93 protein-coding genes and 33 pseudogenes (1 of these 126 only partly in view) are annotated in these 115,343 nt (G+C 59.8%); 43 read left to right on the top strand and 83 right to left on the bottom strand.

The window, feature by feature from the left end; genetic code table 11:
• Positions 1-222: 222 nt before the first annotated feature.
• A complete protein-coding gene (locus tag RX328_RS09255; RefSeq protein WP_317258662.1) occupies positions 223-1,968 on the bottom strand; it encodes an ISNCY family transposase in 1,746 nt (581 codons plus the stop codon).
• A gap of 233 nt (positions 1,969-2,201) precedes the next feature.
• Here RX328_RS09255 and RX328_RS09250 point away from each other — a divergent pair, with 233 nt between their 5' ends.
• On the top strand, positions 2,202-3,077 hold the full coding sequence (locus tag RX328_RS09250; protein ID WP_213253655.1) for a hypothetical protein: 876 nt from the start codon (positions 2,202-2,204) through the stop codon (positions 3,075-3,077).
• 1,259 nt (positions 3,078-4,336) lie between these two features.
• A complete protein-coding gene (locus RX328_RS09245; RefSeq protein ID WP_213253679.1) occupies positions 4,337-4,621 on the top strand; it encodes a hypothetical protein in 285 nt (94 codons plus the stop codon).
• Here the strand turns inward: RX328_RS09245 and RX328_RS43330 are convergent.
• A pseudogene (locus RX328_RS43330) lies at positions 4,593-4,811 on the bottom strand (IS256 family transposase); the annotation flags it as partial. The gene RX328_RS09245 and the pseudogene RX328_RS43330 sit on opposite strands and share 29 nt — an antisense overlap.
• A gap of 269 nt (positions 4,812-5,080) precedes the next feature.
• On the opposite strand from RX328_RS43330, the pseudogene RX328_RS09240 reads away from it, so the two are divergent.
• Positions 5,081-6,298, top strand: a pseudogene (locus RX328_RS09240) (IS110 family transposase).
• Between the two features lie 1,001 nt (positions 6,299-7,299).
• On the top strand, positions 7,300-7,602 hold the full coding sequence (locus tag RX328_RS09235) for a hypothetical protein (RefSeq protein WP_317258661.1): 303 nt from the start codon (positions 7,300-7,302) through the stop codon (positions 7,600-7,602).
• 95 nt (positions 7,603-7,697) lie between these two features.
• Here the strand turns inward: RX328_RS09235 and RX328_RS09230 are convergent, their stop codons facing one another.
• From RX328_RS09230 to nifH, 11 genes and pseudogenes are all read right to left on the bottom strand, one after another.
• A complete protein-coding gene (locus tag RX328_RS09230; RefSeq protein WP_213253653.1) occupies positions 7,698-8,456 on the bottom strand; it encodes a glucose 1-dehydrogenase in 759 nt (252 codons plus the stop codon).
• A gap of 27 nt (positions 8,457-8,483) precedes the next feature.
• On the bottom strand, positions 8,484-8,618 hold the full coding sequence (locus RX328_RS09225) for a hypothetical protein (protein ID WP_276326477.1): 135 nt from the start codon (positions 8,616-8,618) through the stop codon (positions 8,484-8,486).
• 557 nt (positions 8,619-9,175) lie between these two features.
• Positions 9,176-9,472: a ferredoxin family protein gene (locus tag RX328_RS09220; RefSeq protein WP_028350609.1), complete on the bottom strand. Its 297-nt coding sequence runs from the start codon at positions 9,470-9,472 to the stop codon at positions 9,176-9,178.
• Positions 9,473-9,504: 32 nt separating this feature from the next.
• A complete protein-coding gene (locus RX328_RS09215) occupies positions 9,505-10,812 on the bottom strand; it encodes an FAD-dependent oxidoreductase (protein ID WP_057853688.1) in 1,308 nt (435 codons plus the stop codon).
• Between the two features lie 11 nt (positions 10,813-10,823).
• Positions 10,824-11,933 carry an electron transfer flavoprotein subunit alpha/FixB family protein gene (locus RX328_RS09210; protein ID WP_213253652.1) on the bottom strand — a complete coding sequence of 370 codons (1,110 nt, stop codon included), beginning with the start codon at positions 11,931-11,933 and terminating at the stop codon, positions 10,824-10,826.
• 15 nt (positions 11,934-11,948) lie between these two features.
• Positions 11,949-12,492, bottom strand: a pseudogene (locus RX328_RS09205) (hypothetical protein).
• Positions 12,493-12,959: 467 nt separating this feature from the next.
• A complete protein-coding gene (gene nifW, locus RX328_RS09200; RefSeq protein WP_213253675.1) occupies positions 12,960-13,301 on the bottom strand; it encodes a nitrogenase stabilizing/protective protein NifW in 342 nt (113 codons plus the stop codon).
• 205 nt (positions 13,302-13,506) lie between these two features.
• Positions 13,507-14,670, bottom strand: a pseudogene (gene nifV, locus RX328_RS09195) (homocitrate synthase); the annotation flags it as partial.
• Between the two features lie 203 nt (positions 14,671-14,873).
• Positions 14,874-15,338 carry a Fur family transcriptional regulator gene (locus RX328_RS09190; protein ID WP_213253651.1) on the bottom strand — a complete coding sequence of 155 codons (465 nt, stop codon included), beginning with the start codon at positions 15,336-15,338 and terminating at the stop codon, positions 14,874-14,876.
• A 22-nt stretch (positions 15,339-15,360) separates the two neighbouring features.
• On the bottom strand, positions 15,361-16,077 hold the full coding sequence (locus RX328_RS09185; protein ID WP_082646318.1) for a nitrogen fixation protein NifQ: 717 nt from the start codon (positions 16,075-16,077) through the stop codon (positions 15,361-15,363).
• 128 nt (positions 16,078-16,205) lie between these two features.
• The gene (nifH, locus tag RX328_RS09180; protein WP_057853693.1) at positions 16,206-17,090 is read right to left on the bottom strand and encodes a nitrogenase iron protein; all 885 of its coding nucleotides are present in this window, start codon (positions 17,088-17,090) and stop codon (positions 16,206-16,208) included.
• A 422-nt stretch (positions 17,091-17,512) separates the two neighbouring features.
• Between nifH and RX328_RS09175 the strand changes: the two are divergent.
• The 3 genes and pseudogenes from RX328_RS09175 to RX328_RS09165 form a co-directional block, all read left to right on the top strand.
• A pseudogene (locus RX328_RS09175) lies at positions 17,513-17,945 on the top strand (response regulator).
• 9 nt (positions 17,946-17,954) lie between these two features.
• Positions 17,955-18,368: an ArsC/Spx/MgsR family protein gene (locus tag RX328_RS09170; RefSeq protein WP_108522738.1), complete on the top strand. Its 414-nt coding sequence runs from the start codon at positions 17,955-17,957 to the stop codon at positions 18,366-18,368.
• A gap of 391 nt (positions 18,369-18,759) precedes the next feature.
• Positions 18,760-18,962 (top strand): annotated as a pseudogene (locus RX328_RS09165) (IS5/IS1182 family transposase); the annotation flags it as partial.
• A gap of 374 nt (positions 18,963-19,336) precedes the next feature.
• Here the strand turns inward: RX328_RS09165 and RX328_RS09160 are convergent.
• The 7 genes and pseudogenes from RX328_RS09160 to RX328_RS09130 form a co-directional block, all read right to left on the bottom strand.
• Positions 19,337-19,855 carry an Mpo1-like protein gene (locus RX328_RS09160; protein ID WP_213253650.1) on the bottom strand — a complete coding sequence of 173 codons (519 nt, stop codon included), beginning with the start codon at positions 19,853-19,855 and terminating at the stop codon, positions 19,337-19,339.
• An 862-nt stretch (positions 19,856-20,717) separates the two neighbouring features.
• The gene (locus RX328_RS09155) at positions 20,718-21,215 is read right to left on the bottom strand and encodes a hypothetical protein (RefSeq protein WP_312018072.1); all 498 of its coding nucleotides are present in this window, start codon (positions 21,213-21,215) and stop codon (positions 20,718-20,720) included.
• 530 nt (positions 21,216-21,745) lie between these two features.
• Positions 21,746-23,111, bottom strand: a pseudogene (locus tag RX328_RS09150) (IS701 family transposase).
• Positions 23,112-23,185: 74 nt separating this feature from the next.
• A pseudogene (locus tag RX328_RS09145) lies at positions 23,186-24,248 on the bottom strand (IS630 family transposase).
• A gap of 26 nt (positions 24,249-24,274) precedes the next feature.
• The gene (locus RX328_RS09140) at positions 24,275-24,454 is read right to left on the bottom strand and encodes a hypothetical protein (protein WP_213257614.1); all 180 of its coding nucleotides are present in this window, start codon (positions 24,452-24,454) and stop codon (positions 24,275-24,277) included.
• A gap of 323 nt (positions 24,455-24,777) precedes the next feature.
• The gene (locus RX328_RS09135) at positions 24,778-25,050 is read right to left on the bottom strand and encodes a hypothetical protein (protein WP_213257616.1); all 273 of its coding nucleotides are present in this window, start codon (positions 25,048-25,050) and stop codon (positions 24,778-24,780) included.
• Between the two features lie 290 nt (positions 25,051-25,340).
• A pseudogene (locus RX328_RS09130) lies at positions 25,341-25,634 on the bottom strand (site-specific integrase); the annotation flags it as partial.
• 335 nt (positions 25,635-25,969) lie between these two features.
• Here RX328_RS09130 and RX328_RS09125 point away from each other — a divergent pair.
• The 4 genes and pseudogenes from RX328_RS09125 to RX328_RS09110 form a co-directional block, all read left to right on the top strand.
• Entirely contained in the window at positions 25,970-26,302 is a 333-nt protein-coding gene (locus RX328_RS09125) for a hypothetical protein (RefSeq protein ID WP_057853677.1), read from the top strand.
• Between the two features lie 7 nt (positions 26,303-26,309).
• A complete protein-coding gene (locus RX328_RS09120; protein ID WP_249735019.1) occupies positions 26,310-26,543 on the top strand; it encodes a hypothetical protein in 234 nt (77 codons plus the stop codon).
• Positions 26,544-26,637: 94 nt separating this feature from the next.
• Positions 26,638-26,868: pseudogene (locus RX328_RS09115) on the top strand (tyrosine-type recombinase/integrase); the annotation flags it as partial.
• A 113-nt stretch (positions 26,869-26,981) separates the two neighbouring features.
• Positions 26,982-27,125, top strand: a pseudogene (locus tag RX328_RS09110) (transposase domain-containing protein); the annotation flags it as partial.
• Positions 27,126-27,229: 104 nt separating this feature from the next.
• On the opposite strand, the gene nolL reads toward RX328_RS09110, so the two are convergent.
• Positions 27,230-28,342 (bottom strand): nodulation factor fucose acetyltransferase NolL, encoded by a 1,113-nt coding sequence (gene nolL / locus RX328_RS09105; RefSeq protein ID WP_213257573.1) that lies wholly within the window; start codon positions 28,340-28,342, stop codon positions 27,230-27,232.
• Positions 28,343-29,206: 864 nt separating this feature from the next.
• On the opposite strand from nolL, the pseudogene RX328_RS09100 reads away from it, so the two are divergent.
• Positions 29,207-30,163, top strand: a pseudogene (locus RX328_RS09100) (IS630 family transposase); the annotation flags it as partial.
• Positions 30,164-30,178: 15 nt separating this feature from the next.
• Here RX328_RS09100 and RX328_RS09095 read toward each other — a convergent pair.
• Positions 30,179-31,309 (bottom strand): IS630 family transposase, encoded by a 1,131-nt coding sequence (locus RX328_RS09095; protein WP_317258660.1) that lies wholly within the window; start codon positions 31,307-31,309, stop codon positions 30,179-30,181.
• 38 nt (positions 31,310-31,347) lie between these two features.
• On the opposite strand from RX328_RS09095, the gene RX328_RS09090 reads away from it, so the two are divergent.
• Positions 31,348-31,629: a LexA family protein gene (locus RX328_RS09090; RefSeq protein WP_108522735.1), complete on the top strand. Its 282-nt coding sequence runs from the start codon at positions 31,348-31,350 to the stop codon at positions 31,627-31,629.
• Between the two features lie 957 nt (positions 31,630-32,586).
• On the opposite strand, the pseudogene RX328_RS09085 reads toward RX328_RS09090, so the two are convergent.
• Positions 32,587-32,908, bottom strand: a pseudogene (locus RX328_RS09085) (HesB/IscA family protein).
• A 224-nt stretch (positions 32,909-33,132) separates the two neighbouring features.
• Here RX328_RS09085 and RX328_RS09080 point away from each other — a divergent pair.
• Together RX328_RS09080 and RX328_RS09075 are read left to right on the top strand one after the other, a co-directional pair.
• Entirely contained in the window at positions 33,133-34,863 is a 1,731-nt protein-coding gene (locus RX328_RS09080; protein WP_275190654.1) for an ATP-dependent Clp protease adaptor ClpS, read from the top strand.
• A 480-nt stretch (positions 34,864-35,343) separates the two neighbouring features.
• A complete protein-coding gene (locus RX328_RS09075; RefSeq protein ID WP_108522733.1) occupies positions 35,344-35,937 on the top strand; it encodes a hypothetical protein in 594 nt (197 codons plus the stop codon).
• Here the strand turns inward: RX328_RS09075 and RX328_RS09070 are convergent.
• Positions 35,906-36,298, bottom strand: coding sequence for a Rieske (2Fe-2S) protein (locus RX328_RS09070; RefSeq protein ID WP_244608660.1), 393 nt, complete (start codon positions 36,296-36,298; stop codon positions 35,906-35,908). The genes RX328_RS09075 and RX328_RS09070 overlap by 32 nt on opposite strands.
• Before the next feature lie 480 nt (positions 36,299-36,778).
• Here RX328_RS09070 and RX328_RS09065 point away from each other — a divergent pair, with 480 nt between their 5' ends.
• From RX328_RS09065 to RX328_RS09055, 3 genes and pseudogenes are all read left to right on the top strand, one after another.
• Complete coding sequence (locus RX328_RS09065) at positions 36,779-37,063, top strand: hypothetical protein (RefSeq protein ID WP_213257318.1); 285 nt, start codon at positions 36,779-36,781, stop codon at positions 37,061-37,063.
• A gap of 550 nt (positions 37,064-37,613) precedes the next feature.
• Positions 37,614-38,174 (top strand): hypothetical protein, encoded by a 561-nt coding sequence (locus RX328_RS09060; RefSeq protein ID WP_213257316.1) that lies wholly within the window; start codon positions 37,614-37,616, stop codon positions 38,172-38,174.
• A gap of 99 nt (positions 38,175-38,273) precedes the next feature.
• Positions 38,274-38,659 (top strand): annotated as a pseudogene (locus tag RX328_RS09055) (FMN-binding negative transcriptional regulator); the annotation flags it as partial.
• A 618-nt stretch (positions 38,660-39,277) separates the two neighbouring features.
• On the opposite strand, the gene fdxB (RX328_RS09050) reads toward RX328_RS09055, so the two are convergent.
• The 7 genes and pseudogenes from fdxB (RX328_RS09050) to RX328_RS09020 all read right to left on the bottom strand — a co-directional run bounded on the left by fdxB (RX328_RS09050) (position 39,278) and on the right by RX328_RS09020 (position 43,269).
• Positions 39,278-39,577 carry a ferredoxin III, nif-specific gene (fdxB, locus tag RX328_RS09050; protein ID WP_213257229.1) on the bottom strand — a complete coding sequence of 100 codons (300 nt, stop codon included), beginning with the start codon at positions 39,575-39,577 and terminating at the stop codon, positions 39,278-39,280.
• A gap of 15 nt (positions 39,578-39,592) precedes the next feature.
• On the bottom strand, positions 39,593-39,793 hold the full coding sequence (locus RX328_RS09045) for a CCE_0567 family metalloprotein (protein WP_275190657.1): 201 nt from the start codon (positions 39,791-39,793) through the stop codon (positions 39,593-39,595).
• A 9-nt stretch (positions 39,794-39,802) separates the two neighbouring features.
• Positions 39,803-40,273, bottom strand: coding sequence for a NifX-associated nitrogen fixation protein (locus tag RX328_RS09040; protein ID WP_317258659.1), 471 nt, complete (start codon positions 40,271-40,273; stop codon positions 39,803-39,805).
• A 7-nt stretch (positions 40,274-40,280) separates the two neighbouring features.
• Positions 40,281-40,674, bottom strand: a pseudogene (gene nifX / locus RX328_RS09035) (nitrogen fixation protein NifX).
• Complete coding sequence (gene nifN, locus RX328_RS09030) at positions 40,671-42,077, bottom strand: nitrogenase iron-molybdenum cofactor biosynthesis protein NifN (protein ID WP_057852069.1); 1,407 nt, start codon at positions 42,075-42,077, stop codon at positions 40,671-40,673. The pseudogene nifX (RX328_RS09035) and the gene nifN (RX328_RS09030) overlap by 4 nt, the downstream one beginning before the upstream one ends.
• Positions 42,078-42,086: 9 nt before the next feature.
• Positions 42,087-42,521 (bottom strand): annotated as a pseudogene (locus RX328_RS09025) ((2Fe-2S)-binding protein); the annotation flags it as partial.
• Between the two features lie 385 nt (positions 42,522-42,906).
• A complete protein-coding gene (locus tag RX328_RS09020) occupies positions 42,907-43,269 on the bottom strand; it encodes a helix-turn-helix domain-containing protein (RefSeq protein ID WP_244608746.1) in 363 nt (120 codons plus the stop codon).
• Between the two features lie 415 nt (positions 43,270-43,684).
• Here RX328_RS09020 and RX328_RS09015 point away from each other — a divergent pair, with 415 nt between their 5' ends.
• Complete coding sequence (locus tag RX328_RS09015) at positions 43,685-44,092, top strand: IS110 family transposase (protein ID WP_249727333.1); 408 nt, start codon at positions 43,685-43,687, stop codon at positions 44,090-44,092.
• A gap of 256 nt (positions 44,093-44,348) precedes the next feature.
• On the opposite strand, the pseudogene RX328_RS09010 reads toward RX328_RS09015, so the two are convergent.
• The 5 genes and pseudogenes from RX328_RS09010 to RX328_RS08990 all read right to left on the bottom strand — a co-directional run.
• Positions 44,349-45,011, bottom strand: a pseudogene (locus RX328_RS09010) (DDE-type integrase/transposase/recombinase); the annotation flags it as partial.
• A gap of 325 nt (positions 45,012-45,336) precedes the next feature.
• Entirely contained in the window at positions 45,337-45,771 is a 435-nt protein-coding gene (locus RX328_RS09005) for a nucleotidyl transferase AbiEii/AbiGii toxin family protein (RefSeq protein WP_312018171.1), read from the bottom strand.
• Positions 45,666-46,085: a nucleotidyl transferase AbiEii/AbiGii toxin family protein gene (locus tag RX328_RS09000; protein ID WP_312018172.1), complete on the bottom strand. Its 420-nt coding sequence runs from the start codon at positions 46,083-46,085 to the stop codon at positions 45,666-45,668. The genes RX328_RS09005 and RX328_RS09000 overlap by 106 nt, the downstream gene beginning before the upstream one ends.
• A 124-nt stretch (positions 46,086-46,209) precedes the next feature.
• A pseudogene (locus RX328_RS08995) lies at positions 46,210-46,787 on the bottom strand (type IV toxin-antitoxin system AbiEi family antitoxin).
• Between the two features lie 565 nt (positions 46,788-47,352).
• A complete protein-coding gene (locus RX328_RS08990) occupies positions 47,353-47,553 on the bottom strand; it encodes a hypothetical protein (protein ID WP_145963803.1) in 201 nt (66 codons plus the stop codon).
• Between the two features lie 205 nt (positions 47,554-47,758).
• Between RX328_RS08990 and RX328_RS08985 the strand changes: the two are divergent.
• From RX328_RS08985 to RX328_RS08960, 5 genes and pseudogenes are all read left to right on the top strand, one after another.
• Positions 47,759-48,709: pseudogene (locus RX328_RS08985) on the top strand (ISNCY family transposase); the annotation flags it as partial.
• Between the two features lie 323 nt (positions 48,710-49,032).
• Positions 49,033-49,308, top strand: coding sequence for a hypothetical protein (locus RX328_RS08975; RefSeq protein WP_057852093.1), 276 nt, complete (start codon positions 49,033-49,035; stop codon positions 49,306-49,308).
• A gap of 473 nt (positions 49,309-49,781) precedes the next feature.
• Positions 49,782-50,870: pseudogene (locus RX328_RS08970) on the top strand (IS630 family transposase).
• Between the two features lie 78 nt (positions 50,871-50,948).
• Positions 50,949-52,314, top strand: a pseudogene (locus RX328_RS08965) (IS701 family transposase).
• Between the two features lie 80 nt (positions 52,315-52,394).
• On the top strand, positions 52,395-53,738 hold the full coding sequence (locus RX328_RS08960) for an IS1182 family transposase (protein ID WP_317258658.1): 1,344 nt from the start codon (positions 52,395-52,397) through the stop codon (positions 53,736-53,738).
• Between the two features lie 243 nt (positions 53,739-53,981).
• Here the strand turns inward: RX328_RS08960 and RX328_RS08955 are convergent, their stop codons facing one another.
• The 19 genes and pseudogenes from RX328_RS08955 to RX328_RS08865 form a co-directional block, all read right to left on the bottom strand.
• Positions 53,982-54,140, bottom strand: coding sequence for a hypothetical protein (locus tag RX328_RS08955; RefSeq protein WP_210205921.1), 159 nt, complete (start codon positions 54,138-54,140; stop codon positions 53,982-53,984).
• A gap of 256 nt (positions 54,141-54,396) precedes the next feature.
• On the bottom strand, positions 54,397-54,846 hold the full coding sequence (locus RX328_RS08950; RefSeq protein ID WP_108523058.1) for a Rieske (2Fe-2S) protein: 450 nt from the start codon (positions 54,844-54,846) through the stop codon (positions 54,397-54,399).
• A gap of 181 nt (positions 54,847-55,027) precedes the next feature.
• Entirely contained in the window at positions 55,028-55,390 is a 363-nt protein-coding gene (locus RX328_RS08945) for a hypothetical protein (protein WP_145963782.1), read from the bottom strand.
• A gap of 36 nt (positions 55,391-55,426) precedes the next feature.
• Positions 55,427-56,614 (bottom strand): DegT/DnrJ/EryC1/StrS family aminotransferase, encoded by a 1,188-nt coding sequence (locus RX328_RS08940; protein WP_244608703.1) that lies wholly within the window; start codon positions 56,612-56,614, stop codon positions 55,427-55,429.
• Positions 56,615-56,619: 5 nt separating this feature from the next.
• The gene (locus tag RX328_RS08935; RefSeq protein ID WP_108523059.1) at positions 56,620-56,889 is read right to left on the bottom strand and encodes a DUF6129 family protein; all 270 of its coding nucleotides are present in this window, start codon (positions 56,887-56,889) and stop codon (positions 56,620-56,622) included.
• 33 nt (positions 56,890-56,922) lie between these two features.
• A complete protein-coding gene (locus tag RX328_RS08930) occupies positions 56,923-57,282 on the bottom strand; it encodes a DUF3024 domain-containing protein (protein ID WP_213256975.1) in 360 nt (119 codons plus the stop codon).
• A 15-nt stretch (positions 57,283-57,297) separates the two neighbouring features.
• The gene (locus tag RX328_RS08925; RefSeq protein ID WP_108523054.1) at positions 57,298-57,537 is read right to left on the bottom strand and encodes a nitrogen fixation protein NifZ; all 240 of its coding nucleotides are present in this window, start codon (positions 57,535-57,537) and stop codon (positions 57,298-57,300) included.
• On the bottom strand, positions 57,534-57,854 hold the full coding sequence (locus RX328_RS08920) for a nitrogen fixation protein NifZ (protein WP_213256977.1): 321 nt from the start codon (positions 57,852-57,854) through the stop codon (positions 57,534-57,536). The genes RX328_RS08925 and RX328_RS08920 overlap by 4 nt, the downstream gene beginning before the upstream one ends.
• Positions 57,851-58,624, bottom strand: a complete 774-nt coding sequence (locus RX328_RS08915) for a 4Fe4S-binding leucine-rich repeat protein (RefSeq protein WP_213256979.1) — start codon at positions 58,622-58,624, stop codon at positions 57,851-57,853. The genes RX328_RS08920 and RX328_RS08915 overlap by 4 nt, the downstream gene beginning before the upstream one ends.
• The gene (locus RX328_RS08910) at positions 58,614-59,150 is read right to left on the bottom strand and encodes a hypothetical protein (RefSeq protein WP_213256981.1); all 537 of its coding nucleotides are present in this window, start codon (positions 59,148-59,150) and stop codon (positions 58,614-58,616) included. Before RX328_RS08910 ends, RX328_RS08915 begins: the two co-directional genes overlap by 11 nt.
• Complete coding sequence (locus RX328_RS08905) at positions 59,147-59,275, bottom strand: hypothetical protein (RefSeq protein WP_256441724.1); 129 nt, start codon at positions 59,273-59,275, stop codon at positions 59,147-59,149. The genes RX328_RS08910 and RX328_RS08905 overlap by 4 nt, the downstream gene beginning before the upstream one ends.
• A gap of 228 nt (positions 59,276-59,503) precedes the next feature.
• Positions 59,504-59,728, bottom strand: coding sequence for a 4Fe-4S binding protein (locus RX328_RS08900; protein WP_057847892.1), 225 nt, complete (start codon positions 59,726-59,728; stop codon positions 59,504-59,506).
• Positions 59,729-59,739: 11 nt separating this feature from the next.
• Complete coding sequence (gene nifB, locus RX328_RS08895) at positions 59,740-61,239, bottom strand: nitrogenase cofactor biosynthesis protein NifB (RefSeq protein WP_249727298.1); 1,500 nt, start codon at positions 61,237-61,239, stop codon at positions 59,740-59,742.
• A 339-nt stretch (positions 61,240-61,578) separates the two neighbouring features.
• Positions 61,579-62,442, bottom strand: a complete 864-nt coding sequence (locus tag RX328_RS08890) for an SIR2 family NAD-dependent protein deacylase (RefSeq protein ID WP_213256985.1) — start codon at positions 62,440-62,442, stop codon at positions 61,579-61,581.
• On the bottom strand, positions 62,439-62,663 hold the full coding sequence (gene nifT, locus RX328_RS08885) for a putative nitrogen fixation protein NifT (protein ID WP_057847894.1): 225 nt from the start codon (positions 62,661-62,663) through the stop codon (positions 62,439-62,441). Before nifT ends, RX328_RS08890 begins: the two co-directional genes overlap by 4 nt.
• A gap of 4 nt (positions 62,664-62,667) precedes the next feature.
• Positions 62,668-63,792 carry an aminotransferase class V-fold PLP-dependent enzyme gene (locus RX328_RS08880; protein ID WP_249727300.1) on the bottom strand — a complete coding sequence of 375 codons (1,125 nt, stop codon included), beginning with the start codon at positions 63,790-63,792 and terminating at the stop codon, positions 62,668-62,670.
• A gap of 71 nt (positions 63,793-63,863) precedes the next feature.
• Positions 63,864-64,067, bottom strand: a pseudogene (locus tag RX328_RS08875) (NifU family protein); the annotation flags it as partial.
• 92 nt (positions 64,068-64,159) lie between these two features.
• Entirely contained in the window at positions 64,160-64,480 is a 321-nt protein-coding gene (locus RX328_RS08870) for a HesB/IscA family protein (protein ID WP_057852082.1), read from the bottom strand.
• A gap of 75 nt (positions 64,481-64,555) precedes the next feature.
• Positions 64,556-64,759: a hypothetical protein gene (locus RX328_RS08865; RefSeq protein WP_317258657.1), complete on the bottom strand. Its 204-nt coding sequence runs from the start codon at positions 64,757-64,759 to the stop codon at positions 64,556-64,558.
• On the opposite strand from RX328_RS08865, the gene RX328_RS08860 reads away from it, so the two are divergent.
• Entirely contained in the window at positions 64,758-65,348 is a 591-nt protein-coding gene (locus RX328_RS08860; protein WP_213256989.1) for a hypothetical protein, read from the top strand. The genes RX328_RS08865 and RX328_RS08860 overlap by 2 nt on opposite strands.
• 15 nt (positions 65,349-65,363) lie before the next feature.
• Here RX328_RS08860 and RX328_RS08855 read toward each other — a convergent pair whose 3' ends face one another.
• The gene (locus RX328_RS08855) at positions 65,364-65,768 is read right to left on the bottom strand and encodes a Rieske (2Fe-2S) protein (RefSeq protein ID WP_108523045.1); all 405 of its coding nucleotides are present in this window, start codon (positions 65,766-65,768) and stop codon (positions 65,364-65,366) included.
• Here RX328_RS08855 and RX328_RS08850 point away from each other — a divergent pair.
• Complete coding sequence (locus RX328_RS08850) at positions 65,767-66,417, top strand: hypothetical protein (RefSeq protein ID WP_213256991.1); 651 nt, start codon at positions 65,767-65,769, stop codon at positions 66,415-66,417. The genes RX328_RS08855 and RX328_RS08850 overlap by 2 nt on opposite strands.
• Positions 66,418-66,593: 176 nt before the next feature.
• Here RX328_RS08850 and RX328_RS08845 read toward each other — a convergent pair whose 3' ends face one another.
• From RX328_RS08845 to RX328_RS08820, 6 genes are all read right to left on the bottom strand, one after another.
• Positions 66,594-67,085: a hypothetical protein gene (locus tag RX328_RS08845; protein ID WP_317258656.1), complete on the bottom strand. Its 492-nt coding sequence runs from the start codon at positions 67,083-67,085 to the stop codon at positions 66,594-66,596.
• A 192-nt stretch (positions 67,086-67,277) separates the two neighbouring features.
• Entirely contained in the window at positions 67,278-67,769 is a 492-nt protein-coding gene (locus RX328_RS08840; RefSeq protein ID WP_213256995.1) for a helix-turn-helix domain-containing protein, read from the bottom strand.
• Positions 67,770-67,824: 55 nt separating this feature from the next.
• Positions 67,825-68,118 (bottom strand): hypothetical protein, encoded by a 294-nt coding sequence (locus RX328_RS08835; RefSeq protein WP_213256997.1) that lies wholly within the window; start codon positions 68,116-68,118, stop codon positions 67,825-67,827.
• A 358-nt stretch (positions 68,119-68,476) separates the two neighbouring features.
• Entirely contained in the window at positions 68,477-69,094 is a 618-nt protein-coding gene (locus RX328_RS08830) for a Wadjet anti-phage system protein JetA family protein (RefSeq protein WP_249727295.1), read from the bottom strand.
• A gap of 471 nt (positions 69,095-69,565) precedes the next feature.
• Positions 69,566-70,531: an IS481 family transposase gene (locus RX328_RS08825; protein ID WP_317258655.1), complete on the bottom strand. Its 966-nt coding sequence runs from the start codon at positions 70,529-70,531 to the stop codon at positions 69,566-69,568.
• Positions 70,532-71,051: 520 nt separating this feature from the next.
• Entirely contained in the window at positions 71,052-71,552 is a 501-nt protein-coding gene (locus tag RX328_RS08820) for a hypothetical protein (protein ID WP_213257563.1), read from the bottom strand.
• 114 nt (positions 71,553-71,666) lie between these two features.
• Here RX328_RS08820 and RX328_RS08815 point away from each other — a divergent pair, with 114 nt between their 5' ends.
• The 6 genes and pseudogenes from RX328_RS08815 to RX328_RS08790 all read left to right on the top strand — a co-directional run.
• Positions 71,667-71,918 (top strand): helix-turn-helix domain-containing protein, encoded by a 252-nt coding sequence (locus RX328_RS08815; RefSeq protein WP_057852073.1) that lies wholly within the window; start codon positions 71,667-71,669, stop codon positions 71,916-71,918.
• Positions 71,918-73,240: a type II toxin-antitoxin system HipA family toxin gene (locus tag RX328_RS08810; protein WP_213257561.1), complete on the top strand. Its 1,323-nt coding sequence runs from the start codon at positions 71,918-71,920 to the stop codon at positions 73,238-73,240. The genes RX328_RS08815 and RX328_RS08810 overlap by 1 nt, the downstream gene beginning before the upstream one ends.
• 56 nt (positions 73,241-73,296) lie before the next feature.
• A pseudogene (locus RX328_RS08805) lies at positions 73,297-74,636 on the top strand (IS1182 family transposase).
• Between the two features lie 454 nt (positions 74,637-75,090).
• Positions 75,091-75,441, top strand: a complete 351-nt coding sequence (locus RX328_RS08800) for a DUF6788 family protein (RefSeq protein ID WP_312018166.1) — start codon at positions 75,091-75,093, stop codon at positions 75,439-75,441.
• 174 nt (positions 75,442-75,615) lie between these two features.
• Positions 75,616-75,920, top strand: a pseudogene (locus RX328_RS08795) (transposase); the annotation flags it as partial.
• A gap of 137 nt (positions 75,921-76,057) precedes the next feature.
• Positions 76,058-76,786, top strand: a pseudogene (locus RX328_RS08790) (aminotransferase class I/II-fold pyridoxal phosphate-dependent enzyme); the annotation flags it as partial.
• A 63-nt stretch (positions 76,787-76,849) separates the two neighbouring features.
• On the opposite strand, the gene RX328_RS08785 reads toward RX328_RS08790, so the two are convergent.
• Positions 76,850-78,040, bottom strand: a complete 1,191-nt coding sequence (locus tag RX328_RS08785; protein WP_213257226.1) for a TlpA disulfide reductase family protein — start codon at positions 78,038-78,040, stop codon at positions 76,850-76,852.
• A gap of 199 nt (positions 78,041-78,239) precedes the next feature.
• On the opposite strand from RX328_RS08785, the pseudogene RX328_RS08780 reads away from it, so the two are divergent.
• From RX328_RS08780 to RX328_RS08760, 5 genes and pseudogenes are all read left to right on the top strand, one after another.
• Positions 78,240-79,538: pseudogene (locus tag RX328_RS08780) on the top strand (PLP-dependent aminotransferase family protein); the annotation flags it as partial.
• Positions 79,539-79,637: 99 nt separating this feature from the next.
• A pseudogene (locus RX328_RS08775) lies at positions 79,638-80,265 on the top strand (FMN-binding negative transcriptional regulator).
• Positions 80,266-80,335: 70 nt separating this feature from the next.
• Positions 80,336-80,959 carry a LysE family translocator gene (locus tag RX328_RS08770; protein ID WP_213257233.1) on the top strand — a complete coding sequence of 208 codons (624 nt, stop codon included), beginning with the start codon at positions 80,336-80,338 and terminating at the stop codon, positions 80,957-80,959.
• 531 nt (positions 80,960-81,490) lie between these two features.
• Positions 81,491-81,691, top strand: a complete 201-nt coding sequence (locus RX328_RS08765; protein WP_213257227.1) for a hypothetical protein — start codon at positions 81,491-81,493, stop codon at positions 81,689-81,691.
• Between the two features lie 65 nt (positions 81,692-81,756).
• On the top strand, positions 81,757-82,212 hold the full coding sequence (locus RX328_RS08760) for a hypothetical protein (protein WP_213257228.1): 456 nt from the start codon (positions 81,757-81,759) through the stop codon (positions 82,210-82,212).
• A gap of 894 nt (positions 82,213-83,106) precedes the next feature.
• Here RX328_RS08760 and fdxB (RX328_RS08755) read toward each other — a convergent pair.
• The 8 genes from fdxB (RX328_RS08755) to nifD form a co-directional block, all read right to left on the bottom strand.
• Positions 83,107-83,406: a ferredoxin III, nif-specific gene (gene fdxB, locus RX328_RS08755; protein WP_057852071.1), complete on the bottom strand. Its 300-nt coding sequence runs from the start codon at positions 83,404-83,406 to the stop codon at positions 83,107-83,109.
• Positions 83,407-83,421: 15 nt separating this feature from the next.
• Positions 83,422-83,622, bottom strand: a complete 201-nt coding sequence (locus tag RX328_RS08750; protein WP_057846604.1) for a CCE_0567 family metalloprotein — start codon at positions 83,620-83,622, stop codon at positions 83,422-83,424.
• A 9-nt stretch (positions 83,623-83,631) separates the two neighbouring features.
• The gene (locus RX328_RS08745) at positions 83,632-84,102 is read right to left on the bottom strand and encodes a NifX-associated nitrogen fixation protein (RefSeq protein ID WP_057846605.1); all 471 of its coding nucleotides are present in this window, start codon (positions 84,100-84,102) and stop codon (positions 83,632-83,634) included.
• Positions 84,095-84,505, bottom strand: a complete 411-nt coding sequence (gene nifX / locus RX328_RS08740) for a nitrogen fixation protein NifX (protein WP_213257231.1) — start codon at positions 84,503-84,505, stop codon at positions 84,095-84,097. Before nifX (RX328_RS08740) ends, RX328_RS08745 begins: the two co-directional genes overlap by 8 nt.
• A complete protein-coding gene (gene nifN, locus RX328_RS08735; RefSeq protein WP_317258654.1) occupies positions 84,502-85,908 on the bottom strand; it encodes a nitrogenase iron-molybdenum cofactor biosynthesis protein NifN in 1,407 nt (468 codons plus the stop codon). The genes nifX (RX328_RS08740) and nifN (RX328_RS08735) overlap by 4 nt, the downstream gene beginning before the upstream one ends.
• A gap of 9 nt (positions 85,909-85,917) precedes the next feature.
• Positions 85,918-87,582, bottom strand: a complete 1,665-nt coding sequence (gene nifE / locus RX328_RS08730; RefSeq protein ID WP_317258653.1) for a nitrogenase iron-molybdenum cofactor biosynthesis protein NifE — start codon at positions 87,580-87,582, stop codon at positions 85,918-85,920.
• Between the two features lie 98 nt (positions 87,583-87,680).
• Entirely contained in the window at positions 87,681-89,240 is a 1,560-nt protein-coding gene (gene nifK, locus RX328_RS08725; RefSeq protein WP_057852067.1) for a nitrogenase molybdenum-iron protein subunit beta, read from the bottom strand.
• Between the two features lie 70 nt (positions 89,241-89,310).
• A complete protein-coding gene (nifD, locus tag RX328_RS08720) occupies positions 89,311-90,813 on the bottom strand; it encodes a nitrogenase molybdenum-iron protein alpha chain (RefSeq protein ID WP_108522950.1) in 1,503 nt (500 codons plus the stop codon).
• A 290-nt stretch (positions 90,814-91,103) separates the two neighbouring features.
• On the opposite strand from nifD, the gene RX328_RS08715 reads away from it, so the two are divergent.
• From RX328_RS08715 to RX328_RS08705, 3 genes and pseudogenes are all read left to right on the top strand, one after another.
• Positions 91,104-91,403, top strand: coding sequence for a SufE family protein (locus RX328_RS08715; RefSeq protein ID WP_213255630.1), 300 nt, complete (start codon positions 91,104-91,106; stop codon positions 91,401-91,403).
• Between the two features lie 146 nt (positions 91,404-91,549).
• Entirely contained in the window at positions 91,550-93,850 is a 2,301-nt protein-coding gene (locus tag RX328_RS08710; protein ID WP_213255610.1) for an NADP-dependent malic enzyme, read from the top strand.
• A 65-nt stretch (positions 93,851-93,915) separates the two neighbouring features.
• Positions 93,916-94,421 (top strand): annotated as a pseudogene (locus RX328_RS08705) (DoxX family protein).
• A 615-nt stretch (positions 94,422-95,036) separates the two neighbouring features.
• Here RX328_RS08705 and RX328_RS08700 read toward each other — a convergent pair.
• The 8 genes and pseudogenes from RX328_RS08700 to RX328_RS08665 form a co-directional block, all read right to left on the bottom strand.
• Positions 95,037-96,267 (bottom strand): annotated as a pseudogene (locus RX328_RS08700) (cysteine desulfurase).
• 2 nt (positions 96,268-96,269) lie between these two features.
• Positions 96,270-97,529 (bottom strand): annotated as a pseudogene (locus RX328_RS08695) (SufB/SufD family protein).
• 65 nt (positions 97,530-97,594) lie between these two features.
• Positions 97,595-98,347 carry a Fe-S cluster assembly ATPase SufC gene (gene sufC / locus RX328_RS08690; RefSeq protein ID WP_213255613.1) on the bottom strand — a complete coding sequence of 251 codons (753 nt, stop codon included), beginning with the start codon at positions 98,345-98,347 and terminating at the stop codon, positions 97,595-97,597.
• A 125-nt stretch (positions 98,348-98,472) separates the two neighbouring features.
• Positions 98,473-99,936, bottom strand: a pseudogene (sufB, locus tag RX328_RS08685) (Fe-S cluster assembly protein SufB).
• Between the two features lie 228 nt (positions 99,937-100,164).
• On the bottom strand, positions 100,165-100,359 hold the full coding sequence (locus RX328_RS08680; protein ID WP_108522955.1) for a 4Fe-4S binding protein: 195 nt from the start codon (positions 100,357-100,359) through the stop codon (positions 100,165-100,167).
• 408 nt (positions 100,360-100,767) lie between these two features.
• The gene (locus RX328_RS08675) at positions 100,768-100,878 is read right to left on the bottom strand and encodes a sigma 54-interacting transcriptional regulator (RefSeq protein WP_108522956.1); all 111 of its coding nucleotides are present in this window, start codon (positions 100,876-100,878) and stop codon (positions 100,768-100,770) included.
• Positions 100,879-101,010: 132 nt separating this feature from the next.
• Entirely contained in the window at positions 101,011-101,220 is a 210-nt protein-coding gene (locus RX328_RS08670; protein ID WP_213255615.1) for a hypothetical protein, read from the bottom strand.
• 28 nt (positions 101,221-101,248) lie between these two features.
• A complete protein-coding gene (locus RX328_RS08665) occupies positions 101,249-101,407 on the bottom strand; it encodes a hypothetical protein (protein WP_190242193.1) in 159 nt (52 codons plus the stop codon).
• Between the two features lie 174 nt (positions 101,408-101,581).
• On the opposite strand from RX328_RS08665, the gene RX328_RS08660 reads away from it, so the two are divergent.
• On the top strand, positions 101,582-101,809 hold the full coding sequence (locus RX328_RS08660; RefSeq protein WP_317258652.1) for a hypothetical protein: 228 nt from the start codon (positions 101,582-101,584) through the stop codon (positions 101,807-101,809).
• A gap of 21 nt (positions 101,810-101,830) precedes the next feature.
• On the opposite strand, the gene RX328_RS08655 is transcribed toward RX328_RS08660, so the two are convergent.
• Positions 101,831-101,953, bottom strand: coding sequence for a hypothetical protein (locus RX328_RS08655; protein WP_256441713.1), 123 nt, complete (start codon positions 101,951-101,953; stop codon positions 101,831-101,833).
• A 3,621-nt stretch (positions 101,954-105,574) separates the two neighbouring features.
• Positions 105,575-106,042 carry a hypothetical protein gene (locus RX328_RS08650; RefSeq protein WP_213255620.1) on the bottom strand — a complete coding sequence of 156 codons (468 nt, stop codon included), beginning with the start codon at positions 106,040-106,042 and terminating at the stop codon, positions 105,575-105,577.
• A 957-nt stretch (positions 106,043-106,999) separates the two neighbouring features.
• Here RX328_RS08650 and RX328_RS08645 point away from each other — a divergent pair.
• On the top strand, positions 107,000-108,079 hold the full coding sequence (locus RX328_RS08645) for a hypothetical protein (RefSeq protein WP_213255622.1): 1,080 nt from the start codon (positions 107,000-107,002) through the stop codon (positions 108,077-108,079).
• Positions 108,080-108,110: 31 nt separating this feature from the next.
• Here the strand turns inward: RX328_RS08645 and RX328_RS08640 are convergent, their stop codons facing one another.
• Both RX328_RS08640 and RX328_RS08635 read right to left on the bottom strand, forming a co-directional pair.
• Entirely contained in the window at positions 108,111-110,075 is a 1,965-nt protein-coding gene (locus RX328_RS08640; protein WP_213255624.1) for a glycoside hydrolase family 127 protein, read from the bottom strand.
• A gap of 279 nt (positions 110,076-110,354) precedes the next feature.
• Positions 110,355-112,446: pseudogene (locus RX328_RS08635) on the bottom strand (prolyl oligopeptidase family serine peptidase).
• Positions 112,447-113,574: 1,128 nt separating this feature from the next.
• On the opposite strand from RX328_RS08635, the pseudogene RX328_RS08625 reads away from it, so the two are divergent.
• Positions 113,575-115,343, top strand: a pseudogene (locus tag RX328_RS08625) (PAS domain S-box protein); it runs 891 nt beyond the window's last position.

Raw genomic sequence — 115,343 nt, 5'->3', positions numbered from 1 at the left:
GAGGCTTCCAGCTTCCAGATCGGCGTATCCCGTGGCCGGCGGATGGCATCGAGCGGCAGGCTAGCCCGGGTGTTGCAGCGTTTGCATTCGACCTCGAGCCAGCCTAGCTACTTTCCGGCGCAAAAATCGCGGCTCTGAAGGGCGGGGTCAACCACGCAGGCAACGAGAAGCCCCGCGGGGGCGGCGGGGCGATGAGAGGCCAAGATTGGCGCTGGAAGTGGACTACCTTTGGAGTGACTGTTCTTCCATCACGCGGCCGATGCTCATGAGATTGTCAGCGACAACGCCGAGCCCGACCGACCGCTTCATCCCGGTGCTGCCTTTGTAGTGGCAGCGATCGAGCCCGTGCCGCCGGTTGGCCACGCTGATGCGTCCCTCGCATCCGGTCCGCCATTTCTGGCCGTTGCGGAACCAACGCTTCTTCTGCTCGCGCTTGCGCGCGACGCTTTTGATGGAGCGATTGGGGATGCAGACGCGTTTGACGCCGCTCGCCTTCGCCGCGGCTTCATTCCTGGCGGAATAGAACCCGGCGTCTGCTGCGACCAGACGTGGCGTGCGACCGAGCTTGGCTTGGTGGATTTCGATGGCCGGGATCAACAGGTCCGAATCACTCGGCCGCCGGTCGTAGACTTCGTAGTCGATCACGATCTGGTTTTCGGCTTCCTGCAGCTTGACCATCTTGGCGAACTCGTTGGGCTTGCCGGCCTTGCCCTTGCGAATGATCTCCGTCGAGGGCTCGAACACGCTGAAGAGCTTGTCCTCCGCCCGCGTGTTGCCGCGGAAGAGGCGTTCCCGGGTTTGCTGCATCACCTGCCGTACGAGCGACATCATCGTTTCCAGCTCCTGCCGCAAGCCTTGCAGCGCCAGCCGCTTCAAGATGCCCCTGGCCCGTTTCACGCCGGTGGCGATCTCATGGGAGAAGCGCTTCGCTTGCCCCACCACACGGCTCGTCGAGTTCAACAGCCGCCGGTAGCCTTGCTTGAGCTTCTCGTGATTGAGCGGTCCTTTGGCACGTGCGGTTCGCGAGATATCGAGCAGGCGCAGTTTTACGCTTCGCGTTCGGTCGCGCAGTTTGGTTCCGGCCGTGCCGACGATCTTGGTGACCTTCTTCATGATGCGGATCAACACCCTTACCCCGTCGCCCAGCAACGTGCTGTCGGTCGGGTAATGGATGTTGGTCTCCACCACCGTCGTATCCACGCGCATTCTGCGTCCCTGCGTCACCCCTTTGCTGCGCGATTTGCACGATCCGTTCGTGGATCTGCCTGATTGTTTCCGGATCCACAGCCAGGCCCCAGCGCCCCATCGTCTTGGCGTCCGGCGTCTCGCCGCCGCCCACCCGGTGAAGTCGCGATACACCAGATTGGCGCGCACTTCGCGTTCCAGCACGTGATAGCTCCAGTTGCGAACGTGCTTGAGGATCAACAATCGCAACACCACCTCGGCCGGCGCGCCCAGCCGACCACGACCACGACTCTTGGGATGTCGTCTCGCCAGCGCCTCGTATACCGCACCGACGATCTGTTCATCCGCCAGAACCCGGTCAGCATGGGTCATCCAGCCTTCGCGAAGATCGCTCACTTCCCCGGCGATCAAGCCGTCGCCGAAGCTCAGTTGCGCTCTGCGCATCTCATTCTTCCTCCCCCGCGGCAGCGCCGCATCAGGGCGCAGCAGGTGGTGATTGAGCTCGCAGATCGCCTCGATCGCGTCTTTCAGCTTCTGGTAGTTGTCCAGCCAACGGCGCACCTCGGCAACGCGCTCGCGCCGCACGCTGAACTGACGCACGCGTCCGCCCGCATGGCTTACCGTCAGGACATGCACCTGGTGCCCTTCGCCGCGCGCGCATTTCGGGCAGCCGCTCTTATGACGAACCGTGCGCTCCAGCAGCGAGCCGCGCAGCAGTTCGCCGGTGACCGGTAGCTTGTCGACAAGCTTCTCACGCGTTTGAAGGGCTCGATTACGAATCATTAAGAATGACTCAATGCTGCCGCTTCAAGTCAACGCCAATCCGTCCGACCTTGCAGTTTTCGCCACAGCGAGCGATTCTGGCAGCCGCACAAGGCCGCCGATTTTTGCGCCGGACAGTAGCTAGGGGAAGGCTTTCCCCTTTTTGGCGGTTCTGCAAAGTTAGCTATTCAAATGGGCCACTGTCGCGTGTTTCTATGGACGGTTGCCTTTCATGCGAGTGTCTGGAGAAAGTAATGGAAATCTACTGCAAGGGAACAGCTCGCATCAGGCACAATACGACCGCCGAAATCTACGAGATCGAAAGCGACGAGCTGGACTGGGATGCAGTGGGCAGCGACGAACGCCAGATGGGGCCGGAAATCCACTATGAGGCAGCCGTCGAGCATCCCAACCTAGGGGAGCTGACCTGGGGCCTTTGGGAGTATCCGGTCGGTCTCGAGAATTATCATGAGACAAACGCCGGGCCTCATGAGGTGATCGAGGATTTTGACTACGGCCTCGAGCATGGCGGACCCGAGCCTGATGAATGGGTCGATTACTCTGTCCCCGATAACCCCTTCTCGATCTTCATGAGCTCCTATCACCATACCGGCGATTTGCTCGCGGACCATGGAAGCGATAGCGGGGGCCACTTGGTCAATCGTATGATCTTTTCGCATCAGATCACTGCAATGGAAGCCTTTCTGGCCGACAAGTTGAAAAACGAGATCGAGGCTGATGCAGCTGCTTTTCAGCGCCTAATCGATCAGGATGATGATCTTGCGAAGGAGAAGTTCACGCTCGCCGAAATTGCGAAGGACCCGGCGCTCGTCGAGAGAAAAGTTCGGGAGCACCTTCGCTCGATCCAGTATCACAATCTCGCTAGGGTCGATGTTCTTTACAACATTGCGCTTGGCATTCGTATCCTGAGCCTGGCCAACGACAAACAGAGCCTCTTCAAAGCGGTGATGCTGCGCCATAACTGTGTCCACCGGAACGGGTTCGACAAGAACGGGAACGAGCTGAAGGTCTTCACCAAGGCGTTCGTTCAGGATACGGCCGATCTGGTCAAGAGCTTCGTCGAAAACATCGAGAACGTGGTGCGAGCGAGACCGGCGGGAACATCTTAGCGCATCATGCACCGGACAGATCGACCGGCCCAGGTAGCTGATGTCGATCCGGCCGACAATCCTGAAACACCTAGGCGCGCAACAGCCCGACCGTCCCGGGATTAAGTGCGGTCCGCACAGTGTCGAGCGGCTCGGCATCGACCGAGAATACAATGACTCACCGGCCCAGTGATGAATCTGGACTAGTGTTGCCGGCGGCAGCGCGCCGAGCAATGTCACTTTCGCCTCGGCATCGGCAAAGCCATCCAGGTGCGGTACTCGGACAGCATAAAGCCTTGCTGCAAAGTACGCCCACATCGCTTTGGTCTTTGCGGTCGGCCAATTCAGCTGCGCGCTCTATGCCGCAACGGCTTCCGAGTTGAGCCATCCTCGAAGTTCCTGACCCGTTTGGAAGGTGGCTGGGGTGGCAGCCTTCGATGTGATGGTCGCCGATGCAACGGCGCCGTGCCGTACGTACCAGCCCTCGAAGCGCAAAGACGGCTTGCTCGCGCGCGCCATCGAGCCTTCCATTTGCGAGACAGCCCCTCCCCTTTCCACGCGGCCGTTGCCGTAGTTCCACAAACCGAACACCGAGCTTATCCAGCCTCCCCCGTTCGTCGAACGGCACGCCCTCCAGCCGCGGCTGCCGAGTCGCCATAAGAGACTCGATTATCTCGTGCATGAGGCTGTGACGGGTCGGGCAACTAGCAGAATTCCTGTACTGGCTCCGTCAAGCCGTCATCGAATGAAACGACAAAGGATAAATATGATGCGCCCCGGTGACGCTTCCATACTGAAGACAAATAGCACAGGGGCACCGCGGACCGGGATCAAGGGCCAGGCGGGCCGCTGCGACCCAGATCTGGCGACGAGCCAGCCTCGCCCGTCCGAGCTGTTTCGACTCCTCTACCATTCTCGCCGCGATCATCGCGCGCTGACTTGGCGTCAGTATTTCAGTCAAGCGCGCGCGGTATTGCTCGTAGGTCGTGGACGGGCACTCGATTTCTCGCATGACGCTTCAGTATTTCGAACCACGGATTCATCCTTCCTCTCCTTGGAGGCGAAGCAAGCGCTCTTCTTCGGGTGCGATCCTGCGCAAAGCCGCTTCGGGAACGGATCTCAGCATCGAGATCGTCGATCACGGATTTCGACATATTGAACCGATCAGGATGCTTGGCGGAGCGAGTTAGGAAGAGGTGAAAAGCAGATTCGAGGCATCATCACCGCATCAAAGATGGTATGTATCAACCGTCGAACCCCCGCCGATCTTGCACTCGAATATGGCGGACATCTATCGGCCGCGCGTCTTGGCACTTTATGAAAGCCTGCAGAGCGAAGAGGAGAAAGCCGAGGCGGCGGAGGTGCTCCGTACCTTGGTCGATCAGGTGACGCTTGTGCCCGAAGCGGAACAAATCGCCATCGTGCTGCGGCGTGACCTGGCCGCGATCCTGCGATTTGTGGCGGGTAAGAAGAACCCGACTTCCTCTCGGAAGCCGGGGCTCGAGCTATGCGGGATTTTGGGTGACGAGGCGATCGGGCGGCGTGGTTTGCCGGCATGTGGATGACCTCGATGCCGTCGTTGAATCTGACACCTGCAATCACCTTCGGCAACTGATTTGTGCCTTTGAGCCGCCGCCAGGTTTTCGATGCGGCGACGACCAGCTTGAATACCATCAGCCTGGCGGTGGTTGACGACAGTGCCCCCTTCGTCCGCACGGTTCTGTGCCGCACGGTCGCGAACACGCTTTCGATGGGGTAACCGGTATGAGATTTCTCGGTGCCAAGGTTCCGCTGCGGTGTTCTACATCGTGGCGTATGGTGCGACCATCGGGACAGAGGCACCGGGAGCACGAAGTGCGGGCAGGCCGATACACACGATGAGCCGAGAGCTCGTGTTAGTAGCTGGCCGCCTCTGCGACTCGCCCGGTTGCGCCGTGAGCGCGAATCCGTAGTTGTCGTGTCGCCCGCCGCTCCCGCTATAACCAACAGAAGGGGAGGACGCGCAGATGCGACGCGTGATTGGTATTGATGTTCACCGAACCTTCGGCGAGGTGGTAATCTGGGAAGACGGCATCCTTCGACATGCCGGTCGGGTCGACATGACCCGGATCGCCCTTGAAGGGATGGGCAAGAGTCTGCGGTCGACCGATGAAGTGGTGATCGAGGCGACCGGAAATAGCATGGCGGTGTCGCGGGTGCTGGCGCCATTCGTGGCGCGGGTGATTATCGCCAATCCGTTGCAGGTGAAGGCGATCGCTCAGGCGCACGTCAAGACTGACAAGATCGACGCCGGTACACTCGCCAGCCTGCAGGCAGCGGGCTACCTGCCGCAGATCTGGACGCCTGATGCGGCGACCGAACGCAAGCGCAGGCTGGTGGCGCGGCGCTACCAGGTCGTGCGGCATCGCACGCGGCTCAAGAATGAAGTGCATTCGATCTGCATGCGCACCTGATCCCAAAGTGCCCGCACGCCGATCTTTTCAACGCCCGCGGCCGGGCGTGGCTGGCCGCTCAACAGTTGCCGGACGATGAGCGCGCAGCGATCGACCGGCACGTTCGTGAGCTTGACCGGCTGGCCGAAGACTTGGCCCTGCTCGACCGCGAGATCGCACAGGACGCCAGCGACGATCCCGCGGTCAACAGATTGATGACGATCACCGGCGTGAATCTGGCAGTCGCCGCCGGGATCGTGGCGGCGATCGGCGACATCCGCCGGTTCAGCTGCCCGCAGAAGCTGGTGAGCTATTTCGGGCTGAACCCGCGGGTGCGGCAGTCGGGACTGGGAGTCGCCCATCACGGTCGCATCAGCAAGATCGGCCGTTCTCACGCGCGCGCCATGCTGGTCGAGGCGGCCTGGGCCGCGGCCAAGGCGCCCGGTCCACTGCATGCGTTTTTCGTGCGCATCCGCGCCCCGGCGCGGCCATCAGATCGCCGCGGTGGCCGTGGCTCGCAAGCTCACTGTGCTCTGCTGGCATTTGTTGACGAGGGGCGAAGATTACCTGTGGGCGCGCCCAGCGCTAGTCGCCAACAAGACCCGCGCGATGCAACTTCAAGCCGGACATCCGCAACAGAAAGGCAACCGGCGTGGACAGCCTTATGCCTACAACATCAAGTCGCTGCGCGACCGCGAGATGTTGATTGCCGCCCAGGCAGAGCAAAGCTACGAACGGTTCGTGTCACAATGGAAACCGCGGCGGCCAAAATCCGGCGCGCGGGCGCCTCAGCTCGGCAGGACAAAATAGGCAGTCCGGTGACGCTTGCAGCCGATGCGTCACGCTTCGCCACGAGGTCGCCCCCGCCCGACAACCATAATCGCCGCTGACGGCAAGTGCCAGCCAGGAATGCAATCCCGTTCCACGCCAGCATGCCGCCGTGCTCGGGCCGGTCAAGGCCAAGCCTTGCGGTGGCCGCAAACGCGGTCAGCCTTGACCGCCCCTGCGCGCGGCGGCTGAGTGATCGGTGACCGGGACGGAAGAATGACCCGCAGCGCGACCGAACAAAAGAATGGACTTACAGCGGTTTCCGCAATCGTCGTCTCGGTCTTGAAGAAATCGCTTGTTCATCTCATCAAGTTATGAGGGCTTAAACGGCAAAGAGGCCCCTATGCGGGAGCCTCTTTCCAAGATGTTTAGACTCAGGTAGCGGCCCAACGGCAAATGTCGCAACGCGCCATCACTCCCGGAGTGGTCAGGTTTATCGCTAACTCGTGCTCCCCTGTCAAGTTCCTTAAAAAAATAGTCGGTCGCCGTCTAAATGCCAGATATCTCTTACGAATTTTTAACGACCGACTTATTTGCCGTTCTCCCCAACGCCCAGCCAAGTTGAGGATTTTCAGTCTGATTTGCCCCTTGTAAGTCCCTACCTATTGAGGCCTCCCTGGAGGGAACCAAGTGTGAAATACTAAAATACCATCCCAAATGATGGCGACCGGCGATCTTCTCCGTATATAACCGCAAAGTGGCTGAACACGCCCAGCTGTTCCCGGTCTTTCACTCTTTCGAGAACGCTTTGCGCTCAACCGACGCAGTGACCTTAGAGCAGCACAACAAGCATCCACGGTGGTGGCGCGCCATTTACGAGGAGCTAAAGAGGGGCGGGAGAGCCAAGAATATTGCCCAGCGGCGGCGTTCCACTAGCCCGCCATGCGGCCTTTAGAATGCACGGTCATCTTGGACATTGAGGGCAAGCAGTTCCCCAATGGGCCGATTGATGCAATGGCGAACGGCTACGAGTTTATGCACGATTGTCATTTGGCCCACAACGGCAGCTTGTTGAGGAACACTGGGCGGTATTCTCCCCGAAATTCCATCCGCTAAGTGCAGCCGACTTCACCGCCAAATTTGAGAAGGTGCGGGAGGCGCGGAATGCGGTTTATCACCACCGATCACTATCCGGCATGTCGGACGTTGTGACGGCCGCCGAAGAGCTTTTGGACAAGCTCAATTTCTGCCTGAAATTCGTTCACGGCAAAGTCGCAGACTGCGAGCCGACAAAACTTGCCTTTTCGGTCGAAGCCGAGAAGAGGCACCGCACTTGGGTGGTCTAATTTCAAACTGAGACACCACCTCCGAAGATCCCGAGAGCTGACGCGACGAACCGCGCCGTCTTGTTGTCCTGGCGTGGACGATCAGTTGGTGCTCATCAAAAGATATACTCGGGCGCCATCCATTTGTGTGGGACGCCGGTCGTCAGACCGCCATCGATGACGATCTCGGAACCGGTAAGATAACTGGACTCGTCGCTGAGCAGGAACAAGACTGCCTGCGACACTTCCTGCGGCCGGCCTGCCCGTCCCAGCGGAATGGGGAAAATGGAGGGATCGAAGCTCTCGGTCATCGGCGTGGTGATGAAGCCGGGATGGATCGAGTTGACGCGGACGCCCGAGGCCGCGGCTTCCAGCGCAGCAGACTTGGTTATGCCCCGCACGCCGAAATTGGAAGCAACATAGGCATGAAGCCCGGCAGTGCCCCGCAGCCCCTCGACGGACGAGATGTTGACAATCGAACCTCCGCCCCCGCGCCGGATTGCCGGCAGGGCCGCCTGCATTCCAAGGAACGCACCGGTTAAATTGACGGCAATAACCTTGTTCCACTGATCGAGCGGGAACTGCTCGATCGGGGCCATGCTGGCGATTCCAGCATTGTTAACCAGCCCATGCAGCGCGCCGAAGCTGCTCTCGGCGGTCGCGACCGCCCTAGCCCACTCCTCCGGCTGGGTGACGTCCTGACGCACATAGACGGCGGAAGTGCCCAGTTCAGCCGCGAGAGCCTCTCCTTCTGTATGAAGAATATCAGTGATTACGACCTTGGCGCCTTCAGCGACAAGCAGGCGCGCATGAGCTGCACCCATCCCACGAGCTCCGCCGGTTACCAGAATGACCTTTTCGTTCACACGTCCCATGACATGTTCCTTGCTTCGCTCCGTTGATCAGTGGCGGTGCAGCGGGGCGATCAGCTCGAGCCCATCTTTCTCGCGTAGACCAAAACTGGACACCTTGACGATCTCGCCGCCCGAAAGCTGGCGCGCCTTATCATTCCAGAAGAACTCTTCATGGTCCTCCATCAGTTCTTCCTACGCCGACTTGGCCGGTGCCTGCTCTAGCGAAATGGAGGTCAGCAGTTCGTAGGTGCAAGTGGAATTCTCCTCGAACATGCGCCCCGCCGCGCATGACCTAGCCATCCTTCGCCATGGGCATGGCTGCTGTCACCGAACTGCTCCGTCTTCTCGAAGGGCGACATTCTCGCCCGATAGTCCCGCCCTTCTTGATGAGATAGGCTGCTGCCGCCTACCGGCGCCGGTTCCCACTAAACCGGCGTTCGCGGCGCCGCCTGCTGCGTTGGATCAGGCTTTGACGAGGCGAGAGCAACGCACATGAGGTTCTCCCGCGTGCAGCGGCGGGAAGATCCAGGTCTTTCTAATCAGCGCGCCAATGATGGCGCGCAGAAAAGCTAGGACATCTGATTGCAAGGCAAAGCTCCCGCGACCGTTCCGTGCGCCGGGCACGTCACCAGCTACCGCAATCGATACGGTCTCTCCGCACAAGCGGGGCGCGGAGACATGGATCTGCCGTGAGATCGTCTCAATAAAAGGGCGATCACACTACGCTTGCCGTGCAGCTCTCATCCGAACTTGAACAACACACCGTATCCGCCGCGCGGATAGCTCCATTCGATGTCGCCGGTGGGCTCGCCGATGACCCGGCAGGTGCCGCACTCGATGCAGCCGTCGACGGTGACCTCGACCTGCCCCTTGTCGTTGAGCTCATAGCAGCGCGCCGGGCAGACCTTTAAAAGTGCAAGCAGCTGCGGGGATGGCTTCGTGTGTGCGCGCACTTTGATGTGGGGACGACCGACGTCGACGAGATAGCGGTTGTAGAACAGCTTGTCCTCGACGCGCACTGATGTCTCAACATTCATATTTCAGCTTCCTTGGCTTCGATTATGGCTGGTTAGCGCCAGGCACGGGCGAGGCGGAATGCATCGCCAAATAGACCGCTCCAGGACCGCGCATTGACAAAGGATTTCAATGTCACCTTCTCTTTCTCAGCCTTCGGCGTACCGTCGACGCGTACATAATTCTGCATCGCCCTGGAGACGAGCTGCGGATAGGTGAGAAAGAAGTTTTGCGAGTTGGTATGCATCAGCATCGGCATATCCTTGTGCTTCTTGAGATCCTTAATCACGAAGGAGTCGTCCAGCATCTTCTTGTAGACTGACAGATTTGCCGCGGTCATGGGATGGCTGCGCGATTTCACCTGGACGATCGCTTCCGCCGCGATGCGGCCCGAAGTCATCGCGAGGTTAGAGCCTTCGCGATGAATGGCGTTGTTGAGCTGCGCCGCATCGCCCACCACTACCCAGCCATCGCCATAGAGCTGCGGGATCGCCTTGTAGCCGCCTTCAGGAATGAGGTGCGCGGAGTATTCCTTGACCTCCGAGCCCTCGATCAGGGGTGCCACGGACGGGTGACGCTTGAAGCGGTCGAGCAGCCCATATGGCGTCTCTCCGGTGCGCTGAAAGTCGGCGACGATACAGCCGATACCGATCGAGATGCACTCCTTATTGGCATAGATGAAGCCCATTCCGGTCATGCCACTGGAAATGGTGCCGGCCGCTTCGACAACGACGCCTTCGTCGCCCTTGAGATTGAAGTGGGCCTCGATGGTCTCACGCGGCAAAAAGTGCATTTCCTTAACCGCGAGTGCCACCTTGTCGGGCTTGGGCCGCTCGCGCAGGCGCGCACGCGTACCGAGAAGGCCATTCACGCCTTCGGCCAGCACCACGACATCTGCGTGGATTTCGCCGTCGCGGCGATCCGTACGAACACCGATGACTTTCCCATGGGCGTCCCGCGCGAGCTCAGTGACGGTGGTCTCGCACAGCACGGTCGCGCCGGCCTCGCGCACTTTCGAGGAGAACCATTTGTCGAACTGCGCGCGGATGATCGTGTACCGGTTCGGCCGCTCCTCGTTGAAGTCTTCGGAGCGGTAGTGCACGCCGAGATGGGAGCGATCGTCCATTATCCAGAACCGTTGCTCGACGAGATGACGTTCGAGCGGCGCGTCATCGCGGAAGTCCGGGATCAGCTTTTCGAGCATGTCGGCATAGAGGATTGCGCCCTGAACATTCTTCGATCCGGCATATTCACCGCGCTCGAGCTGCAGCACCTTCATGCCGCGTTGAGCCATGGCCAGAGCCGCCGCGTTGCCCGACATGCCGGCGCCGACCACGATTGCATCGAACTTCTCCTCGATCACAACAACCTCCTCTAGCTCGCGATCCGGTCGCGCGAATGCGGTGAAAGCCGTGCACGAAATGCGGCCGTCAGCGCTGGTAACAGGTGCATAGCGTCGTTGACGACGCCGATATGGGCAAAGTCAAAGATTGGCGCGTTCTTATCGGTATTGATGGCGACGATTAGATCGGCGCCCTCCACGCCGACCCGATGCTGGATCGCGCCGGAAATGCCTGCGGCGATATAGAGCTTTGGCCGGATGGTCTTGCCCGTCTGGCCGATCTGCCGGTCCGAGGTGACCCAGCCCTTTTGTACCAGCGGACGCGAACAGCCATATTCGGCGCCGAGCACGGCGGCGAGCTGCCGTACCAGCTGGAAACTCTCAGGCGAGCCCAACCCCAGCCCGCCGGCGACGACAACGTCGGCATAGGCGAGATTGGATTTGGCCGAATCACGGTCCGGCACAAAGGACAGCACCTTGGTGACGATGTCTTCTTCGAGCAGGCGGAGCGGATGCATGATAATGCGGGCGGCATCGCGCGCGACACGCTCTGGCATCGGCATCACGCGCGGGCGGACGGTTGCCATCTGCGGCCGGTAATTCAAGGTGTAGATCGTGCAAAGCAGCGATCCGCCAAAGGTCGGACGCGTGGCCGCAAGCGAACCATCCGCGTCGACGTCGAGCTCCGTGCAGTCGGCGGTGAGACCCGTCAGTAGCGTAGTAGCTACCGAGCCTGCAAGATCGCGACCGAGCGTGGTGGCGCCCAACAGCAGGATCTCTGGCTTGTAGGTGTTGACGAGATCGGTCAGCGCCTTGGTGTAGGACTCGTTACGATACTCCGAAAGCACATTCTCGGTCACGAGATAGGTTAGGTCTGCGCCGTAGCAGAAGGATTCGAGCGCGGCGTTGCGCGTGGTCTCGGCCTCCGGGCCGATGACGACCGCGGCGAGATCAACCTTCAGCTTGTCGGCAAGCTTGCGGCCCGCACCCATGAGTTCCCAGGAGACGGGATGCACCTGGCCGCGCTCCTGCTCGACGAAGACCCAGATGTGCTTGTAGGCCTTAAAGTGCTCGGGCAATTCTTTTTTGATTCCTGCGCGGCCGCCCGCGGCCGGCGTAGGAGCTTTGGTGATGTTGCTCATAGCGTTGAATTCCCCTCAGAACCTGCGCGCCTGCGCCACAAGGTTGGTCTGTAGCTTGGGTTGACCCTTCAAGATGGCTTTCATCAGCACCTCCGTCGGATGCTTGGCGGCTTCCACCAGCCCCGCCCTCTCGGCGCGTGGCGACGGCGCAAAGGCGCGCTTGACGATGGTCGGCGAGCCGGGCACGACGCATTTCGAGACTCCTCGACGCCGGCCTCCTGCGCGCTCCATTTTACAACCGGCCCTAGCGCCGCGCGCAGGGCGGCGGTCATCACGGCGCTGCAAATCTGGCTGGTTGCTTCCGCCGTGGCTGACCAGGCAGGGCAGCTTTGTGCGCAACATCTGCACGCCGCGTTCGGCGCGGCGCTCCGCGTCCACCGTGGTGAGCGCGGCGATCTCGCCGCCGAACTTGTCACGCGATTGGAGCGCGGCCTCGAGCGCGAACAAGGCGTATCGGTTGATGATGCTCGCCCCCTGACGCACGATGGCGTTGGTCACGGGATAGACCGCGAATCTGCGCGGAATCGGGAACCTGCTTGGTGCAAACGATACTGTGCATGCCTTCTCCAGAAGTAGCGTGGAACGCGAGTTATCCATTGGCGGCCATCTCACGGTCAATCCCAGCGTCAATGGCGTCAAAGACAACTTCGAACGGCATTAACGCGAGCGTGACCCATAGGATGATGCCGGCGCGAGCGGCGAGCAGTAACGGCAACATGATCGGTCTTGCTCCATATCTCATCTCGGAGGGCAACAATTCTGTGTAGTCGGCACCAATGACGGACTTGGCCAGAGAACAGCAAGTGCCGTACCAGTTGGGGCCATCAAAAATTAGACGTCCATTCAATGACTTGAGAAAATAAAGACTGGCCGTTAACATCGCCGACAGTACAATTCCGACATACGTCGCGAATGCGACAGCGCCGCTTCGCGCATTGCTGTACAGAGTTGATCTGCATGAAGAGGAAGATGGCACAACGCGCCGCGCCGACATGGCTTGAGGCAGATCTGAACTGATGTATGAGGCTATTTCAGCGAGCTCAACGGCACGAAGGCCGCCGGTTTCTTGGGCTCCGCGACCGCATCCTTCAAGACCTTGAACACCCGCTGGTCGATCGGCGAGGACGCCACGAAGTCGGCATAAGCCTGCTCCAGCACCGCCTTGCACCGCGCCGTGACCTCGGCCTCCGCGCCACCTTCGAATACTTCCTTGGCGAGATATTGTCCCATGCGCTTTAAGATGTGCAGGCGCGCGACATTGACGATCTTGGGGTCGTAATCGACGCCAAGCAGCGCAAAAAAATCTTCGGCCGAGCAGGCCTTGTTGAGCCGATCCAGGATGCCGACTGCCGCCTGTGTGTTGCTCATCGAAAAATCTCCTTTGGGTTAGGTCGACCGGCCTGTGGTCGGGACCCGGCTCCGGCTGGTCATCTCCTTGCGACGCTGCTTCGCGTAGGCGGCGCTGCATATCGCCTCCATGGCCTATGTCTGCGAGGGCTTGCGCGGGACGCCGGCGGTTTCGGCGGTAATGATGCCGACCATGGCCGCCCCACGCACCATTGGTCAACGAGCGCTCGCAGACGTCGCGCCAGATCGCCACCACCGTCTCGCACGCTACCGGCCGCTTGTGCTCGATGGCATGTTTCCGCACCCGCGACAGGATCTGTCTTGCGTCCTCGGCGCTGGCGGCGAGCTGCAATTCGTCAAGTAGGGTGGTGATCGACGACAGCCCGGAATGCTTGCCGATCACAATACGGTTGGATCGACCGAGCAAATTGGGGTCGAGCGACTGATACGTGCGTTGATCCTTCATTAGGCCATTGACATGAATGCCGGATTCGTGGGTCAATACATGTTCACCGACGATCGCCTTGTTCAGAGGAACCGTGCGTGCAGCCGCGGCTGCCACCAACGCGGCGACATTCTCGAGTTCCGGCAGCACGATGCCGGTGTCACGCCCGTAGAGCTGTTTGAGCGCGACCGCGACTTCTTCCAGCGGCGCATTGCCGGCCCGCTCGCCGAGCCCGATGACGGTCACCGAGGCGTGGCTCGCGCCACCCTTGATGGCGGCGAGCGTATTGGCGGTCGCAAGCCCGAGATCGTCATGGCCGTGAAATTCGGGCTCGAGACCGGTGGTCGCGCGCAAACGAGCCGTCAGCGCATAGGTGGAGTCCGGATCGAGCACACTGAGCGTATCGGCAATACGAAAGCGCCGTGCGCCGGCGGCTTTTGCGGTGGCGATCAGCTTGATGAGAAAATCGACGTCAGCGCGGGAGGAGTCCTCGCCGCCGACGGCAACCTCAAGCCTACGCTCGCGCGCATAACTGACCACCCGCCTCACCTGCTCCAGCGCTAGTTCGCGGTTATCGCCAAGCTTGGCGGCAATCTGCACGCCAGAAGCAGGAATCGAGACATTGACCATCGGCACCTTGGCCTCGATTGCCGCATCGACATCGGCTTCACGCATCCGGCACCAGCCGATGGTGGTGAGCGGGAGACCGGCATCAACGATGGCGCGGCTGGCGGCGATCTCCTCACTGCCCATCGCGGGCGTCCCCGCTTCGATCTTGGTGACTCCGGCCCGCGCCAGCGCTTGCGCGATCGCCACCTTTTCGTCGGTGGTGAAGGCAACGCCAGGCGCTTGTTCGCCGTCGCGCAGCGTCGTGTCGTTGAGCACGATCGGACTTCCCCATGCCGTCTCGGACCATGACTGTTTGGCAGAGGCGGCTTCGATCATGGGAGGCTCCTTGTTGGCTTTGGCAAAGCAAGGCCTGAGCAATGCGCATGCCACGCCGGCACCCGCCACAAGCCGTTGGACAAGCGCACATTTTTCGGCACCAGCCGGATTGTCGCAAACGCGACAGTGGCGAAGTCGACGCGTCCGCTTACGTCACGGCGCGATGGGATGGCATCAACTCCGCTTGCGGCTCAGATGGATGATCAGATCGACGCAGGAGACTTCGTGGTCTGGCAGCGGCTCGGCACATTCACAAGCAGGAGATCCGCATCGGGAATATCGAGCAGGATATCCTCGCCGTGCAGATAATAATGCGGATGCGGCGAGGTGTTGGTGTCGTACAACGATCGCGACCCATCAAGACAAATCCGGCGCAACAGGCCGGCTTGGGTGAACTGGTTCAAAGTGTTGTAGACGGTAGACGATGAGATCGGAAACCCGGTCTCGCGCGCCTCGGCAAATAGCATCTCTGCGGTGACATGCTGGGCGCCTCTGGCAAACAACAGCTCGCTTAAGATCAGGCGCCGGCGCGTCGGTCGCAGCCCGGCCTTGAGCAACACATCCTTCCAGCCGGCGTCGGGACATCGCCCGCTGAGATGGGCAGAGGCCGGTCCCACCTGCACCTCGTCGAAGTCCGCGCGATCCCCGGCGTCCGGAAGTCTGGCCAACGGACGATCCATCCGAAGTCGCTCACATTGGCCAGGTGCCGGCCGCAACCGGGACAGCCGCCTGCAGCAGAACCTCGCGCCGGCGCTCGGCCATGCGGCTCTCGCCGCTTTCATCGCCGAAGCAGAGGTTGAAGTCGTTGCATTGCGTGCACACCGGCGTCGTGCACATGACAAGGCCGTCGTCCTCGCACAGCGTGCGATAGAAGAAGCGCTTCCAGCGCATATTATTGGTATTGCGCGCGGCTAGCGGCGCGAAATGGCGGCCTAGCAGCCGGGATAGTTCGCCACGACCGCGCAATCCGAGATCTTCCCACAAGTGATTTGGCTCGATTGCGCGACGCGCGATCATCCCAGCTAGCCAGTTGCCGATGTCCCCTTCGGTCGAGCGTTGCGCGAGCAGGAGATCACGCAACATTGCCGCCTCGTCGCTCTCATTGCGCTTGACACGCAAGAGCAACTCCTCGCGGTTTATCCGGATCGACGGGAAGTACTGCTCCAGCAACGCGGCTAGCTCGTGGCTGGTCAGACCGACCTTCTCGGAAACCAGACCACCATCCATCGTGGCGGCCGCCAGAATGGACGCCAGCACGTGGCGATCGAAATTGCTGTCACTGGTTATGTCGACATCTGCGGGGTCTGCCCCAGTGAGCAGGCGGTAGGTCGCAATTCCCCTATGCCGCTCACCGTTCGCTTCAGTCGCTCTGGCAGCCATAAGCGGAAACAATTGCGCTTCGAACATGGGTTGCCGATCTTTCCACAGTGATCAAGTATGCTTCGCTGCATCGTGATGCTGGTCACGACATTTTTCGCCGGAACGCCGACCTCCTTATTGAGCATTGGGAAGGCCGGCCTCCGTCGGTGTGTCCTTTACCCGGCTGCGAGTTCGGCTGCGGTCTTGCCGATGATGGTCTCGTCAACCGCCTCCATGATGCCGTGCTCCATCAGCATGTCCTCGAGCTCATCCATGGAGATCGGGGTCGGGATGATGCCCTTGCCGCCATTGTTGTGGATCTTGGTCGCGAGATTGCGATAGTGATCGGCCTGCTGGGATTTCGGCGCATACTCCAGCACGGTCATGCGGCGCAGCTCCGCATGCTGCACGACGTTATCGCGCGGCACGAAATAGATCAGCTGGGTGCCGAGCTTCTTGGCCATCGCCTCCGCCAGTTCCAGTTCCTTGTCGGTCTGCCGCTCGTTACAGATCAGGCCGCCGAGCCGCACGCCGCCAGAGTTGGCATATTTCAGAATGCCCTTGGAAATGTTGTTGGCGGCATACATTGCCATCATCTCGCCAGACATAACGATGTAGATCTCCTGCGCCTTATTCTCGCGGATCGGCATCGCAAAACCGCCGCAGACGACGTCGCCGAGCACATCGTAGGAGACGTAGTCGATGTTCTCATAGGCGCCGTTCTCTTCCAGGAAGTTGATCGAGGTGATGACGCCGCGGCCGGCGCAGCCGACGCCCGGCTCCGGACCACCCGACTCGACGCAGCGGATGTCCTGATAGCCGATCTTCATCACGTCCTCGAGTTCCAGGTCCTCGACGCTGCCGGCATTCGCCGCCAAGCTCAAAATCGTGTCCTGCGCCTTGGCGTGCAGAATCAGGCGGGTCGAGTCCGCCTTGGGATCGCAGCCCACGATCAGGATCTTGTGGCCCATCTCGGCCAGCGCCGCCAACGTGTTCTGCGAGGTGGTCGACTTGCCGATACCGCCCTTGCCGTAGAACGCGATTTGTCTCAGTGAAGCCATGTTGCTCTCCATCAACCAATTTGCCAAAGATTGCGCGCTGCCTCGCGCGCGAGCTTGTTTCTCGCTCAGAAACGAGGCACACGGGTTCAAGGGAAGGAGAGCAGCGCTCGTCTTGCGCGTCTGCGTGCACTCAGCCCTCAGTCAGTGTTGCTGCATCCTGATAGCAACCGCCGTGCCAACCCTGGCCACGCTCTCTAAGTTTCTGATTACACTTTGAAAAATTCGGGAGCCGGTGGATGAAACCAGGTGTTTTGAACGTGACAGGATTCGTGCCGCTGTCAGAAGCCGGACAAGGATCGCTAGCATCAAAACGGGAAAACGCCGGCTTAGCGCGAGCCATTTCAATGCATTCATGCACGGAACAGAAATTGCTAACGCTCTTGCAAGCCGCTTTGTCGGAGCGGATTTTCAGGAGAGCAACAGTGCAGATTGGTGTCGAAACGTCGAAAGCAGTGGACCTGCGACGGGTGTTCGTGGTCGACGATAACGAGATCACCCGCGCGGCATTGCAATTCATGCTGCATGATGAGATCGAGACGCATGAGCTTGCAACGCCAGAAGAGGCCTTTGCCAGGGGCATCGATTGGTTAAAACCGCATGTGGTGTTGCTCGGAGCCTCTTATTTTAAGCAAGAGGGGCCGGCGTGATCGGCGAATTGGCGGCCTATTTTCCCGACGCTCAGATCCTGATCATCGCGACAAATCCGACGAGGCCGACGCGGTCGAAGCCGTCAAGGCCGGCGCACACGGCGTTCTGGTCAAGCCGCTGACCTTGGAAACCATTCGCAAGAAGGCCGATACCATTCTCGAACGCGGCGGCGTCACGCCGGTCGTGCAGCTCAGTGTGCTCAAATAGGCCCGCGCCATGACGACGATCATTTTCTATCACAAACCCGGCTGCGCCACCAACGCGCGCCAGATGCAGGCGCTGAAGGCCGCGGGCCACCACGTGATTGCCAAGGATATCTTGAAGGAGCCGTGGCGTGCGGAGGAACTGCGCCGCTTCTTCGGCAATACGCCGGTCGCATCCTGGTTCAACCGCGCCGCGCGGCGTATTAAGTCAGGCGAAATTAATCCCGAAACAAGCGACGCGGCGAGCGCACTCGCGCTGATGCTGAGTGATCCGCTCCTGATAAGGCGCCCGCTGATCAACGCCGATGGCGCAAGATGCGCCGGATTCGATCATGGGCCCGTGCTGTCGCTGGTTGGGCGGAGCATGCAAGATGATGTCGAGCGATGCTCGCGCGAGGAAACCGGGGGACACTGCTCGAGCGGGTGAGCTGCAGAGCGCGTAGTTCCACCGAGAGGGAAAGGAGCGAAGTTTCCTCCGCTCCCCATTCTTGACGGGCGCGAGGAGCAAAGCTCGCTGAAGGCTGTCGGGGCTCTACACGCGCGTACATTTGGAATATTCAACGGCACTTCGGGGTCCCACTTTCGGTCCACCAGATGGTCTTGCCCCTGAAACGAGCGGGTCTCATGACGCGGCAGCCCGGCTCGCCGCGCAGCAACGAAATGCTGGTCGCTCCTGAGCAGCTATCCCTCTTGGAAATGCCAAACCGACCAGTCAAGACTTCTGTGTTGAGGTACCAGTCTAGCATGCTTTGAAAAAGGCGCTCGCCGCCTACCGGCGAGCGGGATTCATTGCCTCCGATGAGATACGGAGATCGTGCGTGCGCGGCGGCGACAATCAACTGGCGAGCTGTTCAGCTACGTTGACCTGGAGGCGCGGGTGCGGCGTGATCACGCGCTGCGATCATCCATCGGGAGCGAGGCGCTGTCGGCGCTATAGCGCGAGCTTGCGTCGCTCTATTCGCCGATTGGGCGGTCGTTGATCCCGCCGGAGAAGCTGCTGCGGGCGATGCTGTTGCAGGCGTCTGATAGGTGTCCTATTCCCCCCTGCGAGGTGCCCAACTAGCACAGCACAGCATTCTGCGGTGGAGAAATGCGCGCATCGGCCTGCGCCTTTCTGCTCGATAGCCTTCGCACGCAATGTGATACGAACGCCTTCGGCCTTATCGGAATGAGATCGGCGCGTCACGTGATCGGCGATAAATTCCAGCACTGCAGCGCCAATCTCGGCAACTCGGCCGGCCACCTCAAGCCGCCGAGCGCGACGGCCTCTGATCGCCGCCATGAGTTCGAGAATCTGTTTCAGCGGGATCGCTTCGCCACCGAGCATGAGCGATGTCCAGCCCGTCCGCGCCCCACGGCAACGATGAGACCTTCGGCAACGTCGCGCATATCGGTTCACGGCGAACTCAAAGGGCCTTGCGGACGCTCGTCGATGATGACGGCCAGATCGCGCCGAAATCCGAGCACGATAAACAATTTCGCCATTAAAAACATCGGTCCGAGCAACAGATGGATCGGATTGTCGACCAGTGCCGGTCGGCGACGTTCGAACACCTGGTGCCCAATAACCTGCGATGCACTGCCAATCACAATCAGGATAGCGGTAAGCGACCACATTCGGACAGTATTTGCCTGAACCACGAAAATGGCGGCGGCTGAAAGCAATACGATCGCAGCCCTAAGGATCGCGGCTCCAAGCGCGAAGTCAAGCAGGAACCAATAGATGAGCACCGGTATGGTAGCGATGGCCGCCACACTGGTTTGGATCCCGAACGCGGCGATGGACAATTGGCTGAGCGGAAGAACGGCAGCCAGGAACAGGAACACGATACCGAAGACATGCATGGCGCAATTCCAAGGGGCGCGATGATACTCAACATAGTCGGCAAGCTGCCGCCGAAAAAATGAACTCATGCGGCGCTCGGTTCGCCTATTGTATCGGCAGGCGTGGCAAAGCTCATCAAGCGCATCTGCTAGTCTCCGTCGGAAACGTCACGGTCTCATTCAAAGCGCGGCCACGTGAATGTTCGCTGCCCGTCGAGCGCGCGACGCCGCCGCCAGCATCGAAGTCGTTGCGCCTAATTCAGCGACTAACAGACTACAAGGCTGCATCATGAAACAGGTATCCGAAATGACCGCGCGATGCACCGCATTTTTCTTGCAGGTGTTACCATTCAGCCTCATCGTTGAGACCGCAGTTGATCCCGCCGGTCATTGAAATCTCCGCGTTTTGCATTGTGGTCCGCGGCCACACGCAAGCAGCGCCGCAGTTGGCAAATCGCGACGGACAGCGAAATCGATCATCAAATCTATCCTTGATCGTTCGGCGATTCTTGCTTCTACTCGTGCGCTGCGGTCTGTCGCATTGACATGCATCAACCGAGGGTCATTATTCCATGGAGACGCTTCGCAAGCGCTCGCACCTGCGCGCCGTGTACGTGACTCCAAAGTTACTCGGTCGTTATCGAGAGAACCCCAGAATTTGTGACACGCTCTTCTATGGCGGATTAGAGCTAAACTCGGAATCCGGCGATGCGCGCCGCGAAGCGATTCAGCTGGCGCCGTCTCAAACCAGGAGCGCGAGCCAGATGAAAGCTCGATATGCGGGCGCCCAGAACTGGGGTCAGCGACGACCGCAGTGTCGTGACCAGGCTTCCGTTATCGCCTACCTGCGGGAATGGGCCGATGCGGCATGACGAACAGCGATCCCTGCTGCGCGCTTGCGGCAGTCGCGGCCAGGTCAGCGCCGTCGCGATCGACACGATGGCCTAGCACATTAGGGTTGATGAAAAAGCTCCAACGTGCAGCCAGCCAATGCGGTCATCGCGTCGAAGCCGGCAAATTCGCCGATGCTGAATTGCGCGTGAAAGCCGGACATCAGCGGACGCTTCGCTGCACGTTCCAGTTCGACCGCATTGACATTCGCAGCGACATCGATCGAGCCGAGCGAGGCGCCGAAGGCAACCAGCGCGGCCCCGAGCTCCAGAGGCGTACTGGCAACCGCGAGCCACGGCAGGATGAGCGCAATTCCGAAGCCGCCGATCAGGATGATCGGTTTGCTGCCGTAGCGCGCGCACAACAAATCGCTCAAAATCATCGAGACGACCAAGCCGACGCCCAAGCAGAGCAGCAGAAAACCGAGAACTCCATCATCGACCGCCAGCCGCTCCTTCGCGAACGGCACCAGCGGCACCCAGGCCGCAATGCCGAAGCCGGCGACAAAAAATGCAAGGCGCGTCGCGAGCCGGGTGGCCAGGCGATCGACGGACATCATCGGTGAACCCCGGAGGAAAAGTTGGTGGTTTCGTGTTCGGACACGCTAAGGACATCACGGCGGAGCGTGAGCGGCTGCGACCGCAGTTGCAGCCGCCCGAACATGCTGTTTCATGTCGCCTCACAGCAAATTGGCGGGGCGGCCGGACGCCACGGAGGAACTGCCGAGTCCGCCCTTACAGCACCGCCCCGCCTCCGACCGGTGATGGTGCCCCGAATGAAGCAAGCGGCGTGCCGATTTTGAAAGTTGGAGGTTCTACAGTCGCTTCGTACTGGGTGTGTGTAGCGTCAAGTCGCGGACATTGGTCTCAAAGCTGCCAAACGGGGCGCTCTCGTTCAGTGCGCCCGAAGGCTCTGCCAAACCGTATCACTATCATGGGTGTGTGATCACGTCGGGGTTCTCGACCACCATGTCGAGCAGCGTGTCCTCGACCATCCGTTAATCCCGCCATTGATCCGGACGCGCGAGCGTCGCCGGACTGGAATACAACCCAATTGGCGATCTTGACGTCCTAGCACTACTTTGGCACTTTAGTCGTCGCGATATCTGCAAGGAACATGTCGCAGTGAGGACATTGTCGGGGTGGAGGTCGTGCGAAGAGGTCGAGGATGGCTTGCCTGATGGCCGGCATGCTTGGTTGTGGTGGCGGTCCTGAGATTCTTTTTTTTCCGTCCCGCTGCTTTGAGGCGGCGGGATTGGAGGAAGGCGTAGGCGATCATCGTCATCAACGCGTGTCGATGTAATCCCGTCCAGGATCTACCTTCGAAGTGGTCGAGCCCAAGCTCCTCCTTGAGCTGCTGGTGGGCCTGTTCACAGACCCACCTGGCCTTGATCGTGGCAGCGAGCGTCTTGATGGTGGCATCGGCCGGCAGGTTCGACACATAGTATTTTTGCTCCCCGGTCGACCGCCGCTCGCCGACGAGCCAGACCTCGTCGCCAGGCATGCACTGCATACGGTTATTGATCATCCGGTGCTTATGGCCATCCGCAACGCGGACACGGCGGGCCGTGAAGAGACATGTCAGCCGACCTTTGGTGCCCCGCCGCCAGCTGACCCTTTGCCATTTGCCTTTGGCCAATAACGCTTCAGCAGAGACCGGTGGCTGATCAGGGATGTGGTATTTGCGGGGCTTTCCGGTCTTCGCGATGGGGAAGATCAGGGCAATGTCGGCGGGATAGACGTTCTGGCGCCGCGACAGACCCACCGCCCACAGCAGACCGCGCTCGCTCAAAGCCTGACGGAAAGGCCCGCTGGAGCCGTACCCTGAATCGGCAAGCACACAGCCGAAACGCACACCGGAGGCGATGACGCGGTCGATCTCCTCGATCGCAATCTCCGGCTTTGTCAGAGCAGTCTGTCTATCCTTCGGCACACCCGCCCGCGCCATGCGCTCAGGATCATTTGTCCAGTTCTCGGGCAGGAACAGCCGCAGGCCCACCATCACCGGCACTTCCCGCGACGCCAACGTTAGCGAGACTAGCGACTGACAGTTAGCAGTCTTTCCGAGCGACGAGGCATATTGTGGCGCGACGCCAATCGAGTGACGTCCCTTCTTGGGCAACGCCGTATCATCGATGACAAGAAAACCCGCATCATCGCCAACCAATCTGTCTGCCTCCTTCAGCAGGGCAGCCTCGAGTGGAGCACTGTCCCAAACTCCGGCAGCGACGAAATGATGGAGCTGATCGTAACCGACCCCACTGGCGCGTGCCGCCATCGGTTGAACGCTCTTGCGGTCTCCTGGACCAATCAAACCCGCGACGTAGAGAGGGCACATCCGGGCCCGCGTCTTGTGCCCTAGCGCCGCGACAAACGGCGCAAGCCAGCGATCGAGATCGGCTTGCCAGTCCACGTCCATAGATCGGCCCTCCATAAGCCGACCTCTCATGAATCATTGAAAACCTGATTCGGGAATCCTGTTGCGACGATCAATCCAATAAATCTGCCAAAGTAGTGCTAGTACCCGGAATCAAAGCTGAGTGATACGGCGGCCTTTGAATCTGCGTTGACGGACTTTTTCTTGGTCCAGACGAAGGGCTCAGCGTTTTCGTTGTATGCGTTGATGTAGGCATCGATATGCTCCTGGAGCTGCTTAAGGCTGGTGAAGGAAGCGCCGCTGAGCGACTGCCCCTGCAGGATCGAAAACCAAACCTCGACCTGATTGAGCCAGGACGCGCTTGTCGGCGTGAAATGAAATTGCACATTGGGGTGGGCCTTTAGCCAGTGCTCGTTCTTCTTGTGGGTGTTGAGGTTGTCGAGGATGACGTGAAGCTGGCGGTCCGGAAAAGCCGAGGTGACGCTGTCCATGAAGTCGAGGAACTCGACACGGTGCCGCCGTTTTGAATGCGTCGCGACGATCTTTCCGGTCGCAACCTCGAGCGCCGCAAACAGCGTTGTCGTGCCATGCCGCGTGTAGTCGTGGCTCTGACCGGTCAAGGCGCGGCCATTGGGCAGCTTCAGATAGCCCTGCGCTCGCTCCAAAGCCTGGATCGAAGGCTTTTCGTCCACACATAGCACGATGGCCTTCTCCGGCGGGGCGACGTAGAGGCCGACAACATCGGCGGCTTTGGCCGTGAAGTTCGGGTCGTTGCTCTCGCACCAGGACTTGCGAGCCACGAGGTCGATCTTGTGGTTGCGCAGGAACCGGCAGACATATTGGACGTCAACATCGCCCAGCGCCTCGGCCAGCAGGGGCCCGGTCCAGCGCGCAAACCCTTCCGGTGGCTGCTTGTCCAACAGCCGCAGAATCCGCTTGTCGGTGGCCTTCGTATAGATCGGCTGCTTGCCAGGCCGCGGCCTCTCCTGCAGCCCTTCAAGGCCAAGGTCGGCATAGCGATGCCGCCACAGGCTGACAATCCGAGGCTGGACCCCGACTTCCTTGGCTATCGACCGCGTGCTGCGCCCGGCCGCCGCCAACAAAACTATCCGCGCCCGCTTCAAATCGCGCTGCAATGTCGCCGGCGAACGACACGCGCCTCCAGGACCTTGCGATCCTTCCTCGAAAGGTGAACTTCTCTTGCCTCGGGTATCATCCCGATCTTGAATCACGACTCACCCTCTAAGGAAAGTGGGTACTAGCCGTGGAAATAGGTGCCGGTTTCGGCTCATCGTTGAAGGCGGTCTTGCGCTTCTTGAGCACCAGGCCGACGGTGCCCTGCCAGACTGATTCCTTGATCGCGCCGGTCGACAGGATGAGCCCGCCCTTGGTCTTCTCCGGCTCGATGTAGATGCCGACCAAGACCTTTGTTGTTCAGCAGCTCGATGCTGCACAGATCGCCAATGAGCTTCATAAGCTCGGTCTTCTGGTCCTCCGACTCCGAGCGCCGTTCCCGTGTCGAAACGCATACCATCCCTTCCCTCTCCTCCTACTCTTTCAGGATGTCTTCCATCGTCTCAGCGAGCACCGTGCGCGCGTCGGCGGGCGCCTTGCGGCACCACCTTGCGCTGATACCGGCCCCAATCTTTGAGATTATCCGACGTGATGGCATCGATCACCTATCCAGCTCATCAAGCTTGGGCCTGAAGACGTTCGGCCAGCTTGATGGCGATGGTGACGCTCATTTACAGCCCGCCCACTTGTTTCCGAGCCAATTGCAGGAGCGCCATGCGAATCAGGCGCATCGGACAAGGAAAAGGCCGCCTGCGTTGCCACAAGCGGCCGAAGTCTAGGGAGGAAACGCCCAAGGAGGGCAGGATGCAACCTAGGATGAAAGCCATCAGCAGCTCAATTGAACGCAGGTAATCGTCGAGCATCCAAAGGTGCGACGGAACGATACGAAGGTTTATGTCGAGATCGGCAAGGGCAACGCCAAAATCGCCGCTCGCCGCCGGCATCGGCCGCCATATGCCGCACCAGGATCATTTCCGCAGGTTGGCCTTGTCGCCGTACTTTGTCTTCTCGAGAAGGCCCTCGCCGCTGCCGGCGCCATACTACATCTTGGGGTATGCCTTCACGCGGCCGCCGTTGGCAAAGCCGGCCTTGTAGCTCATTTGGCGCTTTCCGCGGAGCGGCGGGCGGCATCACCCGCGTACTTGAGCTGTCGCGTACTTCGGTCCTTTCGTTGCGGGGGTGTATGCCCGGGGCTTCTGCATCGTGCGGGAGAGCGGTACCGACCCGCGCGGCTCTGCGGCTTTTTTGGAAGCGGGATGTCTTCTCCAAAGGTCCAGTCCTTCTTGAGCGTAATCCTGTAAAGGAACCGAAGCGCCGCGACAGCCGTATGGATTGAATTGGGGGCCAACCTCTTCTCGTTCGTGAGGTAGATTTGATAAGTCCGGATGTGCTCGGGGGTCAGCGCATCCGGCGACATACGGAAGTAACGTGCAAACAGCGATACCTGTTGGAGATGCGATGCCTGTGTATGCGGCGACAGATTCCGCACCTGCATGTCCTCAGTCATCCGTTGTCGAAGAACCGTCATGGGAAGCTCCTTTGCGATATGAAAGCGCTGCAAGCAGCGCCTCCAGCATCTCGCAATCGAACTTCGTCGGGAATGCAGGAAGATCAGATGGTGGTACCGAAGCTTGCCACGAGTCGCCTACCGCGAAGCGGTGATGCGCCGGAGAGGGGCGGACTGTGTTGTATTAGCGAGGAAGCGGGGTAATGCCCGTGAGGTCGTCGCTATTGGATCGGGTCAACCAGCAATGGGAGGAAGGCGGGTTGTGCGACGGATAGCGAATATGGCTCTGTTGAGCTATATTCCCTATCATCGCTGATCGTCGGCTCTCTGATTCGCCCGTTAAAGATGGACGACCTATGCTCGACAATCCGGAGAAGACCACCCGGCTGCTCGCCGCACTCAAGGCAGCTGCGCCATTTGACGTTGAACTGGCACCATCGTTGATCGAATATCTGCAAGCCGAGAATGTTGCCGATGCTGATCGGATGCACCACGTCGTCTGGGATTTGTCATACGCCGGTGACGAGGGCGGTATCATCTGCCATTTGTCTCGCTCGGAAGAAACAGGCAGAGCGCTTGTCGTCTCCCTCACACATGTGCGCGTGCCGCGCTCGATGCCACTTGCAGCGGCCGTTCTGGATTATCAGAAGCACCGAGTGAAGAAGCTCAAGAAGCAGGGCCGGAGGTAGCATAGAAATGGCGCACACGATTATCCGAGGAAAGAATGGTCGTCGATATGAAGTGGAGTTTGAAGACGCGCCGGTACGCGTCGAAGTTCATGCCAGTGAGGAGACCGTCGAGATTTTTGTGGAGGCAGATTTTGAAACGCACCCGGAAGAACGGCGACGTTTTGCGATAATCAACATCCCCCGCCACCTGTTCAGCGAGGCCACGGGTCGGACGGCGCGACGCACAGCGAAGGATCGTTAATGCCGCTGCCGCGCACTCTGTGCCGCTTCCTTCTTCAGGCCGCCGTCATCGCTGCCTACCGCGGAGCGGTTTAGTCCAGTGCCTGCTATATCGACCAAGACATAGGAGGCACAGCGCTGCGATGGAACCGCTGCAAGCCGGCGTCGACCGTTCCGTGATCGCGCCGTGGCTCGGTCATGAATCGGTCGAGACGACGCAGACGTACCTGCACGCCCACCTCGCCCTCAAGGAAGCTGCCCTGGCGAAGCTCAAGCCGTACGAGCGCGGCAAGCGAACCCGCTTCCAGCCGAACGACCGCCTGCTCGCCTTTCTGGAAGCGCTCTGAACGACCAGACTAGCCGAATGGAATGGGGCTGCCGTGCACGCGATCGACGGTGCCAGCGTGACAACGGCGTGCCCATACCAAACCCGTTCGGCATAGTTCGGCGGGCGGCATAAACGGCAAGAATTAACGGCGTTGATTCGCAAGCCTGGCTGGCCGATGTCCTTGCCCGCATCCCCGCCCATCCGGCTCATCGGCTGGACGAGCTCCTGCCCTGGAATTGGACGCCAGCATCAGCGATCTCCGCTCCAGCGGCATGACGACACACGTCAACAAGGTCCATCACGTCACCACAACCAATGGCAGAAGCTGCGAGGAGACCAACCAGGAGTCGGGCTCTCCAGGATTCAGATCTCGGCTGCAGCTAATTATCTGCGGGCTGATACTTTAGACAAGCCGAGCGTGGTGGCGCTCCAAGAACGAGCTGAGATAGATAGGGAATGTCGCGCACGATCCAGCGTACCATTAGCGCGACGGCAACAATCGCTCCCCCAAGAATTCCCGCGACGGCCAACCTGGTCGTGAGATCCCAAAGTTCCCCGTATTGTATCGAATCCATGAGACGAAAGACCGTACCTTGTATCAAGTATAGCAGCAGCGTGCTCTGTCCCAGTTCCACGGTGATAAAGCGGGTCACTCGATTTGAGCGGCCAACTTTCCAGCATTGGAGGACGAGCACGATCACGATCGCTGAGGCCGCTGCGGAGCCAAGAAGCATCAGAAGTACGTTTTTTGCCGACTGCATATCGTGCACTAGGGCGAGATTGTTGTAGATGTAAGTGTCTTTGCGCCAGGCTAGAAAGCACACCAAAGCCGCTATGGAGAGAAACGTGATTAAGAGCGGCTTGTGAGATCGCGTTATGCTCGTCCACCATTCTCTCGACTGAGCAAAAGAGACTCCTAGGCAGAAAAACGGGAAAGTATACCTTATGAGAGGTGATATGGAAAATGTCACAGGTGCAAGTGAGACTAGTATGACTGATACGAATAGGATCCAGGGCGACCGACGATTGAAAATCGAAAGAATTTTGACTAGAAGGAAAGAAACAAAAGCAGCCCAGATGAACCAGTATGTGCCCGCGGAATCGTTTAGAAACTGCAAAACGCTGCCTGGTTGGCTTGCAGACGAGCTAAATGCGGCCAACTTGGCTGTCTCTAGGAGAGCGTACCAAAACAGCATGGGCAACAAGAGCTGCATCGCACGATCACCGATGGCTTGAGTGAATGACTTTCGCAAGAGCGCTCGCCAAGAAAGATATCCGCTTATCGCCATAAAGAGTGGCATGTGGAACATGTAGATCCATTTGAAACATGGCGACTCCCAGAAGCCTTCATCTCGGTAGACGACATATTGGATCAGGTGACCGACGATCACCAAAGTGATGAGCACTCCTTTCGCGAAATCTAAACCTAGATCTCGATCGTTTGCCTCCGGCGTGCGCGCCCCGGGCACAGTCGATCCAGTTATTTTTGGCAATGTATCAAACCTCTCGATATCCCTTGTTCCGATGAGCCGGACACCCGCTTGACTGGGAACACCCGCTGCGACCAAGTACTAGTGCAAGCTGCATCAGAAAAACAGCGGCTCATCATGGTCATTAATTCGGGGGTCCCGGCCAGCATCAAAGGCATTCCTGCCAGATGTCGCGGTCCACTCTCCGAACGGTTCAAGTGCCAGCATTAGGCAGCGGTTCAGGCGGGGTGCAATATCGGAGTGCTGCTGGAGCAAACGTGCGAGCGTCGTCCCCGACCTGGGGAGACCGAGAAGAAAACATACCTCTGACTAGTTGCTTAGGGCCAAGTTTCATGATGTGCCGGTTATACTTGAACAAGGTGAGCAAGGCGCTGACCATCTCAGGAGAGATAGGCCGAGCTGCCGAACATAGGTATAAGCTGCCGGCCACCTATTATGAAAGGCACTTCGCTGCTCCAGCTTTGCATCGCGCAATCAATTCATTCGGCGATAGCGGAGGCATTTTCCATCTACATTCTACGGCTCCCGATAGCTGACGGAGGTCGATGACATGTTCAATTGTACGGAGGTGGGCGATCGGTATAGAAAAGAGGGGACCTGCTATACGAAGGTTTACCGATGGAAGCTCTACCCCAATTCGATCGGCTTGCCTGATCGAGCGGGCGCGTTGCAGCGTGTGCAACCGGAAGAGGTGTTTGCAACCACTGCCAGGGGTCGCCATAGCGGCGTACCAACTCGAGCATGAGAGCCTGAACATATGCAGCGCAGCTTGCGCAGCAGCTCCTCCCACTGGGTGCATTCGGCGTTGCCATCACGAGCAGCTAGTACCCACCCTCCTTAGAGGGTGAGTCGTGATTCAAGATCGGGATGATACCCGAGGCAAGAGAAGTTCACCTTTCGAGGAAGGATCGCAAGGTCCTGGAGGCGCGTTGTCGTTCGCCGGCGACATTGCAGCGCGATTTGAAGCGGGCGCGGATAGTTTTGTTGGCGGCGGCCGGGCGCAGCACGCGGTCGATAGCCAAGGAAGTCGGGGTCCAGCCTCGGATTGTCAGCCTGTGGCGGCATCGCTATGCCGACCTTGGCCTTGCAGGGCTGCAGGAGAGGCCGCGGCCTGGCAAGCAGCCGATCTATACGAAGGCCACCGACAAGCGGATTCTGCGGCTGTTGGACAAGCAGCCACCGGAAGGGTTTGCGCGCTGGACCGGGCCGCTGCTGGCCGAGGCGCTGGGCGATGTTGACGTCCAATATGTCTGGCGGTTCCTGCGCAACCACCAGATCGACCTCGTGGCTCGCAAGTCCTGGTGCGAGAGCAACGACCCGAACTTCACGGCCAAAGCCGCCGATGTTGTCGGCCTCTACGTCGCCCCGCCCGAGAAGGCTATCGTGCTATGCGTGGACGAAAAGCCTTCAATCCAGGCTTTGGAGCGAGCGCAAGGTTATCTGAAGTTGCCCAATGGTCGCGCCTTGACCGGTCAGAGCCACGACTACACGCGGCATGGCACGACAACGCTGTTTGCGGCGCTCGAGGTTGCGACCGGAAAGATCATCGCGACGCATTCAAAACGGCGGCGCCGTGTCGAGTTCCTCGACTTCATGGACAGCGTCACCTCGGCTTTTCCGGACCGCCAGCTTCACGTCATCCTCGACAACCTCAACACCCACAAGAAGAACGAGCACTGGCTAAAGGCCCACCCCAATGTGACATTTCATTTCACGCCGACAAGCGCATCCTGGCTCAATCAGGTCGAGGTTTGGTTTTCGGTCTTGCAGGGGCAGTCGCTTAGCGGCGCTTCCTTCACCAGCCTTAAGCAGCTCCAGGAGCATAGTGCTAGTGGTTCATCACAGTAATTTTGACTCTTTGGCGATGGTTGGATATGCGCGGCCGAGTTTGGCGCGGGCTTTGTCGGTTGTGAACATCCATTTGATGCGGTCTCGTGCTTTGTTTCGCTGCCGTTGCCATGCTGCGATCTCTTTTCGGAGCCGTTTGGGATCGTCGATGCGGCGGCCGAGACACTGGCGCTGTAGCACGCTGATCTCGCACTCGACCATATTGAGCCAACTGGCGTGCTTCGGGGTGTAGTGGAATTCGAGGCGACGCAGGATGCGACGGGCCTCGGCGGGCGCAAATGCTTGATACAGCGCGCCGGCGGTGTGGATCGACAGATTGTCCTGCACGACACGGATACAGGCGGCATCGGGATAATGGACGTCGACGAGTTCACGCATGCAGTGGGCGTAGTCCACGGCGGCGCGGCGGTCTGTTATCTTGACGTTGCGCCAGCCGCGATGCGGATCGAAGGTGACGAAGAGATTGACGGTGCCGTTGCGGCGGTACTCGTAATCGTAGCGCTCGCGCTGTCCGGGCCTGGCCGGGATCGGCTGACGCACCTCGCTGATGAGCTGGACGGGGGTCTCGTCGAAGCAGACCAGCGGCCGCTCGGGATCCGGCGCCTCGGAATAGAGATCGAGCACGTCCTCCATGCGGGCGACGTATTCGCCGTCGACATGGGGAATGCACCACATGTCCCTGCACCATGGCTTGAGGTCGTTCTCGGCCAGCCGGCGACGCACGGTCTCGCCCGACAGGCTGTCGTGATCGGTGAGCTTGACCATCGTGTCGGCCAGCAGCGTCAGCGTCCAGCGTTTGCGGCCGGCGGGCGGCTTGGCGCATGCGGTCGCGACCAGCAGGGCCTCTTCCTTGCCCGTCAGCTTGCGTTCCGCGCCCGGACGCGGCTCCTCGCTCAAGGCCCGCTCCAGATTGCCTTCCACGAAGCGGCGCTTGGTCCGGCCGACGGTGGAGAGGCTGACACTCACGGTCCGGGCAATCTCCTCGTCACGGCGGCCCCGATCGGCCGCCAGCAAAATCTGCGCCCGCTTGAGCTTGCGGGCGGCGTGCTTGCCGCTGCCGAGCATCGCCGTCAGTTCATCGCGCTCGGCTTGGCTCAATTCGACCCGATAACGTACATTCATGCTTTGCCTCCTTGGCGGAGGCCGGGGCCAATCCAACGATGAGGCAAAAATCAGGCGCGCGTTTCACCGAAAAGCAGGGGCACTACCTCGCTTTCATCCATACCTATTCGTACATGTTCGGACAGCCGCCCGCCGAAGCCGACATCCAGCGCCATTTCCGCGTCAGCCCGCCGACTGTCCACCAGATGATCGTCACCCTCGAACGGAACGGCTTCATCCGACGTCAACCCGGCGTCCCCAGAAGCATCGAGATTCTCTTGCCACCGGAAAACTTGCCCATCCTCGAATGGCTCGGTATCAAAACGTCAAAATCACTATGATGAACCACTAGACATCACCGTCCATGCCTCATCGGAGATGCCAATGCTAAAGAAGCAAGCGCCGTGCCGCAACAAAGAAGATTGAGTCTGCACGCAGTATCTGCATGCGTCGCATTGTCGACATTTGGTTCGGAGCCGACAATCTTCCTGATACCAGACGCCTGTGGCGCGTACGCCGTTTCACTCTCGTGTGAGGGCACCCACCGGAAGGCGTTGACGCAGACATCCTCAGATGGTGTGCCGGGGATATCAAGATGCTCAGAAAGTCGGGAAGAGAAAATTGACTGGCGTCACGAATGAAGATGTCCATACCATCGAGGTGATCCGTAGCAATATAGTTCTCTCGCCTTGCTTTCCGCCAATGGCATCGAACACAAAACGTATCGAGTCAACCACGGCGGCGTCTCGGGCTGTCGCTGTCCTCCTTGGACGTTTCCTCCCTAGACTTGTGCCGCTTGTCAGTTAAGCGTCCTTTTTGCTTGCCCATCAATCCGAGCATTTTGGATCGGGTATGCGAGACTCAGGATTCGCGTTTGATGCGGAAGGATACAGACCGCGATCAACGACTTGGACGCCAGGGTCGCCTGAGTTGGCATGCTCTGCGAGCGCCTCCTGTGCCTTGTGCTGGGGATTATGTTTTGGGCATGGACCTTTTGGATCCCGTAAGGATTCGTTCCAGTGCTGATGGACACGCCACTCGTCTGGGAAACTGGAATTGGTGCCCGTCAGCAGCACGGAAAGCACGACCGAACTCCTCGCCCAATTCACTTCGAAGATCATCCGGCGGGAGCGATCCAGGCAGGTTTCTGCCGCCGACAGCAAGGACCCAGGCAGCGTTGCGGATTGGGCCGGATCTCCTCGATCACGGCGCGAATGAGTTGCTCCCGACCGGTCTCAATGCTCGGCGGTTGCTTCAGTTGTTCTGGTTCCACCAGCATGGTTCGATTTCTCTTGTCATCAGCTGAAGGATTTGCCGCAAGAGCAGCTCGATTTGGCGTTTGGGTTGTCGAAGGTGAAGCCCGAGCCCTACAGCGCCACCACGAAATCGATCGTCGTGCCGGCGAGGTGTTCATGGCTCTTATTGTCGACGAACACCTTGACGCCGTCGCGCTCGATCACGGTGTCGTCAGGCTGAGCCTCGTCGGCCAGGCTTCATCCGGTATTTGAACCCGTCGCAGCCACCGGCCTCGACCATGATGCGCAGGCCGCTCGTCGGCTGCGCCGAAGCCGAGATCGCGCTCTTGAGCGCATTCACTGCGCTATCCGTCAGATTGATCATGGCACCCTTTATTTTCCCGAGTCGTTTGCATGGGAATTGGCAAGTCGCATGCCAGCGCGCCCGAGCTTGACATTGCTCACCTTTTCGAAATCGCGCCTGTTGGCTTTGCGAGCGTGTAGGGTTGCTGACAAAGGTCTTCGAGGGATTGCGGCGGCTTTGCGTGTCTTCTTTATGGATTCCGCCGATAAAGCGTAAGGAACGCGGCGGCAAGCAATTTGCATTGCGTGTCTAAGCCGGCCGAAGTGTCCGGTGATGAGCTTAGATCGGAGACCACTTTCATGACGAACACTACCGAACAACTAGAACACGCACCGGGGGTCTTTGTCGACAAGATCTCCGCAGGCGGTGCGCCCATTCAGCTTGTTTTGCACAATGACGACAAGACGACTCTCGGTTTCGTGGTACGCCTGCTGCGCGAGGTATTCGACAAACAGGAGCGGGATGCCATTGCGCTCGCCGAACTCGTCTTGCAGCATGGCAAGGCCGTCTGCGGACGCTATCCTCCCTCAGTCGCAAAGGCGCTCCTCGAGGCGGCGCAAGAGCGTATCCGAGCTGAAGGATGTCCCCTGCTGATCACGGGCGAAGCCGCGGGCGAACCGGACGGCCCCGACCTGTCCGACGTGCAATTCGAATATGCCTTCGAAGCGCTTGAGTGGCACTTCACCAACATACCGCCGAGCGAACTCGCCACTACTGTGCGGCGATTCCCGGGCCACATGCAGGCCGATGTTCAGGTCGCGATCGATAAGCTATTCGCCGATCCGGTCCGCTTCTTCGGCGTCTATGAACAACATAGGTACGAGACGCTTTCATTCGCTCGGATCAAACAGCGTGGACGGAATGCGATTTCGCTGGTGCCGCCGCAATATCACCACGTTGATACTGGCGAAACGGCGCCGGTCAAATGCCTGTGCAATGGACTGTGGCTTTGCCGGGCGAGCGAATTTTTCTATGCCGTCGTGCTCTCTACTGAGTTCGAGTTCAAGCAAGAGCCGAGGATCCGGATTGAAATCGTTGCCCCTGCGGGGTCTGGCGGCGAAGCCTTTGTTCAGCGCAGCTTTGACGAACTGGAACGGGCGGTGCACGCGGCACGTTCTTATCGCGGCAAGATCCTCTCATTTGAGAAAGGTGCGGATTACAGCGGCCGCTCAAGAGGCATCACGGTGCATCGAGTGGCACCAGTGAGGCGCGAGGAGGTGATCCTGCGGGAACAGGCTATCAAATTGCTCGATCGCAACGTGTTGAGTTTTGTCGCCACGCGCGGCGCACTCCGCCGATTCGGCCAGTCGACCCGCAAGGGCATCCTGCTCTATGGCCCGCCGGGCACCGGTAAGACCCACACCATCCGCTATCTCGCCACCAACCTACCGGGACACACCACGCTAATCATCACCGCCGAAGAGGTCGGTGAGCTGAGCGCCTATATGGCGCTCGCGCGCCTGCTGCAGCCTACCATGGTGGTGATCGAGGATGTCGATCTGATCGCCAGCAAGCGCGACGACTTGACAACATGTGAGGAGGCCGCGCTGAACAAGCTCCTAAATGAAATGGACGGCTTGAAGGAAGACGCTGACATCCTCTTCGTGCTCACCACCAACCGCCCCGAACAACTCGAGGGCGCCCTGGCCGGTCGTCCCGGCCGCATCGACCAGGCGATCGAGATGCCGCTGCCTGATACGACCGGCCGCGACAAGCTGATCCGGCTTTACGGCATGGGCCTGCCGCTTGAGGCGGAGATCGTAGCCGAGACGGTGCGCCGCACTGAGGGCGTCAGCGCCGCTTTCATTAAGGAGCTGATGCGGCGCATTGCGCAATCATGCATCGCTCGTAACGGCGGAAACTCAGTGACCACAGCTGACATCGAGGAAGCGCTCGACGACATGCTGTTCACCGGCGGCCGCCTCAACGTGAAGCTCTTGGGTGGGGCCGGAGCGATGGCTGCGGGGTCTGAATGAAGGCGAAGGGAAGAAGATCACCCGCCAAGGGCTGCGCCAACTCCCGCATGCGCCGGGTGTCGACGACGCGTCTATGACTGATGAGCAGCGAGGCGGTTCGTGAACGCGAACCGCCACGACGAGGCCGAAGCAACAATGACTGCCCGCTCGCCGGCTGCGCCGACGTTGAGATCGCGGTCTTGACTGCATCCAGGTTGCTTGTGGCTCACCCTTCCCTTGCATAAGTCGGTTGCTTGCGAATTCGCAAGCTGCATGCCAGCGCGCGCTTGATAGTTCCCGTCTTTTTCGAATCGCTCAGAGTGGCTTTGCGACCCGTGTCGGGTTCCTGACGAGGCTCTTCGAGGGATCGCGACGCGCTTGCGTGTTTTCTTTAAGTGTTACGCGGATGAACCATTCCAGTCGCGGCGGCAAACAATTTGCATTGCACATGTTGCGCCGGCCGAGGTGTCCGGTGATGAGCTTAGATCGAGGACGATTTTCATGACTGCAATCGAGAACACCGCGCTCGGCCGGCTGGACAAGGAGGGGCGCCTGCTCAATGCCATATTCAAGGGCGGGACCACCAAGCCGGGCCGGTTCGGCTTTCGCGGCGATATCGCACTAAAATTCCAGACCCAGGTCGCGGACGAGGAGCGGCCGCCCGACTATTCGATCGAGCAGGTGCTGATGGTCGCGCAGGAAGGCGAAAGCACCATTCCGGTGCTGGCCGGCTATCTGCACTGCTTCGCTTATCTTGCTGATATCGCAAACGTTCTTGACGGCGCGCTAAGCCCTGGTGGCAGCTACTTCATGTTTTGCAACAACATAGACCTGTTGGCGAAATACCGAACCAAACTCGGTGATATCACCTTCCACGTGCTGCCGTGCGATGAATCCACTGTCATCTGGAAGGAGATGATGGACCTGGTCGGGGTCAACAAGAACGGCCTCAAGAAGCTCGATGCGGGCGGCAGGCTCGATTACTTGCTCGACGCGGCCAGGAATGTCGATGCATCCTATGACGAAATCTCCTACGAAGACGGGCTGAAGAGGATGGGGCCCGTCAAAAACCGCAACGAGAACCGGCCGGTCTGAGCGCTGGTCCAGCCCTCGCCGGTGGGATCCGTTCTCGTCCTACAACAAGCCGCACGCCGGTGACGCAGATGTCGCCGTCCAGCACCGTCAACGCGACCGGCGTGAGCCCGCTGCCCTTGCACGGGCCATCAACGCAGCGGCCGGTGCCGAGCTCGAAGGTCGAGCCGTGCTTACTGCACATCAGCCGGATGCCCTTGGGATCGAGGAACTGGTTACGTTCCCAGTCCAGGTTGACCCGGTTATGCGGGCATTTATTGAGATAGCCAAACACCCGCTTGCCCCAGCGCACCACAACAATGGACCACGGCTTGGGATGTCGTAGAAGCCGCAGATCGCATAGGCGGTATTCGGCTGCATCCATTGCTCGTTCATGACAAGATGCCTTTCATTAATCACCCTGCGACCAGCCCTGCAAGAATCGCGCAGGGTGCTGGATCGCCTCACCTTCTGGGGAATTCGACGCGCGGCGTCGCAAGCGCACCACCACTAGGTGCGACCCGTGCACGATCGACGGGTTCGCGCGAGCACTGTCGCTTTACGGGGCTCACAACGCGCATCTCCGCGGCTGCTACAAAAAATTGATCTCTTCGCGTCCGACTTTGCCGGCTGCTCGCTGGACGAGCTGACGGCAATGCTCGATCGTGGCATGCTGACCATCTATTCGGTCACGCGCCCGATTACGGCAGATTGCGCTGTCGATCAGGCGGGATTCTCGTGATTTTCAGCGTTGGCACGCCGGCCTTCGGCCCGCGGAGGGTGGCGTGAACCAGCCGCTCCTCGCGGCCAATCCGGTTTCGGCCGCCGGCCTGGGCTTGCCCGTGCCCGTCAGGCGGATGGCACGATGGTTCCGGTTTTTTCCGCAGGCCCTGGCAACTACGAGATCAAATTCGCCGAAGTGTCCTGCTCGAAAGGCTCACCGGTGAAGATCACCGCTGTCAAATTGCTTCCGGTTCGTCATCATACGGAAAAGTGCCCCGAAGCAGCCTCTCTTGGTGGGAGCAGTCATTGGAATGCTTTCCGCATCGGTGGGATGAGCGCTATGAACAAGCTGCCCCTACAAACCCGCGTCCAGATTCTGACGATGCTCTGTGAGGGCAGCAGCTCAGCCGGATTACCGGGGTTATAGCGCGACAATCTGGATGGGAAGTCTTCGGGAACATTCCTCCATGAGGCAATACGCACTTCCATCCTGATTGCCGCGCCGCACGGGGTGTCGATCAATACCGTGACTAAGCTCTTGGTGGACGCTGGTTTGGCCTGCGCCGCCTTCCACGATGAGAAGGTCCGCCATGTCCCCGCCATCCGCATCCAATGCGTTGAGGTTTGGTCGTTCAGCTACGCCAAGCAGAAGAATGTCAAATTTGCTGAGCGGCTCCGGCCGCTGCTGGCGACATCTGGACGTGGACGGGCCTGGACGCCGACTCCAAGCTGATCCTGTCATGGCACGTTGGCGACCGCAGCCAAGACAACGGCATTGTCTTCCTAGGAGACTTGGAGGCGCGTCTTGCCAACCGCGTCCAGCTCATCACAGATGGCCACAAAGCCTATCTCAAGGCCGTATCTGCGGTCGATTTCAACGCTGACTACGCGATGCTGAACAAGATATTCGCGACTGACTATGCCGTCCTGGCCGCTATAGCCCGCCCAAGTGCATTGGCGCGATCAAGGAAGCCATCATGGGCAACCCCGATCCGAAGCCTAACAGCACCTCATTTGTTGAGCGGCAGAACCTGACCATGCGCATGTCAATGAGGCGGCTTACCCGCTTCACCAATGCGTTCAGCAAGAAGTTTGAAAACCATTTCCACGCGTTGGCACTCTACTTCTTTTTCTACAACTTCTGCCGCGTCCACAAGACACTTGGCGTCACCCCGGCTATGGTCGCTGCCGTGACGGATCGTATCATGAAAATGGAAAGCCTTGTTGTTGAGATCATCGGCGCGCGGAATGCCCCGGGGCCGCGCGGCAAAGGGCTGGATGAGGCCCATACACCGTCCGCCTGCCGTTTCGCATCGACCAGGTTGCCCATGGCCGCTGAAGACGGATTGCGTGCAGCCTTCCCTATGCGCGAGATCCGACGGCGCAGCCGCTGGCTTGCATGTGGTGGTCTGGTTTCGCGATCTGCCCCAAACGTCCGAAGCATGGGTTACGCCGCACTGGAGGCGCGCCAGATCGAGCGCGGCTGTCAGCTTCTGGCTCAAGCGGTCGATCAGCTTCGTTCGCGGCGATTGTCCTAGTCGCATGCCCCTCCAACTGGACCATCAAAATCAGTGATAACTGGCAGTTCTAACCGTACCAGGCTCGGTCTATCTCAGGAACGAGAACGGAGAACCGCCATGTATGTGCCCCCCGCCTTTAGAGATGACGAGGTCGAAAGCATCCGCGCGACCATTTGCTCCGCCGGCCTCGCCAACCTGGTCACGGCCACCGCGGACGGACCGATTGCGACACGCTCTTCCTCGATGAGACCGAAGGAGAGCACGGAGTGCTGTACGGGCACTTGGCGAAGGCCAATCCACAATGGCGTTCGGCTCCGACCGGCGAAGCTCTGGCGATCTTCATGGGTCCGGAAGCCTACGTGACACCCTCATGGTTCGCGACCAAGCAAGAAACCGGGAAGGTGGTGCCGACATGGAATTACATCGCCGTCCACGCGTAAGGGCCGGTTGAGTTCTTCCAGGAGCCCGAACGTCTGCTCGAGGTGGTCACGCGCCTAACGAACTCGTTCGCGACAGCGGAATGAAGTTATTGAGGATTGCCAACATCCGATCCCATAGTGGCAGCAGACATTATGAACCATCCGAACCGGCATTTTCGCAGAATTCAGATGCTTGCGGCCGACGACGCATGATTCTACCCGGGGACGGCGACTCGGAGCCAGCAAGCTGGTGGGAATGGCCGAGCAGGATGACCGACTTCGCGGGAGCAGTCACTGGTGAAGGTCACCGAACATTCCCGAAGGCCAGCTTGCCGGAGCCGGCACTATTACGACGCCCATCCGCGGCAGGGCCCTGCAATGCCAACCATTTTGTGATGCTGTCGCGGCGCATAGAGTCCCATCCTATGAACGACGCGCTGGCTCCGGCCGATCTCATTTCGATGGGAGCGGGATTTGAACTACCGTCCGTCGACCGGCCCTTCATGCTGCTGTCAGGGCGGACTACTTTGTCACGCATCTTGCAGACGACGGCCGCCCGCTTCGACCACTAATCAACCAAGTCCTTCGCGCCGGTCGGCGCCGAGGGACTCTATCCCCGAGCGCAGCACACGGAGAGTCCCTTCAGCGAGGCTTCGCCGTCCAACTCCCGCTTGCTTGCGGGAAAGGCGGACAGAGGCGCTGTCAAGCGGCTTCCGCTGCGGCGGGCTGGTGGGTCTGGCAGTTGGTCGGACAAACCCGGGCGCAGGCGCCGCAGCCGATACAAGCGCCCCGGTCATTCATCACCATAATCTTCTTTTCGATCTCACCGTCTTCGTCATCGTCGAGATCGACAAGATCGCCCTCCTCATTGATCCCCTTCAATGTCATGACGTCGCGACCGCAGACCTTGAAACAGCGGCCACAACCGATGCACTTCTTGGGATCAATTGAGATCAGGTAGTTTGGCGCCCAGTCGCGGCCGTCGCGCGTTGCAAATGACATGATCGGATACCCTTTTTAGGCCTTTTCCAGCGCCTTGAGATCCTCGCGCTTGCGCTCGAGTTCGGCAAAGGCATCGTGCGCCTTCTGCGCCACCGCCATGATCGAGGTCCAGTTGATGGGAAGTTCCTCCGACAAATCGTGCAGATCCATCTTGGCCTTCGTCGCCTTGACCGACAGCTTTCTTATTTCCCCTTTCAGCATTTCAAGGTCGCTCATGAGCTGCTCTCAATAGTTGGCCACGTCGGGAAATTTCCGGGTCATCTCGATGCCGCCTTCGACGTATTTGTCACCCTCGGTGGCGAGCTTTGCGAGATTGTCGAAGCCGAAGCGATGCACATCGCGCAGCTGCTTGTTCACCACGATCAGCCGGCCGCCGATCAGCACCATGCGGCCAAAGCCTTCCTGGTGCATCTTCAGCATCGGCTGGATCATCACACCGGTCGCCTTCTCGATCGAGAGCGCGACCGCATTGAAGAACAGCTCCAGCCGCCAGACCGTATCCGGATCGGGATCGCCGACGATCGGCAGCGCGCGCCGTTTCTCCTTGTCCAGAATATAGGGTTCGAGGAGATCGAGATCGCTCTTGCCGTCCCAGGCGCCATGGACGTCCTGGGCGCGCCAGATCTTGATCAGTTCCCTCACGAATGGCGCATCGAGCGCGCGATCGGTTTGCACGATATCCGCGGCTTCAGTCATGTCGTCCTCATTCTTCGAAATCGAGCGTGCGCTCCTGGTCCTTTGCCAGCGCCTTGCGCAGCCAGGGTGGCGGCGTACCCTTCAGCACGTGCTGAAGCTTCGACCAGCGCCAGAATGTTCTCGGGCTTGTTCACCTTGATGGGATGTATATTGTTCGCCACTACCCGCGCGGCACCGGAGCCGCCGATGGCAGCGACATAGAGAATGGCGCAATCCTTGATTGCCTCGATCTTGGGCGCGAGCTTGTCCTCGTTGCCGTCTTCCTTGAGATCGCCGTAGAACTGAACCGCCTTCAGAAATACGTGCCCGCCCGGCCCAACATCATAGATCGCGATGTACTTGGCCCAGCCAAAGTGCGCATCGACGCGCCTCAAGTCTTGGGTAGCGAATGCGACCTTCATGCAATCGACCCCTCTGTTGCGTCGATGAAGCTACGGCGGCCGGGCTTTAAGGGCCGTCTCGAGGTCCGCCAGCTATCGGGCGTCGGCTGATGATTTTCCTCTCGGTCGGCGATCACGAGATTGGCGATATTGAAGATCACATCGCGCGTGCCGCGATAGCCGACGGATAGCTGGTGTCCCGCGCCGATCCGATCGAACATCGGAAATCCCGCGCGATAAAACGGAATCTTCAGCCGCGCCGCCGCTTGGCGGCCATGCGAATGCGTAATCAGCAGATCGCAATTCCTCGTCCTAGCAAGCTCTTCCAGATCCTCGAGATCGCCGATCAGCACCTCCTTGGTCCCGATCCGCTCCAGCACCGGCGACGGCGTGGTCGTCACGGCCGCCGTCACCTGCGCGCCCATCTCGTGAAGCATGCTGGACAGGTCGAACAGGAGGTCAGGCTCGGCACCGATCGCGAGCTTGCGGCCGCCGACATGGAAATGCGCGTCCAGCATCGCATCGCTGAGCTGGCCGCGCTGGCGCCGATATTTTGCTGGCACAGGGCGGCCACTGATGTCGCTCAGGAAAGCGATGAATTCATCGTTGGGGATGAGGCCGCACAGCCGCTCGAACAAGCGAAACGGCACCCCAGACTTCGCCTGCATGGCTTCTGCCGCCCGCCGCATCTGCGCACCGATGGCAATGGTCCAGCTGGACCGGCCCATGCCCGCGACTTCGTCAACCCCGATGCCACCAATGGTCGTTGGCGTAAACTCGTCCGGGATATGCCCGTCCAGCGATCCCGCGAGATCAGGCAGGAAGGATGGCTTCAGGCCGAAATCCTCCAGGATCGTCCTAAGTTCGTCGAGGTCACCCGGCGTCAGGTGACATCCGGGGAGGACATTCACCCGCGCGGGATCACGCTCCGCCCCGACCGCCGGCGCCTCCACCAGTACCTCGACCATGCATGCCACTGTCTTTCCCCACCCGTCCTGGAAGGCGTCCTTGAAATCGGGCGTGGAGACAAAGACAAGAGGAAATTTGGCGAGCTGCGGATGCTGCTCGCGGATCAGCTTGATGTAGCCGTCGACGTCATCGCCATTGGTTTCGGTCACTCCGGTCGAGCAGATCCCGATGATCTCCGGCTTGGCACGATTGTATATGTTGAGGATAGCCTTCTCGACATTTTCATAACCGCCGAGCACGGTCGCCACCTCGCTCATCGCAGTCGTCTGCAGCGGCACCGCCTCCTTGAAATGCCGCACGAACAGCGTGAGTCCGAAGGATGTGCACCCTTGCGAGCCGTGCAGAAGCGGCATCGCCCCACGCAGGCCCATGAAGGCGAATGCGCCGCCGATCGGCTGACTCATCTTCAGCGGGTTGACCGCGCAGGCCTTCTTCGGCGTGGTGACGATGGCCATGACGCCGTCCTATTCCGCGGCCTGCAGCATGGCAGGCGGCGAGGACACCGGCATGGTGGCCAGGATGTCCTCGATACGCCTCTTACAGCAGCCACCGAACGCGTTGGTGTGCTGCCTGACTGCCTCGACGCTGGTCAGGCCATGCGAGCGGATTGCGTCCTCGAGGGTGCCGAGATCGACTTCCTTGCAGAAGCAGACCTTTTTCGCGCGCCGGGTCGTCTCCGGATCGGCGGCGACCTCGGCGGCCTGCGCGTCCATTTGCGCAATGGCCTTGGCCCGCCAGTTATTGGCGACTTCGTCCCACGGCACCGGCCGGCGCAGTTGCTCCCAGATCGGGTTGAACAGCGCTCTGTCGATCTCCTCGACCAGCTTCACCATACCGACATAGCCCATATAAGCGTGGTAGCGCTCCTGGTTGATGTCGAGCCAGGGCATCGCCGCTTTCCGCCATGGGTCATCCACTTCGCGGATTGAGCTTGCTGCATGTTTGATTCTCTTTGCATGGGCGTCTGCCCCATCAGCCCGGGCCACGCTGCATTGTCCTTGATCGAGATCGACCCCGATCAGCTATCCACACCACCGGAGGGAGTTTTCCATCAGGTCCAGCGGCTGCCTGAAGGAATCAGAAAGGACGACGCTTGCGCGCCCCCTCGGGTGGCGCCTGATGCACCCTGGGGATTGCACATTGACCCAAGCAAGGGCAGCGACGAAAATAACGAAGACCGAGATGACGGCTGCGGAAGCCAAGAGCGAATCGGTGCGCATGACGATCTCCATTGAAGCTGATGCGAATATATCGCCGTTTCAAGAGACGCGTCTTTGACCTTGATCAAATGAGGGCAAAAGAACCAGACGCGACGCGCTTCAACTTACGCCCGCAGACAGCGCTTCGGCGCGCGGCATCCAACAGGACGACGCCACGCGTAAAGGTGCGGATCACGCCATCACGTTCGAGCTTCGTGAAGGTACGACTCACCATTTCGGTGGTGAGCCCCAGATAATCCGCGATGTCCAGCTGTTTCATCGGCAGCGGCAGAATTTCTCCACCACATTCAATTCCACTGAGTCGGTCGCGGCAGCCGATCAGGAAGCTCGCCACCTTCTCTTCGGCGGAGTGCCGTCCGAGCAAGACCATATGTTCCTGTGCCCGGGCGAGCTCGCGGCCCGCCAACTCATTGATTCGGCGCAACAACCGCGGCCGGTTCTCGGCGAATGTCGCGAACGATGCTCTGGAGATTTGGCACAGCGCGACACGGCCGATTGCGAGCGGAAAACTCGTGCTGCGGTAAGTCGGAGAGCCCGAGGAAATCGCCCGGCTATTGTCACCGGATTTGAATTGACCGACCAGATTATGGCGGTCCTTTGCTTTTGTGATCTGGGACGCGATTTGTCGGCCTCATCGTAAAGTGATGGTGGAACAAACCTGTCTTTGTAGTGATCTCAACAGCGCCACATACTCCTGATCGCGATTGTTGGTCTTGCCAAAACATCATTGCCCGAACGCTCAGTAAGCAAGGCTGGAAAAAGGCGCACTTTGACATCGATCCGGAAGTCAACCTCTTGCGTTTTATGCCCCGCCAACGCATCTACCGCAGTGCGGTGGCGCCATGCGCTATCGCTGCCCTCTTGGGCGTTTCCTCCCTAGACTTGGGCCGCTTGTTCGTTCAAGCGGCCTTTTTTCTTGGTCGCCGTTGTGGCGGCGCTCGGCCATTCACTCGGCAAGTCGCTCGCGCACACGCCCCATATTTTGTTATCGTCTTTACGGCCACGGCCGTCGCGGCCACTGTCTCAGACCCCGCCATGTTCCGCTCCGGTCGGGAGTTCGCTGCCTGGCTCGGCTCGGCCTGACGCCAAGGCAGAACTCCACGTGTGGGAAGGAAAGGCTCGGCCATATAAGGAAGCAGGGGGACGCCCATCTCCGGCACTTGCTGATTATTGGGGCACGCAACGTCGTCCGGTACCCAAAGGCGCGATCACGGGTCGGAGCGGCCTGGATCGACGCACTACTTGAGTGACGTCGCCCCATAGTCGTTGCAATCGCCGTTGCCAACAAGTTAAGAAGCTCGGATCATCTGGGCGATGATGACGACCGGTGAGTTCTATCGGCCGAAGGCTGCGGGGTGAACTGCCAAGCAGGCTTGCCACTTTAGGTGTGAGGGCAGATGACAGCATGATGGAAACCGGCGGAGCTGGGGATCGAGAAAACCCGAAGAGCTTTAAGCGCAACAAGCGCGAACCCGTTGATGAGGCCTCGATCCGCGATCTCCATCAGGGCCAGCGGCCATGATATCGGTCGCACCAACAGGCCGTATACATGAACGCACCCGACCGATCTCCAAAACGCTGTCGAAATCCCTTGCACCCGCGGGGCCGTCTATACACGAAGCTCTCGATGAAACCGTTCTGCATCGGTTTCCCCGGCGCGATGAAGTGCCAGTCGATGACTGTGTCCTTGCTCCAGGCGAGCATGACATTGCAGGTGAACTCGGTGCCATGGTCGGGTACGATCTTCCGGGCTTGCCGCGTCGCTCGACGATCGCCGTCAGTTCGCGGGCAACGCGCCGTCCTGAGATCGACGTATCTGGAATAGCCCCAGGCACTCTTTGGTGACATCGTCGACGATGTTGAGGATACGGAAGCGTCGGCCATTGGCGAACTGGTCGTGGACGAAATCCAACGACCAGCGTGCATTCGGCGTCGCTTCCAGGCTCGGCGCCCGCGTCCCCACAGCCTTGCGGCGGCCACGCCGCTTGCGGACGGCGAGCCCTTCCTCCCGATAAAGCCGGTAGATCCGGTTGATCCCGACGGCTCTCCCTCCCGCCGCAGCAGGATGAACAGCCGGCGATAGCCGAAACGCCGCCGCTCGTTGGCGAGATCGCGCAACCGGCCGCGCAGAGCCGCGTCTGGAGGGCGGGTGGAGCGGTAGCGGATCAGGGCCAGAACGAATTTCAAACTGGAATAAGCCCGTGGGGCAAGGTTACCTTGTTTCAAAAGTGCCGCGGGATCGAAAGCTGACCGAGATGGGCCGTTCGCACTGTTAATGTTAATGGAATGTCACTAATGCCTTGGGATGTGCGCGACGCTGAAAATCTGCTGTGCGAAGTCTGGGAGCTTTTGCTCGAAAAGTGCAAACAACCCTTCGTAACTTCAAGCGGCTTGTAAACTGTCAGCTCAAAACCTGCTTCGCTCGCGATTTCGCCATCTCATGGCCAAGGGCATTCACCGAAAAACGCTTCGGTTGGGCTTCTGACCATCGACTTTATTCGAACTGATCAATAAGTCCAGACTGTTCGATCATCTTCTCCGTCTTGGACCAGGCCTCGCCCGGCATCAGACGGATGATCTTACTGAAGACCTTGACGAACGCAGCCTTCGCCGCATCGTCGTCGAAATCCTCCGCCTCGTCTGCGGACAGCAGCGGGCGAACATCAGCCATGAAGTTTGGATTGTTGAGTTTCGTGAACATGCGCTTTTCGGCTTCAGCGCGGGATATCGATGTCCCGCCAGCCGCGAGGTATTTGCCCAAGACTTCTACGGTCGTGCTCGCATCAAATCCCTCGAAGATATCGAGAGCGTGCGCAATGTCGATCAGGTCCCGCCCCTTATGGCATTGGAGCAGCGCGCGAGGCTTGGTCGAGAGTAATTCTTCGTTTGAAAACGTCGATATGTCGGCGGTGCCTGTAAACCAAACCACGCGTTTTCGACTTTAAATGGCAGAGATTGCGGTGTGTCGTAGGCAGTACGCTCCCGCGTGTTGATTTCGATCTTCAAACGGATTGGCGCAGGGTTGCTCTTGTCTTCGGCTTCGACCGAGTATTTGAGCTTGGGCGCAATTTCGCTTTGTACGAATTGCGGTTCGCCAAACCACGGATTCAGAACTTCGCGAACGCGGTCAACACCGGCCCTATCGGGCCTGCCGTGGTACACGAGGTCGATGTCTTCGGAGTAGCGCAACGGCTTTGGAAAATGCAGGTTGTTGAGCGCGGTCCCTCCGAGTTCCGCCTTCAAGAACTCATCCGAAAAGAGCGCGACCAGCGCTCGGCTGATGATCAGGTCTTGCTCGACCTGCCGTTGTTCGACCCATGGCGTTGTCTGCGACCATGCGACAATGTTGAGGGGCCGGAATCATTCGTCAATCTCGGGGTAACGATGGACGATGACGTGCCAAACGCGTGCTGCGTACGAGCGGAGGTTCGCTTTCTTGAGCGTGCTCTTTGCGGTTCTGCGGCTCCAGCATTACCCAGGGCAGAGGTTTATAGTTTTCATGGAGATAGCTTTCCAAGGGACCTGCTACCTGCTCGTGACCAAGGCGCTCCAATAAATAACCGAGACGTTGGATGACCGTGCGCTCGAATTGCCGCGCCAGGGATGCAAGCTTGTCTGCTTTCATACGCGTCGCGAGATCGCTCAATACCGTCGCGATCGCGTCGATGCTACCAGCTACGTGCAGATACCGCAGGAGATCCAACGCGGTAAGTTCGGGCGACGAAAGTTTCATCGTGCCAGCGTCGGTTTTGAAATCCTGTAATGCGTTCGAGACCTGCGAAAAATCCTTGCGATAGTAGAATACGAGCATGGAGCGCCCGACCCGCATCTTGGGATCTGCTTGTTGGTGATGATCTGAAATTCCATCACCGCATGATGTGAGGCGCCTTGCAGTTCCGCGGCCTTGAGCGGTCCGACATAGTACGGTCGGTTATCGTGGCGCATCAGTTGGTCAATGTACCAGGTCGGAGGCGGCGCGCCCCAATGAGAGATATTGCGGCGGCACGATTACACAGAAGCCGTTTCGAGGACTTACGAGTTGCTGTTTTTGCTCCAGACGTTTCGCGCTCTTCAAGAAAGCGGCTTTAGACAGTCCAAAACACGCATCGCTTCGTCGCGGGTAAAGGAGATTTTGCCCGCGGCCTGGAGGCGGGTCGTGTACGCAGAATGGGTGACAGGAGCATCTAGCATTGCATTGAATTATAGACGGAAATCATCCATTTTTCAATATGATGCTTTATTCAATGATGCTTTATTCATACAGCTATATATTCGTAAATTGACTGTCCGTTTTTCAACACGATGCGAGATGATCCCCGACGGTCGAGGGCCAGAACTTGCTCAGCGAAGGCTTGGCCTATCCATCTGTTTGCGGCCCCCACGGCTGAACAGCCTTGGTGCGAGCCGAATATCTAAGCGGATTCCACGGACTTGACCGGTCAACCATGAATGACGAGAGGCGGATATGTCATCGCCTCCTGGCCAGACATCCATTGGCCAAGTGCAACAATCAGGCGGCAGTTAGCACCGGCTTCTCTAACCAATTGCTACTACGTTCGTTCATCAACGCATCCATGCCGTTGCGGTGCAGCCACAGAAGCCCTCGGGCAAGTTGCCGTAGGTCGTTGCGGTCCGCACCAATAGGTAAGCTTCTTGCACGACGGAGAGCGTCGGCAGCCTGTTGCTCCAATGATGATAGCTTGCGTTCCATCTGCTGCCCCCCAAATCGATATTTGGCCCTTGGCGAACGCTTATCTACCCCACTTCAAATATCAGCATTGTGAAATAGCCCACAATTCTATAGCGCGACAATCAATCTGGATGGGAAGCCGCATTGCGTCGCCTGAAATGTTCCTGAATGCTAGGCCGTTGCCTCACGTAATTTGCTCCCCAGTGAGATGGGACTGGGGGCGATAATGAGGCAACTGAGCATGGCGACTCGAAGAGAGCTGACGGCCGCTGTGGGGCAGCGCTACAGAGAGGCGAGCCGCGCGGAGAAGGCGCGAATTCTCAACGAGTTTGTGGTGGTGACGGGCTTCCATCGAAAGCATTCGATGCGCCTGCTCCGAGGCGATATGGAGAAATCCCGGGTTCGGCGCACCCGTCGGCGGATTTACGAGGAAGCTGAACGAAATGCGCTGGTAGTTCTTTGGGAGGCATCGGACCGGATTTGCAGCAAGAGACTGAAAGCGCTGCTGCTGCTCCTGATCGAGTCGATGGAACGGAACGGCCACATGGGCCTGGCGCCTGAAATCCGCGCGAAGCTGCTGGCGGCGAGCGCGTCGACGATCGATCGGGCGCTGGGGAAGATCCGACAGGAGGGTGCACGCCAGCGGCGCCGGCCGGTGGCGAGCGCATTGCGACGGAGCATCCCGGTACGGTCGTCCGCCGACTGGAAGGATCCGGCGCTGGGCTTTGTCGAAGCCGATCTGGTCGCCCACAGCGGGCCCTCGGGGCGCGGCAGTTTTATCCAGACGCTGGTGCTCACGGATATTGCGACCGGTTGGACGGAGTGTGCGCCGTTGCTGGTGCGCGAGCAAACGCTCCTGAGCACCGTGTTGACAGAACTTCGCCGACAGCTGCCGTTCTCGTTGCAGGGCATCGATGCTGACAATGATACCGTGTTCATAAACGAAACGCTGAAAGCGTATTGTGAGCAGGCGAACATTGTGTTCACGCGTTGCCGACCCTACCGCAAGAACGAGTCCAGCTCGGCGCGCCCTATCAGTCGAAGCCGGCATCAGCCCCTCAGTCGGCTCTGCAGTGCCTGCCGATCGACGACGAGGTTCTCGAGGTTCAGGTCTGCCTGCCGTCTTCCCGCCAATCGCCTAACCAGCGCCCGCGTACCGTCCACCACGAAGACGCCGCAATCATAGCCGTTCCTCTGCTGGCTTATGGGGGCGTCTTGCAGGTTGGCTCCCACCCGTGCTGCGAGCATTGCTGCAGGTCTGTCATTGTGTCCCCGGGCGGGTCGTAGTGGTAGGCAACCGGCCTTTCGCGATCGCGGCGGTCCACCAGCAGCAACGACCAATGGGAGCCGCGGCGAATGATGTCCGTAGCGCTGGCATCGTTCACCAGCAAGAACAGGAAGTCGGCTGTATCGTTACCATTCCTATCGCGCTGTATTGACCCTGCCCGGCGCCGGCCCCCAGCAGTTTGGTTCTCGGGCCGGCCCAGCGAACGGACCCTGATGCCCCTGCAATTCCATCGTGCCGTCGAAGACATGGAGATATGGAGCGCAAGCAGCGACCACTATTCGTTCGTGATCAGCTTCCAGAGCCCAACCGGTCCTGGCTTTCGCGGAAGGTTGGGCTACGTCGCGTCGTGGCGTCCGCTTCACCAGGGCCGTGGCGCGATCAGGGTTCTCGGCTTGCCCCTCCAAAGTTTCGCTGAGGCCGAGGACGCCTGCAACACTATGCTGAATTACCTGAAGGACGACACTGATTCCACTTCCCAGCAAAGTTGAAGCCTCGCTAAAATGCCGCAATCGCTCCGCGTGCCGCCAGGATATCCGCACGATCAACTCGCAGCGCTCAAACCAGCCCTCGGTCGAGGGTGCATCTCCGACAAGGAGGACAAAATAGCCCTCTGAACTTTGCCATTGGCCGCCATTACGCTTTCGCAGGCGGCATCGCTGCCAACGCTGCATGGTCGAGGATCAACTGCGTCATCACGCTCGTGAGGGCCCCGGGCGGCGGGTACGGCTTTGATAGCGGGAAGATTGGCGACATGATCGGCGGTGCCATTGGCGGCGTACCCTGCCGGCCACCGCCAGCCCATGCCGGTTCTCCATGGTGGCGTGGAAATTGGCGCCGTTATCATCGTCGCCGCTGCCATCCTTGGGGCGAAAGCTCTTCTGTGAAGCCCAGGCTTCGATCAGCGTAGTTCTGTCACTGACATTTGAATCCCAACTTGTCGCGAACATGATTCAGTCGCGGCATGGGAAACGACTTGATTGTACTTGATCGCAAGGCTCGCAGGGAACTGGAGCAATTGCTCACCGATGGAAACACGGCTCAGAAGATCGCCAAGCGAGCGAGGATCGTGCTGATGACGGCGGCCGGTCATGGCGTCGTGGCGATTATGCGTGAGGTTGGGGTTTCGAAGACCTCCGTCTGGCGCTGGCAGGACTATTTTGTCGAGGCCGGCGTCGATGGTCTGATCAAAGGCCGCTCCAAGCCGCCTGGCCGAAAGCCGCTCAGCGCTGCCATGAAGCTCAATGTCGTCGAGAAGACCGTGAAGGAGCGTCCGGCTAATGCCACGCACTGGAGCGTGCGGTCGATGGCGGAAGAAATGGGCATCAGCCACACGAGCGTGCAGCGCATCTGGGCCGAACACGGCCTCAGGCCGCATCTCCTGCGCAGCTTCAAGATCTCCAACGATCCCGACTTCATCGCGAAGGTCGAGGACATCGTCGGCCTTTACGTCGATCCGCCGGAGAAGGCGCTGGTGCTTTCCGTCGATGAAAAGAGTCAAATCCAGGCACTCGACCGCACGCAGCCGGGTTTGCCCTTGAAAAAGGGCCGTGCCGGCACGATGACCCATGATTACAAGCGCAACGGCACCACAACACTCTTCGCCGCGCTCGATGTGGCGGCCGGTACCGTCATCGGCGAATGTCTGGCACGCCATCGGGCAGACGAGTTCCTGTCGCTTCTGAAAACAATCGACCGCGAGACGCCCGCACATCTCAATCTGCATCTGATCCTCGACAACTATGCCACCCACAAGACGCCGGCCGTGAAGCGCTGGTTGGCGCGACACAAACGCTTCACGCTGCACTTCACGCCGACATCCTGTTCCTGGCTCAACCTCGTCGAGCGGCTCTTCGCCGAAATCACTCGCCAGCGCATCCGGCGAGGAACCTTCAACGACGTCACCGAACTCAAGACCGCGATTGCCGAGTGGATCGAGCATCGAAACCAAAACCCATAGCCCTTCAGGTGGACCGCCAGCGCCAAATCCATCCTCGCAAAGCACCGCCGAGCCAAAAAAGCGCTCGCCATCGCAAAAGCGGGATGCAAATGAATGAGTCAGAACACTAGCACTACTTTGGCAGATTTATTGGATTGATCGTCGCAACAGGATTCCCGAATCAGGTTTTCAATGATTCATGAGAGGTCGGCTTATGGAGGGCCGATCTATGGACGTGGACTGGCAAGCCGATCTCGATCGCTGGCTTGCGCCGTTTGTCGCGGCGCTAGGGCACAAGACGCGGGCCCGGATGTGCCCTCTCTACGTCGCGGGTTTGATTGGTCCAGGAGACCGCAAGAGCGTTCAACCGATGGCGGCACGCGCCAGTGGGGTCGGTTACGATCAGCTCCATCATTTCGTCGCTGCCGGAGTTTGGGACAGTGCTCCACTCGAGGCTGCCCTGCTGAAGGAGGCAGACAGATTGGTTGGCGATGATGCGGGTTTTCTTGTCATCGATGATACGGCGTTGCCCAAGAAGGGACGTCACTCGATTGGCGTCGCGCCACAATATGCCTCGTCGCTCGGAAAGACTGCTAACTGTCAGTCGCTAGTCTCGCTAACGTTGGCGTCGCGGGAAGTGCCGGTGATGGTGGGCCTGCGGCTGTTCCTGCCCGAGAACTGGACAAATGATCCTGAGCGCATGGCGCGGGCGGGTGTGCCGAAGGATAGACAGACTGCTCTGACAAAGCCGGAGATTGCGATCGAGGAGATCGACCGCGTCATCGCCTCCGGTGTGCGTTTCGGCTGTGTGCTTGCCGATTCAGGGTACGGCTCCAGCGGGCCTTTCCGTCAGGCTTTGAGCGAGCGCGGTCTGCTGTGGGCGGTGGGTCTGTCGCGGCGCCAGAACGTCTATCCCGCCGACATTGCCCTGATCTTCCCCATCGCGAAGACCGGAAAGCCCCGCAAATACCACATCCCTGATCAGCCACCGGTCTCTGCTGAAGCGTTATTGGCCAAAGGCAAATGGCAAAGGGTCAGCTGGCGGCGGGGCACCAAAGGTCGGCTGACATGTCTCTTCACGGCCCGCCGTGTCCGCGTTGCGGATGGCCATAAGCACCGGATGATCAATAACCGTATGCAGTGCATGCCTGGCGACGAGGTCTGGCTCGTCGGCGAGCGGCGGTCGACCGGGGAGCAAAAATACTATGTGTCGAACCTGCCGGCCGATGCCACCATCAAGACGCTCGCTGCCACGATCAAGGCCAGGTGGGTCTGTGAACAGGCCCACCAGCAGCTCAAGGAGGAGCTTGGGCTCGACCACTTCGAAGGTAGATCCTGGACGGGATTACATCGACACGCGTTGATGACGATGATCGCCTACGCCTTCCTCCAATCCCGCCGCCTCAAAGCAGCGGGACGGAAAAAAAAGAATCTCAGGACCGCCACCACAACCAAGCATGCCGGCCATCAGGCAAGCCATCCTCGACCTCTTCGCACGACCTCCACCCCGACAATGTCCTCACTGCGACATGTTCCTTGCAGATATCGCGACGACTAAAGTGCCAAAGTAGTGCTAGCTAGGAGCCTGTCTGAGTAGTGACTGGTCAAGAGGGTGCGAGTCTGATTCCTTGCGTGGCCATGAGCAAGGAATTTCGCCCCTGGAAGATCGACGAGACCCAGCTTCTGCCGCCGAGCGTGCAGGATTATGTGCCGAGGGACCACGTTTCGCGGTTGATCGTGTCGCTGGTCAAGGAAAGCCTTGATCTATCGGCGATCCTAGGCAGCTACCGGAGCGGGCTGGGTCAGCCGCCGTTCGATCCGCGGATGATGACGGCGCTGCTTCTGCACGGCTATGCGAGCGGTATCTACTCGTCGCGGCGGATCGCCAGGGCGGCGGTGGAGCGGGCGGATTTCATGATGATCGTGGCGGGCGATGCGCCGGACTTCCGCACGATCTCAGAGTTCCGGCGGCGGCACCTGAAGGCGCTGGCCGACCTGTTCGTGCAGGTGTTGAAGCTCGCCGAGAAGGCCGGGTTGGTGAAGCTCGGGCACGTTGCGCTCGACGGCACCAAGATCAAGGCGAACGCGTCCAAGCACAAGGCGATGAGCTATGATCGCATGAAGAAGCGGGAAGCGGAGCTTGCAGCGGAGGTCGACCGCTGGCTCAAGGCGGCGGAGGCCGCCGATGCGCAGGAGGATAAGCTCTACGGCGACAAGCGCGGCGACGAGATGCCCGATTGGGTGGCCGACAAGCAGAAGCGGCTTGAGAAGATCCGCGAGGCCAAGGCCGCGCTGGAGGCCGAAGCCAAGGCCGCAGCCGAGGCGGAGCGCAAGGCGCGGGCCGAAGCCGAGGAGCGCCGGATCGCCGAAGGCGGCAAAAAGAACGGCAAGACGTCCGCGCCGCCGAACACGGAGCCCGACGGCAAGGCGCAACGCAATTTCACCGACCCGGAAAGCCGCATCTTGAAGACCAAGGACGGTTACATCCAGGGCTACAACACCCAGGCCGCGGTCGATGGTGCCCATCAGATCATCGTGGCGCAGACGCTGACCAGTTCCTCGAGCGATCAGGCGCAACTGGCGCCGTTGCTCGACGGGATCAGGGCCAATCTGGGGACCAATCCCGACGAAGTGTCGGCCGACGCCGGCTACTGCTCCGCCGCCAATCTTCGCACGATCAAACGGCGGCGCATCGAGGGCTACATCGCCACCGGAAGGCAGAAGCACGGCACCAAGTCCGCCACCGCGGAAAAGCCTTCAAGAGCCGGCTCGCTGATCGCCAGGATGAGCACCAAGCTCAAGCGCGCCGGCTACCGAAGTCGCTACCGCTTGCGCAAGCAGATCGTCGAACCCGTGTTCGGACAGATCAAACAGGCAAGAGGGTTCAGGCAATTCCTGCTGCGCGGCATCGACAAAGTGAAGCCCGAATGGGCCCTGATTTGCACCGCTCACAACCTCGTCAAGCTAGCGAGGGCCGCATGAGCCGCTATCATTCGGATAAAACCGGCTTCCCGATGCTAACTGGACAGGCTCCTAGGGGAGCGCTGCCACCTTCTCTTTAGGATGCGCCGCGGTCTTTCATCATACCGGCCTGGTTGCGCCGTCGAGCGTTGACAGCGCAAGGTCGAGTTCGGCACGCGCGGTTTCGTTAGCAATCGTCTCCTGCAATACGCCGCACATGTAGGCGAGCCAGCGGGTCGAGCTCGGCGCCGCCGATGAGAAAACTTAGATGGCTCTGGCGCGGCCGCTGGCATGGCCCTTCTCGGAAGTATAGATTTTTGGCTCGGCGAGATAGCACTTGAACACCTCCTTGGTGCCCCCGACATCAGCCGGATGCACGGCGCGAATGATCTCCGCTTCAGGCAATTCATCCATGCGTGCCAAGAGCTGTCGACCGGCCGATCGGTCCTCACAAAGCCGCCAATGCGGCTCGAACACCGAAATGGCTGCGCGTCTTGCTGTTCGACTGTCCCCGTACCATTCATACATGCCGGGCTACTGGATGACTTCGGCCGCCGTGCCCGGCCCTTGATCTCTCACGAGTTCGAAAGCAGCGAAGGCGCGGGCCTGCGCCAATGTTCATGAGAACGACGGCGCTTTACCGAAAGACTCCTGAGCTACGGTCATGCGATCATCCCTGTTAATCCGGATGGACCATGATGTCCATGGTTTCCTCGCCGTCCTCGAACGGATCGGGAAACCCGTTGTCCTCCACCAGCTTCACGCCACACAGGCAGACGTCGCCATCGACCATGGCGAGCGCGACCGGCTCAAGGGCTTTTCCGCTGCAGGGGCCATCGATGCAAAACCCGCTATCGATCTCGAAGGTCGCACCGTGCCGGCCGCATCTGATAAAGCCGCGGTCCGACGAGAAAAACTCTCCGGAGCCGATGTTGAGCCAGGCGCCGTCATGCGGGCAGCGGTTAACATAGCCGTGGTAGTCGTTTCCGAAGGTCCGCACCACGACAATCGGAAACGGCCGGCTCTCGCCGCTCTCGTCGATCCGCGACAGGCTAAAACCCTTCGCGCCGCCCCGCTCGATTGCATCGGCGCGACAGACGGCGAACACCTCGATCTCTTGGCTGCCCATGTCGCGGTGCTCCTTCTCATGCGGTCGTTGCGTTTTCCTGCCAAGGCATCGACGGCGGCACGGGTCAGCCGAAGCACGCCAATTCCACCGGCCAGCTCCTGGGAGGGCATCGACGGCCGCTGAAAAAATCTAACCATTGGTGCGGCGTGAGGGCGCTCGTCAAGCTCCACCACTGTCTCGTTCAGGGAACAATGACGTGTTGCGAAATCCATGTGCCTTCCCGCCCAAGCTTGAAGAAACCCGAGCCGAAGCCGAAGAGCTCGATGATCATGCTACCGGTTCGGAGCAACTTGACTTCGCAGGCGAGCCGCAACTTGGAGGCGCCTCCTCCGATCGTATTGAGCTTCTCATTCTCTTTGCGCGCCACCCTCGAGAGTTCCTTGCGGCCTTGCCGGACGAAATGTCGGAGGATCCGCGTTTGGTCTGCACTTGCATTTGTTTGGCATTGCCCATCTCCGGGTTCTGCAGCACCGCCAAGAGTGATGTGGCCTGAATGACCTCGATCATCTTGCCCCATGGTGAGGCCGTGGCTGTCGACATTCAAGCCCTCCTTTTGCGTCCCATTGATGATTCCTCGGCTCTAATAAATTGCAGCGCCAGCGCCGATGTTGATTGACGCATCCTTCATCGTCTCCACGATGAACTCGATCTGGTCATCGGTGAGGTGGGTGTGAAACGGCAGTGCCAAGGCTCGATCGGCGATCTTTTCCGTGACCAGGAAATCGCCATGCCGATAGCCGCGTTCGAAATAGTGCCGCTGCAAATGCAACGGGTGGCAATAGGAGGCGGCCTCGACCTGCTCGATGCGCAGGTCATCGACGATGGCATCGCGGCTGGAGCGCGTGAAGCGCGTCCCGAGATGGACGAGATAGAGGAACCAGTTCACCTCGGTCGCTTCGGGAGCCACATAGGGCGGCTTGATACCTTCGAAGGATTGCATATGCGCATTGTAGAGCTGTTCGGCGAGCCGGCGTCGCTCCAGGATTTCGTCGAGGCGCCTTAGCTGCGCAAGGCCCAGCGCGGCTGTGAGATCGCTCATGCCGGCCTGGTGGGGCGCTGCGCTGCTGACGACAACGGAGGAGCGCTCATCCAGCCGATGTGCGCGATGGCGACGCAAGCCGCCGGCCAAGTCGATGTCGTCGGTCACCACCATGCCGCCTTCGCCGCAGGTCAGGGCCAGTGGCTGAGCGAAGTCGAACACGGCGATATCGCCAAAGCGGCCGACGAGTTCGCCCTTGTATCGCGATCCGATCGCTTCGGTCGAATCCTCCAGGAGCGGCAGCTGATGGCGCTGCGCGATCGCGCGCAGCTCCGACCATGGCGCCGGATGGCCATTGGGGTTGCCACCAATAATCGCCCGCGTGTTGGCCGTGACACGCTCTTCGACCTTCGCCGGAGCCAAGGCTCCCGACCAATAGTCGACGTCGGCAAATACGGCCCTCGCGCCCACGAGACTGATAGCATGCACCGTCTCGCGAAACGAATAAGGCGAGGCGATCACCTCCTGCCCGGGCCCGATGCCTAGCGCTTTTAGCGCAAGCAGAAGCCCGATCGTGCCGCTGGGGACGGCAACGGCATATTTGCGGCCAAGATAGGCGGCAAAGGCTTTCTCGAAGGCGTCAGTGATCGGCCCATTGGAGATTCGCGGCGAACATAGCAGCGCTTCCACGGCAGAGAGCTCGGCGGAGGTGATATCGGGATCGGACAGCGGAATGAAGCATACGGCCTCGATCGCTTCGGTGCCGTCGTGATCCTCTGCGAGTGCAATGCCGGTCACCGCCCAGTACTCCTTGCCGCCAGCAGGATACCAATCGCGCGTGCCGGATCGGCCGTGATCTGCACGCAGCGATCGCAGCCACCGATCAGATGCAGGTCGAAACGCGGAAAGCTTCGGAACGGCCGCTCCGTCACGTCAGACGCATCACAGCGCGTGAAGGCGAGGCGCGGAAAACGGCGCCGCAGCTCGAGGAATGGGCTTGCATCGGCCTCCGCCGCCGCAAGCACCCGTTCTATTTCGATCAGTTGGTCTGTGCCAAGCGCCATCGCGGCTCCCATATAACTAGTCCCAAATCAGCTTCATTGCCAGAACCGCCGCTCTGGATCCGTGTTCAAATCCTCGATCGCTGAGGTCAGCCGGAGGTAAATGCTGTAAAACTCCCAGATCCCCTGCGCGTGGTTCATGCGAAACAGCTTCCACATCCCGCTCACCATGTCATAGTGGATCAGCGCGACATCGATCAGGCCGCCGTCCTTGTCGATATTGCGAGAGCAGCAGGGACTCTCGATCAGATAGCCACCCCTCACCGGCTTCACATTCGGCGACACAAAGCGATAGCGCTTGCGCGAGCCCAAGGCGCGCTCGATCCGCTTGCGATCGAGCTCGTTCGGGTGAGGGATCATTCCGATCGCTAGTTTTCTCATCACCGCAGCATTCATCGCGAACCAGCACCCTCAAAGCACTGCAATTTCTTCTTCAAGACAGCCGACGACCAGCCGCTGGCCGAACTCGACGAGATAGATTGGCACGTTCGCTTCGGTATGCCTGCCGACCTGCACGATCTCGCCGATCCCTCCGGCGCCCATCAATAGTCCATCGGCCGGTGCATCCGGAAAGGAGCCGTCGTTAATGAGGTCGATCGCCGCCTTGACGCGCTGGCCCCATTGGTACTTCGGCAGCCTCTGGTCGATCATGACGCGGCCTCTTCCGGCAACGGCAGGTCCTCAAACTCCTCGCGCGCCACCGCCGGCACGAGCTCCTTGCGCTTCATGCCGACGCGGTTGCCGCCTTCGAGAAATTCGACGCCATAGATGTAGAACTGCTGCAGGAAAGTGCCGATTGAAACGACGTAACCCACCTCCCCCTTTTTGGCGAGGATCTCGCCGACTTCCTTGCCGGCATAGGTTCCGTCATTGCGGATAGTGCGGTTGGCCCGCACCTTTTCGCCAAAGCTGAAGAAAGGCGGCCCGGTCAGCTCGACCACCTCGCTGTCGCGAACGATGTTGCTCATGTCCCACTCTCCCTCGGAAGTTCGGGCCGGATGGCCACGCGCGCGCGGGCGGCTTCCTGCACCATCGAGTCCCCGTCCTCGGTCAACTCCGCCAGCTCGGCCGCCGTAATGCGGCTTGCCACCTCATAGCGGACGCGCCAATCCGGATCGCGGCGCAGCAGGCTGAGCGAATCCGGAGACAGCCGCCGTGCGGTCTCGAGCCGCACGGTGCCATCGGGATCAGTGACCATGCCGAGCAGCCAGTCATGGGGAATGCGGAGCGCGACCACGCGGCGCACCTCGGGCTCGTCATCGCTCATGAGACGCCCAAGCAGCGCCGGCGCGATCCGGCTCGCCACCACCAGGCGGACGTAATAGTCCTGGTCCGACATCATCGGCGCCAGCTCCTCGCCGTCCAGCAAGGTCGCAACCCGCATCCTCACCTCCCGATGCGGGTCGCTGCGCAGCCGCAGCACAAAGCGCTTGGGCAGGCGGCGCGCCGCGTTCCAGCGCACGGTTTCCTCAGCATCGTCGAGCAGCATCGGCAGCAGGAACACATTGGCGTGGTTGGCCGCGATTGCGCGCACCTCGAAATGCGGATGTGTGACGTAAGCGTCGGCCAGCACCGGATTCCAGTTGAAGAAGCGGTCGATGCAGCGGGCGTAGCGGTCGTTGACGCAGGCGTGCATCAAGCGGCAGCCGCCGCTGGCCCTGAGCCCGAGATGCGTGCAGGTGCCGCAGTCGACCTCGTTGCCCAGCCAGTCGCGGGCCTTATCGATGTCATCCGTCATCGTCCTGCCCCATCCGCTCCAGCACGTCCAGGAGCACCTTGGCGCCGATCTTGTCGGTCGGGTCGAGCTCCACAAGCTTGTTGGCGGCGGCGTGCCCTTCATCCAGATCGCCGAGCCGCATCTGCAGGTAGGCGTAGGCTTTCAGGGAAAATAAATAGAAGCGCGGCAGGATGTTCTCGTAGCGATCGAAAGCAGCGTCGCCCGCGCTGACCCGCCGCCAATCGTCTGCGAGACTGTTTTCACGTGCTGCCTTACACATACAGAGCTTTGCGACCTCCAACGCCTCGGCCAAGCGACCTTTGTAGAAATAGAAGCGGTAGAGCCCGATCAGGACGGCGGCGTGGCCCGGCGCCAGCGCCTGCGCTTCGTGCAGGTGTCTTTCCGCGATCTCGTCCAGGTGATAGGAGAGCCCGGCCTCCCACAGATGATCCTCGGCTTCGCGCGGCAGCTCTTCGCCGAGTAGCGTGTGCGCGATCAGCGCCCCCTCGCTCTCGGACAGCGGATTGCCTGCCCCATCGAGGTTCATTGGCAGCTTTCCTCTTCTAATGGGCAGCCTTTGCGGTGTTGCTGGAGCAGCATACCTGCTTCTGGAAAGATCAGCCCGGTCTGCGCAGAGGTGTCGGTCAAATCGATGGTGACAAAGCCAAGCATTAGCTGGCTCTCGGCATTGAGAAGCAACTTTAGGCCGTTGCGCTCTACGCCTTGCTGACCGGGCCGAGCTGCCGGCGCAACACCTATATCGGCGGGCGGACAACCCCGAGCAACCATCTGCCGTGACGGCGAGCCGGAAACCGGCGCCAACGGTGCCATCGGCGCGCAGCACGTAACTCGTGAGTTTTTCAGCGGCGGGCGTGAGCGTGATGGTCATGGGCTCGCCCCCTACGCCCGCGCCTGGTAGCGCGGCAATGAGGTGTCGACGACGCAGGTGTTATCAACCGGGCACACCGCGACGCATTGCGGCTCGTCGAAATGGCCGATGCACTCGGTGCATTTCTTCGGGTCGATGACGAACGTCCCGCCTTTCTCCGAGATTGCGACATTCGGACATTCGAGCTCGCAAGCCGAGCAGCCGGAGCATTGCGAGGCAATGATCTTGAACGGCATGGATATCTCCCTTACGCCGCCGAAATCAGCGCGCCCTGGCGGATCGCCGCCTCGCCCCGCTCAACATGCTGGATCTCGCCGCTTTGCACCTTCGCAAGATAGGACTTGAACCAGGCGATCGCTGATTTTTCGATGAACTCATGGGCGTATTGGTCGACCGGCTCGATCCCTGCCTTCAACAGATTGCTCTTCGGACAGCCGCCGATCTTGGCCACGAAGGCCGCATGGCAGTCGTTGATGGCGCGGATGATGGTGGCAAGGCTCTCCTCCTGGCCATAACCGCCCCGGCAATAGTGATCGACGCGGCGATGGCCGACGAATTTGGCACCCGTAGTGGAGAGTTCGTACACTTGGAACTCCTTGGCATGCCCAAAATGCTCGTTAATCAGCCCCGTGCCCTTCGTCGCCACTGCAACAAAGAGCTTGATGTCGCTCATCTCGCTGGCGAGCTCGGCGAGCTCTTCCTGCTCGGCAGCAACCTTGGCGACGCGCTCCTCCTCGACCTTGGCCTGATAGGCCTTGCGCATCTGGAGGTCATATTTGACATCCATGGCCATAACCTTCTCGGTAGTGAACTCCGTGCTACGGTCCTCGCCGAGCAGGCCGACAGCATCGGCGCGGCACTGGCGGCAGTGCCGCATCATGTTCATCTCGCCTTCGCAGGCATCCTGCAGTGCTTTCAATTCCTGCGCGGTCGGAGCCCGCTGACCGTTGAGACCGAACACCGTGCCGTGCTCGGGCGCGGAGATCAGCGGCATGATGTTGTGTAGGAACGCGCCGCGCGATTTGACCGCCTTGTTGACCTCGACGAGGTGCTGGTCATTGATGCCCGGGATCATCACCGAATTGATCTTGCAGAGGATGCCCCGCTCGGTGAGCATCTCGAGGCCTTGCAGCTGGCGGTCGTTGAGGATCTTTGCGGCTTCGAGGCCGGTGTGGCGCTTGTGGTTGTAGAAAATCCACGGATAGATTTTGGCGCCGATTTCGGGGTGGACCATGTTGATGGTGATGGTGACATGGTCGATCTTGAAGCGGGCGATCGTATCGACATGGTCGGGCAGCATGAGGCCGTTGGTCGACAGGCACAGCTTGATATCGGGAGCGGCCTTGGCCACCAGCTCGAAGGTCTTGAACGTCTTTTTCGGATTGGCCAGGGGATCACCGGGCCCAGCGATGCCGAGCACGGTCATCTGTGGGACGGTGGAGGCGACTGCCAGCACCTTTTGCGCCGCCTGCTCCGGCGTTAGTTTTTCGCTCACCACGCCCGGGCGCGATTCGTTGGCGCAATCAAATTTGCGATTGCAGTAATTGCATTGGATGTTGCAGGCGGGCGCAACCGCAACATGCATGCGGGCGTAGTGATGATGCGCTTCTTCGCTGTAGCAGGGATGGTTCTTGACCTTCTCCCAGATCTCGGTCGGCAGATCACCCTGGCCGGCTTGCGAGCCGCAGCTCGCCTTGCCGCTGCCGCCGGACGCGCCGCAGCCCTTGTGCTCGGCGATCGCCTGCATGGTCTCGCCGATGTCGACGTCGCTCCCTGCCAAGCTTGCTTCGTCCAGCGCTGATACGTCCATCCGTTCATTCTCCCTGGAGGCGGAAACTGAAAAGAAGATTTGCAACTCGCGTGCCATGGCCGGAATGGCGAGCAGTTTTGATCTAAGTCACAAAGTGAGCCGCCTGCCGCGGTTCGCCGCGGAAGCGAAGCCTTCTGCACGACATTAGAAATGTTCGAAGTGTGACAGGCGTCTTGAACCTGACATGGAGATGAGCGCAGTCATTCGCCGGCGCGAAACGCAAGACAACTCGCATGCGCCGGCACGCCAGCAACATCGACCCATATACAAGGTCTGTCAGGCAGCGAGCAGGATCTCGATCGCGCGCGGGAGCGGGATCGCAAGCGGCGTCAGGCCCTGTTCGACCAGAAAGCGCAGCTCATTCCTGGACAGCACATCCGGTTCCACGATGGCGTAATGAACACCGGCCGAGCGCTTGGTGAGCTGCCGCGCATAGGTTCGCAGCAGCTGATCGTTGAATCGGCAGCCGATGAAGAGAAATCTTCTGCCATTGCGCCGCTCTTTCACCACATCGGGGATCGGCGTCTGAATGTCGATCTCGGTCAGCACCTCGACATAGTCGGCGTCAGAGATCAGGAAGTTCCTGGCAGGCAGCACGCCGCCGTGCGGCTTGTAGAGGACCGTGGTCCAGCTCTGCGCCACAGCGCGATCGACCTCTCTGCCCTCCGCATCATAGAAGCGATACCAGCGGTCCTCGCCGATGCCGGCGCGGCAAATGCCCTGCACCTCGCCCCACCCCTCGTGCTTGCCGAGCGCCGCACGCATCGCGCCGTCATACCAGGCATCGACCATGACAGGCAGGGACAGCGCGGCGAGATGATGATGCAGTGGTGTAGGCTCGACCGGCGCAGCAAAGGCCTGCGCCACCAATGCCGTCACGGTGGAGCGATGCTTGTTGCTCTCGATGTGCTGCGCCGACGCCCAGACATTGCCCTTGGCCCGGCGCGGCAGCGCGACCTTGGTAGCGAAGAAGCCAGCCAAGGCCTCCGGCGTCATCGGCGCTTCCGGTTTGGACAACGCGGTGAGACCAGGTCCGAGATAGGGAACAATGCTGCCGGCACGCAGCCTAGCCGCTACGTCAGTGAGAATCGCCTCCGCATCGGCCGCGTTGACAAAGTCGATTTGCGGGGTCGCCTTCATCGGTCGTCGCCGCCCTCGCCGCGCTTTCGGGCATTGACCGTGATCGGCAGCGGCGTATCGCTCGCCATTTCGGGCAGATCGAGCACCCAGCCATTGGCTATTCTGATCCAGCCGCCCCACAGCGTCTCGTGCTCCGATTCAACGATCGGCTCCTCGAGATCTTTTTTCGGCACGTAAATCGACAGGCCCGCCTCCGGAGAGCGGCGAATCATGACTTTCATGAAATCAACTCGTGTATCGGGGCGAATTGCTGGTGGGATTGGGATGCTCTCGTGACATGGCGCGCAGGTGAGCCACGATGCCGGACAGTACGCGGACGACCTGGTCGACTTCTTCGACGGTGGTTTCATGCGATAAGGAAAAGCGCACCGCGCCGCGCAGGCTCCTCGCCGGCACGTTCATAGCGCGCAGGACGTGCGACGGGTCCATTGAGCACGAGCTGCAAGCTGATCCCAGCGAAGCGGCAATGCCCGCGCGATTGAGATGGTGGATGATTGCTTCGCCTTCGAGATCCTCGAAGGCAATGTTGGCCGTGTTCGGCAGCCGGTTGCTGACATCGCCGAGCGCCATGCAGTGGCCGTTGTGCAAAATCGCCTGCTCCAGGCGATCGCGCAACCCACCAATGCGAACGCGATCCGGCTCGAGCCGCTCCGCCGCAAGCTCTGCAGCTTTTCCAAGACCGATGATGCCGGGGATGTTCTCGGTTCCGCCGCGGCGCCTTCGTTCCTGTGCCCCGCCCCAGATCAGCGGTCTGAAATCTGTGCCTTGGCGTAAAAAGAGCGCGCCGGTCCCCTTGGGGCCGTGCAGCTTGTGCGCGGACAGCGATAGCATGTCGATAGCATTGTCCTTCAGGTCGATGGGCACCCTGCCTATGGCCTGCACGGCATCAGTGTGAAACAGCGCGCCTGCCGCACGCGCTAACCCGGCCAGAAACTCCACCGGGAAAATCGTGCCGGTCTCGTTGTTGGCCCACATAACCGACGCAATCGCCGTGCGTGGTCCAAGCGCCCAGCGAAAGGCCTCGACGTCGAGCCGTCCGCGCGAATCCACCGGGATCACGTGCGTCTTGATGCCCCTTGTCGCCAATTGCTCGACCAGCGTGAGGATGGCGGAATGCTCGACGGAGGTGGTGACGATCTCGTCGCGCCCTTCCTGGGTCGTAAGCGCGGAAAGGATGGCGGCGTTGTTGGACTCGGTCCCGCCGGAGGTGAAGACGATCTCATGATCGTGGGCGGCCCCCAGCAAACCCTGCAGGCTGCGGCGCGCCTCCCCCACCGCGCCCGCGATCTCGCTGCCGAAGGTATGGGTGGACGAGGCATTGCCGAACTGCTCCGTGAGGAACGGCAACATGGCTTGCAAGACACACGGATCTGTCCGCGTGGTCGCATTGTTGTCGAGATAGATCGGCACAAACGCCTCCTTCAATGCCGCGCATTGGCGGCGCCGGCGACCGGGATCAGGCGAACGAAGTCGCCGAGCCTTTCGACCAGCCGCGCCTGAATGCCTTCTAGCGTCGCGCTTGAAAGCTTGCAGAATACGCAGGCACCAGTCAGCTTGACCATGATCTTGCTCCCCTCGATCCCGACCAGCTGACAGTCGCCGCCGTCGCGTTGCAGATTCGGCTGGTTCGCGCCGTAGTTGCTCCCGACCGGTCTCAATGCTCGGCGGTTGCTTCAGTTGTTCCGGTTCGACCGGCATGCTTCGATTTCTCTTGTCATCAGCTGAAGGATTTGCCGCAAGAGCAGCTCGATTTGGCGTTCGGGTTGTCGAAGGTGAAGCCCGAGCCCTCGAGCGCCACCACGAAATCGATGGTCGTGCCGGCGAGGTGGTCATGGCTCTTGTTGTCTACGAACACCTTGACACCGTCGCGCTCGATCACGGTGTCGTCAGGCTTAGCCTCGTCGGCCAGGCTCAACCGGTATTTGAACCCGGCGCAGCCACTGGCCTCGACCATGATGCGCAGGCCGCTTGCCGGCTGCGCCGATGCTGAAATCGTGCTCTTGACCGCATTCACTGCGCTATCCGTCAGATTGATCATGGCTATCCTTTTTGCCTGGGTCGTTTGCATGGGAATTGGCAAGTCGCATGCCAGCGCGCCCGAGCTTGACATTGCTCACCTTTTCGAAATCGCGCCTGTTGGCTTTGCGACGCGTGTAGGGTTGCTGACAAAGGTCTTCGAGGGATTGCGGCGGCTTTGCGTGTCTTCTTTATGGATTTCGCCGATGAGCGTTACGAGCGCGGCGGCAAACAATTTGCATTGCGTCTCCCGCCGCCGGAGTGTCCGGCGATTGTCTTGGATCGAGGGATGATTTTTCATGACTGCAATCGAGAACACCGCGCTAGGCCGGTTCGAGAAGGAGGGGCGCCTGCTCAATGCCATATTCAAAGGCGGGACCACCAAGCAGGGCCGGTTCGGCTTTCGCGGCGATATCGCCCTAAAATTCCAGGCCCAGGTCGCGGACGAGAAGCGGCCGCCCCACTATTCGATCGAGCAGGTACTGACGGTCGTGCAGGAAGGCGAAAGGAGCATTCCGGTGCTGGCCGGCTATCTGCACTGCTTCGCTTATCTTGCTGATGTCGCAAACGTTCTTGACGGCGCGCTAAGCCCTGATGGCAGCTACTTCATGTTTTGCAACAACATAGACCTGTTGGCGAAATACCGAATCAAGCTCGGTGGTATCACCTTCAACGTGCTGCCGTGCGATGAATCCACCGTTTGGAAGGAAATGATGTACCTGGCCGGGGTCGACAAGAATGACATCAAGAAGCTCGACGCGCCCGGCAAGCTCGACTACCTGCTCGACGCAACCAAGGATCTCGATGCGTCCTATGATGAGATCTCTTATGAAGACGGGCTGAAGAGGATGGAACCTGTGAGAAACCGTAACGAGAACCGGCCGGTCTGAGCGCCGGCTTTAGCTTTAGCCAGAGGAATCCTCCTCGACAAGCCGCACGCCGGTAACGCAGATATCGCCGTCCAGCACCGTCAACGCGACCGGCGTGAGACTGCTGCCCTTGCACCGGCCGTCCACACAGCGGCCGGTGCCGAGCTCGAAGGTCGAGCCGTGCTTGCCGCACATCAGCCGGATGCCGCGTGGATCGAAAAACTGGTTGCATTCCCAGTCCAGATTGACGCCATTGTGCGGGCATTTGTTAAGATAGGCAAACACCCGCTTGCCCCAGCGCACCACGACAATGGGCCACGGCCTGTGGCTGCCGTCTTCGTCGACGATCATGAGGTGGAAGCCCATGGCGCGCTGGCTTGGAATATCGTTGAAGCCGCAGATTGCATAGGCGATATTCGGCTGCGTCCGCCGCTCGTTCATGACAAGAGAACCATCAATTGATCATCCTGCGATCAGCCTTGCAAAAATCGCGCAAAGTACCGGATCGCCTCACCTTCTTGGGAGTCCGGCGCGCGCCGTCGCAAACGAGAAGCCGCTCGATCATCGGACCAACGAGCTTGGTGGGATCAGGCACCGCTTGGCTGTTCAGGAATCGGATCGCAGCAGATCCAGAGCCATCTGGCCGCGCGCGTGGTTTCTGTTATTCGCTCAGGACCTTCTCAAGATCCAGCGCGGCGCTCTTTTCAGCTGGCAGGCTGTCAAGGTTCTGCATTCGCCATTTGACGGCCGGCAAATCGCGGGCACCGGGAACGCCCCGAGCAAATCTCATTCAGCATCGCCGCGCTCAATGAAATCAGGAATTTCCGATGCCTGTCTGGCATGTTGCCGACAATCTCCGCGACAGCGTTTTGCGTACGGCCAGCGGCTCATCTCGCGAAACGGACTTGGCAGTCATACCTTCGAAGCAGCGCACAAATTCCTGGCTGATATCCTTTTCGCTCCGCCTAGCACTTCATGCCATTGGGAGATTATGGCTGAGCATGTAGACAATGAAGGCAGTGCGCAGATCATCGCTGATACCTTATTTCCCAGCAGGTCGCGGATACCGAATAAATCGCGCGGATGCTGACGATTGAGCGCTGCAACAACTTACCTGCGTAAAGATCGCCCCTCCACAACTTGCGTCTCACCGCGTCGATCTCTGTTAAAGATTCTTTCGCGCGGCTTGACCGGCAGGTACGTGAGGTCGATGTCGACCGAAAGGCGCGGCATGATGGAAGCCAACCTGAAGCATCCGCCATCGCGTCAATCCCTATTTGCGTCGTTGCGAAGTCGGGTGAGGTCGTCCGCTGTCGTGGAAACCTTAACCGTTTGTTTCATGTAGGAAGGCCGTCGGGTGTTTCGCCACGCGCATCGAATCGTGAAGGGTGTCTCTGGCGGCAATTCATCGAAGCCGGTCAGTTTGACGAGCCGGCAATAGCGTTCGGAAAGCGGGCCGATGATAAGGGAATTCCGGTCGGGGCCGCTGTCATATGCTGCGCCGACGACGGCTTCGATGGTTGAATGAAGGTCGTCGCCAAATGCGAAGCTTAATTTGCGTGGTGACACGTCGATTGCGTCGATGAACAGGGTTTCCGTCATGGTGTTCTTGATGACGAGGCACGCCGTCGCGTCGTGAGGCTGAAAGAAAATCGTCGGCTGCGATTTGTAAAGCCGGTCATAGATCAGGAATGCCGTTGACAGTATGCCGCCAATTCCGCCAACGAGCTTGATTGCTTCTATTGGGTCGAAAGTCATTCCGCGAATTCCCCGTCAAACCCGACTATACAGCAAAAAGCCCGGCATGGTTGCCGGGCTTCGAGGTCGATAGAGCGCGTGCCGCGTCGCCTAGCCGCAGCAGCACGCCGCGACAGTCGCTTGGGATGGGGCGCTTACCGAAGTTAACTGCCTCTTGCGGCGCAAGTTTACGCTTATGGAGAGAGGCCGCAATTAAGCGGCCTCACTCCACATCGTGTCTTCTTCTTCATTTGTACGGTGCGTGGTCCGCACGCGGACCATTTCAATCGGTGCAATTCCCCCTTCGGGAAACGGCACAAAAACCATACTCGCAATGGCTTTAGGGTCGTACTCGCACGCGCCATCACTCAGCAACGCGCAGACGTTGTGGCGCACAAGCTTTTCGCTAGCGCCGCCAACCCCATTATGGTCATTCTCCCAACGGGACACATGTTCTGCGGACAGGTCCATTGCTGCCGCAAAATCGGTTTGCTTCATGTCCAGCGCGCGCCGGATAAACCTCACTTCTTTACCAGTCAAACGCTCAGGACTCTGGGCGCGCGCCATTGCAGCAGCGCGGGCCAATCCCTGGACGTCCGGTATGCCAATCATTTCGTCGCCGCAAGCAGAGCAGCGCTGCACGACAACAGCATTCAAGACCTTGACGACCAAACCGCCCAAGTCTTCAACGTGCTCTGGCTTCACACTTCTCTCCATCAATCCATTCTTGCATTTGCAACGCATCTGACAGCCCTTTCACTCATTTCTTGTTCGCCCAAGTCGTGACGATCTTCACCTCTGCGACATCCTCGTAAGCCACGACTACAGCCGTTATTTTCCTCCCGTCGTTATCAGTCCCTTCTGCCCTCCATTCTTCTTCTCCGTTTTCTTTGTTCACCTCCACCAATGATACCGTACATCGCCCAAGCATGTTGACGACATCGAGTTTTTCGATGCCATCTTTCTTGCGCTCAATCTCAGCGTGGTTCGTGAAGAAGATCGTCCCTCGCCGCGCGATTCTACGCAGGCGACCGGCCTCGTTCTCAAATGCCATCGGCGAATGCCATAGCTGTTGTTGATCGCGCGTTCCATGGGCTTTAGTTGATCTAATGTCAAGTTATTTGTCCAGCCTTACCGTGGCATCTTAACAGACAAAACGTGGCACTTCAGCAACATATCTGGATATAGGGCCGCCAAATTGATTGACAATAGGTCAAGTTTTCTTGACCTAGGTTCAATATTTTCGGGCGAAATCCGTTCCATGCACGGCGGCAGCGCTGACGGCCGACGCCAAGGCGGGCCAGCCGCGCCCGTCTCGTGAAACGCCATGGCCCGGACCACTGACGCCCGGCGGCGGCCGACGCACTGGCGTGCTTCCTATGGCTTGGCGGCCTATCGGCCGAACTGTCCCGTTAAGAAACGGTTAACCGTCTGCAAAAATTCCATACAAATTCCGAAAGATCAGTTGGCACGAAATTCAAGAAACCATTGTGCTGCAGGCATAACTTTAATTTTTGGAGCTTCAAAACAAGGGTGTCCGGCGTGTAGGAGATCCTGAGCGCCAGGTCGACGATGGCGTCGCGGAAACGGTAGGGATGGTTCACCGCCAGGATGGACTCGAAATCCTTCAGCGGGAGCTGATCGACGAATTCCTCGAAGAAGGCCTCCAGGCGGGTACCGAGCGTCTTCGACTCCATGACCGTCCGCCTGATCCGCTTGAGGTCGGCGAGGATCGCCCGAAGGCTCTTGGTGAACTGGTCGGCCTGGTTGCGCGCCCCACGCACCGCGAGCGCGGCTTCGCGCTGCTTGCGATCGGTCACCTCGGGCGTGAGCTTCTCCATCGCCTCGAGGTTCAGACGAATCTGGACGATCAGGCCGCCGAATCTTTGGGAGAGGTCCTTGTTCAGGCTCGCCAGTCGCTGGATCACCAGCAAGGGTCCCATCGCCATGTCGACGGTGACCCGCAGGCCGTATTCCTCTTCCTCGAGCCCTCCCCAATCGACCAGGCGCGAGTTGAGTTGTCGGGCCAAGCCGAGCGCCTTGTCGCCTTTCTCGGATGCGAAAGCGAGGGTCGGCTTTACGGATCCGGCGGCGGCCCGCCGAGATCACGTCCGGCAGCCCGCCGAAATTGTCGCCCTCGTTCCACAGCGAAGGATTGGCGCGCATGACATCGTAGATCGCGTGCACGACCCGGCGCGGCGTCGGGAATGCCGGGGCCCCCGTGAAGAACCGTTCGTGCAAATCCAGCAGGCAGGCCGCGTAAAGGTGCGTGGTCCTCGAAAACACCAGAAACGCGTTGCCGTGCAAATGGCGGAACAAGGACAATGAACGCTGCTCCCTGGACCGCCTTCATCCCAGAGGATGGATCAAGCCGACCTCAAACTCGTGACCTGCCGAGAGATGTTTCCACTCGTATCGCGAGCAAGTTGCAGCCCAAGACGTTATGTTCATAGTATGTTCTAAACAATCTCGGGTAATGGCCGGTTTCCGACCTCAGTGGCCTAGGTGTTTAGTCCCGGCATTTTCTGGAGCGGATTAAGTTTGAATCGTTCTGGCTGGGAAGTCCAGCATTTGCAGATGTATTCGTAGGGCGTGAGACCCTTCAGGGTCTTCAGCCGCCGAGCGCAGTTGTAGGCGTTAATGAAGTCGGCAAGGTGTGCTTCGAGCTGATCGTGTCGATCGTAATGGTAGCGTTGGACGGTCGCTTCCTTGATCGTGCGGTTCATGCGCTCGACCTGGCCATTGGTCCAGGGATGCTTGATCTTGGTTAGCCGATGTTCGATGCCATTCTCTTGGCAGCGCATATCGAACATATGTGTCACGTATCTTGCCGTCGGGCCGTCTGCGTAGCGCGGCGGGAAAGTGAACTGGATCCCATTGTCGGTGAGAACCGTGTGGATCTTGTAGGGGACAGCCGCAATCAGAGCTTCGAGGAAGGCCGCGGCGGAGGTCCTTCCCGTCTTCCTGACCAGTTGCACGAAGGCGAACTTGCTGGTGCGATCGATGGCGACGTAGAGGTAGAGCTTGCCTTCAGCGGTCTGGAGCTCAGCAATGTCGATGTGGAAATAACCGATCGGGTAAGCCTTGAACTTTTTCTTCGGAGGCTTGCTGCCTTCGACCTCCGGCAATCGGCTGATGCCGTGGCGCTGGAGACAGCGATGCAGGGATGATCGCGTCAGATGCGGGATGGTCGGCTGGAGCGCATAGAGGCAATCATCGAGCGGCAATAGCGTATGCCGCCGGAAAGCGACGATGATCGCCTCCTCCTCGATGGAAAGCACGGTCGATTTGGCTTCCTTCGGGCCTGTCGGGAGATCGGCGACAGTCTCGCGCTCCTTCCACTTCGCGACGGTCTTCTGGTTGATCCCGTAGCGCTTGGCGAGCGCCCTCAGGCTCTCTTGACTATTCTGTATTGCTCGACGGACTGCCTCCGTCGTGGTGGCGCAGCCGTGTAAAACTTGTCCCATAGCGCATCCTTCGAATCGTGCGATAAGAATGCACCATCAAAGCTCGGGACTAAACACCCTAGTTCGAAAACCATAGTAGCCGATTTTTGAATTTGTGGATTGTGTTCCGACCCCGAGCGCTTATCTAAGGTGGCGTGAGAGGTGGCCGCGCCGCGATGTATGGGGCAGCCGGCAGGCTCGGAGTTCCCCATAGCCGCCCAAAGCGGCAAACTCGTCAGAACTCGGCGCACGTAACGTGAGGGCTAGCGGAGCGCCGCGCGTTCCCGTGTAGGTATCTTTGTAGGAACCTGCAAAGAGGGGCAATCAACCGTGGAGTTAACCGCCCCTTCAGCGGGCCATAGATCACTTAATGCCGTTTCGTAGTTTTTGAAAAGTTCCGGAACAACAGGGACTTAGCCGCGTTAGTGTACGCCGGTTCGAAGTTAATGTTGACAATTCGGAGGGATGGACTATCTTCCGGCACTGAAGCGAGGGCGTCGGATAACTAGTTACCCGAGATCGCTTCACAGGAAGGGCTGCCTCACCGGCGGCCTTTTTTGTTGGGCTTTATCGTATCTCCCTTGGGCATTACCGAATAGAGTTCCGCTCGTGGTTTTCGCGCCGTCATTTCGAAAACGGCCCGATCACTCACCTGGTTTCCATAGCCGTCATCCCGAGTATTCGGGTTCTGTACGTATGATACGAATGTGTCCAAGTGAGCTATCGCGTCGTCGCAAAGCGCACTCATGATCTGCTTGAGGATGTCATCTATTTGGTAGCCATCTTTAGAGCGGCTGGCATACAAATGCCTACCCATGAATAGAATCTCGTTTTGCTCCAAGAGATGTAATTCCATTGCAGCTCGCCCCTCATTGATCGCAGCGAACTGAATCTCGGTAAAACATCCGATAGCAATCATCGGCACCCTCTCGCCTCTAGCAAGGCGCTCAAGGTGCTCCCTGATTGTCGCTTCCATTCCGGCGTAAAGTGGCAAAGTCACCCCAAGTCCAACAACTAACGCGATCGCTGTAAGGGAAGTCATAGCCTTAATTCCGATAAACGTGTTTTATGCAGTTCAACGCATAATGTCCATTTATGCGCCATTTGCTATATTACGCTTTTATCGGATTTAGCACATACTAGGTCGGAGTAAGAAATGACCGGCCTTGCCCGCACACCGAACCAGATCGGCAACCTGATCCGCCGCACTCGTAAGAAGCGGGGGCTTAGCCAGTCGCAGGTCGGCGCGCGAGCGGGCCTGCGGCAGGAGACAATCTCGCTCATCGAAACTGGCAATCCGGCAGCCAAGCTTGAAACCATCCTTGCGGTACTCGCGGCCCTAGACCTTGAGTTCCGGATCGTCCCGCGCACCAAAGGCACAGCCGCCGACCTTGAGGACATTTTCTGATGCCCCGGCGTCGCCGCCATGAGCCGCTGCGCGTGCTCCTCAACAACCGCCTCGTCGGCCTGATGAGCAAGGCGGCGACTGGCGCTATTGAATTCCGGTACGAGGCTGACTGGCTCGGATGGGAACATGCCCTGCCCGTCTCGCTCTCGCTCCCGCTGCGGGAGGATGTCTTCCGTGGCGAAGCCGTCACGGCCGTCTTCGACAATCTGCTACCCGACTCCGACGCGCTCCGTCGCCGGGTAGCGCAAAGGGTCGGCGCCGCCGGGACCGACGCCTACAGCCTGCTCGCTGCTATCGGCAGGGATTGCGTCGGCGCCCTGCAATTCGTCGCCGACGATGATGATGATCACCATGATGATGATCGCGATGGTCGCACCATCGCCGGCGATGCCGTCGATGACGAAGCGATTGAAAAGCTCCTCAACGGGCTTGCCCAGACTCCGCTCGGGCTTACGCGCGACGATCTTTTCCGGATTTCCGTGGCAGGAGCGCAGGAGAAAACGGCGCTGCTGCGGCACGGCGGCAAGTGGCTCAAGCCGCACGGCACCACGCCGACGACCCATATTTTCAAGACGCAGATCGGGGAACTGCCCAACGGCATCGACCTTTCGAACAGCGTTGAGAATGAATACTACTGCCTGAGACTTGCCGCCGCTTCCGGCTTGCCGGTGAACCATGCCGAGATTGCGACTTTCGGTAAGACCACGGCGCTCGTCATCGAGCGCTTCGACCGGCGGTGGACGAAGGATGGCCGCCTGCTCCGCCTGCCGCAGGAGGACTGCTGTCAGGCACTGTCGGTCCCGCCGACGCGCAAATACCAGAGCGATGGCGGTCCCGGCATGGTGAAGCTTCTTGATCTGCTCAAAGGCAGTGACACGCCCGCTGATGATCAGGCGACGCTGCTCAGAGCGCAAATCTTCTTTTGGCTGATTGGCGCGACCGATGGCCATGCGAAGAATTTCAGCATCTTCATCACGCCCGGCGGCCGCTACCATCTGACACCGCTTTACGACGTGCTCACGGCACAGCCGAGTCTGGACACCGGTCAAATTCGGCGCAAGCAGATGAAGCTCGCAATGTCGGTAGGGACAAACAATCAATACAGGATTGCCGAAGTAGACGGCCGGCATTTCTTGCAGACAAGCGAAGCGGCGGGCGTACCGAAAAAGCTTGTTCAGGAATCAATCGAACGTGTCGCCTTTACCGCTGAAGCTGCGCTCGGCAAAATTGAAAGCGAGCTGCCAGAGGGCTTTCCCGAGGCAATCCATAATTCGGTGAAAACCGCGGCTATGCAGCGCCTGAGTTCATTGAAAGTGCCCTAGGAGCCTGTCTGAGTAGTGACTGGTCAAGAGGGTGCGAGTCTGATTCTTGCGTGGCCATGAGCAAGGAATTTCGCCCCTGGAAGATCGACGAGGTCCAGCTTCTGCCGCCGAGCGTGCAGGACTATGTGCCGCAGGACCACGTTTCGCGGTTGATCGTGTCGCTGGTCAAGGAAAGCCTTGATCTATCGGCGATCCTAGGCAGCTACCGGAGCGGGCTGGGTCAGCCGCCGTTTGATCCGCGGATGATGACGGCGCTGCTTCTACACGGCTATGCGAGCGGCATCTACTCGTCGCGGCGGATCGCCAGGGCGGCGGTGGAGCGGGCGGATTTCATGATGATCGTGGCCGGCGACCCGGCGGACTTCCGCACGATCTCGGAGTTCCGGCGGCGGCATCTTAAGGCGCTGGCCGACCTGTTCGTGCAGGTGTTGAAGCTGGCCGAGAAGGCCGGGTTGGTGAAGCTCGGGCACGTGGCGCTTGACGGCACCAAGATAAAGGCGAACGCGTCCAAGCACAAGGCGATGAGCTATGATCGCATGAAGAAGCGGGAAGCGGAGCTTGCAGCGGAGGTCGACCGCTGGCTCAAGGCGGCGGAGGCCGCCGATGCGCAGGAGGATAAGCTCTACGGCGACAAGCGCGGCGACGAGATGCCCGATTGGGTGGCCGACAAGCAGAAGCGGCTTGAGAAGATCCGCGAGGCCAAGGCCGCGCTGGAGGCCGAAGCCAAGGCCGCAGCCGAGGCGGAGCGCAAGGCGCGGGCCGAAGCCGAGGAGCGCCGCATCGCCGAAGGGGGCAAAAAGAACGGCAAGACGTCCGCGCCGCCGAACACGGAGCCCGACGGCAAGGCGCAACGCAATTTCACCGACCCGGAAAGCCGCATTCTGAAGACCAAGGACGGTTACATCCAGGGCTACAACGCCCAGGCCGCGGTCGATGGTGCCCATCAGATCATCGTGGCGCAGACGCTGACCAGTTCCTCGATCAGGCGCAACTGGCGCCGTTGCTCGACGGGATCAGGGCCAATCTGGGGACCAATCCCGACGAAGTATCGGCCGACGCCGGCTACTGCTCCGACGCCAATCTTCGCACGATCAAACGGCGGCGCATCGAGGGCTACATCGCCACCGGAAGGCAGAAGCACGGCACCAAATCCGCCACCGCGAAAAAGGCTTCAAGACCCGGCTCGCTGATCGCCAGGATGAGCACCAAGCTCAAGCGCGCCGGCTACCGAAGTCGCTACCGCTTGCGTAAGCAGATCGTCGAAGCCGTCTTCGGACAGATCAAACAGGCAAGAGGGTTCAGGCAATTCCTGCTGCGCGGCATCGAAAAGGTCAGCGCAGAATGGGCGCTCATCTGCACCGCTCACAACCTCGTCAAGCTCGCAAGGGCCGCCTGAGCCGCCATTATCAAGATAAAACTGCCTTCCCAAAGCTAACTGGACAGGCTCCTAGCAGAAAGATTACGGTTTGCTACCGGGGGCGAACTGCATTTGCGCCGTATGGCGCTTGCGTCCGCACCGGCCGCCGTTGACCAGCACGCACGAAGCGGTCGCCGAAACGAAGACCTGCTGGATTGGATTCTGCGGCAACGCCCGGAATAGCGCCCTGGGTTGCCTGCGCCGCTAACTCCTCAGAACAGCTTGGCATTCAACCCGAATAGCTAGAGAGTGGCTTATCAAGCAAGCGTAGTTATGCGAACTTTTGATGGCCCAGATGAAGACGCCCCCTACTCTACTTTCCGACGCAAATTTCGGCTGCCTTTTGAGGCAGCCAGAATCGCTTGGTGGGGCGAAAACTGCAAGATCGGACGGCATCAGCGTTGACTTGTGTGGGTGATATTGATTCATTCTTATGAATGATTCGAGATCGAGCTCTTCAAACCCGCGAGAAGCTTGTCGGCAAGCTGCCGGTCACCGGCGAACTGCTGCTGGTTCGCTGCTGGAGCGCACTGTTCGTCACAAGAGCGGCTGCCCGAAATGTGCGCGTGGCGAAGGGCACCAAGTGTACGTGCTGACGGTGAGCTATGGCGGCGGACGCGTTCGTCAGTTCAGCGTGCGCCGTGAACGCGTTGCTGAAGTGCGCCGTTGGCTGGACAACTATCAGAAGCTGAAAGAAGCGATCGAAGCGATCTGCGAGCTCAATCACGACCTGCTGGGCCCCGATGCGGCGGCGCCGCGGGGCGGGAGGAAGAAGCGTGATTGAGACGCGCAGAGTGCAACTGAGCTTCGGCGATGGCTTGATCGCCGAAGAAGTGAGCGATCTTCGCGAAGGTTGGATGGAGCATGCCGACCGCGTTCTGGCTGATGAACAGATCGTAGCTGCGGTATATGAGGCGCTGGCGAGACGGCATCCCAAGAGCCGCAGTCGTGGCCGGCTGCTGGATTTTACTCCGCCAGGAACGAAGCTGCAGTGCCAGAGGCGTCAAACGCGTCTGCATTCCCAATCGCTCGACCAAGAGCGCCGAGCGCAAGCGTGAGCAGAAAAAGCGCTGGTTCCGTAACGGTCAGAAATGGCGAACCGGATGCGAGGGACGTATCAGCGTCGTCAAACGGCGACACGGGCTCGATCGCTGCCGCTACAAGGGCAGCATCGGAATGAAACGCTGGGTCGGCCTCGGCGTCGTCGCCGACAACCTCATCAATATCGGACGCGCGATGGAAAACCAGTCACGCCAACCGTAGTCCGTCCCAGCCCAATCTGGCTTCTCAAGGCCCCGCCAGCCCCTGGCGGGGCTTTGTCGTTGTCCGCGCGGTTGACCAGTCTGGTTAGAAGCGCGAATTTTGCGCCGGAAAGTAGTCTAAGGCACCGCACCCCGCGAATGGGAGCGCGTCAGATCTACGAAGCGCTTAGGGATCAGATCCTGGGGCGCGTGTACGGCGCCGATGGGCTGCTGCCGTCGTCCCGCGCCCTCGCCGGGGAACTCGGCGTGTCTCGCGGTACGGTGACGATCGCCTATGAGCAACTCGCCGGCGGAAGGCTTCATCGAGATCCGCCATGGCGCACGACCGCGCGTTGCACAAGCTGTTGTCGAGAGGGGGCGCGTGCGCGCGACGTGGCGGCCATTGTCACGTAAGGTGCGACTGTCGGGCTACGGTGAGCGTTTGAGACAGGTCGCGCCGCGCTCGGAGGAACAACCTCGCAACCTCCTCGCAAATTTTCGGTATGGTGACCTCTCACCTTCGGATTTCCCCGTGCTCGCGTGGAAAGAGCCGCGGTCGCTGCAATGACACGGCGGCCCGCGAGATTGGCCTACAACGATCCTTGCGGCTCTCGACGGCTGCGGATGGCGCTGCAGCCCTATCTCTGGCGTTCGAGGACCGTGCGATGCGAAGTGGATCAAATCATCATCGTGAACGGTTCGCAGCAAGGGCTCGACTTGTGTGCGCGACTGCTGCTCAACTCCGACGATCGGTTCGTCATGGAAGACCCTGGCTACCTGATGGCAAGGCTCGTCTTCTCGGCCACCGGGGCAGCCGCGGTGCCGATTCCGGTCGACGTCGAGGGACTGGACACGGAGCGGGTTGCGAAGATCGAAGCGCGGCTTTCCTTGTGACCTGCGTGTCGCAATCGCCCTGAATGATTCTGCTGGTCGCGAGCGCTTCGAAGGCGCTTAAATAGCCCCGATCGTGCATCTTCGATTAACATCCCCGTTCATGTCTCCTCCTGCGGCTGCATTTTGAGAGTTTTCCTGCGAAATCGAACAAGACCCGCTGCAACAAAACTTCTCGCCCCTGTAGTTGGCCAAGGTTTGGAGCAACCGCGGCATATAATACTTTTTCGTAGCTTCCCTCATAGCGTCCGGCATAGCTTTTGGATCGTCTAGCCATGTCATCGCCCGCTCGATCAGCTCGATCGCGCGTTGCTTGTCACCACTCTCGTAGTAATACTGAGCGACCACCCCATAAGAATAGAAGTTGAGGCCACCGCTAGCTTGCCCAGAATTGAGGATATGTTCCGACACATCCCTGCCGATCGCAAAGCGCTCGGCACGCGGAAGGTGGGCCTTATCGTTCTCCGGATCAAACAGTTGCCGCATCACAGTAGCCAGCCCACGCACAGCCTCTGACTGTTTCTCGATCGCATCTCGAACCAGTTGGCGTAAGACCTGGAAGCCGGTCGCCGTGTCGCGCATTTTGTGAAGCAACAGATCCGCATGAATCTCGCGGAACTTGAGATTGTCCGGCATCGCGGCAATGCCCTCTTCGACCGCTGAGAGCGCTGCCGGCCAATCCTTTGCTTCCATCGCCGGTCGAATTGTCTGGAGGATTGAGAGTTCGCGCGCCAAGCGTTGGTCTGCCGCAATCCGTTTCGCATCAGCGGCTTTAGCTTGATAGCTGGTGCGCCAAGTGCCGTTGATAATTTTCGGCAAGACGTCGTCGATTTGGATCGGATGACCGATAAAGGCAATGTGGCCGTCGCGGTCGACGACGAACGATCTCGGAATCCCAAGAGAAGAGCTGGCATCCATCCAAAGCTTGTTCATTTCGCCTGTACTGTCGAACCCGATTCGATAGTTCAGATTTGAGAACTTTTCAGTCAACCATGCGTCCAACTTGGTGCGAGCCTGATCCGCGATTGGTGCTTCTTCACTAGCTGCGACTCCGACGACCTCAAGCCCCTCGTCTTTGTATTTTGCTTGCAGCTCTATCAGATGGGGCATCGCCCCCACACATGGGCCGCACCAACTTGCCCAAAATTCGACGATGTACACTTTCCCGGGCTGGAAGTTCGTGAGGGGCTCGCCACGCAGCCAGTTCTCGACTTTGAGCGAAGGAGCCGGGGACGCCATGCGCAGCACCATGATTTTTTCCCAATGTTGCTTGTTGCGCGACCTTGTCGCTTCATCTGAGTTAGCAATCAACGTGCCAGGCTGTCCTCGCGCACTAAGCACATGACAAAGCTTTGAAAAACATCCACACGCCAGTAGGATCCCCTGTATGTAACCTGACATGCTTTGCGTCGGCGTCGGATTTTGGACACGCATCGCGCGCTTCGTGCCGGCGGAAGGCTTCATCGAGATCCGCCATGGCGCACGACCGCGCGTTGCACAAGCTGTTGTCGAGAGGGGGCGCGTGCGCGCGACGTGGCGGCCATTGTCACGTAAGGTGCGACTGTCGGGCTACGGTGAGCGTTTGAGACAGGTCGCGCCGCGCTCGGAGGAACAACCTCGCAACCTCCTCGCAAATTTTCGGTATGGTGACCTCTCACCTTCGGATTTCCCCGTGCTCGCGTGGAAAGAGCCGCGGTCGCTGCAATGACACGGCGGCCCGCGAGATTGGCCTACAACGATCCTTGCGGCTCTCGACGGCTGCGGATGGCGCTGCAGCCCTATCTCTGGCGTTCGAGGACCGTGCGATGCGAAGTGGATCAAATCATCATCGTGAACGGTTCGCAGCAAGGGCTCGACTTGTGTGCGCGACTGCTGCTCAACTCCGACGATCGGTTCGTCATGGAAGACCCTGGCTACCTGATGGCAAGGCTCGTCTTCTCGGCCACCGGGGCAGCCGCGGTGCCGATTCCGGTCGACGTCGAGGGACTGGACACGGAGCGGGTTGCGAAGATCGAAGCGCGGCTTGCGTACGTGACGCCGTCGCATCAATTTCCGCTGGGCGGCGTCATGCCGATCGCGCGTCGGCACCAGTTGCTCGCCTGGGCAAGGAAGTTCGATGCCTACGTAATCGAGGACGACTACGACAGTGAGTATCGATACGACACGAAGCCGGTCCCCCCACTGCACGCGCTCGCAGGTAGCGAGGACGTCATCTATCTTGGGACCGTCTCCAAGACGCTCTCGCCTACGCTGAGGATCGGCTATCTGGTGGTGCCCTCTGAACTCCAGCCCCTGTTCGCCGCGGCCAAGCAGATCACGGACAGGCACACGCCGCTGATCGAGCAGGAAGCGCTCGCGACGATGCTCGAGACCGGTGCATACGATAGGCACGTCAAGCGAGTCCGACGGCGCAACGGCGAGCGCCGGCAAATCCTGCTCGCGCTTTGCGCCGCAGATTTGGCGACCGAATCCAAATCGACGGCGCAGCCGCCGGCTTGCATGTGGTGGTCTGGTTTCGAATCTGCCCCAAACGTCCGAAGCAGCGTTGATCGAGGCTGCTCGCGTCAAGGGCGTGGGCATCTATCCGGTCGCCCCCCTCTTCAATCATCGTCATCCTGGCCGCCGGCATCAGCCGGACGTTATCGGGCTTGTCATGGGTTACGCCGCACTGGAGGCGCGCCAGATCGAGCGCGGCTGTCAGCTTCTGGCTCAAGCGGTCGATCAGCTTCGTTCGCGGCGATTGTCCTAGTCGCATGCCCCTCCAACTGGACCATCAAAATCAGTGATAACTGGCAGTTCTAACCGTACCAGGCTCGGTTTATCTCAGGAACGAGAACGGAGAACCGCCATGTATGTGCCCCCCGCCTTTAGAGATGACGAGGTCGAAGCATCCGCGCGACCATTTGCTCCGCCGGCCTCGCCAACCTGGTCACGGCCACCGCGGACGGACCGATTGCGACACCCTTGCCGCTCTTCCTCGATGAGACCGAAGGAGAGCACGGAGTGCTGTACAGGCACTTGGCGAAGGCAATCCACAATGGCGTTCGGCTCCGACCGGCGAAGCTCTGGCGATCTTCATGGGTCCGGAAGCCTACGTGACACCCTCATGGTACGCGACCAAGCAAGAAACCAGGAAGGTGGTGCCGACATGGAATTACATCGCCGTCCACGCGTACGGGCCGGTTGAGTTCTTCCAGGAGCCCGAACGTCTGCTCGAGGTGGTCACGCGCCTAACGAACATCCATGAGAAGTCGCGCGCGAAGCCTTGGGCCGTCAGCGATGCCCCCGCCGATTTCATTGCCTCCCAGTTGCGAGGCATCATCGGAGTGCGCATTCCGGTCACCAGGTTCGAGGGCAAGCGCAAGATGAGCCAGAACCGGCCCGAGGCTGACCGCATCGGCGTCGCCGCCGGCCTTGCGGCGTGCGAAAAGCCGCAGGATCGGGAAGTGGCTTCCCTCATTCCGATTCCGGCCTGAGGTTAGCGTAATCATCGTGTGCGAAGACCGGCCCTAGACGAACTGGTTGATGCGATTAGAAGGGTGGACGATGCCGGATTTCCAGACCTTCTTCCTGTTCTTGGCAGCGTCGCTGCTTGTGGCGATCACGCCGGGGCCAGGCATCTTCTATATCGTGGCGCGAACGCTTGTCGGCGGCAGAACGGAAGGGTTGGCATCGAGTGTTGGCCTAGGTCTCGGCGGCCTTGTGCACGTGTTCGGCGGCGCCGTTGGCATATCTGCGCTCGTCATGGCAAGCGCCGAGGCATTCACTTTTTTGAAGATCGCGGGCGCCCTGTATCTCATCTGGCTCGGGCTCAAGACCTGGCGCGAAGCGCGCATTGTCGAGCCGACCGAGGTGCAGACGACCGGGGTGGGTCGGGCCTTCCGCGACGGCATCATCGTCGAGGCACTAAACCCGAAGACGGCCGCATTCTTTCTCGCCTTCATCCCCAGTTTGTCGACATCCGCGAACGTCGCCGCGCAGTTCATCGTCCTCGGGCTCATCTCGGTTGCACTCAACACCAGTGCCGACTTGGTTGCGACCCATTGGGCTGCGAAAGCGAGAGCCGGCCTTGCTAGGCGACCGTCAATCCTCGCCAAGATGCGACAGGTGTCGGGTGCCATCATGTGCGCACTGGGAGCTACGCTAGTCTTTGCCCCTCGCGCGGGTTGATATCTGAGGTGGCTCATATCGATCGACATCGTGCGCTTGTCTGAATGTCTTCTGTCGCTAGACCGGCCATGGCCGAGACGCAGCAAAATCGACGCGAATGCCCCTTCTGCGAGATCGGGAATGGCCGAGTTGAATCCGAAATTCGCTCCGGAGCGGACACCCGGACATTCCCGGCGAGCTGCGCGTCCCCCAAAAAGAGCAAATCGTTGACGTAGATCATTTCCCGACACTACCAGGAATCGTATGCTGCACCTGGGAGGGACGTTCCACATGGCACTGGGCTCAATAGCACATCACGAAAAATGCCCTCAGTGTAGCTCTGGATTAGTCCACCTCGAGTGGCATGAACGCGCCAATGGGCAGGAAGTTCACGATCTTTGGCACTGCTGGAACTGCAAAAACGAATTTGTGACCGTCGTCACTTCTGAGAGAAGGAGCCGTCCGTCACTGAGATCACAGAACTATTCTTTACCAGCCTGCTAGTCTGATCAATGACGCCCGAGCAGGTGGGCCTTACAAGGAAATCATTCGATGCGATGTGGCAGTTGCGCCGCGATGTCGCTGACCTGTGTTACAGTCGGTTCATTGGACGAGCCCCGATGCCGAAACCTGTTCGCAAGCGACATCGAGCGGCAGCGGATCACGCTGATGGACATGATCGCGGCGCTGGTCGGCTCGCGCGACGAGCGTCCGCTGCTCCGGTCGGTACCCACGAATTCCGCAGTTCTGTGACGAGAGCGAGAAATGGCACCCCAGCCTATTGTCCGCAGAGGTGTCAACGCGGCCTCGCTTGCTTTTTGCTCACCGCCTATCCAACTGCGTTACAGGCTGAAGGCGTGGATACTTGCAACGCCATATTGTCCGATGCACTACTAACAAAGCGGGTTGGGACAAACGACCGAAGTTATCAAGCCGCAGAGCATTATTGGGCGTGCAGCGCCAACAGCAGCGAAATTCAGCGCCACTTTCAAGTCTCAAAAACTCGGCAAACTGGGGCTAGCGAAGGCGGTGGGTACGCGGGTGTCACTATACAAGGCTCTCACAGCACGCTCGTCGCCGATCACAGTAACACCGACGAAATCGATGCCTGGAAGCGGCTGAACTGCCTAAGAACTGATCGTCAGCAGAACGAAACGGCAGCAGGTTTTCTTTCCGAGCAGTACCTCGGACCGGGCGTCGCCGAAAACTGGGCAAAATGTATAGCAAGCCGCGATGGATTGCAGTGCACCGGCCGTCGCCAAAAGCTGGAATAAATTTCACCGTAAGCTATCACAGCTACGAAGTCGCCCTCCCAGTGATAACCGAATTCACGGTTCATCGCGGCAGCACCTTAGAAAGAATCGCTCACGGCGCGAGAGTATTGATCGGGACCAAAGCATCTTTTATCAGACGAGATTCGAGCACTGACACAACCATTACCCTGAATGCGGTACGAGGCGGTAGCATTGCTGTTTCCTGCCAAGTATTCGTGCCAAAAGATCAACCTCCGCCCGAGCCGCCAAAGCCGAGTCAAGTGCGGTAGAATTCGAAGTTGCTGGATCCGCTACCGTCTCGGTCGGAATGGTGTGGTGGAACCTACGGCACGGGCCGAAGAGCCACTGGGGGTGGGAATGAGCGTGGGTGAGGCCGAACAAACCGGCAGGACCTTTAGGAGCAAAACGGATCTTGGTGAGACAAGATTTAAGCTCTCGTGGTTCCTGGCAAACGCTAAGCTGGATTAGTTTCTGAGGTTGGCGGCTATCCAGGGCCAAATGAACACTGGGTTCTCATCATTGAGTCTGAGATTCATGGACACTTAAGGTCTGGGCATGGCGAAGGTGTCGAGCGGATTGACTTTAGCGCACGCAGCGACGGAACGGCTCGTTCGCCACAGCGGAATGAAGTTATTGAGGATTGGCGATATCTGATTCCATATGGCGCAGACATTTTGAGCCATCCGAGCCGGCATTTTCGCAGATTAGAATTTCGATACCTGCGGGCGACGAGGGCATGATTCTACACTGCGGTCGGCTCGGCACCCGCAAGCTGGCGGGAATGGATCGGCGCCGAGGGGCTCTATCCCCGAGCGCAGCACACGGAGAGTCCCTTCAGCGAGGCTTCGCCGTCCAACTCCCGCTTGCCTGCGGGAAAGGCGGACAGAGGCGCTGTCAAGCGGCTTCCGCTGCGGCGGGCTGGTGGGTCTGACAGTTGGTCGGACAAACCCGGGCGCAGGCGCCGCAGCCGATACAAGCGCCCCGGTCATTCATCACCATAATCTTCTTTTCGATCTCACCGTCTTCGTCATCGTCGAGATCGACAAGATCGCCCTCCTCATTGATCCCCTTCAACGTCATGACGTCGCGACCGCAGACCTTGAAACAGCGGCCACAACCGATGCACTTCTTGGGATCAATTGAGATCAGGTAGTTCGGCGTCCAGTCGCGGCCGTCGCGCGTTGCAAATGACATGATCGGATACCCTTTTTAGGCCTTTTCCAGCGCCTTGAGATCCTCGCGCTTGCGCTCGAGTTCGGCAAAGGCATCGTGCGCCTTCTGCGCCACCGCCATGATCGAGGTCCAGTTGATGGGAAGTTCCTCCGACAAATCATGCAGATCCATCTTGGCCTTCGTCGCCTTGACCGACAGCTTTCTTATTTCCGCTTTCAGCATTTCAAGGTCGCTCATGAGCTGCTCTCAATAGTTGGCCACGTCGGGAAATTTCCGGGTCATCTCGATGCCGCCTTCGACGTATTTGTCACCCTCGGCGGCGAGCTTTGCGAGATTGTCGAAGCCGAAGCGATGCACATCGCGCAGCTGCTTGTTCACCACGATCAGCCGGCCGCCGATCAGCACCATGCGGCCAAAGCCTTCGTGGTGCATCTTCAGCATCGGCTGGATCATCACACCGGTCGTCTTCTCGATCGAGAGCGCGACCGCATTGAAGAACAGCTCCAGCCGCCAGACCGTATCCGGATCGGGATCGCCGACGATCGGCAGCGCGCGCCGTTTCTCCTTGTCCAGAATATAGGGTTCGAGCAGATCGAGATCGCTCTTGCCGTCCCAGGCGCCATGGACGTCCTGGGCGCGCCAGATCTTGATCAGTTCCCTCACGAATGGCGCATCGAGCGCGCGATCGGTTTGCACGATATCCGCGGCTTCAGTCATGTCGTCCTCGTTCTTCGAAATCGAGCGTGCGCTCCTGGTCCTTTGCCAGTGCCTTGCGCAGCCAGGGTGGCGGCGTACCCTTCAGCACGTGCTGAAGCTTCTCGACCAGCGCCAGAATGTTCTCGGGCTTGTTCACCTTGATGGGATGTATATTGTTCGCCACTACCCGCGCGGCACCGGAGCCGCCGATGGCAGCGACATAGAGAATGGCGCAATCCTTGATTGCCTCGATCTTGGGCGCGAGCTTGTCCTCGTTGCCGTCTTCCTTGAGATCGCCGTAGAACTGAACCGCCTTCAGAAATACGTGCCCGCCCGGCCCAACATCATAGATCGCGATGTACTTGGCCCAGCCAAAGTGCGCATCGACGCGCCTCAAGTCTTGGGTAGCGAATGCGACCTTCATGCAATCGACCCCTCTGTTGCGTCGATGAAGCTGCGGCGGCCGGGCTTTAAGGGCCGTCTCGAGGTCCGCCAGCAATCGGGCGTCGGCTGATGATTTTCCTCTCGGTCGGCGATCACGAGATTGGCGATATTGAAGATCACATCGCGCGTGCCGCGATAGCCGACGGATAGCTGGTGTCCCGCGCCGATCCGATCGAACATCGGAAATCCCGCGCGATAAAACGGAATCTTCAGCCGCGCCGCCGCTTGGCGGCCATGCGAATGCGTAATCAGCAGATCGCAATTCCTCGTCCTAGCAAGCTCTTCCAGATCCTCGAGATCGCCGATCAGCACCTCCTTGGTCCCGATCCGCTCCAGCACCGGCGACGGCGTGGTCGTCACGGCCGCCGTCACCTGCGCGCCCATCTCGTGAAGCATGCTGGACAGGTCGAACAGGAGGTCAGGCTCGGCACCGATCGCGAGCCTGCGGCCGCCGACATGGAAATGCGCGTCCAGCATCGCATCGCTGAGCTGGCCGCGCTGGCGCCGATATTTTGCTGGCACAGGGCGGCCACTGATGTCGCTCAGGAAAGCGATGAATTCATCGTTGGGGATGAGGCCGCACAGCCGCTCGAACAGGCGAAACGGCACCCCAGTCTTGGCCTGCATGGTTTCTGCCGCCCGCCGCATCTGCGCACCGATGGCAATGGTCCAGCTGGACCGGCCCATGCCAGCGACTTCGTCAACCCCGATGCCACCAATGGTCGTTGGCGTAAACTCGTCCGGGATATGCCCGTCCAGTGATCCCGCGAGATCAGGCAGGAAGGATGGCTTCAGGCCGAAATCCACCAGGATCGTCCTAAGTTCGTCGAGGTCACCCGGCGTCAGGTGACATCCGGGGAGGACATTCACCCGCGCGGGATCACGCTCCGCCCCGACCGCCGGCGCCTCCACCAGTACCTCGACCATGCATGCCACTGTCTTTCCCCACCCGTCCTGGAAGGCGTCCTTGAAATCGGGCGTGGAGACAAAGACAAGAGGAAATTTGGCGAGCTGCGGATGCTGCTCGCGGATCAGCTTGATGTAGCCGTCGACGTCATCGCCATTGGTTTCGGTCACTCCGGTCGAGCAGATCCCGATGATCTCCGGCTTGGCACGATTGTATATGTTGAGGATAGCCTTCTCGACATTTTCATAACCGCCGAGCACGGTCGCCACCTCGCTCATCGCAGTCGTCTGCAGCGGCACGGCCTCCTTGAAATGCCGCACAAACAGCGTGAGCCCGAAGGATGTGCACCCTTGCGAGCCGTGCAGAAGCGGCATCGCCCCACGCAGGCCCATGAAGGCGAATGCGCCGCCAATCGGCTGACTCATCTTCAGCGGGTTGACCGCGCAGGCCTTCTTCGGCGTGGTGACGATGGCCATGACGCCGTCCTATTCCGCGGCTTGCAGCATGGCAGGCGGCGAGGACACCGGCATCGTGGCCAGGATGTCCTCGATACGCCTCTTACAGCAGCCACCGAACGCGTTGGTGTGCTGCCTAACTGCCTCGACGCTGGTCAGGCCATGCGAGCGGATTGCGTCCTCGATGGTTCCGAGATCGACTTCCTTGCAGAAGCAGACCTTTTTCGCGCGCCGGGTCGTCTCCGGATCGGCGGCAACCTCGGCGGCCTGCGCGTCCATCCGCGCCATCCCCTTGGTCTGCCGATTCTTGGCCACCTCCTCCCACGGCACTGGTCGACGCAGCTGCTCCCAGATCGGGTTGAACAGCGCTTTGTCGATCTCCTCGACCAGCTTCACCATACCGACGTAGCCCATATAAGCGTGGCAGCGCTCCTGGTTGATGTCGAGCCAGGGCATCGCCGCTTTCAGCGCAACGAACTGCGATTTGCCACCCGAGAGCATGATATCCGCTTTCGCGTCCTTGAGCATTTTGTATATCTCGCGCGGCGTCATGTCCTCGATCATGTGGGCATCCTGCCCCATCAGCTCCTTGATGCGCTCCTTGTCCTGTTTGGTGGATTTTTTGACGCTGGTGCCGACCAGCTCGAGCCCTGCCTCCTGCAGCGCCGCCACCACGGACCAGGACTTGACGCCGCCGGTGATCAGAAGTGCCCTCTTACCCGCAAACCGCGGCTTGTACCGTTCGATCGCGGCCCAGGCGCGCGCCTCCTCGCGTGCGATCACCGCCTCGGTGCGCTCGATCAGTTCGGAAGGCGCGCCGCGCTCGACTAACAGCCGGGCGATTTCGCGCAGCGAATCGCTAGAATCCTGGATGCCATAGAACGACCCTTCGAAAAACGGGATGCCGTAACGCTCCTCCATCTTGCGCGCGACATTGATCATCGCCTTCGAACATACCATCATGGCAGCGCGCGCCCGGTGCGAAGAAGCGACTTCGCGATATTTGCCGTCCCCCGAGATGCAGGAGAGGATGCGGATACCGAGTTCGTCAAGCAGCGGCTTGACCTGCCAAAGCTCGCCGGAGAGGTTGTATTCGCCAATCAGGTTGATGTCGTAGGGCGTGGTGTAGTCCGGCTCTTGCGTGCCGATGACGTGCTCGAGCAAGGCCTCGCCGGCGAGCTTGTTGCCTAGGTTCTTGGGGCCGACGAAGCCCGGCGAATTTACGGGAATGACCGGCTTGCCGAGCTTTTGCGAAGCCGCCTTGCAAACCGCATTGATGTCGTCGCCGATCATGGCGGGAACGCAGGTCTGATAGACGAAGATGGCCGACGGGTTGTACTTGTTGATGATCTCTTTGATTGCCTTGTAGAGACGCTTCTCGCCCCCAAATACTATATCGGTTTCGTTCATGTCAGTGGTGAAGCCGGTCCGCCAGATGCTGGCGCCAGACGAAGCCGCACCGCGGTTGTCCCAGGAATTACCCTCGCAGGCGATCGGACCGTGCACCAGATGGGCGACGTCGGTAAAAGGCTGCAGCGCAATTTTGGCGCCGTCGAAGGCGCAGCCGCCTGCGGCGCCGCCCGGCTGCAGCTGCTTGGTGCAGCCCTTCTTGCGCTCGGCATCCGACTTGTTGGCGTTCTTGGCGCAGCCCGGCTCGTTGAACATCTCCTGGATCGTGGCCGATAGCGAACTCATCCGTCTCTCCTCTCAACCGAGCTTGTTCGCGAAGATCAGTCCATCGTGCGCTTAGGCCACCGCCGACGTTTGCCGGCGATGGCGCGCGCCGTTCGTCATCAACGAATGATGTCGAAGCTATAGTCGGTCTTGCCGGCAATGTTGGTCTTCTTGTCGATCTCGTCGAAGATCTTGTCGAGAATCTTCACCAGCACGTTCATGCCCCCCTGATAGCCCCACACCGGAGAGCGGTGATGGTGATGCCGATCGAAGATTGGGAAACCGATCCGGATCAGCGGCGTACCCGTGTCGCGCTCCAGATACTTGCCATAGGTGTTACCAATCAGGAAGTCGACAGGCTCGGTGAACAAGAGCGAGCGCATATGCCAGAGGTCTCGCGCCGGATAGGCATGGCAGTTCTGCCCAAACGGCGAGCTCCCAAACAACGCCTGCATTTTCTTCTCCCAGGCCTTGTTGCCGTTCGTGGACAGCACATGGATCGGCTCGGCGCCAAGCTCGAGCAGGAAGGCAGCCAACCCATAGCAGAGGTCTGGATCGCCATAGATCGCGAACTTCTTGCCGTGGATATGCGCGCTGGAGTCGGCCATCGCGTCGACCAAGCGGCCGCGTTCTCGTGCCAGTCCCTCCGGAATGTCCTTGCCACTGATGCGCGACAGCGCCATGAGAAACTCATCCGTTGCGGACACGCCCACCGGATAATTGAACGCCACCACCTCCTGGCCATGGGCGGCGATGAACGGCAGCGTCTTTTCCGTGCACCACTGCTGCATGGAGATCGTTGCCTTAGCGTGAACCGCGTTCGCGGCGTCTTCCAGAGTCGTGCCGCCGTCATACATCCGGAACTCGCCGTCGGTCGGTGTATCGAACACATCGGAATTATCGGCAAGAATGGTGTACTGGATGCCCATCAATTCGAAGATGCGCTTGATCTCGCGGATGTTGCCGACGGTGTAGCCGTCAAAGCCGCCGATGAGGTTGATCTTCTTGTTGGGCGCGCGCTCGAGTTTCGCGGCTGTCCCCGCCTTGCCGTCCCAGAAATGCTCGAGGATGCCCTTGAGCGCATTGTCGTACCCGGTGACGTGGCTGCCCACGAAGGCTGGCGTGTGCGCAAACGGCACATCGAAATCAGCTGGCACCGAGCCTTTTTCCTTGGACGTTTTGATAAAGGCATTGAGGTCGTCTCCGATCACCTCCGCCATACAGGTGGTGGAGACCGCGATCATCTTGGGCTTATACATATTATAGCTGTTGGCGAGCCCATCGATCATGTTGTTCAGCCCGCCGAATACCGCAGCGTCCTCCGTCATCGACGAGGAGACGCAGGAGCTTGGCTCCTTGAAGTGCCGCGAAAGATGGCTGCGGTAATAGGCCACGCAGCCTTGGGAGCCGTGCACGAAGGGCAGCGTGGCCTCGAAGCCAACCGAGGCGAACACCGCGCCCAGCGGCTGGCAGGCCTTGGCTGGGTTTACCGTCAGCGCTTCCCGCGCAAAATTCTTTTCGCGATATTCGGGCGTCTTCGCCCATTCCCTAATGCGTTCGACCTCCGCGGCATCGCGGGGATTCTCGAACATCTTCTTCTTGTTGGCCAGCATCTGCTGGTATTCCGGACCGCGGAACAGCTCGAAATGATCGAGCACGTGTTCTGCACTCTGCGCCATTGGTAGGATCCCTTCGAAAATCGTGATTAATGTCGGCTCCGGCTCTCAGCAGAGAGCCGAGCCACTCGAGTTATTCGGCAGCCAACAGCTTCGGCTTCGGGACGTCCTTCCACGGCGCCTTGGTCTTCTTCCAGATCGGTGAGTTGATGGCCATGTCCATGTCGCGCGCGAAGATCGCAAATCCATCATAGCCATGATACGGACCCGAATAGTCCCAGGAGTGCATTTGGCGGAACGGCACGCCCATCTTCTGGAAGACATATTTTTCCTTGATGCCCGAGCCGACCAGGTCAGGCTGGACCTTCTCGACGAAGCGTTCGAACTCGTAGCCGGTAACGTCGTCGTAGATCAACGTGCCATCCTTGACGTAGTGCTGGGCGGTGCGTTGGTAGTCATCATTGTGGCCGAACTCGTAGCCGGTGCCGACGACCTCCATGCCGAGATCTTCATAAGCGCCGATCACGTGGCGCGGACGCAGTCCGCCAACGAACAGCATCACGCTCTTGCCTTCCAGGCGCGGGCGATACTTAGCGATCACCGCGTCCACCAGCGGCTGATATTTTGCAATCACCCGCTCGGCACCCTCCTTGATCTTGTCGTCGAAATAGCCGGCGATCTTGCGCAGCGACTCCACGATCTTAGAGGGCCCGAAGAAGTTGTATTCGCACCAGGGAATGCCAAACTTCTCCTCCATGTGCCGCGAGATGTAGTTCATCGAGCGGTAGCAATGCAGCACGTTAAGCTTCGCCTTTGGCGTTGCCTCGAGCTCGGCCAGGGAACCGTCGCCGGACCACTGCGCGATAACGCGCAGGCCCATTTCCTCCAGCAGGATTCGGGATGACCACGCGTCGCCGCCGATATTGTAGTCGCCGATGATCGCGACATCATAGGGCGTCGGCTCGAACGTCGGCTTGCTCTCGGGCGTGACCTTGTCGAACACCCAATCGCGCACCGCGTCGTTGGCAATATGGTGACCGAGCGATTGTGACACGCCGCGGAAACCCTCGCAGCGGACCGGCACGATGGTCTTGCCCCCATATTCCTTCGACTTCGCCCTGGAGACCGCCTCGATGTCGTCGCCGATCAGGCCGATCGGGCATTCCGATTGGATGGTGATGCCGTTGTTGAGCGGGAACAGCTCCTGGATCTCGTCAATGACTTTGACGAGCTTCTTGTCGCCGCCGAACACGATATCCTTTTCCTGGAAGTCGGATGTGAACTGCAAGGTCACGAAACTATCGATGCCTGTCGTGCCGACGTAATAGTTACGCCGCGAGCCCCACGAGTACTGTCCACAGCCGACCGGACCATGGCTGATATGGATCATGTCCTTGATCGGTCCCCAGACCACACCTTTGGAGCCCGCGTAGGCGCAGCCGCGGATCGTCATCACGCCGGGGATGGATTTGAGGTTGGACTTGACTCCGCAGTCCGACTTGCCGACCTCGTGAACATTGAGGTGCTTGGCGCGCCGTTTTGCGGTCTTCTCCGGATAGACCTTCAGCACCTCCTGAATCAGCTCTTTGTTGCGGGCTTTGATTTCTGCGATGCTCTGGGTCGGGGCTAGACTCATGCTGATATCCTTCAAAGGTTTCCTGTTGCGACGGCGGCTCTCGGCCAAGAGTTTTGCAACGACCGTGCCAGCCGCGGCGTAAGCGCAAAAATCAGCGCAGTTGAAAGTAGATAGCCACGTTCGCGCGGGTAACCGGACCGTTGTTGCAAACCCGACATTGAGCGTGTCCACAGACGTGCTCGTTTGATCCTGTTCGAAATAAAACAAGGGCGGGCGCGCGTGATATTGCACCGCATTTCCCCACAAGGGCCGCGAGAACATTGCGATACTTGGCGGGCCCGCTGCCGGAAATGGCACATGACGAGGCGCCCCAGCTGCAAGGCTGCGTCAGCCAGTCTGGTTCACCATTGTTGCGAAGCCCGACCGCTGCTCACCTCGTTGGCGACGGTCGTGCGCACATTGCGCCTGGCCTCGTCGCCATCCTGATCCGAATGCTATTGGGCCGACCAGCCAGAGAGATCGTCGCGGCCGATCCGCACGCGTTGCTCGAGTGCCTTGAGCACCTCAAGCCACAGCGCTCGTACGATTTCCGCTCTATGGTCTTCTGCATGCGCGTCGACGCCCAGGCCGCCCTAGCTGATGCGCCTTAACGCACTAGGGGCTGTTGATGGGTGCGATCCGATGTTGCATCCAGGCTGCCGGGCGTGCTTCACATCCGGCTCCATCTACCGGACAACTGACCTCAGTTAGACTAGCACAGAATTAGAAGCTTCGGGTCAGGAAACGCGAGAGTAGCATGTCATCCCATTCTGAAGATCTCCTTTCGGCGGCGCTGGCTTATCACCGGCTGCCACGACCCGGTAAGCTCGAAATCCAGGCGATCAAGCCGCTCGTCAACCAGCGCGACCTTGCGCTCGCCTATTCGCCCGGCGTTGCCGCCGCCTGCACCGAAATCGCCAAAGACCCCGCTGAGGCCGCCTCGCTGACGGCGCGTGGCAATTTGGTCGCTGTGGTCAGTAACGGCAGCGCCGTGCTCGGCCTCGGCAACATCGGCCCGCTGGCCTCCAAGCCCGTCATGGAGGGCAAGGCGGTCCTGTTCAAGAAATTCGCCGGCATCGACGTCTTCGACATCGAAATCGCCGCCGACACCATCGAGCGCGTGGTCGAGACGGTGGCGGCGCTGGAGCCGACCTTCGGCGGCATCAATCTCGAGGACATCAAGGGACCGGAGTGTTTTGAGATCGAGGCGCAGCTCAAGGAGCGCATGAAGATCCCGGTGTTCCACGACGACCAGCATGGTACCGCCATCATCGTGGGCGCTGCGATCACCAACGCGCTATTGCTGAACGGCAAGAAACTCGCCGACATCAAGATCGTCTGCTCCGGCGCGGGCGCGGCCGCGATCGCCTGCCTGAATCTCCTGGTCTCGCTGGGGGCGCAGCGCAAGAACATCTGGGTCTGCGACATCGACGGCGTGGTGCACGAGGGGCGCAATACGCTGATGGACCGCTGGAAGGCGGTCTATGCGCAGAAGACCAATGCGCGCGTGCTGGCTGACGTGATCGGCGGCGCGGATATTTTCTTAGGATTATCCGCGCCCAACGTACTGACGCCTGACATGGTCAAGTCGATGGCGGACCAGCCGCTGGTGATGGCGCTGGCCAATCCGAATCCGGAAATCATGCCGGACGAGGCGCGGAAAGCGCGGCCCGATGCGATGATCTGCACCGGGCGTTCCGACTTCCCGAATCAAGTCAACAACGTCCTGTGCTTCCCGTTCATCTTCCGCGGCGCGCTCGACGTCGGCGCCACCGGGATCAACGAGGAAATGAAACATGCGGCCGTCGAGGCGATCGCGCAGCTCGCGCGCGATCCGCCGTCGGATGCGGTGGCGCGCGGGTTTGACAGCGGCGAGACGCAAGGTTTTGGGCCGGGCTCGCTGATTCCGAGCCCGTTCGATCCACGGCTGATCCTGCGCATCGCGCCCGCGGTGGCGAGGGCCGCGATGGAATCCGGCGTGGCGACGCGCCCGATCAAGAATTTCGACGAATACACCGCGTTGCTCGAACGCTTTGCGTTCCGCTCCGGCCTCGTCATGAAGCCGGTCTTCGCGAAAGCCAAGACCCAGCCGGTCCGCGTGATCTATGCCGAGGGCGAGGACGAGCGCGTGCTGCGTGCGACGCAGGTCGTGCTCGAGGAAAAACTGGCGCGGCCGATTTTGGTGGGGCGTCCCTCGGTCGTCGAGGCGAGGCTTAAGCGGTTCGGCCTCTCGATCAAGGCCGGGCAGGATTTCGATCTCGTCAATCCCGAGGACGATCCGCGCTATCGCTCCTATGTGCAGACTTATATTGACGTCGCCGGCCGGCGCGGAGTCACGCCCGAAGGCGCACGTACCGTGGTACGCACCAACAACACCGTGATCGCAGCCCTTGCGGTGGTCCGCGGTGAGGCCGATGCCATGATCTGCGGCGTCGAAGGCCGCTATATGAGCCATCTGCGCCACGTCCGCGAGATCGTCGGTTTCCTGCCCGGCGTCAGCGATTTCGCGGCGCTGTCGATGATGATCACCACCAAGGGTTCCTATTTCATCGCCGATACCCAGGTGCGCCCGAACCCGAGCGCCGAGGAACTCGCGGAGGTGGCGTCGCTGGCGGCAAACCATGTGCAGCGGTTCAACATGAAGCCACGCGTCGCCTTCGTGTCACATTCCGACTTCGGCAGTTATGATACGGATTCCTCGCGCAAGATGCGCCGCGCCACCGCGCTGCTGAAGGAAAAGCATCCGGAGATCGAGGCCGATGGCGAGATGCAGGGCGATACCGCGCTCTCGGCCACGGCGCGCAAGCTCGTGCTGCCGCATTCCAACCTGGAAGGCGACGCCAACATCCTGATCATGCCGAACCTCGACACCGCCAACGTCGCCTACCAGATGATCAAGACGCTGGCGGATGCGTTGCCGGTCGGGCCGATCCTGATCGGGCCGGCGCGTCCGGCGCATATCCTCACCCCGGGGGTGACGGCGCGCGGCGTGCTCAACATGACGGCGGTTGCCGCCGTCGAAGCCCTGGAGCGCGCCGGCCGCCCGCAACTCGGCTAATTGAAGGCGGTCGCCTTCCGGGCGCAGGCGGATTCGATTTGATCGCGGAGAGCGGAACGACCATAATCGTTCCGCTCCTCCGTCCGCTCTTCCCGCATCCTCACTGCAGTGAGGTCCACCAGCCAGCGTTCGTTACCTTTGGGCGAGTTCTGTTCGCGGTGTTGTTCATCTACACGGGGGCGACGAAGCTGTTCGGCATACAGCAGACCGCCGATCTCATCGCGACCAAATTTTCAATTCCCGAGGCGTTCGCGCCCTACACCGCGCCGCTTGAGACCGCGACCGGAATGCCGACGCCGCAACTTCTGGCGGTTGTGGTCGGCGCGCTCGAACTCATCACGGGGCTGATGATCGCGTTGAACTTTGGTGCGCGCTTCTTTGTGTTTGTTTTGGTCTTCTATCTCGGATCTCGACTTGCTATTTCTACGACTTCTGGAATCAGCCGGCACCTGGCAACGCCCAGGTCCTGATCGATGCCTTGAAGAACCTCGCGATCATCGGCGCGCTGTTCATGATCGCAGGCTATGGCCGCGGGCCGAAGAATGTCGAGGCGGCCTACGGGGACGTGTAGGCCCGCCGGCTCTCGGTTTTGCCCGACAGGCAAATGGCGATTGAGGATCGGCAGGCCACCGCGCCCGTTTGGGGCGCTCCCGTGCTCAGATGAAAGAGGCCGCCCCCTGCTGCACAGTGTTGCAGCATCTGTCCCAGATCTATGTCCCTCTCGCGCCATTGTTGCCGTGAGACCACACATGCGGGTGCGCTCGAGGTGGACGGCTCGATCAGCGCATCAAGCAGCCTCACGGTGACCGGCGGCCCGCCTTCGGAAACGGTTCGATCGGCGGCGCACAGGTCAATTCAGGCGGCACGGGCAGGTGTCTCTCGACTCCGCCGAGAGATCCACCCTCTCGCCGAGACGAATCATCTCGTAAGTGCGATGACGAAGAACCCTAACGGGTGTAGTAGAGATCACGAAGAAAACGCCGGCTCTGCCGCACGATTCCAGTGTCGCCCGCAAAGACGAGCGGCTCGCCAACATCCTTGTGCGGATGCATGCGTCCTTCTTAATCAGCGTCAAGGAGCGGACCCACTCGCCCCCGCGGAAGTCCCGCGATACAGGGCTTAGCCCATCGCTGCGGCAATTCGCGTATACACGACGCGCCTCATGGCCGGGGGCCTGCTCCTTCGCTCATGAGAACAGCTCCTCCGCCTTGATAAGCGCGCCCGCCAGCGCATCGATTTCTTCATGCGTGTTGTAGAGAGCGAACGAAGCGCGGCACGTCGCTGGCACGCCAAAATGCTCGTGCAGCGGCATCGCGCAATGGGTACCGGCGCGCACCGCCACGCCTGCACGATCGATGACGGTGGCAAAATCGTGTGCATGCGCGACTTTCATTTCGAAGGAGATGATCGCGCCCTTCTCAGCCGCCGTTCCGATGAGTTGATGCCCCGCAGCTTCTCCTGCGCGTAAGCGAGCAGTGCGCTCTCGTGCTTGTGGATCTGTGCCTTTCCTATTGAATTGATATAGTCCACAGCCGCGCCCAGACCAATCGCCTCGACGATCGGGGGCGTGCCAGCCTCGAACCGGTGAGGCGGATCACCATAGGTGACGCCGCCACGCGAGACCTCGCGGATCATCTCGCCGCCACCGTTGAACGGCGGCATCGACGCCAGATGCGCATACTTACCGTAAAGCACGCCGATGCCGGTCGGCCCATACAGTTTGTGCCCGTCATCACGTAAAAATCGCAATCAATATCGCGGACATCAACATCCACATGGACGCAGGCTTGCGAGCCGTCGACCAACACCGCGATGCCACGTGCATGCGCGATCCCCACGATCTCCTTCACCGGCAATACGGTGCCGAGCACGTTGGACATCTGTGTGATCGCAACCATTTTGGTGCGCTCGGTTAGAAGCCGCTCGAACTCCTCGAGGAGGAAATTTCCCTCCCCGTCCACTGGCGTCCATTTGATGACAACGCCATAGCGTTCCCTCAGAAAATGCCAGGGCACGATGTTGGCGTGGTGCTCCATGATCGAGAGAACGATCTCATCACCCGGTGTGATGCACTCGCGGCCGAAGATCTGGGCGACCAGATTGATTGCCTCGGTGGCACTACGAGTGAAGATGATCTCTTCGGTGCGGCGCGCGTTGACGAACTGCGCCACCTTCGCGCGGGCGCCCTCATAGGCGTCGGTCGCGGCGTTGGCCAGATAATGCAGGCCGCGATGCACGTTGGCATATTCGGACGTGTAAGCCTGCATCATGCGATCGAGCACCGCCTTTGGCTTCTGCGCCGAGGCGGCATTGTCGAGATAGACCAGCGGCTTGCCATAGACCTGCGTCGCCAGCGCTGGAAAGTCCTCGCGCAGGCGGTTCACATCGTATGTGCCGTTGACGACTGCCGGATGCATGATCATCGTCGCGCCTCCAGCCAGCGCTCTGCAGCTGCGATCACGTGCTCGAAGGTGTCGCTCGCGATCAATTCCATGGCCTCACCGACAAACGCCTGGATCAGCAGCGACTGAGCCTCCTTCTCGGGAAGGCCGCGGGCGCGCAGATAGAACAGCAGGCTCGCGTCCAGCGCGCCGGTGGTCGCGCTGTGGCCGCAGGTGACGTCGTCGGCGAAAATCTCGAGTTCAGGCTTGTTGTCGGCTCGGCCTCATCGGACAACAAGAGCGCCCGCGCCATCATCTTGGCGTCGGTCTTCTGCGCGTCCGGACGCACCACGATGCGGCCCTGGAACACTGAATTGTCGACGACGGCGCGGAAGTTCTCCCGGCTCGCGCAATGTGGCGCAGCGTGGTCGACGACCAGAGTCGTGTCGCCGTGCTGTTTGTCCTTAAGCAGATTGACGCCGTTGACGGAGAGCTCGGAGCCCTCGCCCGCCAATGTGTTGAATCCCTGGTAGCGGCTGACGGCACCGCCACAGGTCATGTTGAAAAAATTGAGCTTCGCTTTCACGCCGACCGCGATCAATCCGGAGGAAATATTGATGCCGACCGCCAGGTCCGCCACCACGTGCAGATGCGCAAAATTAGCCTCATCACCGACCGAGACGATCACCGCAGCATTGGCCTGATAGGTGCCAGCGCCTTCGGCCGCCACAAAGCTTTCGACCACGGCCGCCCGCACGCCCGCGCCAAGCCTCAGATGCGAGCGCGTGAAGCTCGATGCCGACGATGTGGCTACGACATGGACGATTGGATCGGCCCGGGACAGCACGGCGCCGGCGGCGACCGTGATGATCACGCCGTCGATCACCATCGCGGCATTGAGCGAGATCACCGCATCCGTCGTCGCGGTCAGCAGCAGGTCGCCTCGCTCCTCGTTGGCCGGATTCTCCAGAATTTCACGCAGCGTGCGCACCTACGCCGTGGCCCAGCTCGGCGACGTCAGAGAGATCGCTCGCGAACACCCCATCGACCAGCACCAGCTTCGTCGCGCCTTCGATCGCCGCCTGCGCGACCGCGGCTTTCGCCCGCGCCAGCGCGGCGGCATCGGGCGCGGCCGCAAGCGGCGCCACCTCGCGCACCAGCGCACGCAGGTCCGTGTACTTCCATTCCTCGATATGCCGATGCGGCAGGCCTGCGCGCTCATAGGCCTCGAACGCCTTGGCGCGCGCCTCCGCGACAGCGCCCGCGCCGGGCAGCCGGCTGTGGGCATTGGCAAACACATTGCCGACCGCACGTCCGGTATGGGCTTTGCCAGAACCAGGTTCATCGAAAGCTCCTTACGCGCTTAGGCCACGTCCTCGAACTGGGCGTACCCGGCGGCCTCGAGTTCCAGCGCGAGCTGCTGGCCGCCGCTCTTCACGACGCGCCCTTTCGACATCACGTGCACAACGTCAGGCACGATGTAGTCCAGGAGTCGCTGATAGTGGGTGATGACGATCATCGCCCGATGCGGCGAGCGCAGCGCATTGACGCCATCGGCCGCTATCCTGAGCGCGTCGATATCGAGGCCGGAATCCATTTCATCGAGGATGCAGACGGCAGGCTCGAACAGCGCCATCTGCAAGATCTCGTTGCGCTTCTTCTCGCCGCCGGAAAAGCCGGCATTGACGCCGCGCTTGAGCATGTCCTGCGGGATGTTGAGGGACTTTGCGACTTCGCGCACCTTCTTGAGAAAGTCGGGCGTCGAGAACTCGCTCTCGCCACGCGCCTTGCGCTGAGCGTTCAGCGCGGTGCGCAGGAAGTTCATGGTGGCGACGCCAGGGATTTCGACCGGATACTGGAACGCCAGGAACACGCCCTTGGCGGCGCGCTCGTCCGGCTCCATCTCCAGGAGGTCTTCGCCCCGGAACAGGATCTGGCCATCGGTGACTTCATAGCCCGGCTTGCCCGCGATGACGTGCGACAGCGTCGATTTGCCGGAACCGTTCGGTCCCATGATTGCGTGCACTTCGCCCGGATTCACGGTGAGCGTCAGCCCGTGGAGAATTTCGCGATCCTCGACACGGACTTTCAGATCTTTCACTTCAAGCAATGACATATTATTTTTCCGTTTTCACCCCTCGTCCTGAAGAGCGCCGGCAGGCGCGTCTCGAAGGACGTGGCCACAATCTTTCCTCTAATCCTTCGAGACGGCCGCTGCGCGGCCTCCTCAAGATGAGGTCACTATCCAACCGATCCTTCGAGCGAGATCGAGATCAGCTTCTGCGCCTCAACCCCAAACTCCATGGGCAGTTGCTGCAGCACGTCCTTCACAAAACCGTTGACCACGAGGCCGACGGCTTCCTCCTGGCTGAGGCCGCGCTGGGTGCAATAGAACAGCACGTCCTCGGAGATCTTTGACGTCGTCGCTTCATGCTCGAAGGTCGCGGACAAGTTCTTCGCCTCGACGTAAGGCACGGTATGCGCGCCGCATTTGTCGCCGATCAGGAGCGAGTCGCAGGCGGTGAAGTTGCGCGCGCCCGTCGCCTTGCGGTGCGGTGACAAGCCCGCGATAGGTGTTCTGCGAGACGCCGGCTGCGATACCCTTGGAGATGATCCGGCTGGTCGTGTTCTTGCCGAGATGGATCATCTTGGTGCCAGAATCGACCTGCTGGTGACCGTTCGAGATCGCGATCGAGTAGAACTCGCCGCGCGAATTGTCGCCGCGCAGGATGCAGCTCGGATATTTCCAGGTGATCGCCGAACCGGTTTCGACCTGGGTCCAGGAGATCTTCGAATGGTTGCCGCGGCAGTCGCCGCGCTTGGTGACGAAATTGTAGATGCCGCCAACACCTTCCAAATTGCCGGGATACCAGTTCTGCACCGTCGAATATTTGATCTCGGCATCGTCGAGCGCGACGAGTTCGACCACGGCGGCATGCAACTGGTTCTCATCGCGCTGCGGTGCGGTGCAGCCTTCGAGATAGCTGACGTAGGAGCCCTTGTCGGCGATGATCAGTGTGCGCTCGAACTGGCCGGTATTGCGCTCGTTAGTGCGGAAATAGGTCGACGGCTCCATCGGGCAGCGCACGCCCGGCGGCACGTAGACGAATAAGCCGTCGGAGAACACCGCCGAATTTAGCGTCGCGAAGTAGTTGTCCGAGGTCGGCACGACCGATCCGAGATACTGCTTCACCAGATCGGGGTGCTCGCGAATCGCCTCCGAGATCGGCATGAAGATCACGCCGGCGGCCTTCAGCTCCTTCTGGAACGTGGTCGCGACCGAAACCGAGTCGAACACCGCGTCGACCGCGATCTTGCGATTGGCCGACGGCTCGCCGCCGGGCGGGGGCTCGACACCTTCGAGAATGGCGACTTCACGCAAGGGAATGCCGAGCTTCTCGTAGGTCTTGAGGATTTCAGGATCGATTTCGTCGATCGAGGCCAGCGTCTTCTTCGGCTTCGGCGCCGCGTAGTAGTGAATGTCCTGGTAGTCGATCTTGGGGTAGTTGACGCGCGCCCAGGTCGGCTCGGTCATGGTCAGCCAGCGGCGATAGGCCTCCAACCGCCATTCCAGCATCCAGGCCGGCTCGTTCTTCTTCGCGGAAATGAAGCGGACGGTGTCTTCCGACAGACCCTTGGGGCCTTTTCCGATTCAATGACCGTCTCGAAACCATATCGATACTGGTCGACGTCGATGCGGCGCACCTGGTCGACCGTCTTCCGTACGGCTACATTGCCCGCTCCGCAAGGACAACTCCGCCCATTTCCGACGAGGGCTGCGCCGTGCCTGCTTCGATCCATAGGCGATCGCGCTAGCCGCACGCAGTTCGAGGCCGGCGATCAGGCCAATCGGGCGACCCATCAGAGAAGTTGCCGCCGCCGAGAGAGTCTCAATCTTGCCGCGCGTCACGGCCCCACTCATCGGCCGCTCTTCTATGCCTGCACGCATGTGTCGGGCACCGGGCAGACAACAGCGCATTGCGGCGCGTCAAAATCACCCTCGCATTGGGTGCACTTCTTCGGATCGATTACATAGATGTCGTTCTTGAGGCCGATTGCTGCGTTGGGGCATTCGAACTCACACGCGCCGCAGACGGTGCACTGGGAGGCAATTATCTTGTAAGCCATAAACTCCGATTCCTTGGGCAGGCGACGCGGGACGGCTTCTTTCTTTCAAGGCTCGTGCCAAACGCCGAGCTTTGATTTATCTCGGCTATTTTCCGTCTCGCGCGTGTCCTGGGCCAGACAGCGTGTCGCGACCACAACACTCGGCTCACAGGCGCCTGATATGAATGCCGTACTTCTTGAGCGCGTAGCTGGTCTGGCATGGGGTTAACTCGAGGAGGCGAATCGCCCTCCGCCCGCGCCCAGCCCGACTTCTCTACGCCCGCGATAACGGTGTCGCGGTGGGTAATTTTCGCCCCGCTCCCCGACGCTGATGCCATGGTAGAGGTCTGCGCGGTACTTGTTTCGCGCCACCGCCTTTGGAGAGTGCGGTTGATGGCATCAGTGACAGTACGGCGACCTTGATAGTCTCTAGTCGCCGACGCGCTGGAACCCCTGCTCCTGCAGGAGACAGAGCAGCTTCTGGGGGAGTGGCGAGATCTCACCGATCTCGTCGAGAAACGGCGTTGCCATGTCAGCCATTCGATATTCCTTGAGCGGAGTTCAGCGCTCCGATGAAAGGCCTCTTCTCTTGGGCGGACAATTCCGATCCAGCACCGTCTCAGGCAGCGGGGGCGACAGCTCGTGCACGCGTGGCGACCAGTTCCTCGCCGGTCACGGAACGCCCCGCAACAGTACGATCGTGTTGGACTTGGCAACGACCGCGATCTTCTCGATCTGGCCGCAGTGACGGTGCTGATGACGCTTGAAATGGACCTTCTTGCCGTCGCGGGTGGGCTTCAGCTCTGACAGCCTCTTCTGTAGCCCCGAGCGCGGCGCCAACAATTGCCCGCAGTCGCGCGCGAGCAGGCAATGCAGCTTCACGGTTGGCCGACCAGATTGGCTATGATGGCTAGAGGGCGGCCGTCGGAATCGATCGATCGTCCAGCACCCGATCTGCCCGCAACCGTTGCACCATTGCGAAGTGAACGATGCGCGCATCTTTGAAAGCGCCGAGTGCATCCATATTGTCGGGGCAAAACACCGGATGTGCGGCGATCGCAAAAAACATTGGCCCTTATCTGCTTATTTCCTGCAAGGTTTTAGGCCAGCGTAAGCGACGCGATAGCCCTCGGACTTTTGCGCAACGTCGCGTTCGCAACAGATTGGCGGATTTGAGACAAGCCGAGGGTTTGCTTTCGGACAGAAAGCGCGTGCTGCACGCCCGCCTGTGATCCGGGGCAAGATGGCCTTTCATGACGCGCTGTTTGCCGACACCGCGCAGATGGAAGATGTCGCCGGTGAGCGCGTCCATGATACCATGCAGATGCTTAAAGCGGTTCGCGCCGACTGCAGTAGGCGGGGGCAGGTCCTCGTCTCCATGTCGCAGACGAAACCCGGCAGGATCGGCATCGTCGACGGAGACGGATGGACCGATGCTGCCGACGCCATTGCGAACCGGCTGGTGATCTAGGCGCGGAAACGCTTTGTCTACTCAAACTTCGCCGGCCGTTGGCGGGCGCCAGTCGAAATCGGCACGCGCATCTACAAGGATCTCGTAATCGGCCATCTCCGGCGGGCCGGTGGTGGCCTCGCGGGACGGTGTGCTGCGCGGCATCTCCCGTCACGGCAGCGATGTTCGTTCCGGTGTCAAACTCTTGGAGATCGATCCGCGCGGCCGGTTGGCGCAATGGTCTGGCATCGACAGCCGCGGCCGGGCGGCACAGGCTCCGAATTGACCACACAGCCTCAACGTCAAAGGAAATGTGGTTGCTAAGAGCCGTTCAAAGGCGGAACGCAGTTCAAGCAGGCGCTTCTCAACGACTTTTCGCTCCGCATCAGGCAGCTCGGTTTGAAGCAATCTACGACAACGCCAAATGTCGTTCCGCACGGATTTGATCTCACTTAAGCTATCATCAATCGAAGTCATCCCGGATGCCTACTTAGTTTGGAACTACTGACCAATCGTGCCATTCTTCAGCAAGGGGCAGTACATTTGCCTCGCGGCCCGATCGCGAATGATTCGGTGTGCGCGAGGCTTGCATCGATCGATACCACCTCATCGCAGCGTGTCTGTCGATAGAACGCTGCGGCTCGTCAGCAGCAGTGCAGTCAGGCCTGCTGAAACGAGGCCGCCGCGTGGCCAATCCCCGCGTGGCGGCGGGCCGTTCTTCTCGTCCAGCTGCTTCAGCGCCGCCAGCATGTCGTCCAGATACAGTCTATGCAGGATAAGCGTTACCTCGCGAAGCGCCGGGGAGAATTGACCATACATATCCAAGGGCCATGACGATAGGATTACGCGCTTCTCGTCTGAAAAAAAGGAGGCATCGTTCAGCACATCTTCGGATGAACCGTAGTGCGAGTGCGATACCGGGTGGATTTTGGGCTGGCACTGTGGTGAGCGGCAAGGGAACTGACTGTGGCGCAAACTTCGCGCGTTGAGCGACGCGGAGGCAGCCAGCGCATCGAATTCTTCTCTGGACTGGATGTCGACATGGACGAGACGATCTGGTTGTGGACGAAGGTAAAGCTGTTGGCTGATCGGGACGCCATCGAAAGAGCATTGAAGCCATTCCTTGGCCGGCTACGCGCCGCCCCCGGGAGTGCCAGAGCGCTTCGGTCTTCCGCTAAATGAACTGAGCTCCCCAAGAGCGCGATGAGGGCCTGGACGCTCTCGACCAATTAGAAGTTGAAATCTATTCTGGCTTCCGCATCCTGGCCATCGTCGATGACTTCACGCGCGAACGTCTTGCTTATCGTTGATACGTTCGTCGCCAGTCTTGCGGGTCGCGCGCGAGCTCAACGCTGTGATTGCATTCCACGTTTGTCCAGCGATGATCGTCCCCCGCGGCACCGAGCTCACCAGCATGGCAACGGGCTGGTCGCAGCACCGGCAGATCGAGTGGCACTACATCCCAGCGAGCCGCAGTGATTCCTTCGTCGAACTGTCACATGACCTCATCATATCTCCTGTATTCGTCGGTGTGACCGTCCCCAACCCGACTGCCACACTCACTCGACGGAAGGGGCCATCGGGTGCCGAGTTCTATGTTTTTTTTGGAAACACTGGCTGGGTAGGCCGGAGCCCGCATGAACAGGTTCTATTTTGTGGAGTAGCATCATGACGCCTGCAAAATCCGCGCAAAATAAAGTATGTGCTGAGTTGAGAGGTGTTTTGGAGCATGCTGTCCGGATAGTGCCCGAAGCGAGGCGGACGTCTTCGTTGAAGGCATGCCTTGCCGAGAAGGTCTTAACTCTGGCCGCAGGGGGTGAATCGGATCCAACTATCTTGGCGCGTGTCGCGGTGCGGACAATGCAGGAATCCTGTCGTAGCTGCTACGGATGTGAAGGGTAGTGACCTGCGCGCGATATCTTGCGTATCGCCCGCGCACTTGAACTGCTTCACTGGCGGCCGAAGGCGGATTCGCCCCGGTAATCGGTCCCGCAACAGCGATGGTGTGATTTCCTGGGGTCGTCAGGATCGCTTTGGTCTTGGGTTCGCGGCCTCAAAGTCCAGATCATTTTCCTGCCGGCAGCGATTGCAAAGCTCGTCATCAATAATATGCGAAGGCGAGCGCTGGCGACAGAAGATCGCACTATCAGCGTGGCTTCTGCCGCGTTGATTGATCAGCGACGCAGTCACTCTCGCATTCGCGCCGATTAACCCGCTCTTGCAAATCTCGAAGCCTCTCAGTGCGATTGCCATCCATGTCGAACCAAAACGTCGGCTAGCTCGCGGCTGGCCTTGACGTCGACCAATTGCCCTCCCCTGCCCGCGTCCGGCAGCTGGTAGGTGCCGTGGGAAAGTCCTGCAGGAACGGCGAAACAGAAATCAGGTCGCTGCGTGATATGCCTCTGAACCGCTTACCGGGTGGGACGATTCCGGACGACTTACGGCCGGTTTGGCGGCGTCCAGGGCGGGGCAGAGTCAGCATCGTCACGCAACTCGTGCGCTGTGCGCGCATTCAAATCAACCAGTGACTCAAGGCCGCCGTAGATGTCTGGCGACGGGCCCTGGCAGACGACGACGGTCCGGCGGTTCCAGCGCCGGCGCAGACTTAGCATCGTCACGCAAATCGTGCGCTGTGGGCCCATTCAAATCAACCAGTGACTCAAGACCGCCGTGGATGTCTGGCGACGGAGCCCTGACAGACGGTCCGGCGAGGTCCAGCGCGGGCGCAGGGTGAGCATCGTCACGCAAATCGTACGGTGTGGGCGCATTCAGGTGAACCAGTGGCTCAAGACCGCCATAGATGTCTGACAACGGAGCCCCGACAGAAGGGTCCTGATCGCCCTCCATTGCGGGCAAACCCGATTGCTCGCGGCCTTGCAACCCCAGCGCCTGGTCCGCGTCGACCGTTTGTAGGTAGTTCCGAAGGATCGCCAAATCCCCGTCCATTAGTGTTCGATTTCGACCCGATCCCCTGAACACCGTAACGTCTTCCTGAAACGCGTACTGGTGCCGCTGACTGCCGCTGACTGCCGTTGAGCCGGCCAACGAGCTCCCCCTATTCTCCTTTTTCAGCCAGTCACTGAGCGCGCGAAGACGGGTAGCCCGCATATGAATAGGCCTCCTCTGCTCACCAGTCGAGGCTCCAACGTCGCGCGCGGCGTGCCACAACGCCTCGTTGATCAGGCGGGCATCTAGGGGATAGGGATCTAGGGCGCGAGGGGCTCGACCGAGTAGGTCGTCTAGCGTCGGGAGTGTCCCGGGCAGGAGCTTGTTCACCGACGACACGACACTCCGGGGACCACCACCATTGGTGATATAGTCCCGCATATCGGCCACAAGGGAATCGTGGTCAAGCCGGCCCGCTATTGGAGCCCTATTGTTCTAGCGAAGCCAGATGCTTCGATCTTGTACATCAGTTCGCGCGTTCGTGACGCAACGCTCGGGTACGCCTTTGTCGCGGGCTGCTCGCTTGGCTTCGCGAATAAGCGCCACGTCCTCCCCAAAGGCCTGGCTGTAGCCGCGCCTGGACCTGCCCGAGCCCGAACCGTCTCGCAGTCCGCTCACGCGCTCTTCAAAGCTGGCTTGCAGGCTCGCCGCCCCGATCCGCGGCATCCAAAAGCTGCTCCTGGTCGACACTCTGCGCGGGCCAGTGGGCGGCTGAACCCATTCCCTGCCAAAGCTCCGGCGCATCGAATCTGTCGGCCAGCACCGGGCCGCCCCGATCCGCGGCACTACCCAAAAGCTGTTCCTGACCGAAACTTTGCACGGGCACATGGGCCGCCGGCCCTAATGGCAACCGCGAACTGCCTCCCTCCTCGCGCGAAGTGCCCTGCCCGCGCTCTCGCGGTACTCACGAAGCCTGTTCAACGCATAGATGAGTTTGTTGTCGCTCGGAAACAACCTCTTAGCGTGGCCGACCAGCGAATCGTGACCAAGCATAGCAATCGAGGAAGGCCGGAGTGCTGCAGATAACTTGCGAAGATTGCTAGAATAATTTTCGGCGGTTTTCCGGTCGATCGCTCGACCAAAGCCTGCTTCGGCCGCCGCCCTGATGAGGCGGTCATCTTCTTTGGAAGCGCGATAATGTGTTGTAATGGGGCGAGCGGCGGCACCGGGCTCACGATATCGACTAAGCATTGACAACGCGGGGACGATTACCTTGTCTTTCGGAAACAGCCGTTTAGCGCGATCGAGCAACGACTCGTCATCGAGCATAGCAATAGTTTGGCCAGAACGCTTGAGCACATCAGCCAATTTGCGAAGATGATGATCATAAATGCCGACGGTGACGGTGCTCGGCGGCGTCCCCCGATCACGGGCTGCATCGGCCGCTGCTTGGATGAGGCGATCGTCTTCCTCAGAGATATCGAAAACTCTCTGTCGGGATTAACGGCATCCATCTGAGGCAGCTCGTCCAAATGCTGCGCAAAATCCACTTGCTGCTGTTGCGGCTGTTGGACCGTGGAGTTGTAGGCAGCAAACTCTCTGTCGAACGGATTGATTTTGTTAAATGGGGCCATGTTCCCGTCCGATTGGAGCCGTTTCGCATATCTGAGCAGCGTTCGCTCTCGACCTCCCACGCTACTATCGTTAGCTTTCGAGAAGCTGACGCGGTTTAGAGAAAATAGAATATGAGCCAATGGCCAAAGCGTTCTTTCTGCGGGTGCAGCAGGATCGGTGTCTGCCGAAGAAAGGCTCCTATGAGCATGAGAGAGTTTTGAGTCGGGAAGGGGAAAGCAATTGCAACCTCCGTTTGCCGCTCCGCTAGCAGCCCAGTACGGGGCAGCGGATCGCCCTATGGCCGTGCAGGCCATCATGCTGAAGTCGAAATCAAAATGATGAGCCTTGCCCGGCCGATGCTTGCGCTGCGGCTGAGCTCGGTAGATCTTTCGGGTGCCTGGGCCGCAGGCGCCGCAGCGAGCCACGACGGCGAGCGCGACTAGAAAGGAGAGAGCCCTATCGCCCCCACGGCTCTGACATCCTGTAGTGGTGCTGTTGCAGGCCACGAGTCGTCCGCTTCGTGGCGGAGGGTGGATCCGCGCCGCCGATGCAGGTTCGTGGGGCGCTCTCCTCCGCAGTGATGGCAGCTGAGCGGGAAGCGATCGAAAAAGTTTGGGCGTCAGTGGCATTCCTTCTCTGACTCGTCAGCTTCTCGAAAGCCGCCCCCCTTACAAAAATAGGACCGATGCACCTATGCTCGCGGGGAACACAATGAATATCGATACACCGAACACTGCAGAAGACTCCGTTCAAGCTTACGGTCTCCTGCGGCAGCATCAACGGGCGCCGGAACAGCCGGACGACCTGAGCGGACAAACCAGGTCACCAGCACACCCGTCCGCGGACCAAGCGAACTTTGAGCAGCAGCTAAGTGACCTTCGGCCAATCCACCAAACGTCTGATTCAGCTACCGCTTTGACAGATTCCGAAGTTGGATCGCCCTCGATCATGACGAAAGGCAATCTGGGAGCGTGCGCTATCCAGGAAAGCGAACGGTGCCCGGCCCCATCGTTCATCCGAGGGCGCGCCGAGCTTGCCGCATCACTGGCCGGAGCGAACGTTGAGGCGCTCAGGAACGAGATCAGGCTGGCTGAGCAGCGAACAGCACAGTGGCCAAGAACAACCGGATCTTCCGCGGGCAGTATCGATGGCGACCGCATTCTCGAGGACGTGTTGGCATCATCGTATCTGCCGCTACACCGTTTTCAGAACGAGGACATCGATTGCGAGCCGCTCCTAGAGAAGGAGGTGAGTGCCATCGCGCATGTGCGTTCCTTAGCGGATTTGCGTGCTCACGCTAGCCCGCATGTTTCTAAGGCCGCTATCTGCTCGGACGACGAAAGGGAGGACGAAATTGATATGGCGCGCCTCGCTGCATTGCACACCCAAGGCGTTACAGAGAGTGCTTTTGTGTCATTGTGCGAGGACCCCTCACGACTGCTCCTTTCAAAGGACGAGACCGAGCATGGCGCGAAGGCAATTGCAGAGAACGCTAAGAAGTTACACACCTACACGGTACCGAGTGTCACCGCTTGGCCGACCAAAAAAATCAACGGTATTTTAGAGCGCGGCCATGCTCCTGGAGATGAGGAGTTGCGAGTTTGGGTGAGGGGAATACCGACCGAGGAGACCGAGGTCTTGTTTCTGGGCGGCAATCTAGCTGACTATCGGACAGCCAGCGTAGATAATCCGAACACGGCTGACGCACTGCAAGATGGTCCGCCCGTCAAGAAAGCAAGGGTCAGCTCCGATGCGCCCGAGATGATACGGCATCATCACGGCCAAACTTGATCGCACTTGACGCGCGACTCAGGCGTTCGCGTCAACGCTCATTAATCCAAATCCGCATTTCGCCTTCGCCGCGGTTAGCCCAGCTGAACCACGGAATGAATGTCAGCGGCTGCAGTTGTAGCTGTCCGGGCACTTTGTCGTACTGATAAAGCGCCCTTTCTTCAGAATGCGTGTGTTGCAACCTGGCCCCATCAGCCTGCAGCAAAATCTTGTCGCTAAAGAGACCAGTGCCTTCGATAAGCGAAAACCGGCTTTCTGCAGGAAGCCAAACGTTGTGTAACTCGGTCCCGTTGTCGGCTTCTTCCAGACAATAAATCAAAGGGCCACGCTGGATAGCCACCTTGCCCGCCAAATTGCGAAGTTGCGGATGACCGTATACGCGGCGTACTTCCATCGGCAGCGATAGTTTGACCCGATCTCCCTGCCGCCACGTGCGGTGAATGTGCAAATAGCCCTTGCGCGACTCGCAATTGACAGGTTCGCCGTTCAGGGTCGTCTCCGGCGCGCTGCACCATGCCGGCAGGCGCAGGGCGAGCGTGTGGGCGATTGGCTGTGCAGATTCCACAGCGATTTCCACCTCGTCCCTCCAAGGATAGTTGCCGCTCATGAGCAACCGCAGCGTATGCCCGCCGACCGATACCGCCACGCTATTGCCAATATAGAGATTGATATAGAGCGCGTCGGAGCATGGCGTATAGATGTAATGACCAATTGATGTGAAGATGCGTGCGATGTTCGGCGGACAGCAGGCGCAGCCAAACCAGCGTTGCCGCACCGGCCTGACATGACTGTAGATGCCATTGGACCGCAGCGTTTTGGGATGAACTTCGAGCGGGTTAACATAGAAATAGTGACGCCCATCAAAAGCGATACTGCCCAGGACCGTATTGTAGAACGCGCGCTCCATCACGTCGGCATAGCGACTGTCCACTTCCATCTCCAGCATACGGCGCGCGAACATCATCAGGCCAATCGACGCGCAACTTTCCGCGTACGCAGTATCGTTCGGCAGATCGTAATCACTGCTGAACGCTTCGCCGAAGCTTTGCGAGCCGATACCGCCGGTGATATAGATCTGGCGCTGCACCATGTTTTGCCATAGCCGCAGGCAAGCCTGGCGTTGCTGCTCGTTCTGACGCAGCCGCGCGAGATGAGCGACCGCAGTCATGAGGTATACAAACCGAACCGCATGACCGGTTGCGGTCCGCTGTTCCGAAATTGGCAGGTGCGCCTGGCTATAGGCTTTATTTTTCACCGTCAAGGGCACGCCAGATGATTTGACGTGGCAGGATTGCCGGCGTTTCTCGTGTTCTATGTCATAGAAGTGCGGCTCTGTGCCGCGTTGCTCCACGAAATAATTGGCTAGCGTCAGATATCGCTGCTCCTGCGTTACTTCGTAGAGGCGCGTCAATGCAAGTTCAATTTCTGGATGGCCATCATAGCCGTGTAACTGATCGCGCTCCGGGCCGAAAACTGTGCCGAGATGGTCAGCAAGCTTGCAAACGACCTCCAGCAGGCGTCGTTTGCCAGTAGCCAGAAAGAAAGCGATACCCGCTTCAATCAAGTGGCCGGCACAGTAAAGCTCATGGCATTCGGCTAGGTTGCTCCAGCGGTCCTGAGGCGCCTTTAGCATGAAATAGGTGTTGAGATAGCCGTCGCCGCATTGGGCGGCCGCAATCAATTCAATCAGCTCATCGGCGGCTTTCTCCAGGTCCGGATTGGGTGTCTGGCATAGCGACCAAGCAAGCGCCTCTAGCCATTTTGCGACATCACTGTCCTGAAAAACCGTGCCGTAGAACTCCCCCTTCGCACGTCCGGCGGCAATACGGAAGTTTTCTACCGCGTGGCTCGGTGTCGCTGCGGGATTGCGGTCGTTCAGCGCGTCCCATTGATAGGGAATCGCCACTTCCGTCACCAAGTGCTGGCATTTCCCAATCAGCGGATCCGAGACCTGTAGGTCGTGAAGATTGACTTCGGCCACATCCCGCTGATTCATCTCGTTTCTCCTTTGTGTGGGGCGAACGGGCGCCTAGCTCAGGCAAGCCAGCTCGCCATGATCGTTGTTGAGGTTGCGGCCTCGAAATTGGCGGCTGCGCAATCGTATTCTCCAGGCGAACGTTGAAGCGCTAGAAATGGAAAGGCTGCCCCCGATGCCGCTGGACGGCGTAGGCCTCAGAAAGGGCTGGTCAAACCGAGCTTCTTTCCAATCTCCTACCGCTGAAATGTCATGCAACAATCACGCTGGAGTCTGTGGGATCACAAACGTCGGGCCGGCCTAAGCCTCGCCGTCAAGCCAGCCGATCTTGCTCTTCAGGAACCGAAAGCCCAGCACCTCGAAGCCGGCGCGCTCCCTGTTGTCCCGGCTGTAACCATGGCCGCCCTCCGCCGGCTCGTAGAAATAGGCCTCGTAGCCCATCGCCTGGAGCTTCGCGGCCATCTTGCGCGCGTGTCCGGGATGAACACGCACGCCGCGTAGTGGCGATCAGGATCGGCGGGTATTTTTGGCCGCGCTTGGCGGCATGATACGCGGAATAGGTCTTGAGCCACTCCCAGTCATCGAGCTTGTCAGGGTCCCCATATTCTGCAATCCAGCTTGCTCCTGCCAGAAGCTTGGTGTAGCGGCGCATGTCGATCAGCGGGATCGTGCAGAACAGCGCGCCGAAGCGTTCCGGATAGCGCGTCAGCATATTGGTGATGAGGATGCCGCCGTTCGATCCGCCCTGGGCTGCGATCCGCTTCGGCTCCGTCACGCCGCGACGCACGAGATCGGCGGCAACGGCAGCGAAGTCGTCGTGCGACAATTTCTTACCGCCGAGTCGGCCGGCATCGTGCCAGCGCGTACCGAACTCGCCGCCGCCGCGTAAATTCGCCTGCACCGTGGTGCCGCCGCGCTCGAGCCAAAGCTTGCCAAGCGCTGAATTATAGTACGGCCTCACCGAGATCCCAAAGCCGCCGTAGCCGCTCATATGGACGGGCGCATCGCCCGTCTCGTCGGCCGGACCGGTCTGTACATAGGGGATGCGCTCGCCATCAACCGAAATGGCCTCGTGTTGGGTGACCACCAGCCCATCCGCGGTAAAGGTCTTCGGCGCCTGCTTGAGCACGGTCGGATTGCCGACGTTATTCTCGATCAGCATAAGCGAAGCTGGCGTGAGCGGATCCTGGCTCACGGCGAGCAGGTCGCCATTGCTTTCCGATGGATCCCAATCAAGGCGCCAGAGGTCGACGACCCCGATGTCGGGAAGCCCGCGCAGTTGCGCGCGGGTCCACCCTTTATCGGATGGCGTGCAGATCTCGAAGGACGGCCGCAGCTCGTTGAGAACGGAGAGCACAAGCTTGCCTGCACTCCAAGAGAATCCCTGCAGCGCGCGGCGCGGGCCCGGTTCGAAAAGAACCTCGAACTGAGGGTTGCCTCCAAGGAACGCCGCCAACGAGGTGACGAGCACCGTATCCGCGGCATAGGTCCGCTCCGCCACAGACCAGGATTCGCGCGGCTTGATGGCAAGCCAATCGCGATGGGGGAGCATCCAGACGTTGCTTGGCAAATTGATTCTAGTCGTGGCACCGGATTCGTCACCGAGCCAGCGGGCAAAATTGAAGGCGTCCACCCCATCGACGAACCACATCCGCGGCGGCGCAACGGTGTGGTCGACATCGCAGCCGGCTCCGACATGATCGGCTGCGATCTCAAAGATCACCGGCGCTTGATCCGCCTGCGTACCGCGACGCCACAGCCTCACCGTACGCGCATAGCCGGAGGTCGTCGCCATGCCCTGCCCATGAGAGCTCGACAGCACCAGCGTATCGCGATCGAGCCACTCAACCCCGCCCTTGGCTTCCTGCAGGACGAAGCCATCGCTGACAAATGTCTTCGCGCCGGTATCGAACTCACGCAAGGTGACGGCATCGCTGCCGCCGCGCGATAGGCTCAAAATCATCCGTCTATGATCGCCGGCCAGTGAGGCCGTCGCTTTCAGAAGCCAGTCTTGGCCTTCGCTGATAGCGAGCTGATCGATGTCGAGCAGAACTTCCCATGACGGCTTCGGCATGCGAAATTCTTCCAGAGAGGTTCGTCGCCAGACGCCGCGTGGATTGTTGGCGTCCTTCCAGAGATTGTAGAGGTAGCCGCCGCGCCGGCTGACATAGGGGATATTGTCGGGTCGGTCATAAATCGAGGTCAGCGCATCGCGATCCCGCTCCAATGCCGCGCCGCCAAACACCTGCAGCGTCTTGCCATTCTGCCACTCGACAAATTTCAGCGCCCGCGCGCCTTCGATCAGTTCCAACCACAGATAGGGATCATCATCTGGAGCGGAAGGCGTGGGCTTTCCAGCCAGCGACTTTGTCGTCGCGCTTGCTTTGATCACGCTTCACTCCATCCCTGGCATTGACGCGCACTCCCGACATGGCACCGCATCAAAGCTTTCACATATTTCATCCGTAGTTCCTTGATCTGGCCGCCGCGCGGCGTTCATTTAATGCTGATTGCCATGTCTGCGTCAGTTCCATCCACTGCTGAAGTTGGTAGTTGATTTGGGCGCGCTCTGACGCATCACATCCTCAATCCTTGGACCCCAAGCTGCCGGTGGCAACTTCATCTTCGATGCCAGCTCGGCTTGTGGCGAGTGGGACGATATTACCGAGCGGCTTGGGCGACACCGTAGATGATAACCGCTGCTGCAAAGCGCCACTCCAAACCGCCTTAAGACACTAAATGCTGGTCGGCTCCGGGCCAAACAGGTCGGAGCGCAATCGATAAGATCTAACAATACAGAAGCAGCTCACTATGCGTGGTCGCGTTGGTGTGGCTATCTTGAACGAACTCTACTCGACTGCGGCACCGGCCTTCACCTGCCGGAACGATACGGGTCGTACACGACAATCGGTTCAACCGGTGGCGCAAGGCGGCTATCTGGGATCGGTCTGATGAATGCTGTCGTCAAGGCTCACGATGGCAGTTCGATTGTAAGCATCCATCAGCACGCCTCCGGGCCAAAAAAAGAGTGGAGATCGTTGTGTGGGCCGAAGCCGAGGAGGCCTCACCACCAAGACCCACGCGCGGGTCGACACGAAAGCCGCGCGGTCCCCCTCCAAGATCTCGCCCGGTGCGGTCCACAGCGCCTGGCCGACGCCCAACTCGAGGCCTAGATTTAGGAGACTGGCCAACATAGGCATGTCGCCAAAGGCTTCCCGTGATTGATACTCGGTTTCGAAGTGCCGGCCTCGCTTGTTGCGCTCTACCGGTTCTACGCGCACTGCCGTGTGGGTTCTAAGAAGGTCTTGATGGCCGCCTCAATCGGCCAATTTTTGGCGAAGCTTCTTTCGGCGTCATCAAAGCCGGGGAGCACGGAAGTCGCTCTTCCGCGTAAGCCATTGAGATAATGGCTGAATTGCGCCGAGGCATGATAATGCTAGCGCTAGCTGCTGAAAATCAGCGCCAGGGCCGGGTTAAAACATTCGTATAGTTCTCCAGCTCCTTTCGATAGTTTAGGATCATGAGTAACCAGCTTACTAAGTTCAGGTTCGGACGCTCAGCCACGCAGTTTTTCGCGCTGGCGTTGATGACGCTAACTTCGTTGTACCTTCACGCCCATTCGCCGCGACGGCGTTCGGCTATTTGGAAATGATATTGGTGTTTTCTCTGATGGGCAGCCTCATAGCCTCTGCCATGCTTTTCATCTTGCCGGTCGCTGCTTTGGCCTACTTCTTTGCGCCGCCCACTTTCAATCTGAACGATCCGCAGGATCTTCCTGTGGTTGTGGCCTTTCTTGTTGCCTCAATTGTTGGAACGCACCTGATCGGAAAAGTCCGCCGAGAAAGGGAGGTTGCGCTTGAGGCCGCGGCCGGGCTCCGGCGCAGCGAGGCTGAGTTGCGCGACCGCGAGAAACAGTGGCGCGAAATCTTCGAGCATAACCCGGTCATGCAATTCACAGTCAATGCCACCGGAATGATCCTGAACGTCAACACGTTTGGCGCAACACAGCTCGGCTATGCGCCCTCGGAGCTTGTCGGGCATTCCGTGCTGAAGGTATTTCTGGAAGAAGATCGTCCGTTTGTTTGCGAGCGCGTCGGGCTGTGCATTGAAACGGTCGGCCAATCGCACACTTGGGAGATCCAGAAGATCAGGAAGGATGGCTCGGTGCTGTGGGTGCGCGAAAACGCCAAAGCCATGCAGTGGGCAGAAGACAAGCTCGTCGTCCTTATCGCTTGCGAAGATATCACCGAGCGAAAGCGGACGGAAACTGCCCTGCGGCGGAGCGAAGCCCATCTGGCCCAGGCGCAGGAATTGAGCCGCACCGGCAGCTTCGGCTGGAACGTCGCCACCGGCGAGGTCCACTGGTCAAAGGAGACCTTTCGTATTTTCCAATACGATCCGTCGACGAAACGGATCCCGCAACTCGTCGTTGATCGAACCCATCCAGAAGATCGGGCTGCCGTGCGAGAGACCATCGAACGAGCGCTCCAAAACGAAGAGGATTTCGAGCACGAATACCGACTGCTGATGCCGGACGGCTCGGTGAAGCACCTCCACGCGCTGGCACGAGCCATTAGAACCGCCTCTGGTGATATCGAGTTTGTCGGCGCAGTGACGGATATTACGGCTGCAAAGCAGGCGGAACAGCAGTTGCGTCGTAGCGAGGCCTATCTGGCCGAAGCCCAGCATCTCAGCCACACGGGCAGTTGGTCCTGGGACGTCGACCGTCTCGAATTTGTGTATCGCTCCGCCGAAGTCGATCATCTGTTTGGCTTCGATCCGGAACAGGCTGTATCGATAGAGACCATCCGGTCGCGCATCCATCCAGACGACTTGCCGCGGCTTCAGGAAGTGCCACGCCAGGCCATCAAAGACAAGGGAGGGCACTTCGAATATGATTTCCGAATCCTTCTTCCAGATGGCGCGATTAGGCGCATACATTCCGTTGCGCACGCCGTGGTCGGCAGCGATGGCAACGTCAGCGAACTCATCGGAACGCATATGGATGTTACCGAGCAACATGCGGCCAGGGAACGACTGGAAAGAGCTCTTGCTGCGTTGCGCGAAAGCGAGCAGCGGTTTCGCGACTACGCCGAAACGGCCTCCGACTGGCTCTGGGAGACCGGACCGGACCACCGGGTCACCCGCTTGTCGGAGCACACCAGCGCAGCAGGCATTCTGGCCACAGAGGTCGTCGGCCTGCTTAGCTGGGAAATTGCGCGCGATGTCGAAGCAGAACCCGAGAAGTGGCGGCAGCATCGGGCGACACTCGATGCACGTCTTCCATTT

Origin of the sequence: Bradyrhizobium sp. sBnM-33 (assembly GCF_032917945.1) — a bacterium.
Lineage (GTDB): Bacteria > Pseudomonadota > Alphaproteobacteria > Rhizobiales > Xanthobacteraceae > Bradyrhizobium.
This window is presented reverse-complemented; position numbering and strand designations above follow the sequence as displayed.

What these genes read in the sequence shown, in the direction of transcription:
- RX328_RS09245 (WP_213253679.1), top strand. Translation starts at nt 4,337, where the DNA reads ATGGCGGACATCTATCGGCCGCGCGTCTTGGCACTTTATGAAAGCCTG.
- RX328_RS09155 (WP_312018072.1), bottom strand. Translation starts at nt 21,215, where the DNA reads ATGATGTCCGTCGATCGCCTGGCCACCCGGCTCGCGACGCGCCTTGCA.
- nifN (WP_317258654.1), bottom strand. Translation starts at nt 85,908, where the DNA reads ATGGCCATCGTCACCACGCCGAAGAAGGCCTGCGCGGTCAACCCGCTG.
- RX328_RS08890 (WP_213256985.1), bottom strand. Translation starts at nt 62,442, where the DNA reads ATGAAGGCGACCCCGCAAATCGACTTTGTCAACGCGGCCGATGCGGAG.
- RX328_RS09060 (WP_213257316.1), top strand. Translation starts at nt 37,614, where the DNA reads ATGGGCAACCCCGATCCGAAGCCTAACAGCACCTCATTTGTTGAGCGG.
- nifW (WP_213253675.1), bottom strand. Translation starts at nt 13,301, where the DNA reads ATGAGCAACACACAGGCGGCAGTCGGCATCCTGGATCGGCTCAACAAG.
- nifB (WP_249727298.1), bottom strand. Translation starts at nt 61,239, where the DNA reads ATGCAGGCGATCGCCGAGCACAAGGGCTGCGGCGCGTCCGGCGGCAGC.
- RX328_RS08750 (WP_057846604.1), bottom strand. Translation starts at nt 83,622, where the DNA reads ATGAGCGACCTTGAAATGCTGAAAGCGGAAATAAGAAAGCTGTCGGTC.
- RX328_RS09210 (WP_213253652.1), bottom strand. Translation starts at nt 11,933, where the DNA reads ATGAGCAACATCACCAAAGCTCCTACGCCGGCCGCGGGCGGCCGCGCA.
- RX328_RS09230 (WP_213253653.1), bottom strand. Translation starts at nt 8,456, where the DNA reads ATGGGACGTGTGAACGAAAAGGTCATTCTGGTAACCGGCGGAGCTCGT.
- RX328_RS08925 (WP_108523054.1), bottom strand. Translation starts at nt 57,537, where the DNA reads ATGATCGACCAGAGGCTGCCGAAGTACCAATGGGGCCAGCGCGTCAAG.
- RX328_RS08975 (WP_057852093.1), top strand. Translation starts at nt 49,033, where the DNA reads ATGCCCCTGCAATTCCATCGTGCCGTCGAAGACATGGAGATATGGAGC.
- RX328_RS08640 (WP_213255624.1), bottom strand. Translation starts at nt 110,075, where the DNA reads ATGAATCAGCGGGATGTGGCCGAAGTCAATCTTCACGACCTACAGGTC.
- RX328_RS08745 (WP_057846605.1), bottom strand. Translation starts at nt 84,102, where the DNA reads ATGACTGAAGCCGCGGATATCGTGCAAACCGATCGCGCGCTCGATGCG.
- RX328_RS08930 (WP_213256975.1), bottom strand. Translation starts at nt 57,282, where the DNA reads ATGAATGCTGCGGTGATGAGAAAACTAGCGATCGGAATGATCCCTCAC.
- RX328_RS09220 (WP_028350609.1), bottom strand. Translation starts at nt 9,472, where the DNA reads ATGAATGTTGAGACATCAGTGCGCGTCGAGGACAAGCTGTTCTACAAC.
- fdxB (WP_057852071.1), bottom strand. Translation starts at nt 83,406, where the DNA reads ATGTCATTTGCAACGCGCGACGGCCGCGACTGGACGCCGAACTACCTG.
- RX328_RS08915 (WP_213256979.1), bottom strand. Translation starts at nt 58,624, where the DNA reads ATGACGGATGACATCGATAAGGCCCGCGACTGGCTGGGCAACGAGGTC.
- nifH (WP_057853693.1), bottom strand. Translation starts at nt 17,090, where the DNA reads ATGGCTTCACTGAGACAAATCGCGTTCTACGGCAAGGGCGGTATCGGC.
- RX328_RS08770 (WP_213257233.1), top strand. Translation starts at nt 80,336, where the DNA reads ATGCCGGATTTCCAGACCTTCTTCCTGTTCTTGGCAGCGTCGCTGCTT.
- RX328_RS08910 (WP_213256981.1), bottom strand. Translation starts at nt 59,150, where the DNA reads ATGAACCTCGATGGGGCAGGCAATCCGCTGTCCGAGAGCGAGGGGGCG.
- RX328_RS09090 (WP_108522735.1), top strand. Translation starts at nt 31,348, where the DNA reads ATGAGGCAAAAATCAGGCGCGCGTTTCACCGAAAAGCAGGGGCACTAC.
- nifE (WP_317258653.1), bottom strand. Translation starts at nt 87,582, where the DNA reads ATGAGTTCGCTATCGGCCACGATCCAGGAGATGTTCAACGAGCCGGGC.
- RX328_RS08850 (WP_213256991.1), top strand. Translation starts at nt 65,767, where the DNA reads ATGACAAGAGAACCATCAATTGATCATCCTGCGATCAGCCTTGCAAAA.
- RX328_RS08785 (WP_213257226.1), bottom strand. Translation starts at nt 78,040, where the DNA reads ATGGTGCTGCGCATGGCGTCCCCGGCTCCTTCGCTCAAAGTCGAGAAC.
- nifN (WP_057852069.1), bottom strand. Translation starts at nt 42,077, where the DNA reads ATGGCCATCGTCACCACGCCGAAGAAGGCCTGCGCGGTCAACCCGCTG.
- nifT (WP_057847894.1), bottom strand. Translation starts at nt 62,663, where the DNA reads ATGAAAGTCATGATTCGCCGCTCTCCGGAGGCGGGCCTGTCGATTTAC.
- RX328_RS09255 (WP_317258662.1), bottom strand. Translation starts at nt 1,968, where the DNA reads ATGATTCGTAATCGAGCCCTTCAAACGCGTGAGAAGCTTGTCGACAAG.
- nifX (WP_213257231.1), bottom strand. Translation starts at nt 84,505, where the DNA reads ATGAAGGTCGCATTCGCTACCCAAGACTTGAGGCGCGTCGATGCGCAC.
- RX328_RS08800 (WP_312018166.1), top strand. Translation starts at nt 75,091, where the DNA reads ATGAATGATTCGAGATCGAGCTCTTCAAACCCGCGAGAAGCTTGTCGG.
- fdxB (WP_213257229.1), bottom strand. Translation starts at nt 39,577, where the DNA reads ATGTCATTTGCAACGCGCGACGGCCGCGACTGGGCGCCAAACTACCTG.
- RX328_RS09225 (WP_276326477.1), bottom strand. Translation starts at nt 8,618, where the DNA reads ATGGAGGACCATGAAGAGTTCTTCTGGAATGATAAGGCGCGCCAGCTT.
- RX328_RS09075 (WP_108522733.1), top strand. Translation starts at nt 35,344, where the DNA reads ATGACTGCAATCGAGAACACCGCGCTCGGCCGGCTGGACAAGGAGGGG.
- RX328_RS09185 (WP_082646318.1), bottom strand. Translation starts at nt 16,077, where the DNA reads ATGTTCGAAGCGCAATTGTTTCCGCTTATGGCTGCCAGAGCGACTGAA.
- sufC (WP_213255613.1), bottom strand. Translation starts at nt 98,347, where the DNA reads ATGTCATTGCTTGAAGTGAAAGATCTGAAAGTCCGTGTCGAGGATCGC.
- RX328_RS08865 (WP_317258657.1), bottom strand. Translation starts at nt 64,759, where the DNA reads ATGAAAAATCATCCCTCGATCCAAGACAATCGCCGGACACTCCGGCGG.
- RX328_RS09045 (WP_275190657.1), bottom strand. Translation starts at nt 39,793, where the DNA reads ATGAGCGACCTTGAAATGCTGAAAGGGGAAATAAGAAAGCTGTCGGTC.
- RX328_RS08665 (WP_190242193.1), bottom strand. Translation starts at nt 101,407, where the DNA reads ATGTTTTTTGCGATCGCCGCACATCCGGTGTTTTGCCCCGACAATATG.
- RX328_RS08845 (WP_317258656.1), bottom strand. Translation starts at nt 67,085, where the DNA reads ATGACTTTCGACCCAATAGAAGCAATCAAGCTCGTTGGCGGAATTGGC.
- RX328_RS09135 (WP_213257616.1), bottom strand. Translation starts at nt 25,050, where the DNA reads ATGCCGGCGGCGAGCGGCGATTTTGGCGTTGCCCTTGCCGATCTCGAC.
- nifK (WP_057852067.1), bottom strand. Translation starts at nt 89,240, where the DNA reads ATGGCGCAGAGTGCAGAACACGTGCTCGATCATTTCGAGCTGTTCCGC.
- RX328_RS08920 (WP_213256977.1), bottom strand. Translation starts at nt 57,854, where the DNA reads ATGAGCAACATCGTTCGCGACAGCGAGGTGGTCGAGCTGACCGGGCCG.
- RX328_RS08860 (WP_213256989.1), top strand. Translation starts at nt 64,758, where the DNA reads ATGACTGCAATCGAGAACACCGCGCTAGGCCGGTTCGAGAAGGAGGGG.
- RX328_RS08855 (WP_108523045.1), bottom strand. Translation starts at nt 65,768, where the DNA reads ATGAACGAGCGGCGGACGCAGCCGAATATCGCCTATGCAATCTGCGGC.
- RX328_RS09170 (WP_108522738.1), top strand. Translation starts at nt 17,955, where the DNA reads ATGACGACGATCATTTTCTATCACAAACCCGGCTGCGCCACCAACGCG.
- RX328_RS08710 (WP_213255610.1), top strand. Translation starts at nt 91,550, where the DNA reads ATGTCATCCCATTCTGAAGATCTCCTTTCGGCGGCGCTGGCTTATCAC.
- RX328_RS08680 (WP_108522955.1), bottom strand. Translation starts at nt 100,359, where the DNA reads ATGGCTTACAAGATAATTGCCTCCCAGTGCACCGTCTGCGGCGCGTGT.
- RX328_RS08655 (WP_256441713.1), bottom strand. Translation starts at nt 101,953, where the DNA reads ATGCCGCGCAGCACACCGTCCCGCGAGGCCACCACCGGCCCGCCGGAG.
- RX328_RS09095 (WP_317258660.1), bottom strand. Translation starts at nt 31,309, where the DNA reads ATGAATGTACGTTATCGGGTCGAATTGAGCCAAGCCGAGCGCGATGAA.
- RX328_RS08660 (WP_317258652.1), top strand. Translation starts at nt 101,582, where the DNA reads ATGGCCTTTCATGACGCGCTGTTTGCCGACACCGCGCAGATGGAAGAT.
- nifD (WP_108522950.1), bottom strand. Translation starts at nt 90,813, where the DNA reads ATGAGTCTAGCCCCGACCCAGAGCATCGCAGAAATCAAAGCCCGCAAC.
- RX328_RS08950 (WP_108523058.1), bottom strand. Translation starts at nt 54,846, where the DNA reads ATGGGCAGCCAAGAGATCGAGGTGTTCGCCGTCTGTCGCGCCGATGCA.
- RX328_RS08820 (WP_213257563.1), bottom strand. Translation starts at nt 71,552, where the DNA reads ATGACTTCCCTTACAGCGATCGCGTTAGTTGTTGGACTTGGGGTGACT.
- RX328_RS08675 (WP_108522956.1), bottom strand. Translation starts at nt 100,878, where the DNA reads ATGGCTGACATGGCAACGCCGTTTCTCGACGAGATCGGTGAGATCTCG.
- RX328_RS09250 (WP_213253655.1), top strand. Translation starts at nt 2,202, where the DNA reads ATGGAAATCTACTGCAAGGGAACAGCTCGCATCAGGCACAATACGACC.
- RX328_RS08960 (WP_317258658.1), top strand. Translation starts at nt 52,395, where the DNA reads ATGAGCAAGGAATTTCGCCCCTGGAAGATCGACGAGACCCAGCTTCTG.
- RX328_RS08815 (WP_057852073.1), top strand. Translation starts at nt 71,667, where the DNA reads ATGACCGGCCTTGCCCGCACACCGAACCAGATCGGCAACCTGATCCGC.
- RX328_RS08990 (WP_145963803.1), bottom strand. Translation starts at nt 47,553, where the DNA reads ATGGAACGCAAGCTATCATCATTGGAGCAACAGGCTGCCGACGCTCTC.
- RX328_RS09160 (WP_213253650.1), bottom strand. Translation starts at nt 19,855, where the DNA reads ATGAGTTCATTTTTTCGGCGGCAGCTTGCCGACTATGTTGAGTATCAT.
- RX328_RS09070 (WP_244608660.1), bottom strand. Translation starts at nt 36,298, where the DNA reads ATGGATGCAGCCGAATACCGCCTATGCGATCTGCGGCTTCTACGACAT.
- RX328_RS09125 (WP_057853677.1), top strand. Translation starts at nt 25,970, where the DNA reads ATGCTCGACAATCCGGAGAAGACCACCCGGCTGCTCGCCGCACTCAAG.
- RX328_RS08810 (WP_213257561.1), top strand. Translation starts at nt 71,918, where the DNA reads ATGCCCCGGCGTCGCCGCCATGAGCCGCTGCGCGTGCTCCTCAACAAC.
- RX328_RS08645 (WP_213255622.1), top strand. Translation starts at nt 107,000, where the DNA reads ATGAATATCGATACACCGAACACTGCAGAAGACTCCGTTCAAGCTTAC.
- RX328_RS08880 (WP_249727300.1), bottom strand. Translation starts at nt 63,792, where the DNA reads ATGTTGCCGTTCCTCACGGAGCAGTTCGGCAATGCCTCGTCCACCCAT.
- RX328_RS09040 (WP_317258659.1), bottom strand. Translation starts at nt 40,273, where the DNA reads ATGACTGAAGCCGCGGATATCGTGCAAACCGATCGCGCGCTCGATGCG.
- RX328_RS09015 (WP_249727333.1), top strand. Translation starts at nt 43,685, where the DNA reads ATGCGCTATCGCTGCCCTCTTGGGCGTTTCCTCCCTAGACTTGGGCCG.
- RX328_RS09120 (WP_249735019.1), top strand. Translation starts at nt 26,310, where the DNA reads ATGGCGCACACGATTATCCGAGGAAAGAATGGTCGTCGATATGAAGTG.
- RX328_RS08935 (WP_108523059.1), bottom strand. Translation starts at nt 56,889, where the DNA reads ATGGCGCTTGGCACAGACCAACTGATCGAAATAGAACGGGTGCTTGCG.
- RX328_RS08835 (WP_213256997.1), bottom strand. Translation starts at nt 68,118, where the DNA reads ATGGCATTTGAGAACGAGGCCGGTCGCCTGCGTAGAATCGCGCGGCGA.
- RX328_RS08870 (WP_057852082.1), bottom strand. Translation starts at nt 64,480, where the DNA reads ATGATCAATCTGACGGATAGCGCAGTGAATGCGGTCAAGAGCACGATT.
- RX328_RS09065 (WP_213257318.1), top strand. Translation starts at nt 36,779, where the DNA reads ATGGTTCCGGTTTTTTCCGCAGGCCCTGGCAACTACGAGATCAAATTC.
- RX328_RS08905 (WP_256441724.1), bottom strand. Translation starts at nt 59,275, where the DNA reads ATGCTTGGCTTTGTCACCATCGATTTGACCGACACCTCTGCGCAGACC.
- RX328_RS08900 (WP_057847892.1), bottom strand. Translation starts at nt 59,728, where the DNA reads ATGCCGTTCAAGATCATTGCCTCGCAATGCTCCGGCTGCTCGGCTTGC.
- RX328_RS08825 (WP_317258655.1), bottom strand. Translation starts at nt 70,531, where the DNA reads ATGGGACAAGTTTTACACGGCTGCGCCACCACGACGGAGGCAGTCCGT.
- RX328_RS08765 (WP_213257227.1), top strand. Translation starts at nt 81,491, where the DNA reads ATGCGATGTGGCAGTTGCGCCGCGATGTCGCTGACCTGTGTTACAGTC.
- RX328_RS08715 (WP_213255630.1), top strand. Translation starts at nt 91,104, where the DNA reads ATGGCACATGACGAGGCGCCCCAGCTGCAAGGCTGCGTCAGCCAGTCT.